The sequence below is a fragment of the Mediterraneibacter hominis genome, assembly GCF_014287475.1.
GTDB lineage: Bacteria > Bacillota > Clostridia > Lachnospirales > Lachnospiraceae > Mediterraneibacter > Mediterraneibacter hominis.
The window spans coordinates 1,845,489-1,956,832 of record NZ_JACOPF010000001.1 but is presented as its reverse complement, the minus strand read 5'-3'; the positions used below and the strand labels follow the sequence as shown (position 1 = coordinate 1,956,832).

General features: G+C 42.5%; 93 protein-coding genes, 7 tRNA genes and 3 riboswitches (1 of these 103 only partly in view). Of the genes, 74 read left to right on the top strand and 26 right to left on the bottom strand.

What is annotated here, in order from left to right; translation table 11 throughout:
• Window positions 1-148: 148 nt before the first annotated feature.
• The 8 genes from H8S37_RS09465 to H8S37_RS09430 all read left to right on the top strand — a co-directional run bounded on the left by H8S37_RS09465 (window position 149) and on the right by H8S37_RS09430 (window position 2,061).
• Window positions 149-221 (top strand) — tRNA-Asn (locus H8S37_RS09465).
• Between the two features lie 55 nt (window positions 222-276).
• Window positions 277-348 (top strand) — tRNA-Glu (locus tag H8S37_RS09460).
• Between the two features lie 186 nt (window positions 349-534).
• Window positions 535-607, top strand: a tRNA-Thr gene (locus H8S37_RS09455).
• 28 nt (window positions 608-635) lie between these two features.
• A tRNA-Ile gene (locus H8S37_RS09450) sits at window positions 636-709 on the top strand.
• Window positions 710-825: 116 nt separating this feature from the next.
• A tRNA-Asp gene (locus H8S37_RS09445) sits at window positions 826-899 on the top strand.
• 47 nt (window positions 900-946) lie between these two features.
• Window positions 947-1,019, top strand: a tRNA-Val gene (locus H8S37_RS09440).
• A 3-nt stretch (window positions 1,020-1,022) separates the two neighbouring features.
• A tRNA-Leu gene (locus tag H8S37_RS09435) sits at window positions 1,023-1,108 on the top strand.
• A 212-nt stretch (window positions 1,109-1,320) separates the two neighbouring features.
• A complete protein-coding gene (locus H8S37_RS09430; RefSeq protein WP_186875709.1) occupies window positions 1,321-2,061 on the top strand; it encodes a helix-turn-helix transcriptional regulator in 741 nt (246 codons plus the stop codon).
• Between the two features lie 239 nt (window positions 2,062-2,300).
• Here H8S37_RS09430 and asnB read toward each other — a convergent pair whose 3' ends face one another.
• From asnB to H8S37_RS09410, 4 genes are all read right to left on the bottom strand, one after another.
• Complete coding sequence (asnB, locus tag H8S37_RS09425) at window positions 2,301-3,884, bottom strand: asparagine synthase B (RefSeq protein WP_186875708.1); 1,584 nt, start codon at window positions 3,882-3,884, stop codon at window positions 2,301-2,303.
• 25 nt (window positions 3,885-3,909) lie between these two features.
• The gene (gene purF / locus H8S37_RS09420) at window positions 3,910-5,298 is read right to left on the bottom strand and encodes an amidophosphoribosyltransferase (RefSeq protein ID WP_186875707.1); all 1,389 of its coding nucleotides are present in this window, start codon (window positions 5,296-5,298) and stop codon (window positions 3,910-3,912) included.
• 21 nt (window positions 5,299-5,319) lie between these two features.
• Window positions 5,320-7,419 (bottom strand): glutamine synthetase III family protein, encoded by a 2,100-nt coding sequence (locus tag H8S37_RS09415; protein ID WP_186875706.1) that lies wholly within the window; start codon window positions 7,417-7,419, stop codon window positions 5,320-5,322.
• A gap of 345 nt (window positions 7,420-7,764) precedes the next feature.
• Entirely contained in the window at window positions 7,765-9,450 is a 1,686-nt protein-coding gene (locus tag H8S37_RS09410; protein ID WP_186875705.1) for an ammonium transporter, read from the bottom strand.
• Window positions 9,451-10,196: 746 nt separating this feature from the next.
• On the opposite strand from H8S37_RS09410, the gene H8S37_RS09405 reads away from it, so the two are divergent.
• The 11 genes from H8S37_RS09405 (at window position 10,197) to phnX (ending at window position 27,684) form a co-directional block, all read left to right on the top strand.
• The gene (locus H8S37_RS09405; protein WP_186875704.1) at window positions 10,197-11,825 is read left to right on the top strand and encodes a CTP synthase; all 1,629 of its coding nucleotides are present in this window, start codon (window positions 10,197-10,199) and stop codon (window positions 11,823-11,825) included.
• A 2-nt stretch (window positions 11,826-11,827) separates the two neighbouring features.
• The gene (gene gltB, locus H8S37_RS09400) at window positions 11,828-16,363 is read left to right on the top strand and encodes a glutamate synthase large subunit (RefSeq protein WP_186875703.1); all 4,536 of its coding nucleotides are present in this window, start codon (window positions 11,828-11,830) and stop codon (window positions 16,361-16,363) included.
• A gap of 14 nt (window positions 16,364-16,377) precedes the next feature.
• Window positions 16,378-17,853, top strand: a complete 1,476-nt coding sequence (locus tag H8S37_RS09395) for a glutamate synthase subunit beta (RefSeq protein WP_186875702.1) — start codon at window positions 16,378-16,380, stop codon at window positions 17,851-17,853.
• A 39-nt stretch (window positions 17,854-17,892) separates the two neighbouring features.
• Window positions 17,893-19,224 carry a type I glutamate--ammonia ligase gene (gene glnA, locus H8S37_RS09390; protein WP_186875701.1) on the top strand — a complete coding sequence of 444 codons (1,332 nt, stop codon included), beginning with the start codon at window positions 17,893-17,895 and terminating at the stop codon, window positions 19,222-19,224.
• A gap of 41 nt (window positions 19,225-19,265) precedes the next feature.
• A complete protein-coding gene (locus tag H8S37_RS09385; protein WP_186875700.1) occupies window positions 19,266-19,817 on the top strand; it encodes an ANTAR domain-containing response regulator in 552 nt (183 codons plus the stop codon).
• 12 nt (window positions 19,818-19,829) lie between these two features.
• Window positions 19,830-21,059 (top strand): LL-diaminopimelate aminotransferase, encoded by a 1,230-nt coding sequence (locus H8S37_RS09380; RefSeq protein ID WP_186875699.1) that lies wholly within the window; start codon window positions 19,830-19,832, stop codon window positions 21,057-21,059.
• A gap of 144 nt (window positions 21,060-21,203) precedes the next feature.
• Window positions 21,204-22,085, top strand: a complete 882-nt coding sequence (locus tag H8S37_RS09375) for a MurR/RpiR family transcriptional regulator (protein WP_186875698.1) — start codon at window positions 21,204-21,206, stop codon at window positions 22,083-22,085.
• Between the two features lie 145 nt (window positions 22,086-22,230).
• Complete coding sequence (locus H8S37_RS09370) at window positions 22,231-23,016, top strand: ABC transporter ATP-binding protein (RefSeq protein WP_186875697.1); 786 nt, start codon at window positions 22,231-22,233, stop codon at window positions 23,014-23,016.
• Window positions 23,013-25,697 carry an extracellular solute-binding protein gene (locus H8S37_RS09365; RefSeq protein WP_186875696.1) on the top strand — a complete coding sequence of 895 codons (2,685 nt, stop codon included), beginning with the start codon at window positions 23,013-23,015 and terminating at the stop codon, window positions 25,695-25,697. Before H8S37_RS09370 ends, H8S37_RS09365 begins: the two co-directional genes overlap by 4 nt.
• Window positions 25,698-25,773: 76 nt before the next feature.
• Window positions 25,774-26,871, top strand: coding sequence for a 2-aminoethylphosphonate--pyruvate transaminase (locus H8S37_RS17280; protein WP_243207104.1), 1,098 nt, complete (start codon window positions 25,774-25,776; stop codon window positions 26,869-26,871).
• A gap of 45 nt (window positions 26,872-26,916) precedes the next feature.
• Complete coding sequence (gene phnX, locus H8S37_RS17275; protein ID WP_243207102.1) at window positions 26,917-27,684, top strand: phosphonoacetaldehyde hydrolase; 768 nt, start codon at window positions 26,917-26,919, stop codon at window positions 27,682-27,684.
• A 1-nt stretch (window position 27,685) separates the two neighbouring features.
• On the opposite strand, the gene H8S37_RS17740 is transcribed toward phnX, so the two are convergent.
• Window positions 27,686-27,901, bottom strand: a complete 216-nt coding sequence (locus H8S37_RS17740) for a helix-turn-helix domain-containing protein (RefSeq protein ID WP_408631372.1) — start codon at window positions 27,899-27,901, stop codon at window positions 27,686-27,688.
• A 390-nt stretch (window positions 27,902-28,291) separates the two neighbouring features.
• On the opposite strand from H8S37_RS17740, the gene H8S37_RS09350 reads away from it, so the two are divergent.
• The 8 genes from H8S37_RS09350 (at window position 28,292) to H8S37_RS09315 (ending at window position 36,263) form a co-directional block, all read left to right on the top strand.
• Window positions 28,292-29,182 carry a MurR/RpiR family transcriptional regulator gene (locus H8S37_RS09350; RefSeq protein ID WP_186875694.1) on the top strand — a complete coding sequence of 297 codons (891 nt, stop codon included), beginning with the start codon at window positions 28,292-28,294 and terminating at the stop codon, window positions 29,180-29,182.
• Window positions 29,183-29,205: 23 nt separating this feature from the next.
• Window positions 29,206-30,093, top strand: a complete 888-nt coding sequence (locus H8S37_RS09345; protein ID WP_186875693.1) for a class II fructose-bisphosphate aldolase — start codon at window positions 29,206-29,208, stop codon at window positions 30,091-30,093.
• 20 nt (window positions 30,094-30,113) lie between these two features.
• Complete coding sequence (locus H8S37_RS09340; protein ID WP_186875692.1) at window positions 30,114-31,124, top strand: dihydroxyacetone kinase subunit DhaK; 1,011 nt, start codon at window positions 30,114-30,116, stop codon at window positions 31,122-31,124.
• The gene (dhaL, locus tag H8S37_RS09335; RefSeq protein WP_186875691.1) at window positions 31,121-31,753 is read left to right on the top strand and encodes a dihydroxyacetone kinase subunit DhaL; all 633 of its coding nucleotides are present in this window, start codon (window positions 31,121-31,123) and stop codon (window positions 31,751-31,753) included. The genes H8S37_RS09340 and dhaL overlap by 4 nt, the downstream gene beginning before the upstream one ends.
• Entirely contained in the window at window positions 31,746-32,705 is a 960-nt protein-coding gene (gene pfkB, locus H8S37_RS09330; RefSeq protein WP_186875690.1) for a 1-phosphofructokinase, read from the top strand. Before dhaL ends, pfkB begins: the two co-directional genes overlap by 8 nt.
• A complete protein-coding gene (locus tag H8S37_RS09325; protein ID WP_186875689.1) occupies window positions 32,706-33,668 on the top strand; it encodes a substrate-binding domain-containing protein in 963 nt (320 codons plus the stop codon).
• Window positions 33,669-33,787: 119 nt separating this feature from the next.
• Entirely contained in the window at window positions 33,788-35,287 is a 1,500-nt protein-coding gene (locus H8S37_RS09320; protein WP_186875688.1) for a sugar ABC transporter ATP-binding protein, read from the top strand.
• A 67-nt stretch (window positions 35,288-35,354) separates the two neighbouring features.
• Entirely contained in the window at window positions 35,355-36,263 is a 909-nt protein-coding gene (locus H8S37_RS09315; RefSeq protein WP_408631371.1) for an ABC transporter permease, read from the top strand.
• A gap of 310 nt (window positions 36,264-36,573) precedes the next feature.
• On the opposite strand, the gene malQ is transcribed toward H8S37_RS09315, so the two are convergent.
• Both malQ and H8S37_RS09305 read right to left on the bottom strand, forming a co-directional pair.
• On the bottom strand, window positions 36,574-38,058 hold the full coding sequence (gene malQ, locus H8S37_RS09310) for a 4-alpha-glucanotransferase (RefSeq protein ID WP_186875687.1): 1,485 nt from the start codon (window positions 38,056-38,058) through the stop codon (window positions 36,574-36,576).
• Between the two features lie 35 nt (window positions 38,059-38,093).
• Window positions 38,094-40,346, bottom strand: a complete 2,253-nt coding sequence (locus H8S37_RS09305; protein WP_186875821.1) for a glycogen/starch/alpha-glucan phosphorylase — start codon at window positions 40,344-40,346, stop codon at window positions 38,094-38,096.
• Between the two features lie 89 nt (window positions 40,347-40,435).
• On the opposite strand from H8S37_RS09305, the gene H8S37_RS09300 reads away from it, so the two are divergent.
• The 8 genes from H8S37_RS09300 (at window position 40,436) to H8S37_RS09265 (ending at window position 47,994) form a co-directional block, all read left to right on the top strand.
• The gene (locus tag H8S37_RS09300) at window positions 40,436-40,930 is read left to right on the top strand and encodes an ISAs1 family transposase (RefSeq protein ID WP_186875820.1); all 495 of its coding nucleotides are present in this window, start codon (window positions 40,436-40,438) and stop codon (window positions 40,928-40,930) included.
• Window positions 40,881-41,243, top strand: a complete 363-nt coding sequence (locus H8S37_RS09295) for a hypothetical protein (protein ID WP_186875686.1) — start codon at window positions 40,881-40,883, stop codon at window positions 41,241-41,243. The genes H8S37_RS09300 and H8S37_RS09295 overlap by 50 nt, the downstream gene beginning before the upstream one ends.
• Window positions 41,244-41,521: 278 nt before the next feature.
• On the top strand, window positions 41,522-42,517 hold the full coding sequence (locus tag H8S37_RS09290) for a LacI family DNA-binding transcriptional regulator (RefSeq protein WP_186875685.1): 996 nt from the start codon (window positions 41,522-41,524) through the stop codon (window positions 42,515-42,517).
• The gene (locus H8S37_RS09285) at window positions 42,514-43,344 is read left to right on the top strand and encodes a carbohydrate ABC transporter permease (RefSeq protein WP_186875684.1); all 831 of its coding nucleotides are present in this window, start codon (window positions 42,514-42,516) and stop codon (window positions 43,342-43,344) included. Before H8S37_RS09290 ends, H8S37_RS09285 begins: the two co-directional genes overlap by 4 nt.
• A gap of 74 nt (window positions 43,345-43,418) precedes the next feature.
• The gene (locus tag H8S37_RS09280) at window positions 43,419-44,684 is read left to right on the top strand and encodes an ABC transporter substrate-binding protein (RefSeq protein ID WP_186875683.1); all 1,266 of its coding nucleotides are present in this window, start codon (window positions 43,419-43,421) and stop codon (window positions 44,682-44,684) included.
• A gap of 81 nt (window positions 44,685-44,765) precedes the next feature.
• Entirely contained in the window at window positions 44,766-45,635 is an 870-nt protein-coding gene (locus tag H8S37_RS09275; protein ID WP_186875682.1) for a carbohydrate ABC transporter permease, read from the top strand.
• A gap of 26 nt (window positions 45,636-45,661) precedes the next feature.
• Window positions 45,662-47,029 (top strand): family 4 glycosyl hydrolase, encoded by a 1,368-nt coding sequence (locus tag H8S37_RS09270; RefSeq protein WP_186875681.1) that lies wholly within the window; start codon window positions 45,662-45,664, stop codon window positions 47,027-47,029.
• Window positions 47,029-47,994: a carbohydrate kinase family protein gene (locus H8S37_RS09265; RefSeq protein ID WP_186875680.1), complete on the top strand. Its 966-nt coding sequence runs from the start codon at window positions 47,029-47,031 to the stop codon at window positions 47,992-47,994. The genes H8S37_RS09270 and H8S37_RS09265 overlap by 1 nt, the downstream gene beginning before the upstream one ends.
• A gap of 382 nt (window positions 47,995-48,376) precedes the next feature.
• On the opposite strand, the gene H8S37_RS09260 is transcribed toward H8S37_RS09265, so the two are convergent.
• From H8S37_RS09260 to H8S37_RS17730, 3 genes are all read right to left on the bottom strand, one after another.
• On the bottom strand, window positions 48,377-48,694 hold the full coding sequence (locus tag H8S37_RS09260) for a hypothetical protein (RefSeq protein ID WP_186875679.1): 318 nt from the start codon (window positions 48,692-48,694) through the stop codon (window positions 48,377-48,379).
• The gene (locus H8S37_RS17735) at window positions 48,691-48,831 is read right to left on the bottom strand and encodes a transposase (protein WP_186875678.1); all 141 of its coding nucleotides are present in this window, start codon (window positions 48,829-48,831) and stop codon (window positions 48,691-48,693) included. Before H8S37_RS17735 ends, H8S37_RS09260 begins: the two co-directional genes overlap by 4 nt.
• Before the next feature lie 222 nt (window positions 48,832-49,053).
• Window positions 49,054-49,218: a transposase family protein gene (locus tag H8S37_RS17730; protein ID WP_408631370.1), complete on the bottom strand. Its 165-nt coding sequence runs from the start codon at window positions 49,216-49,218 to the stop codon at window positions 49,054-49,056.
• Between the two features lie 280 nt (window positions 49,219-49,498).
• Window positions 49,499-49,679: riboswitch (cobalamin riboswitch) on the top strand.
• A 121-nt stretch (window positions 49,680-49,800) separates the two neighbouring features.
• Here H8S37_RS17730 and H8S37_RS09245 point away from each other — a divergent pair.
• The 8 genes from H8S37_RS09245 to H8S37_RS09210 all read left to right on the top strand — a co-directional run bounded on the left by H8S37_RS09245 (window position 49,801) and on the right by H8S37_RS09210 (window position 57,256).
• Window positions 49,801-50,841, top strand: coding sequence for an ABC transporter substrate-binding protein (locus tag H8S37_RS09245; protein WP_186875676.1), 1,041 nt, complete (start codon window positions 49,801-49,803; stop codon window positions 50,839-50,841).
• Window positions 50,842-50,877: 36 nt separating this feature from the next.
• On the top strand, window positions 50,878-51,933 hold the full coding sequence (locus tag H8S37_RS09240; protein ID WP_186875675.1) for a FecCD family ABC transporter permease: 1,056 nt from the start codon (window positions 50,878-50,880) through the stop codon (window positions 51,931-51,933).
• 11 nt (window positions 51,934-51,944) lie between these two features.
• Window positions 51,945-52,724 carry an ABC transporter ATP-binding protein gene (locus tag H8S37_RS09235; protein WP_186875674.1) on the top strand — a complete coding sequence of 260 codons (780 nt, stop codon included), beginning with the start codon at window positions 51,945-51,947 and terminating at the stop codon, window positions 52,722-52,724.
• Between the two features lie 49 nt (window positions 52,725-52,773).
• The gene (locus tag H8S37_RS09230; protein WP_330604895.1) at window positions 52,774-54,192 is read left to right on the top strand and encodes an aldehyde dehydrogenase; all 1,419 of its coding nucleotides are present in this window, start codon (window positions 52,774-52,776) and stop codon (window positions 54,190-54,192) included.
• A gap of 185 nt (window positions 54,193-54,377) precedes the next feature.
• The gene (locus H8S37_RS09225; RefSeq protein ID WP_186875673.1) at window positions 54,378-55,319 is read left to right on the top strand and encodes a hypothetical protein; all 942 of its coding nucleotides are present in this window, start codon (window positions 54,378-54,380) and stop codon (window positions 55,317-55,319) included.
• Between the two features lie 132 nt (window positions 55,320-55,451).
• The gene (locus H8S37_RS09220) at window positions 55,452-55,811 is read left to right on the top strand and encodes a GntR family transcriptional regulator (protein ID WP_186875672.1); all 360 of its coding nucleotides are present in this window, start codon (window positions 55,452-55,454) and stop codon (window positions 55,809-55,811) included.
• Window positions 55,811-56,497 (top strand): ABC transporter ATP-binding protein, encoded by a 687-nt coding sequence (locus H8S37_RS09215; protein WP_186875671.1) that lies wholly within the window; start codon window positions 55,811-55,813, stop codon window positions 56,495-56,497. Before H8S37_RS09220 ends, H8S37_RS09215 begins: the two co-directional genes overlap by 1 nt.
• A 12-nt stretch (window positions 56,498-56,509) precedes the next feature.
• Window positions 56,510-57,256, top strand: a complete 747-nt coding sequence (locus H8S37_RS09210) for an ABC transporter permease (RefSeq protein WP_186875670.1) — start codon at window positions 56,510-56,512, stop codon at window positions 57,254-57,256.
• Between the two features lie 6 nt (window positions 57,257-57,262).
• Here H8S37_RS09210 and H8S37_RS09205 read toward each other — a convergent pair whose 3' ends face one another.
• Together H8S37_RS09205 and H8S37_RS09200 are read right to left on the bottom strand one after the other, a co-directional pair.
• A complete protein-coding gene (locus H8S37_RS09205) occupies window positions 57,263-58,171 on the bottom strand; it encodes an RluA family pseudouridine synthase (protein WP_186875669.1) in 909 nt (302 codons plus the stop codon).
• 56 nt (window positions 58,172-58,227) lie between these two features.
• Window positions 58,228-58,839 (bottom strand): GNAT family N-acetyltransferase, encoded by a 612-nt coding sequence (locus H8S37_RS09200; protein ID WP_243207100.1) that lies wholly within the window; start codon window positions 58,837-58,839, stop codon window positions 58,228-58,230.
• 280 nt (window positions 58,840-59,119) lie between these two features.
• On the opposite strand from H8S37_RS09200, the gene H8S37_RS09195 reads away from it, so the two are divergent.
• Window positions 59,120-61,270 carry a Tex family protein gene (locus H8S37_RS09195; RefSeq protein WP_186875817.1) on the top strand — a complete coding sequence of 717 codons (2,151 nt, stop codon included), beginning with the start codon at window positions 59,120-59,122 and terminating at the stop codon, window positions 61,268-61,270.
• A gap of 71 nt (window positions 61,271-61,341) precedes the next feature.
• On the opposite strand, the gene H8S37_RS09190 is transcribed toward H8S37_RS09195, so the two are convergent.
• Window positions 61,342-61,884: a biotin transporter BioY gene (locus tag H8S37_RS09190; protein ID WP_186875668.1), complete on the bottom strand. Its 543-nt coding sequence runs from the start codon at window positions 61,882-61,884 to the stop codon at window positions 61,342-61,344.
• A 541-nt stretch (window positions 61,885-62,425) separates the two neighbouring features.
• Here H8S37_RS09190 and H8S37_RS09185 point away from each other — a divergent pair.
• The 9 genes from H8S37_RS09185 (at window position 62,426) to H8S37_RS09145 (ending at window position 72,716) form a co-directional block, all read left to right on the top strand.
• Window positions 62,426-63,286, top strand: a complete 861-nt coding sequence (locus H8S37_RS09185) for a DUF5685 family protein (protein WP_186875667.1) — start codon at window positions 62,426-62,428, stop codon at window positions 63,284-63,286.
• Entirely contained in the window at window positions 63,267-63,905 is a 639-nt protein-coding gene (locus H8S37_RS09180; protein ID WP_186875666.1) for a J domain-containing protein, read from the top strand. Before H8S37_RS09185 ends, H8S37_RS09180 begins: the two co-directional genes overlap by 20 nt.
• Complete coding sequence (locus tag H8S37_RS09175) at window positions 63,896-64,429, top strand: hypothetical protein (protein ID WP_186875665.1); 534 nt, start codon at window positions 63,896-63,898, stop codon at window positions 64,427-64,429. The genes H8S37_RS09180 and H8S37_RS09175 overlap by 10 nt, the downstream gene beginning before the upstream one ends.
• Window positions 64,430-64,642: 213 nt before the next feature.
• Complete coding sequence (locus tag H8S37_RS09170) at window positions 64,643-65,629, top strand: diaminopimelate dehydrogenase (RefSeq protein ID WP_186875664.1); 987 nt, start codon at window positions 64,643-64,645, stop codon at window positions 65,627-65,629.
• 1,319 nt (window positions 65,630-66,948) lie between these two features.
• Entirely contained in the window at window positions 66,949-67,251 is a 303-nt protein-coding gene (locus tag H8S37_RS17640; RefSeq protein WP_334298552.1) for an HI0074 family nucleotidyltransferase substrate-binding subunit, read from the top strand.
• A gap of 220 nt (window positions 67,252-67,471) precedes the next feature.
• Window positions 67,472-67,582, top strand: a riboswitch (TPP riboswitch).
• A gap of 212 nt (window positions 67,583-67,794) precedes the next feature.
• Window positions 67,795-69,099 (top strand): phosphomethylpyrimidine synthase ThiC, encoded by a 1,305-nt coding sequence (gene thiC / locus H8S37_RS09160; RefSeq protein ID WP_186875816.1) that lies wholly within the window; start codon window positions 67,795-67,797, stop codon window positions 69,097-69,099.
• Window positions 69,100-69,148: 49 nt separating this feature from the next.
• Window positions 69,149-69,288: riboswitch (FMN riboswitch) on the top strand.
• Window positions 69,289-69,486: 198 nt separating this feature from the next.
• On the top strand, window positions 69,487-70,113 hold the full coding sequence (locus H8S37_RS09155; protein ID WP_186875663.1) for an ECF transporter S component: 627 nt from the start codon (window positions 69,487-69,489) through the stop codon (window positions 70,111-70,113).
• 26 nt (window positions 70,114-70,139) lie between these two features.
• Window positions 70,140-71,741: a potassium/proton antiporter gene (locus tag H8S37_RS09150; RefSeq protein WP_186875662.1), complete on the top strand. Its 1,602-nt coding sequence runs from the start codon at window positions 70,140-70,142 to the stop codon at window positions 71,739-71,741.
• Window positions 71,742-71,984: 243 nt separating this feature from the next.
• Window positions 71,985-72,716 (top strand): cell wall hydrolase, encoded by a 732-nt coding sequence (locus H8S37_RS09145; RefSeq protein ID WP_186875661.1) that lies wholly within the window; start codon window positions 71,985-71,987, stop codon window positions 72,714-72,716.
• Between the two features lie 447 nt (window positions 72,717-73,163).
• Here H8S37_RS09145 and H8S37_RS09140 read toward each other — a convergent pair whose 3' ends face one another.
• Both H8S37_RS09140 and H8S37_RS09135 read right to left on the bottom strand, forming a co-directional pair.
• Entirely contained in the window at window positions 73,164-75,371 is a 2,208-nt protein-coding gene (locus H8S37_RS09140; protein WP_186875660.1) for a DNA topoisomerase III, read from the bottom strand.
• 48 nt (window positions 75,372-75,419) lie between these two features.
• A complete protein-coding gene (locus H8S37_RS09135) occupies window positions 75,420-76,262 on the bottom strand; it encodes a YitT family protein (protein ID WP_186875659.1) in 843 nt (280 codons plus the stop codon).
• 126 nt (window positions 76,263-76,388) lie between these two features.
• Between H8S37_RS09135 and eno the strand changes: the two genes are divergently transcribed.
• The 6 genes from eno (at window position 76,389) to smpB (ending at window position 82,825) form a co-directional block, all read left to right on the top strand.
• A complete protein-coding gene (gene eno, locus H8S37_RS09130) occupies window positions 76,389-77,660 on the top strand; it encodes a phosphopyruvate hydratase (protein WP_186875658.1) in 1,272 nt (423 codons plus the stop codon).
• Between the two features lie 168 nt (window positions 77,661-77,828).
• A complete protein-coding gene (locus tag H8S37_RS09125; protein WP_243207099.1) occupies window positions 77,829-78,287 on the top strand; it encodes a PH domain-containing protein in 459 nt (152 codons plus the stop codon).
• Window positions 78,265-79,842 (top strand): PH domain-containing protein, encoded by a 1,578-nt coding sequence (locus H8S37_RS09120; protein ID WP_186875656.1) that lies wholly within the window; start codon window positions 78,265-78,267, stop codon window positions 79,840-79,842. The genes H8S37_RS09125 and H8S37_RS09120 overlap by 23 nt, the downstream gene beginning before the upstream one ends.
• 36 nt (window positions 79,843-79,878) lie before the next feature.
• Window positions 79,879-80,121, top strand: coding sequence for a preprotein translocase subunit SecG (secG, locus tag H8S37_RS09115; RefSeq protein ID WP_186875655.1), 243 nt, complete (start codon window positions 79,879-79,881; stop codon window positions 80,119-80,121).
• Between the two features lie 72 nt (window positions 80,122-80,193).
• Entirely contained in the window at window positions 80,194-82,335 is a 2,142-nt protein-coding gene (gene rnr / locus H8S37_RS09110) for a ribonuclease R (RefSeq protein ID WP_186875654.1), read from the top strand.
• Window positions 82,336-82,357: 22 nt separating this feature from the next.
• The gene (gene smpB / locus H8S37_RS09105; protein ID WP_186875653.1) at window positions 82,358-82,825 is read left to right on the top strand and encodes an SsrA-binding protein SmpB; all 468 of its coding nucleotides are present in this window, start codon (window positions 82,358-82,360) and stop codon (window positions 82,823-82,825) included.
• On the opposite strand, the gene H8S37_RS09100 is transcribed toward smpB, so the two are convergent.
• The 7 genes from H8S37_RS09100 to H8S37_RS09070 all read right to left on the bottom strand — a co-directional run bounded on the left by H8S37_RS09100 (window position 82,822) and on the right by H8S37_RS09070 (window position 89,128).
• Window positions 82,822-83,415: an HAD family hydrolase gene (locus H8S37_RS09100; RefSeq protein WP_186875652.1), complete on the bottom strand. Its 594-nt coding sequence runs from the start codon at window positions 83,413-83,415 to the stop codon at window positions 82,822-82,824. The genes smpB and H8S37_RS09100 overlap by 4 nt on opposite strands.
• Before the next feature lie 25 nt (window positions 83,416-83,440).
• Window positions 83,441-83,812 carry a putative signal transducing protein gene (locus H8S37_RS09095; RefSeq protein WP_186875651.1) on the bottom strand — a complete coding sequence of 124 codons (372 nt, stop codon included), beginning with the start codon at window positions 83,810-83,812 and terminating at the stop codon, window positions 83,441-83,443.
• Between the two features lie 74 nt (window positions 83,813-83,886).
• The gene (locus H8S37_RS09090; RefSeq protein WP_207723889.1) at window positions 83,887-84,207 is read right to left on the bottom strand and encodes a type II toxin-antitoxin system RelE/ParE family toxin; all 321 of its coding nucleotides are present in this window, start codon (window positions 84,205-84,207) and stop codon (window positions 83,887-83,889) included.
• Window positions 84,204-84,488, bottom strand: a complete 285-nt coding sequence (locus H8S37_RS09085) for a type II toxin-antitoxin system Phd/YefM family antitoxin (protein WP_186875650.1) — start codon at window positions 84,486-84,488, stop codon at window positions 84,204-84,206. Before H8S37_RS09085 ends, H8S37_RS09090 begins: the two co-directional genes overlap by 4 nt.
• Before the next feature lie 227 nt (window positions 84,489-84,715).
• A complete protein-coding gene (locus H8S37_RS09080) occupies window positions 84,716-86,329 on the bottom strand; it encodes a mannitol dehydrogenase family protein (RefSeq protein WP_186875649.1) in 1,614 nt (537 codons plus the stop codon).
• Window positions 86,329-87,396: a mannonate dehydratase gene (gene uxuA, locus H8S37_RS09075; protein ID WP_186875648.1), complete on the bottom strand. Its 1,068-nt coding sequence runs from the start codon at window positions 87,394-87,396 to the stop codon at window positions 86,329-86,331. The genes H8S37_RS09080 and uxuA overlap by 1 nt, the downstream gene beginning before the upstream one ends.
• 250 nt (window positions 87,397-87,646) lie before the next feature.
• Entirely contained in the window at window positions 87,647-89,128 is a 1,482-nt protein-coding gene (locus H8S37_RS09070; RefSeq protein ID WP_186875647.1) for a UxaA family hydrolase, read from the bottom strand.
• 305 nt (window positions 89,129-89,433) lie between these two features.
• Here H8S37_RS09070 and H8S37_RS09065 point away from each other — a divergent pair, with 305 nt between their 5' ends.
• The 3 genes from H8S37_RS09065 (at window position 89,434) to uxaC (ending at window position 92,315) form a co-directional block, all read left to right on the top strand.
• Window positions 89,434-90,438, top strand: coding sequence for a LacI family DNA-binding transcriptional regulator (locus H8S37_RS09065; protein WP_186875814.1), 1,005 nt, complete (start codon window positions 89,434-89,436; stop codon window positions 90,436-90,438).
• A 24-nt stretch (window positions 90,439-90,462) separates the two neighbouring features.
• Window positions 90,463-90,819 (top strand): VOC family protein, encoded by a 357-nt coding sequence (locus H8S37_RS09060; RefSeq protein ID WP_186875646.1) that lies wholly within the window; start codon window positions 90,463-90,465, stop codon window positions 90,817-90,819.
• 77 nt (window positions 90,820-90,896) lie between these two features.
• Window positions 90,897-92,315 (top strand): glucuronate isomerase, encoded by a 1,419-nt coding sequence (gene uxaC, locus H8S37_RS09055; RefSeq protein ID WP_186875645.1) that lies wholly within the window; start codon window positions 90,897-90,899, stop codon window positions 92,313-92,315.
• Window positions 92,316-92,590: 275 nt separating this feature from the next.
• Here the strand turns inward: uxaC and H8S37_RS09050 are convergent, their stop codons facing one another.
• Both H8S37_RS09050 and H8S37_RS09045 read right to left on the bottom strand, forming a co-directional pair.
• On the bottom strand, window positions 92,591-93,553 hold the full coding sequence (locus tag H8S37_RS09050) for a Gfo/Idh/MocA family protein (RefSeq protein ID WP_186875644.1): 963 nt from the start codon (window positions 93,551-93,553) through the stop codon (window positions 92,591-92,593).
• Window positions 93,554-93,651: 98 nt separating this feature from the next.
• A complete protein-coding gene (locus H8S37_RS09045) occupies window positions 93,652-94,818 on the bottom strand; it encodes a glycoside hydrolase family 15 protein (RefSeq protein ID WP_186875643.1) in 1,167 nt (388 codons plus the stop codon).
• A 218-nt stretch (window positions 94,819-95,036) separates the two neighbouring features.
• Here H8S37_RS09045 and H8S37_RS09040 point away from each other — a divergent pair, with 218 nt between their 5' ends.
• From H8S37_RS09040 to H8S37_RS09020, 5 genes are all read left to right on the top strand, one after another.
• Window positions 95,037-96,314 carry an ABC transporter substrate-binding protein gene (locus H8S37_RS09040; protein ID WP_186875642.1) on the top strand — a complete coding sequence of 426 codons (1,278 nt, stop codon included), beginning with the start codon at window positions 95,037-95,039 and terminating at the stop codon, window positions 96,312-96,314.
• 90 nt (window positions 96,315-96,404) lie between these two features.
• Entirely contained in the window at window positions 96,405-97,274 is an 870-nt protein-coding gene (locus H8S37_RS09035; RefSeq protein ID WP_186875641.1) for a carbohydrate ABC transporter permease, read from the top strand.
• A 4-nt stretch (window positions 97,275-97,278) separates the two neighbouring features.
• A complete protein-coding gene (locus tag H8S37_RS09030) occupies window positions 97,279-98,100 on the top strand; it encodes a carbohydrate ABC transporter permease (protein WP_186875640.1) in 822 nt (273 codons plus the stop codon).
• 17 nt (window positions 98,101-98,117) lie between these two features.
• Window positions 98,118-99,143 (top strand): LacI family DNA-binding transcriptional regulator, encoded by a 1,026-nt coding sequence (locus H8S37_RS09025; RefSeq protein ID WP_186875639.1) that lies wholly within the window; start codon window positions 98,118-98,120, stop codon window positions 99,141-99,143.
• Window positions 99,140-100,171, top strand: coding sequence for a lactonase family protein (locus tag H8S37_RS09020; RefSeq protein WP_186875638.1), 1,032 nt, complete (start codon window positions 99,140-99,142; stop codon window positions 100,169-100,171). The genes H8S37_RS09025 and H8S37_RS09020 overlap by 4 nt, the downstream gene beginning before the upstream one ends.
• Before the next feature lie 128 nt (window positions 100,172-100,299).
• Here H8S37_RS09020 and H8S37_RS09015 read toward each other — a convergent pair whose 3' ends face one another.
• Complete coding sequence (locus H8S37_RS09015; RefSeq protein WP_186875637.1) at window positions 100,300-101,181, bottom strand: helix-turn-helix domain-containing protein; 882 nt, start codon at window positions 101,179-101,181, stop codon at window positions 100,300-100,302.
• Window positions 101,178-101,939 (bottom strand): IclR family transcriptional regulator, encoded by a 762-nt coding sequence (locus tag H8S37_RS09010; RefSeq protein WP_186875636.1) that lies wholly within the window; start codon window positions 101,937-101,939, stop codon window positions 101,178-101,180. The genes H8S37_RS09015 and H8S37_RS09010 overlap by 4 nt, the downstream gene beginning before the upstream one ends.
• 208 nt (window positions 101,940-102,147) lie before the next feature.
• Here H8S37_RS09010 and H8S37_RS09005 point away from each other — a divergent pair, with 208 nt between their 5' ends.
• The 7 genes from H8S37_RS09005 to H8S37_RS08975 form a co-directional block, all read left to right on the top strand.
• The gene (locus H8S37_RS09005; RefSeq protein ID WP_186875635.1) at window positions 102,148-102,789 is read left to right on the top strand and encodes a bifunctional 4-hydroxy-2-oxoglutarate aldolase/2-dehydro-3-deoxy-phosphogluconate aldolase; all 642 of its coding nucleotides are present in this window, start codon (window positions 102,148-102,150) and stop codon (window positions 102,787-102,789) included.
• Window position 102,790: 1 nt separating this feature from the next.
• Complete coding sequence (locus H8S37_RS09000) at window positions 102,791-103,816, top strand: sugar kinase (protein ID WP_186875634.1); 1,026 nt, start codon at window positions 102,791-102,793, stop codon at window positions 103,814-103,816.
• A 123-nt stretch (window positions 103,817-103,939) separates the two neighbouring features.
• Window positions 103,940-104,962 carry a sugar kinase gene (locus H8S37_RS08995; protein WP_186875633.1) on the top strand — a complete coding sequence of 341 codons (1,023 nt, stop codon included), beginning with the start codon at window positions 103,940-103,942 and terminating at the stop codon, window positions 104,960-104,962.
• Window positions 104,963-105,961: 999 nt separating this feature from the next.
• Window positions 105,962-106,669, top strand: a complete 708-nt coding sequence (locus tag H8S37_RS08990) for a LytR/AlgR family response regulator transcription factor (RefSeq protein WP_186875632.1) — start codon at window positions 105,962-105,964, stop codon at window positions 106,667-106,669.
• The gene (locus H8S37_RS08985; protein WP_186875631.1) at window positions 106,666-108,015 is read left to right on the top strand and encodes an ATP-binding protein; all 1,350 of its coding nucleotides are present in this window, start codon (window positions 106,666-106,668) and stop codon (window positions 108,013-108,015) included. The genes H8S37_RS08990 and H8S37_RS08985 overlap by 4 nt, the downstream gene beginning before the upstream one ends.
• A gap of 257 nt (window positions 108,016-108,272) precedes the next feature.
• Window positions 108,273-111,026, top strand: coding sequence for a glycoside hydrolase family 3 protein (locus H8S37_RS08980; protein WP_186875630.1), 2,754 nt, complete (start codon window positions 108,273-108,275; stop codon window positions 111,024-111,026).
• A protein-coding gene (locus H8S37_RS08975; protein ID WP_186875629.1) for a glycoside hydrolase family 3 C-terminal domain-containing protein crosses the window boundary here: on the top strand, window positions 111,016-111,344 show its start. 2,146 nt of this gene lie beyond the right edge of the window; the window shows 329 of its 2,475 coding nt (coding positions 1-329); it begins with the start codon at window positions 111,016-111,018; its stop codon lies off the right edge, out of view. Before H8S37_RS08980 ends, H8S37_RS08975 begins: the two co-directional genes overlap by 11 nt.

Here is a 111,344-nt window from a genome sequence, read left to right as displayed (position 1 = left end):
GAGGTAGATAGGGCAGAGGTGGAAGTGTGGCAACACATGGAGCTGACTGTTACTAATAGGTCGAGGGCATAACCAAGCAGGTGATAGGTTGGATGATGATTTCTTTTATATGTAGTTTTCAGGGTATAACCTGATAAATAAGTAATATTCCTCCTTAGCTCAGTCGGTAGAGCACTCGGCTGTTAACCGAGTTGTCGTTGGTTCGAGTCCAACAGGGGGAGCTTATAGACCGTAAGCGAATACTTGCGGTCTATAAAAATATAAGAGGTAATTTTAGGCTCCGTGGTCAAGCGGTTAAGACATCGCCCTTTCACGGCGGTAACACGGGTTCGATTCCCGTCGGAGTCATTTTAAATTTGCCGATGTAGCGCAATTTAATAAGATTGACGGAAGTCAATCGCAGGCAGAGCGCTGATTACAAATCAGCTGCTCGAAAAACACAATTTGCCGGTGTGGCGCAATTTAATAAGATTGACGGAAGTCAATCGCAGGCAGGGCGCTGATTACAAATCAGTTGCTCGAAAAACACAATTTGCCGATGTGGCTCAATTGGCAGAGCAGCTGATTTGTAATCAGCAGGTTATCGGTTCGAGTCCGATCATCGGCTTTGTTCCCTTGTGGGACATATTTGGCGTGGACCTTTAGCTCAGCTGGTTAGAGCAATCGGCTCATAACCGATCGGTCCCGGGTTCGAGTCCCTGAAGGTCCACTATTTTAAAAGAATTACAATCGCGTCGACTGTTAGTTTACGCAGACACTCATTAAGAGCGTTAACAAGTATTGCACGTAAGCATCTAAAGAATAGATGCTAAGTGCTAATAATCAGGCCCAGTGGCTCAGTTGGTTAGAGCGCCGCCCTGTCACGGCGGAGGTCGAGAGTTCGAGTCTCTTCTGGGTCGTTGACATTAAAAGTAATTAGGTATATAATTATTTTTGATGTTTGAATGGAATCTTAGCTCAGCTGGGAGAGCATCTGCCTTACAAGCAGAGGGTCATAGGTTCGAGCCCTATAGGTTCCATATGCCGCAGTGGCGGAACTGGCAGACGCCCGGGACTTAAAATCCCGTGGGTAGTGATACCCGTACCGGTTCGATTCCGGTCTGCGGCAGTTATGTGAGGTGCTTCAAATCCTTGTAAACAGAGGGATTGAAGCATTTTTTATTTTCTTAAAAAAGCTGTACAAAGTTGTGATGAATTGAAAGCTTTGAAATTACGGTATGCAAAGAATATTTGCTTAGGAAATTTACAGATGCAAAGAGCATTTGATAGACAGAAATTATTTTCTTCAATACAATTCCAGTAAAAGGGAGGCGAACTATCATGACACTTGGAAGGAATATTCAAAAAATAAGAAAGGAGGCACATATGTCCCAAGAAGATTTAGCAGAGATGTTTCATGTTTCAAGGCAGACAATATCGAATTGGGAGAATTCAAAAAGTTACCCAGATTTGGAGACGATAGTAAAGATGAGTGATAGTTTTCACATCTCCTTGGATATTTTATTGAAGGAGGACTTAGTTATGGTAAAAACATTTGATAATGAGATAAAGAATACTAGAAAATATGCAAGGGCGCTGATAGCGATAGCCGTTGTATTTGCATTGTTAATTGGCAGCTTTGTGATCTATTCTTGTGTATATTTCAGTACAAAAAGTAAATTAGAGGGAAATTTTGCAGAACAGTTAAAAGAGAATCAATTCTATAAAAACAGAGACGGATATTATTCTATGAATTATTCGGATGATATTGTATATAGTGTGCCGAATCAAGCCATGCCGAGGCTGTTGGATTTTTCGCTGCATTTTCCTGTAAGCAATGTGTATTGTGATATTGATCTGGAGGATACTACGGTGGAAATTATATGGGAGGGTGATAACGATTTTTCAGCGTCAGCGGTTTCTAAAACAAATAATAAAATAGTGGGGAGCACGGCTGAATTTGAAGAAAATGATTTTAATGATATGCAGAAATTAAGTAATGAGCTAGGGGTTTCAGAAAAAGAAATAAGTGAGATTATAGAAAAAGGAAATAAATTGTATAAAGATTTCTATTCAAAATAGCAGCACATGATACGACAGAAAATAATATGTGCGATTGAATTTTAGTATGGCAGTTAATACAATAAAAAATCAAAAGAGCAGATCGTATTTTGGAGGGTCTGCTCTTTCTACGTTGTAACTTCGGTTAAAAAAAGAAAAGTAATAAAGGAACAGATTTGTTCCTTTACTGGTCAGTCAAATGGATTTTGTACAGGCAATAACGGTTAGAGAGAAAAATAGATTGTTGTAAAAAGATTATATTAATATCCGCTGGCGCCGTAATTGGATAATACTCTGGCAGAGGGATCGGATACATTACAGCCCTTCCATTTCTTATTCGGCATCCAGAAATCTTTAATCATATGTGCCTGTCCGGGATAGAAGGACTCAAAAAGCTCACGGTACAAAAGAGATTCTTTGGTAAAAGGAGCTGCATAATTATAGTTTCTGGTTTTCTCCATAAATGCTTCATCTGTATAAACCGTTTCGGCATAGTCCTTCAGGTCATCCACGAGAGAATGACCGACCGCGTCGGAGAAGGCGGCTTTTTCCCGCATAAGTATAGAGTGGGGAAGCAGGGCATCCTGTTCAAATGCTCGGCGCAGGAGATATTTTCCCTTGTCGTACACATTCATTTTTTTCTCCGGAGCGATAGACAGAACATATGAAGCGAAGTCCAGATCGCCGAAGGGGACTCTGGCTTCCATGGAATGTACGCTGATACAGCGATCTGCCCGCAGTACATCATACATATAAAGCTCTTTGACACGCTTTACAGATTCCTTTTGAAATTCTTCTGGAGAAGGGGCAAAATCTGTATACTTGTAACCGAAAAGCTCATCAGAGATTTCACCGGTGAGCAAAACCCGTATATCTGTGGTGGCATGGATAGCCTGGCAAAGCAGATACATCCCCATAGAAGCGCGGATTGTAGTAATATCGTAGGTCGCAAGCACTTTTATCACCTTAGGGAGGGCCTGAATTACCTGCTCTCGGGTAATTATAACCTCTGTGTGCTCGCTTCCGATATATTCCGCCACTTCTTTCGCATATTTTAAATCGATTGCATCGGTTTCCATACCAATTGCAAAGGTGCGGATCGGCTTTTTTAAGATAGAGGAGGAGACAGCGCAGATCAGAGAGGAATCCAGTCCGCCGCTTAAAAGGAAGCCCATCGGGACGTCAGAATCCAGTCTTTTTCTGACGCCGGCAATCAGCTTATCGTGAATATTTTGGCATAGAATATCAAGGCTGTCGTTATGAACGGCAGTTACTTCTGTAATATCCCGATAGCAGATGAAATTTCCGTCTTTATAGTAATAGCCGGGTGGAAAAGGATAAATTTTCTGTACCAGATGGACGAGATTTTTCGCTTCGCTTGCAAATAAAATCTCTCCGTTTTGGTCGTACCCGTAGAATAGCGGGCGGATGCCGATCGGATCTCTGGCGGCAATAAAAGAATTGGATGCAGCGTCATAGAGCACAAGGGCAAATTCCGCATCCAGGAGAGAAAACATTTTTACTCCGAATTCCTCATATAGAGGAAGGAGTATCTCACAGTCAGAGTCACTTGAAAAGGAGTAACCCTTTTGGATTAGCTTTTCCCGTATGGGACGGAAACCATAGATTTCTCCATTGCAGATCAAATAATTGCCGTGAAGAGAAAAAGGCTGCATTCCTTCGGAAGTAAGCCCCATAATAGAAAGACGCTGAAAGCCTATGATACCGCTTCCGATATTGAGGGTTTTAGCAGCGTCGGGTCCGCGGGAAGCAGTCTGCGAGAGTCCGCTGACAAATTGTTGATAATCTGCTTTATCTGAACAGTAACACATAATTGTACACATAGGTTTTTACCTTTCTTTCTATAGTTTAAATTTTTATAGGATAGTGATTGTCAAAGCAGGCTTTGCATAGTGGAAGACTGCCAACCATAGATTGTAGATCTTCGGTTTTCATATACGCGAGAGAATCAGCGCCTATTATCGCACAGATTTCCTCCGCTGAATGTGCAGAGGCAATGAGCTGGTGGTTGGAAGGAATATCCGTACCAAAATAACAGGGATAGAGGAACGGAGGAGAGCTGATACGCACATGGACGCTGACGGCGCCAGCTTCTTTTAGCATACGGATCAGATTAGCAATTGTTGTTCCGCGGACAATAGAATCGTCTACCAGAACTAAGCGCTTCCCTTTTACTACCGAACCAAGAACATTTAATTTCAGGCGGACACTGTTTTCTCTTTCTTTTTGAGTAGGCTTTATAAAGGTTCGCCCCACATAATTATTTTTATAAAAAGCAAATCCGAAAGGAATACCGGAGGTCTCCGCATAACCTTTGGCGGCGGGAATACCGGATTCTGGCACACCGCAGACAAGATCTGCATCTGCCGGATAGGACTTTGCAAGGGCGGTGCCGGCGCGAATTCGCGCATCATATACATTTATCTGATCTAAGGTGCTGTCCAGTCTTGCAAAGTAAATATATTCAAAAATACAATGCGCTGTGTTTGAAGAACACAGGGAGGTATCAGAAAAAACCCCTTTATTTGTAATGGAGAGTATTTCACCGGGGCGAATATCCCGCAGGAATTTGGCGCCTGCGCTTTGGAGAGCGCAGCTCTCAGAGGCAACCACATAGGCGTTCCCGCGTTTTCCCAGACAAAGAGGCTTTAAACCCAGCGGATCCCGAAGCGCGACCAGCTTTCGCGGGCTGGCTATGACCAGAGCATACGCGCCCCGTATCCGGCGGGCGGTACGCAGGACGGCCTCCTCTACCGTTTTCGTATGAACGCGTTCTTTAGCGATGCAGCAGGCAATTACTTCTGAATCTGTATCTGTATGAAAAAGTACGCCTTGCTGTTCCAGAGAAAGGCGTAGCTGCTTTGTATTTATCAGGTTGCCGTTATGAGCCAGCGCAAGAGTTCCTTTGGCGTAGTTCATAACCAGAGGCTGGGCGTTCTGTAAGGTGGAGGCTCCGGTGGTGGAGTAACGCACGTGACCGATTCCGAGATTTCCGGTAAGGAGCTGTAAGTTTTCTTCTTTGAATACTTCGCTGACCAGTCCCATTCCCCTGTGACAGTCGATATTGCCTTTAGAACCTGCGGTATCGCAAACAGCGATACCACAGGATTCCTGTCCTCTGTGCTGCAGAGAACTAAGCCCGTAATAGACAGAGGAGGCAACAGGTCCTCCATCCAGATCATATATACCAAAAACGCCGCAGGCCTCTTTGGGCTTCTCTTGTTCAAAAAATTCCATAAAAGTGTAACTCCTTATCTATTATATAGAAAACAGAAGTCTGTCATAAGTCGGATACGGAAGCTGGGACTCCGGTATTTTTTCTTCCGCCTGATCCGCATAGCTGCGCAATAAATCCATTGTAGCAAGCACTGTCTCATGACAGTAATCAGCTGCATCCTGTATAGATGAAAATTGCTCTATAGCCGGGAGTTCTTCATCAAGCTTTTTGAGAGCCCCCATAATTTCTTCATAAGTACCCCCCAGAGAGGAAACCAGGCTTTGTGCAGAAGCAGTATCTACAGCCGGAACGAAGCTCTTCACAGATAAAGTATTTTCTGCTACGGTAGAAGCATAGGAGGAGACAGCCGGGAGGAAATCCTTCAAAAGCATCTCTTTTAAAGTTTTGGCTTCGATTTCAATCGTTTTTACATAGTTTTCCAGGAGAATTTCATATCTGGAGAAGATCTCTTCTCTGGTAAAGATGTGATGTTTTTCAAAGAGCTGTATATTTTCTTCGGCAATAAAACGCGGCAGGCAGTCCGGCGTGGAAACCAGATTATAGAGCCCCCGTTTTTCTGCTTCCTTTATCCATTCCTCCGTATAACCGTTTCCGTTGAAGATAACCTTTTTATGTTTGCGGATAGCACGCTTGATGAGCTCATGCACAGCGTGCTCCATGTCCTGTGGGGCGGTTCCTTCTAATTCTTTGCAAAACTGGGAGAGCGCTTCCGCGACCGCCGTATTCAGAATGATATTCGGAGTGGCGACAGAAGCAGAGGAACCAAGCATGCGGAACTCAAATTTATTTCCGGTAAAGGCAAAAGGAGAAGTACGGTTTCGGTCTGTGTTGTCTTTGATGAAATGAGGCAGCACATGGGCGCCGGTTTCCATCTGGATTTGCTTCTGTTTTTCGAAATAGGTATCCTCTTCAATGGACTTCAGAACAGCGGTAAGCTCGTTGCCCAGAAAAATGGATACGATAGCCGGCGGAGCCTCGTTGCCGCCCAGACGGTGATCGTTGCCGGCTGTTGCCGCGGAGATCCGCATCAGATCCGCATACTCGTCCACTGCTTTGATGACTGCCATAAGGAATACAAGGAACTGAATATTTTTTGCCGGAGTTTTCCCCGGTTCCAGAAGGTTCTCTCCCGTATTGGTGGAAATAGACCAGTTGTTGTGCTTTCCGCTTCCGTTGATTCCCTCGAAAGGTTTTTCGTGCAGCAGGCAGACCAGATCGTGCTTTTCCGCCGTCTTTTTCATGATTTCCATTGTAAGCTGATTGTGATCTACCGCCACGTTCGCTGTGGAGAAGATGGGAGCCAGCTCATGCTGCGCGGGGGCAACCTCATTGTGCTTTGTCTTTGCGGGGATGCCCAGCTTCCACAGATCTTCGTCCAGATCGTGCATGTAAGCGGCGATTCGAGGCTTGAGCGCTCCGAAGTAGTGATCCTCCATCTCCTGTCCTCTGGGAGCGGGCGCGCCGATAAGTGTTCTTCCGCACAGGATGAGATCTCGTCTTTGCCTGTACAGTTCTTTATCTACAAGGAAATATTCCTGTTCCGGCCCAATGGTAGTGGAAACGTGGGTTACCTCTGTATTTCCGAGAACGTGCAGGATTTTTACCGCCTCCTTGCTGAGGGCTTCCATTGAGCGCAGGAGAGGCGTCTTTTTATCCAGCGCTTCTCCTCCGTAGGAACAAAATGCGGTAGGTATGTAAAGCGTTCCGTCTTTGATAAATGCGGGAGAAGTAGGATCCCATGCGGTATAGCCTCTGGCCTCAAAGGTAGCCCGGAGACCTCCGGAAGGGAAGCTGGAAGCATCCGGTTCTCCTTTTACCAGCTCTTTGCCGGAAAAATCCATGATGACCTCCCCGTTTCCGACAGGCGTAATGAAGCTGTCGTGCTTTTCGGCAGTAAACCCTGTCATGGGCTGGAACCAATGGGTGAAATGTGTAGCGCCGTTTTCTACCGCCCATTCCTTCATGGCTACCGCTACGGCGTTGGCGACCTCTAACTCCAGGTGCGTTTCATTTTCAATCGTTTTTTTGAGAGCTTTGTAAACATCTTTGGGAAGTTTGTTTCTCATAACTTTATCGTTGAATACCATGCTTCCATATAGAGAGGGAATATTTTTTTTCATTGTTCTGCTCCTTTCTGAATTCAAATACTCTGTTTATGCATAATGCCTTATAAAAACAGAAAAAGCGCCCTGGAAAAATCCAAAGCGCCTTTGCTTTACATGTTTCATAGTATAGGGTCTGAAAGAAGAAATTGTCAACACTTTTTTTGTAAAAAATGAAAAACTGTTGTAACAGTTCAGCCATACAGTGTGCGGGAAGCATAAAACATGCCTGCATGTTTTTGCGAGCGTACATCTGTATGAGCTTAAGCGCCCATCAATGAGTAAAACGGTGGCGGCAGCCACGATAAGCACGCAGTGCGGTTTTACGAATGGCGCGGGCTGAACTGTTACAAACTGTTACACTTATTCGCCTTGAAGCGCGGCAACTCCTTCTTCGCCGGTTCGTACCTTTACTACATTCTCCAGATGGTAAACGAAGATTTTTCCGTCGCCGATATGACCTGTATAGAGAACCTTCCTTGCCGCAGCTATAACAGTTTCTACAGGTACCGTGCTGACGACAATTTCCAGCTTCAGCTTGGGAAGCAGCGCCGCCTCGTCAATCTGCACGCCTCTGTAATAATTCGTATGGCCCTTTTGCGTTCCGCAGCCCATAACCTGGGTGATCGTCATGCCTGTGATACCGAGCGCATAGAGGGCGTTTTTCAGCTCCATAAAGCGGGACTGATTAAAGATAATGACAAGCTTGGATATTTCCGTCGTGCCGGTCGTGGCAGCTTCTTTTACCGTCTGCGGCATTTCTACGGGAACTGCCTCTTCTAAATCTGCGGCAGGGCTGTTTTTACCCAGCATGACTGCCGGCATGAAGTCCGCATAGGAGCTTGTCAGGTTGTGTTCTGTGATGTCAAGCCCCTTTGTCTCTTCTTCCACACTGGCGCGGAGACCTATCGTATGCTTGATGACAGAAAAGGTAAGCGTCATTGTAAGAGAAACCCAGATAATGACGGCGGCAATGCCGAGAAGCTGTATTCCGAGATAACGAAAACCACCGCCATAAAGCAGACCGTCCTCGGTGGCAAACACGCCTACGAGTATAGTGCCGGCTGCGCCGCACAGGCCATGTACGCCGACTGCACCGACGGGATCGTCGATTTTACAGATTTTGTCGATAAATTCAATTCCGAATACGACGACAAAGGCGGCGATCAGACCAATGAAAAATGCGCCGAAGGCGTCTACCTGATCACAACCCGCGGTAATGGCAACTAAGCCGGCAAGAGAACCGTTTAATGTCATGGAAATGTCCGGCTTCTTGTAACGAATCCAGGTGATGAGCATAACTGCAACAGTGGCAGTTGCGGCAGAAAGGTTGGTTGTTACAAAAATATTGCCTGCCGAGAAAATAGCGTCGCCCTCCATAGATACGGTAGAGCAGCCGTTAAAACCGAACCAGCAGAACCAGAGGATAAAAACGCCCAGAGCGCCCAGGGTAAGACTGTGGCCTAAAATAGCTTTTGGCTTTCCATCCTCTGTATATTTCCCGATACGGGGGCCGAGGATTTTGGCGCCAATCAATGCGGCAGCCCCGCCGCATAAATGAACGGCAGCAGAACCGGCAAAATCATGGAAGCCAAGCTGTGCAAGCCAGCCGCCGCCCCAGATCCAATGACCGGAAATCGGGTATACGACTGCGCTGATGACTGCACTGTAAATGCAGTAGGAACTGAATTTTGTACGTTCTGCCATAGCGCCGGATACAATCGTTGCAGCGGTGGCACAAAAGACAGTCTGAAAAATCAAATAGGCGGGAAGCGGTACTCCCTGTGGGAGAATCGAAGAATAGTCTCCCTGTACAAATAAGTCAAGTCCGCCGATCAAAGCGCCGGAACCGCCAAACATAATTCCAAAGCCGGTCAGCCAGAACAGAGGCGTGCCGATAGCAAAATCCATGAGATTTTTCATAATAATATTCCCTGCGTTTTTTGCCCGCGTAAAGCCTGTTTCGACCATTGCAAAGCCTGCCTGCATGAAGAATACCAGAGCTGCTCCGAGGAGAACCCATGCTGTGTTGATTCCTGAATATTCCATACTCTTTCACTCCTTTTTTGTTTTAGAAAAAATGATATTTTTCATTTTTACAAGATAGCGTCAGTGTACAAGGGGCAACACGCATCAAACCGCGTAATTTCGGCGATTTTCAGCGTTATCCTCAAAGAGACGTACGCGGAGTGAAAGTAACGACAAAGCGGATTAAATTTGTCCTTCATCGACCGTATTGCCCCTTGTACACCGATGCTATACAAAAAGGTGTACTGGCAGAGAACTTCTGCCAATACACCTCTTTGCGTATTTTCAGGGTTTTCGCGAAAACAAAAAAAGCAAGAGAACTGACTAAAAAAGCTCCCTTGCTTTAAGCGTATTATAAAAGCGCGTATTTAAGATGTCAAGAAAAATTTTTATTTAATTTGGTAATAGTTCAGCCATACAGTGTGCAAGAGACATATAACATGCAAGCATGTTTTTGCGAACGTACATTTGTATGAGCTAAGCGCCCGTCAATGAGTAAAACGGTGGCGGCAGCCCCAATAAGCGCGCAGTGCGGTTTTACGAATGGCGCGGGCTGAACTGTTACTTAAGTTGCAACATCTGGAATTTTAGGGCTTTACAAACCGGGGGAAATCATTTATATTATATTGTAAATTTGAAACATATGACAAAGGCGTCAGAATTTTCGGAAAGGGGAGATTCTGACGTTTTTTTCATTATATTAAGAAATATCCGAAAGCGGAAAGCGGATGTCTGACGAAGAGATATTATTTAGGAGGAAAATAAAGATGGTAAAGTATGTATTTGTTACGGGAGGAGTAGTATCGGGACTAGGGAAGGGAATTACGGCGGCTTCTCTGGGGCGTCTATTGAAGGCACGAAATTTTCAGGTGACAATGCAGAAGTTTGACCCATATATCAATATAGATCCGGGAACTATGAATCCGGTTCAGCATGGAGAGGTGTTCGTGACAGAGGACGGGACAGAAACGGATCTGGATCTGGGGCATTATGAAAGGTTTATAGATGAAAATCTGGATCGAAACTCGAATGTGACAACAGGCAAAATATACTGGACGGTTCTCCATAAAGAACGGCGCGGAGATTACGGCGGAGGAACCGTCCAGGTAATTCCGCATATTACGAATGAGATAAAAAGCAGATTTTACAGGGGAAATACGCCTAAGGAGGAGCGGATCGCCATCATAGAGATAGGAGGAACCGTCGGAGATATTGAAAGCGAGCCTTTTTTTGAGGCGATCCGGCAGTTTCAGCATGAGGTGGGAAAGGAGAATGCGATTTTAATTCACGTGACGCTGGTTCCATATCTGAAGGTTTCGGGCGAACTGAAGACAAAGCCGACGCAGGCGAGTGTGAAGGCGCTGCAGGGAATGGGATTGTGTCCGGATATTTTAGTGTGCAGGTCGGAGCATACGCTTTCTGACAGACTGAAGGAAAAAATCGCGCTGTTCTGTAATGTTTCACCGGACAGAGTTCTTCAGAATCTGGATGTGGAATACCTCTATGAAGCGCCCCTGGCAATGGAAAAGGAACATCTGGCACAGGCGGTGTGCCAATGTCTGCGGCTGCCTTGTCCGAAGCCGGAGCTGGAGGACTGGAGGAGCATGGTAGAAGCGCTTAAAAATCCGCGCACAGAGGTTGAAATCGCGATTGTCGGAAAATATATCCGGCTCCACGACGCCTATCTGAGCGTGGTAGAGGCATTGAAGCATGGAGGGATTGCCGGAAGAATCAACGTAAATATCCGCTGGGTGGACGCGGAGGCGCTGGAGAGAGAAGGCTGTGAAAGGCTGCTGGGCGGTGTGAACGGAATTTTGATTCCCGGCGGGTTTGGCATCAGGGGGACAGAAGGAAAGATACAGGCGGCGCAGTATGCCAGAACAGAGAAGATTCCGTTTCTTGGTATCTGCCTGGGAATGCAGCTGGCAGTGGTGGAATTCGCAAGAAATGTCGTGGGATGGAAGGACGCGGACAGCCAGGAGCTGAATCCAGATACAATGCATCCGGTCATTTATCTGATGCCGGAACAAAACGGCGTCGAAAATTTAGGCGGAACACAGCGGCTCGGCGCATACCCCTGCGTGCTGGAGGAAAGTTCCAGGGCGAGAGAGCTATATCAGGAAGAAGAGATTTCAGAACGGCACAGGCACCGCTATGAGGTGAATAATGATTACAGGGAAACACTGAAAAAGCATGGCATGGTTCTTTCGGGGCTTTCGCCGGACGGGAGAATCGTAGAAATGATCGAACTAAAAGACCATCCCTTTTTTATCGGGACACAGGGACATCCGGAGTTAAAATCCCGTCCCAACAAGGCGCATCCGCTTTTCCGTGGATTTGTGAAGGCGGCGGAGGAATATAAAAAAGAAAAGAATCATCACATAGGAGGAAACTAAAAATGAGAGGACAAAAGCAGCAGGGCTTATATAGTCCCATATTTGAACATGACAACTGTGGTATCGGAGCCGTAGTCAATAAGGATGGAAGGAAAAGCCATCTCACAGTGGAACGCGCGCTGTGTATCGTAGAAAATCTGGAGCACAGAGCGGGAAAAGACGCGGAAGGAAAGACAGGGGACGGCGTTGGGATTCTTCTTCAGATTTCCCATAAATTTTTCTCCAAAGTATGTAAAAAGGAAGGAATCGGGATAGGGGGAGAACGGGAGTATGGGATCGCCCAGCTTTTCCTCCCCCAGGACGAATTGAAGAGAAACCAGGCGCGGAAGATGTTTGAGATCATTGTAGAAAAAGAGGGAATGGAGTTTTTAGGATATAGGGAGGTGCCTGTTTTTCCCGAAGTCCTGGGACATAAGGCAAGGGCGTGTATGCCGTATATTGTGCAGGCATTTATCCGAAAACCGGAGAACATAGAGAAAGGCCTGGAGTTCGACCGTAAGCTATATATTGCCAGAAGAGTATTCGAGCAGAGCAATGACAATACGTACGTGGTGTCTATGTCCAGCAGGACAATCGTATATAAAGGAATGTTTCTGGTCGGGCAGCTTCGCACCTTTTTCGCGGATTTGCAGGATTCGGACTATGAGTCGGCGATCGCTACCGTTCATTCCAGATTCAGCACCAATACAAATCCAAGCTGGGAGAGAGCCCATCCGAACCGTCTGATTGTCCACAACGGAGAGATTAATACGATACGGGGAAATGCGGATAAAATGCAGGCAAGAGAAGAAAATATGGAGTCGTCACATTTAAAGGGACAGCTTCATAAAATCCTGCCCGTAGTAAACAGGGAAGGATCGGATTCCGCTATACTGGACAATACTCTGGAATTTCTGGTTATGAGTGGAATGGATCTGCCGCTGGCAGTGATGATTACGATACCGGAGCCGTGGGCAAATAATGAGACGCTTTCCCAGGAAATCCGCGATTTTTATCAGTATTACGCGACTATGATGGAGCCCTGGGACGGGCCGGCTTCGATCGTATTTTCAGACGGCGACGTGATGGGAGCCGTACTGGACAGAAACGGTCTTAGGCCCTCCAGATATTATGTGATGAAAAACGGGGACGTGATCCTTGCGTCCGAGGTGGGCGTGCTGCCGGTCCCAGAGGAGGAGATTCTTTTAAAGGAACGGCTCCACCCCGGGAAGATGCTTCTTGTAGATACAAGAAAGGGAACGATCAGCGACGACAGAGAGCTGAAGGAAGCCTATGCGAAAGCAAAGCCCTATGGAGAATGGCTGGACAGCAACCTGTTGGAGCTAAAGGAGCTGAAAATTCCAAATCAGCGTGTAGAGCAATATACGCAAAAACAGCAGAAGCAGCTTCAAAAGGCTTTCGGGTATACGTATGAGGAATACAGGAAATCGATATATGAGATGGCCTTAAACGGAATAGAAGGAACGGACGCTATGGGAACGGACACGCCGCTGGCAGTCCTCTCCAAAAAGCAAAGACCGCTGTTTGATTACTTTAAACAGATGTTTGCGCAGGTGACGAATCCGCCGATCGACGCTATACGCGAGGAGATTGTTACGGGAACCTCTGTCTATGCGGGAAGGGATGGAAATTTAATTGAAGAGAAAGCGGAAAATTGCCAGGTACTGAAAATTAACAATCCGATTCTCACGAACATGGATCTGCTGAAAATAAAAAGTATGAAGCAGAAGGGATTCCAGGTGGCAGTGATTCCGATTACCTATTATAAAAGCGCAAAACTGGAAAGAGCTATTGACCGTCTGTATGTAGAGGTGGACAAGGCATATCGGGAGGGGGCGAATATCCTGATTCTGTCAGACCGGGGCGTAGATGAAAATCATGTGCCGATTCCCTCTCTGCTCGCCGTATCTGCGGTACATCAGCATTTGGTGGAGACAAAGAAGCAGACCTCACTGTCCTTGATTCTGGAATCAGGGGAACCGCGGGAAGTCCATCATTTTGCAGCTCTTTTAGGGTATGGCGCCTGTGCGGTAAATCCGTACCTTGCCATAGAGACAATCCACGAGTTGATTGAGGAAGGGCTTTTGGACAAGGAGTATTATGCGGCGGTGGAGGACTACACCCATGCCGTTTTGCATGGAATCGTAAAAATCGCCTCCAAAATGGGGATTTCTACGATTCAATCCTATCAGGGGGCTAAAATCTTTGAGGCGATAGGTATTTCCAGAGAAGTGATTGACCGGTATTTTGCCGGAACGGTAAGCCGCGTAGGAGGTATTTCCCTGGAGGATATTGCGAAAAACGCGGATGTCCTGCACTCCCAGGCGTTTGATCCGCTGGGGAGAGATACGGATCTGACGCTGGACAGTCTGGGCAGGCATAAAATGAGGAGCGGAGGCGAAGAACACCGGTATAATCCGGCCACTATCCATATGCTGCAGAAATCTGCCAGAATGGGAGATTACGACATGTTTAAAGAATATACAGAAATGGTGGATGCGGAAGGAAGCGGAAATTTACGCTCCCTATTGGAATTTCGCTTTCCGAAGAAGGGGATTTCTATCGACAAGGTGGAAAGCGTCGATAGTATCGTAAAGAGATTTAAGACCGGCGCCATGTCCTACGGCTCTATTTCCCAGGAAGCACATGAGACACTGGCTGTTGCCATGAACCTGCTGCATGGGAAGTCAAACACAGGAGAAGGCGGCGAGAGTGAGGAACGACTGGATTCCGCCGGAACTAAGACAAACAGATGCTCTGCGATTAAGCAGGTGGCAAGCGGACGTTTCGGTGTTACCAGCAGGTATTTAGTAAGTGCGGAAGAAATTCAAATTAAGATGGCACAGGGAGCAAAGCCGGGAGAGGGCGGCCATCTTCCTGCCAGGAAGGTTTATCCCTGGATCGCGAAGACCAGACATTCTACGGCGGGCGTCAGCCTGATTTCTCCGCCGCCGCATCACGATATTTATTCCATTGAAGATCTGGCGCAGTTGATTTATGATTTGAAAAATGCCAATAAATATGCGAGGATTTCTGTAAAACTGGTTTCAGAGGCGGGCGTTGGAACTGTGGCGGCAGGCGTTGCAAAGGCGGGCGCGCAGGTGATCTTAATTTCTGGATATGACGGGGGAACCGGCGCGGCGCCAGAAAGCTCCATTCATAACGCCGGACTGCCGTGGGAATTAGGGCTGGCGGAAACACACCAGACATTGTTGAAGAACGGGCTGCGCAGCCGCGTCATGATCGAGACGGACGGCAAGCTGATGAGCGGAAGAGACGTGGCGATTGCCGCGCTTCTCGGGGCCGAGGAATTTGGCTTTGCCACCGCGCCGCTGGTAACGCTTGGCTGTGTGATGATGCGGGTGTGCAATCTGGATACCTGCCCTGCGGGAATCGCGACGCAAAATCCAGAGCTTAGGAAACGATTTACGGGAAAACCGGAATATGTCGTCAATTTTATGCGGTTTATCGCCCAGGAGCTGCGGGAGTATATGGCGCGGCTCGGATTCCGTACAGTGGATGAAATGGTGGGGAGGAGCGACCTTCTGAAGAAAAAAGAAAAAGCGGAAAACCCAATGGCAGGGAAGGTGGATCTAAGCGCAGTATTGGAAAATCCTTATGCCGGACAAAAAAACGTGATCTTCAACCCGAAGGATGTCTATGATTTTGAATTGGAGAAAACCTTAGATGAAAGAATCCTGCTGAAGGAGTTTGAGAGCGCCCTGCGAAAGAAGGAGAAGGCAGTTGTCAGTGTACAGGTCGGCAATACGGACAGAGCATTTGGAACTCTTCTGGGAGCAGAGCTTACACGCCGGTATAAAGACGGACTTAAGGAGGATACGCTGCTTGTGCACTGCAAAGGCGCTGGCGGGCAGAGCTTCGGAGCCTTTATCCCCAAAGGGCTGACATTAAAGCTGGAGGGAGATACAAATGATTATTTTGGAAAAGGGCTTTCAGGAGGAAAACTGGTGATTTATCCGCCCAAAGAACATTCCTATAACGCGGGAGAAAATATGATTGCGGGGAATGTGGCGCTTTACGGCGCTACCGGAGGGAAAGCCTTTATCTGCGGTATGGCGGGGGAACGCTTTGCCGTGAGAAATTCCGGCGCCTGCGCCGTAGTGGAGGGCGTAGGAGAGCATGGCTGTGAGTACATGACCGGCGGCAGAGTCGTCGTTTTAGGAAGTACGGGGAAGAATTTCGCGGCAGGCATGAGTGGAGGAATCGCTTATGTGCTGGATGAAAAAAATACGCTTTACCGGAATTTGAATAAGGAGATGGTTTCCATTGAGAAGCTGGAGTGGAAGACAGACTTGCACGAACTGAAAAGTATGATTGAAGAACATGTGGAACAGACCGGCTCTCTCAAAGGCAAGGAGATTCTGGAGCATTTTAAAGAATATCTCCCGAGGTTTAAGAAAATCATCCCTTATGACTATAAACGCATGACTTCGCTGAGCCTGAAGCTGGAGGAACAGGGAATGAGTTCAGAACAGGCGCAGATGGAGGCTTTTAATGAGGTATTTCAGAAGAAATAGGAGGAAAAAGGCGGATGGGAAAACCGACAGGATTTTTAGAATATGAGAGAAAAGAGGCTGCTTGCAAAAAGCCGGAGGAGAGAATCGAGGATTTTCAGGAATTTAAAACTCCTTTATCCCTGGAGGAGCAGAGAAAGCAGGGTGCGAGGTGTATGGACTGCGGCGTTCCCTTCTGTCAGTCGGGAATGAAGATTGCAGGAATGGTTTCGGGATGTCCGCTGCATAACCTGGTACCGGAGACGAACGATCTGGTATACAGAGGAAAGTGGAGGCTTGCCTATGAACGGCTTGCTAAAACGCACAGCTTTCCAGAGTTCACCAGTCATGTATGTCCGGCGCTGTGCGAGGCGGCGTGTACCTGTAATCTGAATGGGGAACCGGTTGCCACGAAGGAAAATGAACGGGCGATTATCGAGACTGCCTGGGAAAACGGATGGGTACAGCCTAAGCTTCCGGCGGTGCGTACCGGCAAGAAGATTGCGGTTGTAGGAAGCGGCCCCTCCGGTCTGGCGGCGGCGCAGGAATTAAACCGCAGAGGACATACGGTGACTGTATTTGAGAGAAGCGACCGCTTCGGAGGTCTGCTTTGCTATGGGATTCCCAACATGAAGCTGGATAAGCATATCATTGAACGGAGAATCCGCCTCATGGAAGAGGAGGGAGTGATTTTCCGGGCAAATGCAGATGTAGGAAAGGACATCAAGGTGCGTCAGTTACAAAAGGAGTTCGACCGGGTGATTCTTGCATGTGGAGCTTCTAACCCAAGAGATATTGTTGTTCCGGGAAGAGACGCAGACAATATTTTCTTCGCTGTGGATTATTTGAAAGCGGTGACGAAAAGTCTGCTGGACTCGAATTTAAAGGACAACGCCTTTGTGACGGCAAAGGGACTGCATGTGCTTGTGATTGGCGGCGGAGATACGGGAAACGACTGTGTGGGAACGGCGATCCGTCTGGGAGCGAAATCGGTCACGCAGTTGGAAATGCTGCCAAAGCCGCCGGGCTGCCGCGCGCCGGAAAATCCGTGGCCGGAGTGGCCCAAAATCTCAAAGACCGATTACGGGCAGGAGGAGGCAATCGCCGTCTCCGGAAAGGATCCCAGAATTTATCAGACGACAGTGACAGAATTTCTGAAGGATTCAAAGGGAAGGGTACAGAAGGCAAAGATTGTAAGCCTGGAGCCGAAGAAGGATGAGAAGAGCGGAAGAATCAGTATGGCACCGGTGGAGGGAACACAAAGAACGATAGACGCGCAGCTTGTACTGATTGCCGCCGGTTTCCTGGGAAGCGAGAAATACGTGACAGATGCTTTTCAAGTCCAGACGGATAACCGGACGAATGTCCTGACAAAGCCGGAGCAATATGAAACCAACGTACCCGGAGTATTTACGGCGGGCGATATGCACAGGGGACAATCGCTGGTAGTATGGGCGATTACAGAGGGAAGAAATGCTGCCAGAGCCGTAGATCGGGACTTGATGGGTTACTGAGCTTATAATAAAATAGAAAGAAAAAAGGAGCAGGTGGTTATGGCAAAGTACACGAAGAATGATATTCTCCGCATGGCGGAAGAGGAGGATGTGGAGTTTATCCGGCTGCAGTTTACGGATATGTTCGGTACCATGAAAAATATAGCAATCCCATTTAGCAGGCTGGAAAAGGCAATGAACAATGAATGTGTGATAGACGCGTCGTCTATAGAAAGCTTTTATCGGAATGAGGAGGAGGATATGTATCTATATCCAGATCCGGATACCTTCTGTATCCTGCCCTGGCGGCCCCAGCAAGGGAAGGTGGCGCGTCTGATCTGCGATATTTACAGGGCTGACGGGACTCCGCATAAAGGAAGTCCAAGGTATATTCTGAAACAGGCGGTGAAGGCAGCTGCGGAGAAGGGATATTCCTTTAAGGTAAATCCAGAATGTGAATTTTTTCTCTTTCACACAGATGACAATGGACGCCCGACTACTTTAACGCATGAGCAGGCGGGGTACATGGATCTCAGTCCGGTAGATTTTGGAGAAAATGCAAGAAGAGATATTGTGCTGACCCTGGAGGAGATGGGATATGATGTGGAGTCTTCCCACCATGAAATATCTCCGGCACAGCATGAAATTGATTTTTCAATGGCAGATGTTATGGAAACAGCCGATAAATTTATGAGCTTTAAGGTTGCGGTGCGCACAGTAGCCAAACGTCATGGGCTTCACGCTACCTTTATGCCAAAGCCCAGGGGAGAGGTCAATGGATCTGGAATGCATATCAATATGGCGCTCTATAAAAATGGAAAAAATATCTTTGCAGATAGTGAGGATGCACTGGGATTAAGCAGGGAAGCCTATTCCTTTATTGCCGGAATTTTTACACATATCAAGGGAATGACGGCGTTTTTTAATCCATTGGTAAATTCCTATAAACGGCTGGTGCCGGGCTTTGAAGCTCCGTCGGATATTACCTGGTCTTCCACACAGAGGACGGCGCTGCTCAAGGTCTGCCAGGACAGACGCAGGGAGTGCCAGATAGAGCTTAGAAGTCCGGATCCTTCGGCAAATCCGTATGTGGTCTTTGCGCTGTGTCTGGCAGCAGGGATACAGGGAATAGAAGAAAACCTACAGCCCTCGTCGGAGCTGAAGGTCGGTATCAGGGAGCTGTCGGAGGAAGAGAAGCTGGAACAGGGCATCCAGAGCCTTCCGGCAACGCTAAACGAGGCGCTGCATGAACTGGAACAGGATGAATGGATTGCCGGAGTAGTGGGAGTCCCATTTTTAGAGTGTTATATAAAGAGCAAGAGGAAAGAATGGAAAAGCTACGAAAAGCAGGTTTCTGAATGGGAGCTTGCCCAGTACCTGTATCAGATATAGACAGATAAATTTTATGGAACATGAGAAAGCGGGGAGCAAAGGTGAGTATCGTTATTGTAGCATTGCCGAAAATTGAAGATGCAAAACGAATATGCAAAGTACTCATAAGCCATGGGTTTGAAAATGTCGTTCCCTGCGGTACAGCCGCCTCGGCTCTGATTGCGGCGAACGATGCGGAAAAGGGCTTGATTATCAGCGGCTACCGGCTTCCGGATATGTATTATACCCAGCTTTCAGAATGTATTCCGAAATATTATGAGCTTTTGCTGGTCGGCTCGCTAAGTAAGGTAAGCGAGGCAGAGGGAAGCGTCATGGCGCTGGCGACTCCGTTAAAAATATATGAGCTGGTAAATACTGTAGAAATGATGCTCACACAGGTAGAGCGGCGGTATAAAAAGGACAAAAAGAGGACGGAGGAAAGAAGCGAGAAGGATATTAAGGACATTCAGAATGCAAAGCGTCTCCTGATGGAACGCAATCATCTGACAGAGGAAGCGGCATACCGCTATATTCAGAAATGCAGTATGGACAATGGGGTCAATATGGCAGAGACTGCGCAGATGATTTTAATGCTGATTGACGCTGAATGTTGAGAGGAGAGAAAAATGGTAACAGTCAATAAAAATTATTTGAAGCTGCAGGGAAACTATTTGTTTTCAACGATTGCAAAAAAAGTAGCGGCGCATCAGAAAGAAAATCCAGAGGCGGAAATCATACGGCTTGGTATCGGAGATGTAACGCAGCCGCTTGCTCCGGCGATTTTAAAGGCGCTGCACAAAGCAGTGGAGGAGATGGGAAATGTAGAAACCTTCCGCGGATATGCGCCGGAGCAGGGGTATGAGTTTTTAAGAAATACTATTTCAGAGCAGGACTATCGGGCGCGGGGATGCGAAATATCACCGGAAGAGCTTTTTATTTCCGACGGCGCGAAAAGCGACTGTGGAAATATACAGGAGATATTTGGAACGGACAACAGGGTGGCCGTCTGTGATCCGGTGTATCCGGTCTATGTGGATACAAATGTGATGGCAGGACGCACAGGAAATTTTAATCAGGAGCGCGGAAACTATGACGGGCTGATTTATATGCCCTGTACAGAAAGCGGGGGCTTTATACCGGAGATTCCCAGAGAAATACCGGATTTGATTTATTTGTGCTTTCCCAATAATCCTACGGGAACGGCGATTACGAAACCGCAGCTTCAGGAGTGGGTAGATTACGCGAATCGGATTGGCGCAGTCATCCTTTACGACGCCGCCTATGAAGCCTATATCTCGAACCCGGAATTGCCGCACTCTATTTACGAATGTGACGGGGCGACGGAATGTGCGATAGAATTCCGCAGTTTTTCAAAAAATGCAGGATTTACGGGCGTACGGCTCGGATTTACCGTAGTTCCTAAAAATTTGAAAAGAAATGGCGCGGGGCTTTGGGATTTATGGGAACGGCGTCAAGGTACGCGGTTTAACGGAGCTCCTTATTTGGTACAAAGAGCCGGTGAAGCTGTTTACACGCCCGAAGGAAGACAGGAATTGTCCGCCCAGGTGTCTTACTATATGGAAAATGCACGGATTATCCGAGAAGGCCTGGAAGGAGCCGGTTTTACAGTATATGGAGGAATCGACGCCCCATATATTTGGATGAAAACGCCGGAAAATATGGGTTCCTGGGAATTTTTTGCATATCTTTTAGAGAAAGCGAATGTAGTGGGAACGCCGGGAGAAGGGTTTGGAGCTTGTGGAGAGGGATATTTTCGTCTGACAGCCTTTGGTGACAGAGAAAAGACAAAACAGGCTATAGAGCGTATCCGGCAGATTGAATCTATTAGGAAGTGAATTTATATAAAAAGAGGATTGTATTTTTTGCAGAACAATTTTAAAATGAAAGTTATCGAAGTTTGTAACAAAAGAGGACAAATATAACTGCAATACAGAGAAAGTGGATTAGAACAGGTAGAAAATCTACGTGAGGATAAGGGGATGGAATATACAGTAAAACAGAGGATTCAAAATATATATGCTGCTCTGCGACCGTCAGAGCAAAAAGTGGCAGAGTATATACTTTCGTATCCAGGGCAACCGAAAGAACTTTTGATCGAGGAAGTGGCGAAAAATGCCAGTGTAAGCCAGCCTACAGTGATAAGATTTGTTAAGGCGGCGGGGTATAAAGGTTTTAAAGAACTGAAATATGCCATGATGCAGGAAGAAATTCTCTATGAAAAGGAAACGGGAAAAGAAAAGGAGAATGTGAGTCTATATGGATTTTCATTTTCGGGGAAGGAAAGCCTTGAAGAGATTCCAGGTAAGATCATTACAACCTCTGTCCAAATGCTTGAAGAGACACTTAGAAGTATTCAGATGAAGGAATATAAGAAGGCAGTAGAGGCTGTCTCCGGTGCAGAAAATATTGTGTTATACAGTGTGGAAAATTCAAATTGTATAGCCAACGATTTGTTGACGAAGCTTACCTATCTGGGACTTAACTGTCGGATGTATTCGGATTATTATCTGCAGAGTGTCAGTGCAGGGAATTTGACAAGGAAGGATCTGGCCATTGGAATCTCTTATTCTGGATATTCCAAACACACAGTAGAGATGATGAGGATGGCCAAGAAAGCGGGGGCAAGGACAATGGTGATCACAAATTTTGATAATGCTTTGATAGCAAAGTATGCGGACATTCTGCTGTGTACAAGCAGCCATCAGTTCTTTTGCGGAAATACGATCTTTTCGCGCATTTCCCAGCTTGCTCTGGTAGATATGCTGTATGTCGGGGTATTGAATGAAAATTATGGCAGGATGTCAAAGAGGCTGAAGAAAAACAGTGATTTAGTAGCAGAAAGAGCATATGATGAGAATTAGAAGTTTTGTAGAATTTCTACAAAACTTCTTTTTTTGACTTTACAAGTCCTTTACAAAAGTTTCACTGCGATTTGATTGATTTCTAAAAGCAGGGATTTCTATAATTGTATACGCGAGATACGGTTGTAGAAAGGGGTTTTATAGTATGCTCGAACTGAAAAACATAAAAAAGTCATTTGACGGAAAAATTATTTTAGATAATATCAGCCTTACGATTGGAGATGGAGAGATCATTTCTATTTTAGGGCCGTCAGGAAGCGGAAAGACAACACTTTTAAATTTGATACTCGGAATTACAGACATTGACAGCGGCAGGCTGATCTATAATGGAAAAGATTTGACAAGAGTGCCGATGGAGAAAAGAGGATTCAATATTGTTTTCCAGGATTATGCATTGTTCCCCAATCTGAATGCCTATCAGAATATTACATACGGACTGAAAAACAAACCAGGAATTTCTACCCAGGAGGAAGTAGAGGACTTAATTAGGCTTCTGAATCTGGAGGAACACCTGGAGAAAAATATTGAACAACTGTCGGGAGGACAAAAACAGCGTGTCGCACTTGCAAGAACAATGGTGATGAAGCCGGAAATTCTTTTGATGGACGAGCCGTTGAGCGCCCTGGATGGTGTGATCAAGGAGTCTATTAAAGAGAGAATCAAGACGATCGCAAGAGAATTTCATCTGACGACTATCATTGTCACACATGATCCGGAGGAAGCATTGACACTTTCGGACAGAGTTTTGATTATCAACAAAGGGAAAATATCCCAGTTTGGGAAACCGGAGGAAATCATAAATAAACCGGAAAACTCATTTATCAAAGAATTTATACTGAACCAGTTAGAAATCAAAAAGAGCAATATATTTACATTATTTCAGAGGAATGGAACGATAAAAAAAGAAGTATCGAGCGAGGCGGCGGTATGAAAAAGGAACCTTTGAAATATAGGATTGAAAAATTAATTAAGGCGCATATAGAGTTAAAGCTTATATTTCTGGCAGTCATTCTTTTATTTGTTTTCTTTCTGGCCGCGCCCATTCTGATGCTGCTTCTGAAATCCTTTCAGAGCTCCGGAGGAGACTTCTGGGTACATTATACGGAGGTGTTCGGACAGAAAGGATTCTGGACAGCTGTGGAGCATAGTTTTTGCTCCGCGGGGATAAGCGCATTGGTGACAATTGTACTTGCATTTTTACTTGCTTACAGTATCCATTACACGAATATCCCGGAGATTCTGAAAAAAGTAATACGCACAGGTGCGGTTCTGCCCATGCTGCTTCCGACAATTACATATGGATTTGCGCTCATTTATTCCTTCGGAAAGCAAGGACTGATAACAAGGATATTCGGAAGACAGTTTTTTGATATATACGGTTTTTGGGGCCTGCTGATAGGATATGTGATTTATACGCTTCCTGTTGCATTTTTACTGATCCACAACACAATGGGATATATAGATAAGAAATTTATGACTGTCTCAAAACTGATGGGAGACAAGGGAAGCAAAACATTTTTTATCGCAATATTGCGCCCCCTGCTGGGAACACTGGCGGCCTCTTATATACAAAGCTTTTTCCTTGCCTTTACGGACTTTGGTATCCCTGCGTCTGTGGGCGGACAGTATGAAGTCCTGGCATCGGTATTATATGACGAGATGCTTGGCAGTATTCCAGATTTCAACAAAGGCGCGGTTGTTGCAATGGTGATGCTCGTTCCTTCGGTTATCAGTATTGCACTGCTGCATTATCTGGAAAAATATAATGTAAGATACAATAAGATTTCTGTTGTAGAAAATCCAAGAAATAAGATCCGTGACGGAATCTGCGGTGTGGTAAGTACGGCGGTACTGGCGGTGACAGCGGTTATTTTTGCGGTCATATTTATCGTTCCTTTTGTGCAGGAGTGGCCATATCAAATAAGCTTTACGACGGAACATGTAAAAGCTGTATTTGACGACAGCATACTGGCGGGTGTATTTAAAAATTCTTTGCTTGTCGCAGTTCTGACGGCGTGCGCGGGTTCTCTTATCGCCTACGGTGCCGCGTTAGTAACGGCAAGAAGCAAATTGTCAAAGAGCTGTAAGCATACGGTGGAGAGTATTGCCCTGGCGACAAACACCATACCGGGGATGGTGATTGGTATCGCCTTTCTGTTGACATTTTCAGGGACGTCTTTACAGAATACGTTTCTGCTGCTCATCCTGTGTAATGTGGTACATTATTTCTCTACCCCATATCTGATGATGAAAAATTCTCTGGAGAAAATGAATGACTCCTGGGAAACAACAGCGATGCTGATGGGAGACAACTGGTTTAAGACGATTTTTCGGGTGGTTACGCCCAACGCATTGCCTACAATTTTAGAAGTATTCAGTTACTACTTTGTGAATGCAATGGTAACTGTCAGTGCGGTCATCTTTATAGCGGGCGCCAGAACTATGGTTGTCACGACAAAAATAAAAGAATTACAGCATTTTGCAGAGTTTAACGAAATATTTGTACTGTCATTGTGTATTTTATGTACCAATCTGGCGGCAAAGGGAATTTTCCGTCTGGCTGCAAGGTGGAGAAAGAAAAAGAAAGAAAAAACCGGAGAAAAAGAAGTTTCCGGCAAAAGAGTCTGGCGGGCTGCATTAGGAGCTATGGCTCTTGTGGTACTGATAGCCGGAGGAATGTCATTTGCAGGAGCAAGAAAGGATACGGCGCAGGAACAAGTGATTATTTATTCAAATGCAGATGACGAGGCAATAACGGCAATGAAGCACGCATTGGATGAAAATGGTTATGAAGGCAGGTATCTGCTGCAGACATTTGGAACCTCAGAGCTGGGCGGGAAGCTGATGGCAGAAGGTACGGATATTGAGGCAGATCTGGTAACGATGAGCTCCTTTTATATAGACAGTGCACAGCAGACGAATGAAATGTTCCTGGATCTGACATTTGACGCACCTACGCTGGAAGAGACGCCGGCATATTATAAGCCTGTTACATCACAGGAAGGCGCTATTTTTGTAAATACGCAGGAGATGGAGCAGTTAAACCTTCCCATGCCGGAATCCATAAAAGATCTGGCAGATCCAGTCTATAAGGGGGAAATCTCTGTGACAGATATTAAGAGCTCCTCTACAGCGTGGCTTCTGATACAGGCGCTGCTAAGTGAGTATGAGGAAGAAGAAGCACATGCTATATTGGCGGGCATTTATGAAAACGCAGGGCCGCATATAGAGGATTCAGGCTCAGGCCCGATAAAAAAAGTGCGCTCCGGAGAAGTGGCGATTGGATTTGGACTGCGGCATCAGGCGGTGGCGGATAAAAATGACGGTATGCCTATCGACTATATCGATCCGCTGGAGGGAAACTTCTCTTTGACAGAATCATTGGCAGTGATAGACAAAGGAGAGGAGACAAATCCTCTGGCAATGGAGATGGCAGAGTGTATTGTCAAAAATGCCAGGGCAGAGCTTGAGAAGACGTATCCGAATGCATTATATGAGGGAGAGGAAACAGACGCACAGAACCAGTCTTCTTATCCGAAAAAATTTCCGGAACCGCTGACAGCCGAGCTGCTGGAAAAGCATCAGGAGTTTTCAGAGGACTGTAAACCTTGAGTCCCTGCAGGCAGGGAGTAAAAAAGTAAAGTCCCCCGCAACAGGGGATAGTAATATAGAAAAGAGGAAAAGAAAAATGATACAATACAAATTATTAACACCAGGACCACTGACAACAACGGATACAGTAAAGAAAGAGATGATGGCAGATCATTGTACTTGGGATGACGATTATAAACAGATTACACAGAAAATTAGAAAAGAACTTTTAAAGCTGGCGCATGTATCAGAGGAGGAATATACGGCAGTCCTTATGCAGGGAAGCGGAAGCTTCGGCGTGGAGTCTGTACTTACAAGTGTTATCGGTGAGGATGAAAAATTACTGATCGTGGCAAACGGCGCATACGGGGAACGAATGGCGGATATTGCAGAGCACGCGAAAATGAAGTATTCCATATATAAAGAAGAATATGATAAGATTCCGTCAGCCGAGAAAGTGGAAGAAATGCTGGAAGCAGATCCTGCGATCACACATGTAGCTATGGTGCACAGCGAGACAACATCGGGAATTCTAAATGACATTACGGCTGTTGCAAAGGTGGTAAAGGCGGCAGGAAAGACAATGATTGTAGATGCGATGTCCAGCTTCGGAGGAATGGAAATACCAGTAGGGGAACTGGGAATTGACTTTATTGTCAGCAGCGCTAACAAATGTATACAGGGAGTACCAGGCTTCTCCTTTATCATCTGCAATAGGGAAAAACTGATGGAGAGTAAAGGAAAAGCAAGGAGCCTCGCGCTGGATCTGTACGATCAATGGAAAACAATGGAAAAAGACGGTAAGTGGAGATTTACTTCTCCGACGCATACGGTACTGGCGTTTGCAAAAGCATTAGAGGAGTTGGAGATGGAAGGTGGAATTCCGGCACGTGCAAAGCGCTACGCAGACAATAATCATCTGTTGATCCAAAAGATGGAGGAAATGGGAATTCATACATATATAGGAGCAGAACACCAGGGGCCGATCATTACAGCCTTCTATTATCCGGAACATCATAAATTTTCATTCCAGGAGATGTATGCGTATATCAAGGAGAGAGGATATGCAATTTATCCAGGCAAAGTAACAGATGCAGATACGTTTCGTATAGGGAATATCGGAGAGATTTATGAGGAAGATATTCTGAAGCTGTGCGGGATATTTAAAGAATTTTTTGCAAGTATCGAGGTTTAAGGACAGAATGATTTTAAAACAGTAAAAAGCAGAGAGGTAAGGAAAATGGGAAAAATAGAAGCAGTTATTTTTGACTGGGCAGGAACAACAGTAGATTATGGGTGCTTTGCACCGGTACAGGTATTTACAGAAGTATTTCAGGATATGGGAATCAACCCGACACAGGAAGAAGTAAGGGAACCCATGGGAATGTTAAAGTGGGATCATATACGTACGATGCTTGAGATGGACAGAATAAAAAAAGCCTGGATAGAAAAGTACGGACGCGAACCGGAAGATGAAGATGCAGATAAAATGTATGCAAATTACGAGCCGGCTCTGCTAAAGATTCTGTCACAGTACGCCAAACCCAAACCATATGTGGTAGAAACTGTAAAAAAATTAAAGGAAAAGGGTATTAAAATTGGTTCTACAACGGGCTATACAGATGTAATGATGGAAATTGTAGTTCCGGAAGCAGCAAAGCAAGGGTATTCCCCGGACTGCTGGTACAGTCCGGATTCCTGCCAGAAGATGGGACGTCCTTATCCGTACATGATTTTTAAGAATATGGAGACGTTGAAGGTGGATTCCGTAGACAAGGTTTTGAAAGCAGGAGATACTGTATCTGACATTCTGGAAGGAAAAAATGCAGGAGTATTTACAGTGGGGATTCTGGAAGGAAGTTCTGTAATCGGACTGTCTGAGGCAGAATTTGAGGCCCTTTCCGAGGAAGAAAAAGAAATACGGTTAAAAACGGCAGAAAAAAAATATAGAGAAGCAGGGGCCGACGCTGTCGTAAGAGATATAAGAGGGATACTGGCGTATATCTAGTTTAACAACGTTTGGCATATTCGTTGGACAGTAAACCGGTATATTCGCGGAAGGTTTTTGAGAAGAGGTGTGCATCTATATAACCTACGGCAGACGCAACCTCCTTAACCTGCAAGTGCTTTGACCTGAGCAGTTCTTTGGCATTTTCCATTCGGATTTGTTTGATATAACTGCTATAATAAATATGTAATTGACAGCTAAACTTTATATTCTTCAATATTTGTTTGACAGGGACTGATTTATCACTCCCTGTCAATTGCTTTTCTTGTATATCTTGTTCTTCAGACGGGTTCCAGTTATATTCTTAACTAATTAATATTTTGTTTATTGAAAAGGATAGAGGGGTTCCTCTTTAAAAAGTTCTGCATTTATTTAAATATAAGAAAAATTAATGTTTTATTAGTAATATAGAAGTGACTATTAAAAATGCTGAAAAATAATATGATAATATATAAAATATAGTGAAAAATTATACAATATGTATAAAAAATAGAAAAATTATCGGATTATATTGACAAAAATGAATAAATGGATATAATGAAATTAAATTACAGAAAATAAATAACTATAAAAATAAATTTCATAAAAATGTTTACAGGAGAAAAATATGTCACTTGAAATTATTAAAATAAGAAATCAGTATCCACAAATGAATACGGCTATGAAAAGAATTGCGGATTATATAATTGGATGTCCGAATGAGGCCGTGAAGAAAAGTTCCCATGAACTAGCAGAGGTAAGTGGAGTCAGCGATGCTTCGGTTACACGTTTTGTACGTTATATGGGATATGAAAATTTTAAAGCATTTCAATTATCTTTAGCGGCTTCATTATCGCACGGAAATGCAATAGAACATCCGGACTCTATTGTTAACCGATTTCAATATAGTGGAGAAATAGCGAGGAATAATAGTGAAACGGTATGTAGAACTATTTTTCAAAGAAGTATTCAAATGTTGGATGATACATGGAAAAATTTGGACATTCCAACAATAGAAAAAGCAGTTGAGATGATAAGAAAATCTAGGAGAATTCTTATGCTCGGAGTAGGACGCTCAAAGGTTACAACAGAGGCGCTGTTTTCAAGGATTTACAGATTAGGATACAACGTACAGACATATAGCGATCCACATGAACAGGTTATTGTTACATCGATGGTTGAAAAAGATGATTTTGTGATTGCTGTCAGTAACTTTGGAAAGACAAAGTCTGTAGTAGAAGGAATTATAAGAGCCAGAAAAAGAGGGGCGCGAACATTAGGAATTACAAGTGTAGCTCAGTCACCACTTGCAAAAGAAGCAGAATATACAATTTTCAGTGCGTATGATTATGAAGCAGGGGAAATGGGAAAATATTATGAACCATCTTGTGAGAACGTGTCGCAGGTAACAATTGCAGATTGCATCTATATGCTGCTGGCAATGCAGGAAGAAGAGCGTATTTTGCATGTATATGAAGCTATTTCAGAGGAACTGGAAAGCGAGCATATAAAAGGGTAAGTAAAAAAAGAAGGAGGTAGGATATGTTAGTATCATTAAAAGAAATTATGGAGTATACCCGTAAAAATGGCAATGCAGTAGGTGCGTTTAACTGTTGTAATTATGAATCGGTAGCAGCAGTTGTAGGCGCAGCGGAGGAATTGAAGTTACCAGTAATTATAAGTTATGCAGAGGTACATAAAGACATCATATCTATTAGGGATATAGTGCCAGTTATGCTGCATTTTGCAAGAAAATCCTGTGTTCCGGTATGCGTCCACTTTGATCATGGGGTTTCATTAGAAAGCTGTGTGGAGGCAATGAAAGAAGGATGCACTTCTGTAATGATAGATGCTTCTGCAAGAAGTTATGAAGAAAATATAAAAATTACCCGTCAAGTTGTAAAACTAGCTCATAATATGGGAATTACTGTAGAGGCAGAATTGGGGCATATTTTTACATCAGATATGGGAATGGGAAAGAAAAAAACATATGACGAGATTGAAAGCGCCGATAATTTCCAGAATATTAATGATATATATACGGATCCGGATATTGCAAAAGACTTCGTGGAAAAGACAGAGGTAGATGTATTAGCAATAGCATTTGGTACCAGCCATGGTGTTTATATAAAAAAACCAGTATTAGATCTGGGAAGAATATCAAAAATAAAAGAAAAAATTGATATTCCATTTGTTATGCATGGAGGCTCAGGATTATCAGAAGAAGAATATAGACAAGCTATTAAAAACGGCATTAAAAAAATTAATTACTATACTTATATGGCATTGGCAGGAGGAAAAGCAGTAAAAAAAGCGATGGATAAAAAAGAAAAAGAAGAAAATATATTCTTCCATGAAATTCCATTATTAGCAATCCAAGAAATGAAAGAAAATGTGAAGGCAGCTATGAAAATTTTCGCATTACAATAATCAAAAAGCAGGTGTAGTGAATGAAAAGGCTGGTTAATAAAACTGGAACAATAGTAGAAGATATGATTAATGGGTATGTAAAAATAAATCGAGGGTTTATAAAAAAGGTACCAGGAGTCAATGCTGTTGTGAAAACTTGTCCGAAAGATAAAGTTACTGTAATTGTAGGGGGAGGAAGCGGCCTGGATCCATGGCCTGTAGGATATGTAGGAAAAGGATTAGCAGACGGAGCTGCGGTAGGAAATATTTTTACAGCACCTCCTGCAAAATCTATTCTTGAGACAACTAGAATACTTCCCCACGATAAAGGCGTTATTTATGTTGTGACAAATCATGCAGGGGATGTTTTGAATTTTGAACTTGTAAGTGAGCTGGCGGAATTGGAAGGAATAGAGACAAGGCAGATATACATTACAGACGATATAACTTCTGCATCTACTGCAGAAAAAGAAGAACGCAGAGGAATTGGTGGAGTAGCATTGCTTACAAAATTAGCAGGAGCTGTTACAGAAGCCGGTAACTCCTTAGATGAAACAGAACGGATATTAAAAAAAGCAAATCATAATATAGGAACTTTTAGTGTTACAACAGCGCCATCTTATTCACCGGTTAACGGAGAAAAATGTTTTGAATTAGAAGACGGGAAAATGGAGTTCGGAATGGGCTTTAACGGAGAAACTGGAATTAAACGGGAAAAGATTGGGGAAGCAGATAGTATTGCAGAGAAGCTAATCAACGGTTTGTCAGAAGATTTAAATTTAAAACCATATGATAAGGTTGTCATCTGGATTAATGGATATAGTATGACAAGTCAAATTGAACTCAGTATTATAGCCGGAAAGTGTTGTGATGTACTGAAAGAAAAAAAGATAGAGCTATATGATATTTTAGTAGAGCGGTTGTTTGTGACTCCTGGAGCAGGAGGATTGTCTATTACTGTAATGAAAATAGATGAAGAATTAACACAGTATTATGATAAATCTGCAGATGCTCCGTTTTTCAAAGTGGGAGAAAGGAGTGACTCGCAATGAAAATAAATGAATTGAAAGATATGTTCATTGCAGTGGCAGATAAGATTATTCAGAGTGAGGATATGCTCACAAAGATAGACTTACAGATTGGGGATGGAGATCACGGTACAGGTATGGCTTTAGGATTTAAAAATGTCAAAAAAGAATTAGAACGTCGAAAAATAGATTATGCAGAAGATGTTTTTAAAATAATAGGTATGACCTTGCTAGATACAATGGGAGGAGCATCGGGGGTTTTATTCGGAACTGTTTTCATAAGTGGGATTACCTCAAGAACTCCTCATACAGAGATCGAACTTCAGGATTTTGCAGAAATTTTTCGAAAGTCTCTAGAGGCACTGAAAAAGAGAGGAAAGGCAAAATGTGGCGACAAAACGATGGTGGATGCTTTTGAACCGGCAGTGTTTGCATTGGAAGAAAGTGTGGAAAAGAAATTAAGCTTAAAGGAAGGTACTGCAAATGCGGCTGCCGCGGCTGAGAGTGGAATGGAGAATACAAAAAAGTACAGGGCAAAGTTTGGTCGGGCAAAATATTTTGGTGATAATGCAATAGGGCTTCAAGATGCAGGCGCTACTTCTATATGGTTGATTTTCCAGGAAATTGCAGATTGGGTGAATGTGCATGAATAAAAAAATTGTGACGGTTACATTGAATCCTTGTATTGATTTGACTATAACAGTAGATAAATTACTATATGGCGGAACGAACAATGTAATAGGAACGAGAAAAGATATTTCAGGAAAAGGGATCAATACGAGTGTCGTATTAAAAAATCTAGCTATAGAAAATATAGCAGTTGGGTTTACATTTTTAGAAAATGGTGACCTGCTAAAAGGATTTTTAGCTGAAAATAAAATTCCAGATAGACTTATTTCAGTGCCAGGGAGTATGCGGACAAATATAAAAATATTTGATGCCTCTCAAAAAGTTATGAGCGAATTTAACGGAAAAGGTTGTCGCGTGAGCATGGATTTTCAAAACAAGTTTCTTGAGATGATGGAGGAACTTTTGACAGAAACAAAAATACTTATTATATCAGGAAGTATTCCACCGGGTATTTCTATAGAGATATATAAGTGGCTGACAGACATGGCAGTGAAAAAAGGAATACGGGTGCTTGCCGATGCATCTGGCAGACTTTTAGAAGAAACAGTGAAAAGTAAGCCGTTTTTGATTAAACCAAATGCGGATGAATTGGAAAAGACATTTCATATGCCATCCTCGACAGAAGAAGAAATTATTAGGGCGGCGAATAAAATTATTGAGAAAGGGGTGAGATATGTTTGCGTTTCTCGCGGGAGTAAAGGAGCAGTTTTAGTAACGGAAAAAAAGATTTATACGGCGGCAGGGATACCAGTAAAAGTGAAAGGTATACAAGGGGCCGGAGATTCTATGATAGCAGGTTTTTGCTATGCCATAGAACATGGCGTGGGAGAGAAGGAATATTTAAAGTATGCGGTAGCAGCGGCTACAGGTTCTCTTTTGCATGAAGGAACAGAATTATGTGGGAAAGATGAAATGCTGGAATTCGTAAATCTGGTAAAGGTGAGTGAAAAATTAAATGAAGGAGGAATAAAGTAAATGAAAAGGTTCGGTAAAAAATTAATGGGAATCCTATTGACATTTGTTATGGTGCTATCATTAATGGTTGGATGTAGTTCGCCACAGGGAACAGATTCTAAGACAGAAGAAAAGGGGAAAACGGAAGAGAATAAGAAAGTAATTGGTGTTAGTTTGCTAAACTGTACGCATGTTTTCTACAATAATATCCAGAAAGGGCTGGAAACTAAAGCGGAAGAATTAGGATGGGAATTGATTATACAGGATGCAGCGGCAGATGCTAATAAGCAGCTCAGCCAGGTGCAGGACTTTATTACTCAGGATGTGGATGCAATTATTATCTGTCCGACAAATTCAGCGGGAAGTAAGTCTATGGTAGAACTTGCAGATGCGGCAGATATTCCGGTATTTACAATGGATATTGAATCAGACGGCGAAGTAGTAAGCCATATAGCGACAGATAACTATAAAGGTGGACAGATAGCGGCAGAATATATGCTTGAAAATATTCTTACTGACAAAAAAGGAGATGTAGCTGTTATTACTTATTCTGAAATAGAGGCTTGTATCCAGAGAGAAGAAGGGTTTACAGATTATCTTGCAGAAAATGCTCCAGAGGTCAATGTTGTAGATATCCAAAATTATTCAGGAGACCAGCAAAAGGCAGCAGATGTTATGCAGAATATGCTTTTGAAACATGAAAATATTGACGTTGTATTTGCAGTAGGCGACCCGGCTGCGATTGGAGCGCAGTCTTCAATTGACGCAGCGGGGAAGGAGACATTGATTATAGGATACGATGGAAATCCAGAAGGAATAGAAGCGATTAAAGCAGGAGGAAACTGGGTGGCAGATGTTGCGCAGGATCCTACGGCGATTGCGGAGAAAACTTTAGAAGCTGTAAAAACAAAATTAGACGGCGGTACTCCGGAAAAAGAAATTAAAATCGAGCCATATATTATTGACAAAGAAAATGCGGAATAAAATAATTTCAAGCAAATGTGATTTCCAGGCGAGATGTCGGGAAATAGATAGTTCCAAACAGGAGGCTGTCGGTTAAATTAACCGGACAGCCCCATTCATTAAAAGGAGGAACACACATAATGGAAAAGAGGCCTTTGATAGAATTACGACATATATATAAGGAATTTCCGGGAGTTAAAGTTCTGTCGGACATTTCAATTATGTTTTATCCGGGAAAGGTACATGTACTGTTGGGAGAAAATGGAGCTGGCAAATCGACAATTATTAAAATTATATCAGGTGTATATCAGGCTGATAAAGGAGATGTGTTTGTCAAGGGCGAGCAGGTAAGATTTACAAATATAAAACAGTCGCAGCAAAGAGGAATCAGCGTTATACATCAGGAGCTTAGTGTAATCGAAGATTTAATGGTTTATGAAAATATATTTCTAGGAAGAGAAGTTAAAAAAGCTGGAAAAATTTTGAATAAGACAGAGATGATAGCAGAGGCTCAAAAACTAATGGATACGATAGGGATTCATATCAATCCTAAGGCGTATATCAGAGAGTTAAATAACGGAGAAAAACAGATGGTAGAAATTATAAGAGCTGTCTCACAAAACAGTGAGATGGTTATCATGGACGAACCTACATCATCTTTGTCAGAGCATGAAGTAAAGGCACTGTTTGAAGTAATCCAAAAATTAAGAAAGGAAAACGTAGCGATTATTTATATCTCTCATCGTCTGAAAGAAATTATGGAAATAGGGGATACATTGTCAGTCCTAAGAGATGGAATTTTGGTAAAGACACTTCCTGTGGCAGAAGTAACAGAAAATCAAATGGTAACAATGATGGTTGGCAGGGAAATGAAACAATATTATTATAAGGCACGAGGATGTAAAAGTAAGGAAGTAGTACTGGATGTTTCACATTTAACGAGAAAAGGAGAATTTGAAGACGTTTCTTTTCAGTTATATAAAGGTGAAATATTAGGAGTTGCGGGGTTGATAGGGGCCGGACGTACAGAAGTTATGAGAACTGTGTTCGGAGCAGAAAAACCAGATTATGGAGAATGTCGGCTTTACGGAAAAGCATATCATGCAAAAAGCCCGGGTGATGTCATCAGAAGAGGAGTTGGTCTTATTCCGGAAGATAGAAGGCAGCAGGGGCTCTTACTGGAGAAGAATGTCAAAGAAAATACGTCATTAGCATCTGTGTCAAAGAGAGCAAGGAAGGGGTTTGTTGATTTCCAATGGGAAAAAAATGCTTCTTTGGAATACATAAAGAGAATGAGTATAAAAACGCCATCAGAAAAAGAGGCAGTAAAAAATCTTTCCGGCGGGAATCAGCAGAAGGTCGTTATTGCAAAATGGCTTTTGGCAGAATCCAGGATCCTAATCATGGATGAGCCAACCAGAGGAATCGATGTAAATGCAAAATCAGAAATATATGCGTTGATGAAAGAATTTGTAGAAAATGGCGGAAGTATTATTATGGTTTCATCAGAACTACCAGAAATTTTAGGAGTGGCAAATAGAATTATGGTAATGCGAGAAGGGAAAGTGGCAGGGTTTGTTGATGAAGAGGATGCAGCGGAAGAAATTGTAATGTCTCTGGCAAGTGTAGGCAGTGAATAGGGGGCGCAAGGATATGAATAATAAGAAAATGATGGTACAGAGCAGAAATTTTATAAAAAATAACACTATGTTATTTTTCTTAATTCTTTTATTTGTGATATCTATGGTATTTGTACCGAGGTTTGCGACAACAGGCAATATTCTAAATGTCTTAATCCAAATTTCAATCAATGCATTGATTGCGTGTGGAATGACGTTCGTAATTTTGTCTGATGGTATTGACCTGTCTGTAGGTTCAGTAGCGGCGTTGGCTGGGGTAGTAGGAGCTTCTGTGATTAAGTTAATGCCAGATGCAGGCGTAGCGGTTTCTCTTGTTATGATTTTACTTACATCATTAGTAATAGGTGGTATTTGTGGATGTATAAACGGATTCTGTATTGCAAAGCTGAATGTCCCTCCATTTATTGCTACGCTTGCTATGATGAATGTGGCCAGAGGACTTGCCTATGTAGCAACAGATGCAAAACCGGTTTTTGGACTTCCAGAAAGTTTTGGGTTTGTTGGACTGAGAAAAATAGGGCCAATTCCGGTATCAATTATACTCATGGTAATCGTTTTAATGATCGCTTATATTATTTTATCTAAAACAGCATATGGAAGACATATCTATGCCGTGGGAAGTAATCAGGAGGTTTCTAAATTGACAGGAATCAGTGTTATGAAAATACGATTCAGCGTCTATATTATATCAGGTTTTCTCTCAGCACTGGGTGGTTTGGTTCTAGCATCTAAACTTCAGAATGGACAGGCGACAGCGGCGCAGGGATATGAACTGAACGCGATTGCTGCAGTAGCCATGGGTGGAACCAGTATGGCAGGAGGCCGAGGTGGGATCGTACAAACAATATTTGGTCTGTTTGTGATAGGGATTATAAATAATACCCTAAGTCTTCTGGGAGTTTCATCCTATTGGCAGACAGTTGCAATGGGAATTATTATACTTATAGCTGTTATCATAGATCAGTATAGGAAGTAAGGAAATTGACAAAAGGGATGCGCAAGAGGGCGTGTACTGCAACGTTCGTTAGCTTAAGTTTATCATTTCAAACAGAGCGGGATTGGCTTCACACTGCCACGTATTTCGGCGAAGCCCTGACGAACGATACAAAATATCTCTTTAACACGGCCTTTTTGCCAAATTCCGTAGTGCTAGCTCAATTCCGCATAGCTCCATTTCGCTATCAGCAGTCGCCGAATGAAAAGAAGAAGGCAGAACTCTGTTTACATGTAAGCATGACACAGAGTATTCCTGTTCTTTTCGCATTGCTTGTTACTTCGTTAAATTTTTATTTTCCAGGCAATCGTCCATAAAGTTTTGTGATATTTTTTATTTTTTTGACGAGTTTTTTTGTTATCTGGCCTTTGCCAAGCCGCCATGTCCAGTTTCCACCTAAAGTAGAAGGTGTGTTAATACGGGCATGTGTGTCGAGGCAAAGATAATCCTGAATGGGGATAACGCACAGATCAGCGACACTGCCCATTGCCATTGCAATAAAGTCCCAAGACAGACTGTCCTCATCAAGAAGGGGCTTGTGCAGGTACTCTTTTGCAAAATCCCGACATTCTTTTGGGATGTGGTGATACCATCCGCGGGTTGTGTCGTTGTCGTGTGTGCCTGTATATACGACACAGTTAGCAGAATACGTGTGGGGCAGGTAATTGGAGGATTCTCGGTTGTCAAACGCAAACTGAATCACTTTCATACCCGGGAAGCCGCTGTCCTTTAACAGTTTTAAAACACTGTCGGTAAGAAATCCTAAATCTTCTGCAATGATATTCAGGTTACCTAAATTTCTTTCTATAGTATGGAAAAAATCTATTCCAGGGCCCGGCATCCATTTGCCGTGCTCTGCTGTTTTATCGCCAAAAGGAATCGCATAGTATTCATCAAATCCGCGAAAATGATCGATGCGTACAATATCATATAATTTAAAACTATAAGAAATACGGCGAAGCCACCATTCGTAATCCGTTTTTTTATGATAATCCCAGTCATAAAGTGGATTGCCCCAGAGCTGTCCGGTGGCGGAGAACGCATCTGGAGGACAGCCGGCAACATGAGTAGGATTGTGGTTTTCATCGAATTGGAATAAGTTTGGGGACGCCCAGGTATCTGCGCTGTCAAAAGCCACATAGATAGGGAGATCTCCAATGATCTGAATCCCATTTTTATTGGCGTAGGATTTCAGACGGCTCCACTGTTTATCAAATTCAAACTGCTGGAAACGGTAAAAATTTATTTCGTCATACAGGGATTCTTCTGCAAGGGCAAGTGCGTCTGTATTGCGGTCACGTAATCCTTTTTCCCAGGAAAACCAAGGTTTTCCGTCGTGCGCGTCTTTGACTGCCATGTAAAGTGCGTAATCAGAAAGCCACCAGTCGTTTTGGGCGATGAACTTCTTATAGTCTCCATTGGGATGAAAACGTTTATAGGCTTTACGCAGCAGCTTAAAGCGGGAAAGGTATAATTTTTCATAGTCAATAGAGTCGGAGGCATTTCCGAAATCAAATGCCGCACACTCTTTTTTGGTAAGAAGCTCCTCTTTTATGAGCGTTTTTAAGTCTATAAAGTAAGGATTTCCCGCAAAAGTAGAGAACGACTGATAGGGCGAGTCTCCATAGCCGGTCGGCCCAAGAGGCAGAATCTGCCAGCGGCTTTGCCCAGCCTCTTTTAACTGGTCAATAAATGTATATGCTTCCTTAGAAAAGCAGCCAATTCCGTATTTGGACGGCAGTGAAAAAACAGGCAGTAAAATGCCGCTTGCTCTCATAACTTCTCCTCCCTTCTATATCTTTAGCGTGTGTGCTATAGTTTCCAAATGTCACGATTGTATTCTTTTATTGTACGGTCAGACGAAAAGAAGCCTGCGCTGGCAATATTTACAAGCATTTTTTCGGCCCAGGCCAGTCTGTTTTCATAAGCTTTGAATGCTTCTTCTTTTTTTGCCTTATAAGCCTGAAAATCGAGCAGCGTCATAAACCAGTCTTTGCCGATCAGTTCTTTTTTCAGGCGGGCTAAGTTTTCTTCCTTTCCAATAGAAAGTAGTTCTTTGCTGGTTATGAAATCGACAGCAGCTTTGATTTCCTTATCGTTTTCATAGTAGTCTTTCGAAACATAGTCTGCCTTAGCATAGTGACGGATAACTGCGTCGCTGGAAGCGCCAAATATGAAAATATTGTCATCTCCTACCCGTTCATGGATTTCTACATTCGCGCCGTCTTCTGTACCGAGAGTGACAGCCCCGTTCAACATGAATTTCATATTTCCAGTACCGCTTGCCTCTTTGGAAGCAAGGGAAATCTGTTCGGAAATATCGCAGGCAGGAATCAGCTTTTCTGCATTTGTCACATTGTAGTTTTCTACCATAACAACTTTCAGGTATGGGCTGACTTCCGGATCATGATTGATAAGCTCCTGCAAACATAAGATTAAATGGATAATATCTTTGGCAATGACATATGCAGGAGCAGCTTTGGCGCCGAAAATAGCGGTAATAGGAGTGGAGGGCTTCTTTCCGGATTTTATCTGAAGATATGTATCTATAATATAAAGTGCGTGCATTTGCTGGCGTTTATATTCATGTAAGCGTTTTATCTGCATATCAAAAATAGAATCTGGGTTGAGGGTGACACTCTGTGTGCGCTCCAGATAATTGCACAGCGCTCTTTTATTTTCCTGTTTCATTTCTAACAGACTGTGCAATACACTTTTGTCTGTTCTGAAATGCAGAAGGCTTTCTAATCTGTCAGCATCCTGACGATAGCCCTGCCCTATGGTACGATCCAGTATCTGTGTAAGCAAAGGATTGGAGTGGATAAGCCATCTTCGGAAGGTAATCCCATTTGTTTTATTATTGAATTTCTCCGGATATATCTGGTAAAAGCTGTGCAGTTCATTTTTCTTTAATATCTCTGTATGAAGGGCTGCGACACCGTTGACGCTGAAGCCGTAATGAATATCTATATGCGCCATATGAACAATGTCATTTTGGTCAATAATTACTACGCTTTCATCAGAAAATTTTCTTCTGACTTTGTCATCTAAGATTTCGATAATCGGAACTAATTGGGGAACTACCTTTTTTAGGTAGGAAAGAGGCCATTTTTCCAATGCTTCTGCGAGAATCGTGTGGTTCGTGTAAGCACATGTATGGGTTACGACAGAGATTGCAGTGTCCATATCGAGACCTCTTTTTGTCAGAAGACGGATCAGTTCAGGAATGATCATAGTAGGGTGTGTATCGTTAATCTGTATGACTGCATAGTCCGCAAGATCGTACAGAGTACAGCCTTTGGATATACACTCGTCTAAAATGAACTGTGCGGCACAGCTCACCATAAAATATTGCTGGTAAATCCGAAGAAGCCGCCCCTTTTCGTCACTGTCGTCCGGGTAGAGGAAAAGTGTAAGGTTTCGTTCTACATCCTCTTTGTCAAAGTCAATTCCGTCTTTTACAATCGTTTCATCTACGGTATCTGCATCAAAAAGATGCAGTTTATTTGTACGATTTTCATATCCGGTGACAGCAATATCATACATTCTGGAATGTAAAGTAAAATTGCCGAACTCTACCGGGTAGCTGACAGCGGTTTTGTGCAGCCAGCTTTCTTTTTCGATCCAGGGGTTGGGAAGTTCTTTTTGCAGTGTGTTTTCAAAGGTTTGCCTGAAAAGCCCCAGGTGGTAATTTAATCCGATTCCGTCTCCGTTAAGCCCAAGTGTAGCGATAGAGTCCAGAAAACATGCGGCGAGACGTCCAAGACCACCGTTCCCGAGGGACGGTTCCGGTTCCATTTCTTCGATTTTGCTTAAGCTTTTTCCTTCCTGTGCGAGAACTTTTTTTGTTTCTTCATAAATTCCAAGATTGATTAGGTTATCAGAGAGCAGTTTACCGATAAGAAACTCGGCGGAAATATAATACAGCTTTTTCTTGCCGCCTTGCTGCTCCTTCTGCGCGGACAATTCTTTTACAACTATAAGAAGTGCGCGGTATGTCTCTCCATCAGAGGCTTGTGAAATAGATTTTCCAAGATGTTTCGTCAGCAGCTCTTTTATATTCATCATAAAACTCCTTTCATAAATGACGTACTTGTAGTTTTATATGATTTATGCAAAAAGTTTTTAAGTATGCTTTTTTATTTTAACATAATATCAGCGTCAGTGTACAGAGGGAGCCCACGATAAACGCACGAAAGAACAAATATCTGGAACTTCCTCATGGGCTCCCTTCGCATGATACGATCCAGAGAGTGTTCGCTATAGTACCCTCCGAATTTTTAGAGAATTTCCAGAAAAGATGGAATGAGTTGTTAAACAGTGAAGAGGGAAAGAAAATAAAGCGCCTGCTTGCGATTGACGGCAAAACGCAGAGAGGGAATGGAAATAAAAACCAGAAGGGAAACCATATTGTCAGCGCAGTCGATGAAAGAGGGTTCTGCCTGGGACAAACGCGGGTGGAAGAAAAAACGAATGAGATTACAGCAATTCCTGAATTATTAGACAGCCTGAATATCAAGGGGACCATTATAACAACAGATGTCATGGGGACGCAGACAGCCATAGTAAAGAAAATCCGGAAGAAGAGCTGCAGAAGAAATGTGCATACAAAAAGAAAGTGGAAAGATAGAGAAACGGGAATACCATAACAGAAGCAGAAGGGAAAGAGACAGTGGAGGAGAGATCAGCAGTCTGGCAACAGATATAGACGAGACAGAGAGAGCAGTGAGGGGCCACTGGATGATAGAAAGTTATCACTGGCATTTGGATGTAACTTTTCGGGAAGATGGGAATCACACATTAGAGAAACAGGCGGCTTATAATCTGAATATTATCAGGAAGCTGGCATTAAACATCTTAAAGATAGCAGAAGTGGGACATTGTCGATTAAGCATGAGAAAGAAGCGGTATGCGATTGGAACAAATCCGGAAAAATATTTGGAAGAGCTAATGGATTTATAAAATTTTTGAAATTTGTTTATATGTTTAGTTTGGAAACACATTCATGCGTTTGTCGTACTGACGGATGTTACATATTACTGTTAAAAACGAGAGCTTGTTTCAGAAACAAATTGTTATATTTCACAAAAATGATAGAATGATATCAGATAATTTAACAAAAATAATATTAAAATAAAGTTAATTATTGACAAAATGACGAATGAAGTGTTATATATCATATTAAACAAGCGAAAATATTTCTGGATAGATTTTGTTTCTGAAACAGGGGGGGGGGCACTATGACGGTACGAGAAATTGCGAAGCTTGCTGGCGTTTCGCCTTCAAGTGTATCGAGATATTTTACAGAAAATGAAAATGTCAGCAAATCAGTTGCTGAAAAAATTGAAGCGGTGTTAGGGAAAGAAGAAGGTCAGACTCAAGTTAAAAGCCGTGAAAAAAATAAAACCCTGGTTCTTATAACTCCGCATAAACGATTGGCGTTTTATTCGGAATTGTTAAGAATGTTTATGGAACAGGCACCCTCGTATGGAATTCAGATCGTTTTTCTTCCGGTATATAAATGTCAGACAAGTCAGTGCAGAAGTATACTGACACGTCTAAAACCTCATGGGTTTATTCTTCTGGAAGAAGATGAGAGCAGTATGATTTATGAATTCGCCCGCAAAATGAAAATACCAGTTGTGTTGTGTGCTGAGGATTCTGTTGATGTTAAGGATGGAGGATATATCCATGTAAATGATGTGCTGGCGGCATACGAGGGAACCAGATATTTACTCGGACTTGGTCATAGAAAGATTGTGTTTTTTACGAATTATGGAAAGGGTGTTAATGCAAGTTATCAAAGAATTATAGGTTGCACAAAGGCGATGTCGGAGACTGGATTGGCTTTTGAAGAGCCATATGTACAATATGGAGCACTGACTCGAGAGAACGGATACGCATTTGCTCAAAAAATTATAAAAGATCAACTTGATTTTACAGCAATTTTTGCTTTTAGTGATGAAATGGCGTGTGGAGCTATATGTGGTCTTCAGGATATGGGAATAAGGGTGCCTCAGGATGTTTCAGTATTGGGCTTTGATGATCTGCCAATCGCGGAGCAAATCCGACCAAGACTTACGACTATGCATCAGCCGCTGGAAGAGTTTATTCGTTGCGCGCTAGATTTTTTTTCATCTGAGAGTACGATGGAAATCAGTAGAGAGATCATGCTGCCGCACTCCATAATAATTCGTGACAGCTGTGCTTCGGTAAAAAAGGGGGAAGGAGAATGAAAGCGAGAAAGTTTATTGGCCGGATTTTATGTGTAGTCTTTCTAGCATATACAGCAGCTATTTGTGTAGGACCCTTTTTATGGGTGATTTTTTCATCATTTAAAAGCAACAAGGAAATTCTTGATTCAGCGTTTTCCCTTCCGTCCTCTTATTCATTTGACGGTTATCTCCGAGCGCTGGAGATGTCTCCGATTTTTGAATTTTTCGGAAATAGCGTTTTTATAGCAGCGGTAAATACAGTGATTAGTATAGGGGCGGTTTCTATGGCTGCATACGCATTGGCGAGATATGAGTTTCGGGGTAAAAAAATATTTACATCCTTATTATCGTCATCGCTATTAATTCCGATTTCCGGATTGTTAATGCCGCTATATTTGATTATGGCGCGGATAAATCTGTTGGATACAAAGATGGGGTTGATTATTGTATATGCGGCGCTGGGGCTTCCAACCTCTCTGTTTATCTTGAGAAGTACTTTTTTGAATATACCAAAGGAAGTTGATGAAGCAGCTGCAATTGATGGAGCCGGACCAATCTATACATTTACTAGAATCATAATTCCGATGTCCAGATCAGGTCTGGCAACGGCTGCAACGCTTCATTTCCTAACCAGTTGGAATGAATTTATGTTTGCGTTGGTTTTGACGAAAAGTGAGACAAACAGAACATTGCCGTTGGCTCTTAATTATTTCTCGTCACAGTTTTCGTTTGACTACACAGCTATGTTTGCAGCGATTACATTATCAGTACTGCCGAGTATTATAGTGTTTATTTTACTGCAAGAACAGATTACCAGCAGTATGGCAGCAGGATCTGTAAAGGGATAAACGCTGGTAGTGGACTGAAAACGAATGGTAATTATCATTAATTATAAATTAAGTAAGAGGAGGTATGTATTAGTATGAAGAAAAAAGTTGTGGCGGTTGTATGTGTGCTGTCTATGAGCATGAGTTTGGCGGCAGGATGTGGAAACAAGGAAGAAGGAGCAGGAGGTAATGGTGTCGTGGAGATCAGTTTCCCTACATTTATGTGTGGAACGGCATCCCAGACAGAATGGGTAAAAGAACGGGTTGAGGCGTTTAATGAGGAATACAAAGATCAATATAAAGTTGTGATGGAAGAGATCCCTGGAGATCAGAATTATATAGATAAGATGAAGGTCTTGTATAGCGCAGATGATCTTCCTGATGTTATTGTTACCGGAGGATATAACCTCATTGACTCAATGCAGGACAAGCTGGTAGACCTGACGCCGTATGTTGAGGAAGATCCGGAGTGGGCGGGCTTTATGAGCGACGTCGGGAAAAATGTGAATACGAGAGATGGAAAGTTATACGCGATACCCTACATCCGGCAGACCATCGGATATTTTTATAATACAGAGTTGTTTGAAGAGGCAGGGATAGAGCAGGTTCCAGAAACTTGGGATGAGTTTTTTGAGGATTGTGATAAACTACTTGCGGCTGGAATTACACCGGTTTCCATGGATACGGCAGAAAGCGGCTGGGTTACGAGTCTGATGCTAGGAGCTATGATCGGAGATTCAGATACGGGCGAGGAATTTATGAATACCAATCAGCCGGATGACTATAATAATGACGAAGTGGTTAAGGCGGCAGGGATGATTCAAGAAATGTTCCAGAAATATACTACTGCTGATGCTGTAGGAGGCGCATATGCGGAAGCGGCAAATAATTTCTTTAATGAAAAGACGGCTATTATAGCGAACGGACCGTGGATGGTTTCGAAATTTTATGATACCAGTGTGGTATCAGAGGATTTTGGAGATAGAGTAGCTGTTGCTACATTCCCGGGGAACGTGATGTATAACAGTGGACAAATTGGATGGAGTATTGCAAGCAAAACAGAGGAAAAAATAGAAGCGTCACTTGCTTTTGTAAAGTTTATGACAAGCGAAGAAAGCCAGAAATTGGATCTGGAAATGTGCAGTGTTATACCGGATTGCGTGATTACGGATGCAGATGTGTACTCACAGGTTCAGGATACAATTAATCTGGCGGATTCAGCTTCGCGTTCGATTAATGATTTTCAAAGTTTATGGCATGCAACAGTAGTGGATGAAATCAGTGTACAATACCCGTTGCTAGCAGATGGTTCAATTACGCCGGAAGAATTTGCACAAGCTCTTACAGATGCGGCACAGTAGTGTAAACAAACTGAAAAGACGTGTCAGAGATTCCGGCACGTCTTTTCTGACTTCGGGTTGTGCAAAGGAGCGTGATGAGATATGAAGCCTAAGAAACGGACTTTGATTGTATTTTTAACACCATGTGTTTTTCTGTTTTTGTTTGTATATCTGTTCCCGCTAATCATGGTAATAGTGACTTCTTTTTTTAACTGGCGTATTGGGGAAAATGTCTTTTTTGTCGGTCTGGCTAATTATATGAAAGGTGTAGCAGATCCAAATGTACAGGCTGCATGCTGGCATACTATGATTTGGGTTATCTTGCAATCTACTATTCATGTGCTTCTTGGTACAGTGCTTGCGTTAATCCTTTTGCCGCGCTTTAAGGGCTGGAAAATTTTTCGAACGGTCTGTATGCTACCAAATGTGATTTCGACGGCGGCGCTAGCAATGGTTCTTCTGAATGTATTTAAGACCGACAGCGGACTTTTGAATGAAATTCTGAGACTTTTTACCGGCTCTAAGGTTGATATTAACTGGTATTTCAACGCAGATACGGCTTTTTTTTCGGTTATGGCTGGATGGCTTTTATATCCTGGGATGATTACCATACTTATGCTGGCAGCTATGCAATCGGTACCGGAGGATATACTAGAGGCGGCAAAACTCGATGGAGCGACATCCTGGCAGATAAATACCCGTATCGTTTTGCCGATGGTAAGAAATACTTTGGGAACCAGTGTGATTGTTGCGGCAACAAGCATGCTTAAAGAATTTGAATTGATATATTTGACCACCAATGGAGGTCCTGGGAATGCTACGTTGAATTTTCCGTTATATATTTATAAAACAGCTTTTACTGAAAATAATTACGGCTACAGCAATGCGCTCAGCGTAATGCTGATTATCATAGGAGTGGCAATTGTGATGCTGATTAATAAAATGTTTCGTATGGACCAGTCAGATTATTAAAATAGAATAAAAGAGGAGGTTCTGTGATGAAGCTTACAGTTATAGGTGGAGGCGGAGTGCGCTCAATGATACTTGCGAAGAGTCTTGCGCAGCACGCCTTAGAGCTTTCGATAGATGAAATTGTTTTTATGGACAATAATGAAAAAAAGCTTGGTATTTATGGAGAGCTTGCTAGACAAACAGCTATTCGGATTGCTCCGGATATTAAATTCTCACTTACTACAGACCCTGTTGAAGCGGTGAAAGATGCGAATTATGTTATTACAACAATACGGGTCGGAGAAGATAAAAAAAGGATTGACGATGAAAAGATTGCTTTAAACGAAGGTGTTCTAGGTCAGGAAACGACAGGAGCAGCTGGTTTGTCCTTTGCAATGAGAAGTGTTCCTGCGCTGGCAGAATATTGTGAATTGATACGGCGATACTCCAGTTCGGAGGTGAAAATTTTTAACTTTACAAATCCGGCGGGGGTAGTTTCACAGACACTGCGGGATATGGGGTATGATTTCACGTATGGAATATGTGATGCACCTACCGGAATGTTGAGGGGAGTTGCAAAATTGTATGGAGTGAAACAAGAAACGGTAACTGCTTCTTGTTATGGTCTGAATCATCTTTCCTTTTTTAACAGTATAAAATTTGGAGAAAAAGAAATGCTCCCCACGTTATTGGAAGATGACAGGGTATACAAGGAAACAGATATGAGGTTCTTTTCAAAAGAGGCTGCACGTAAATTTGGTTGTGCCCTTAATGAATATCTGTATTATTTTCTGTACAGGGAGAAAGCGGTAGCTAATGTTTTGTCGGCTGGAATTACGCGAGGTGAAGTGATTCGTAATGTGAATTGTTGCATGATAGAAGAATTAGAAAAATTAGACCCGGTGAAGGATTTTGAAGAATGCCTTAATGTTTATGTCAAATGGCATGGAAAAAGATCTGCGATGTATATGAAAAACGAAAGCGGTGTCAGTCGTCCAGACACATTTTCGTTTGATTTGAAGTCAAAAGATGATGGAGGATATGCGGGAGTTGCACTTCAATATATTCGTGCAAAGCAAACTGGAAAGAAGACAGAGATGATATTCTGTGTGCCAAATAATGGGGCTATTCCGGGGCTGAAAGACACAGATGTAGTGGAGATATCCTGTACAGTAATGCCGGATGGTACATATATTCCTCATGTAGATAAAGAGCCGGAAGAATTGTCTATGGAGCTGATACGCCGTGTGAAAATATATGAAAGATATGCTTCTCGGGCAATCCGCACAAAAAGCAAAGATGATGCTGTAACATGCCTGATGATGCATCCCTTAGTAAATTCATACTCTTTGGCTGAGAAACTGGTAGAAGAATATATCCGGTCAAATCAGGAGTATATCAGGGGGTGGAATTGATGAAATATGTAGCGGGCGCAGGTGTAACAAGCTGTGATTTGTTGTACAGCGGTATTTCAGCACTTCCGAAAGAAGGAGAAGAAGTTTATTCCAGCGGGTTTGAAATGAAGCTTGGCGGTGGAGCAACTGCTGTAATGATTCACCTTGCCCGGCTGGGAATTCCGACTTTCCTTGCTACTTATCTTGGAAAAGATATTTTCTCAGGGTTCGCAAAGAAAGAGATTGAGAAAGAGGGAATCCAATATCAAAATTTGTTTTCTGGAAAGGGAATACCAGTTAATATAACAAGTGCGATGATTACACCGGGTGACAGAACATTTGTGTCATATCGTAAAGAGTTCTGTATGCCCGATGCTTTAAAGGATACACTGCGGCAGGAAATGAAAAGAGCCGTGATAATACGTATGAATCCGGATTTGTATACTATGTATAAAGAGATAAAAATGGAAAATCCGAATGTAATTCTTGTGATGGATACAGGTTGGAATGATGGCATGTCGCTGGAAATGTATTCGAAATATTTGCAGCTGGCTGATTATTTTACGCCGAATTGTAAGGAGGCTATGAAAATTACCGGAAAAGATACCCCACAGGAAGCTGCTGAAGTACTGTCACAATATTTCGAAAAGACCATTATCAAATTGGGAGAGCAGGGATGTCTATTAAGGGAGAATGGAATAAATGAAATTATTCCTCCGCTTCCTAGGATTCATGCAGTGGATGCTACTGGGGCGGGAGACGCATTTATTTCCGGATTTTTATATGGTCTCTACTATAACTATCCGATAAGAGAATGCATTATATTTGGCAATGTTATAGGTGGAAAATGCGTTGAAAAAGTGGGATGTCTTTCAAACACTCCAACAGAAAAAGAATTGCTGGAACTTGCTCAGAGTATCAGAGCAGCAAACGTTCCACTGCCGATGATGATGGAGCGCACAGCAGTAAAATCCCCCCCTTTTTGATTTTTGTAACAGGGTTATCTATTTTTCAACTAATGTCAATTAAGTTAAGTGTCTTGATATTGTGAGAAGCCCAAAATTCAAATGACTAAAAGTCGTTTTCCTCTCCTTTGGTCATTTTTTCATGGCAAATAAAACAGATGAAACATCCTTTTCCATGGATTTGTGTGATAACAATGCTCTTTGAGTATATCAGCAATGTGAAACTGAAGAAACTAGAATACCAGAAGCAGACCGACAAAAGTTGGAATAAATATTCAAGTACATATCCGAACATGAAGAAGGCTCTGAAAATATTATTCAACGCTCCACTATAAACAAACATTCTAAATAAGCTCGCCTTTTGGTGGGCTTATTTCCTTATCTAGTGTATAGTTAAAGAGGATCATTTCGGCTGAATAGTTACATTCACCCCTAACTTTTCTAATGAACGAATATTTCTATTGATTATCTTCTCTTGATTGATAACGGAGTAGTAATTCGCCCCAAGGTCGTGATAAGGAACTTTCTCTTTTAGTATGTGATGGATAGCAATTAACATGGTATGAGCTACCGCAATTAAAGCCCCTTTTCCACCTCTGTGTGCAGCAATTCTTTGATGCCGCGAGTAGAGATAACTTTGCTTATTTCGCATAGCAGCGCGGGTACATTCCACCAAGGTTGCTTTTAGATATTTATTCCCTTTCCGTATCCGAGTGTTCATCTTTTCCCGGCACTTTCCTTACATTCTGGCACAAGCACTGTCCATGAGCTAAAACGGGATTCATTTTGAAAATGTTCCATCTCAATCCCTGTTTCTGCTAAGCTCTGTTCTGCGCTTTGCCTTCCGATGTCAGGCATGGCATCTAAAGCCTCGACTGTCCAGATTATGGATTTTGTTTAATTCACGGGCACGTTCTTCAGTATTCTCCTGGCGATAGCATGTGATTTCAAGGAGCTCTCTCTACTCCCGACTTGGTATGTAGCTTGCTTTTACCAATCCATGATGTACTTTCGTCGACTGCGCTGACGATATGGTTGCCCTTCTGATTTTTATTCCCATTTCCTCTCTGGGTTTTGCTATCAATCGCAAGCAGACACTTTACTTTCTCTCCATCTTTTCTGGAAACTCTTCCAAAATTCAGGCGGTACCATAGCAAACACTCTCTGGAGCATATCATGCGAAGGGATATCATGAGGAAGTTCTAGGTAATTGCGCAGAAAATCCTCGAGTTCTTTCCTAAACACTTCGATCTCTACCCAGTCATCAGCATTGGCAATCGTAGAAAAACACAAGCATGATAATATCCATCATTTTATGCCGGACCTTTTTCTCCTGTCTGCTGTTTATTACTGTACTTGCATAGTCTAAAAGTGACTTCATAGAAGAACCTCATCCTTTTTTAAGTATACCAAAAAAACAAGATGGTGTTCACAATTTATTCATTCATGCATTTGTCGTGTCGGGAAACGCGCCATAGTTGCCCCGGAGATGATTCTATTGTATAATAAATTCGTTTGTAATGCTTAGATTACAAATAGCTTTAGTGTCATTGACTTAATAAGGAACAGTGTGCAATTCACTGACAGCTTACACCTGAGGTAAGGCGGACGAGATTCTATGGATGCCATTGCAGAGAAGATTCTGTGAGAAGGCGGAATTGAGGAGGATGCCAAGTCCTAAGACTTGCTAAAGTTATCTTGCAAATTCTCGGTAAGGGGAAGGAGGAAGGGGTAGAGGAAAATGAAAACTTAATAACAGACCTGTAATGAAGAGAAGCAGTATTGTGTTATAAAATTTGCGAAAGATGAAATAGAGAGGAAAGAAGTATGAAAAGAAAAGTAATCAGCGCGATGTTAGCGTTTAGTCTGCTTTCTGCCCTTATTACAGGCTGTGGCGGAAACGGTCAGACAGAAGAAAAAAAAGAGACAAATACAGAAACCAAACAGGAGGACAGTGCGTATGAACCGGTGACGATTACACTGAATCTGGAACGCTCTGGCCTGGGAGAGAATGTGGAATATACGTTTACTGAAATGCCAGATCATGTTATAGCATCCGGAGATCAGATGGCAGATTTTTTCTTTGATCTGGGACTGGAGGATCAGATGGCAGGGTATACAAAAGGTTCCTGCTGGAGCCTGGATGCGGAGTATCCGGCAAGAGAAGAGGTTCCCCAGCTTGTAGAAGCGGGAAAAGGGATTACTACACTGTCCAAGGAAGAAATGATTGCAACAGGGTGTGATTTCCTCATGGGATGGGATTCTGTTTTCTCAGATAAGAACTTCAGTCCAGATTTCTGTGAGGAAAACGGAATTTCTATGTATTTCCCATACGTATGCTCTGACAGTGCGAGTTTCGAGGATTTATATAAGGACTATGAGACACTTGGAAAGATTTTCAAAGTAGAGGATGTGGCGGAAGAAAAAATACAGGCGATGAAGGATACAATCCAGAAGGTACAGGATACGCTTGGAAGCGAAGCGTATGAGAATCCGATTACAGTATTTGCATATGATTCAGGAGAAGACGCGCCGTTTACAGCATGTCAGGGGATGCCGGGAGACATTCTGAAACTTGCCGGCGGAATTTCTATCTTTGACGATATTGAGGCAGGATGGGCGACACCTTCCTGGGAAGAGGTTGTAGAACGAGATCCGGATGTGATCCTGATTTTGGATTATGAAGGTGGAGACGAGGTAGAAGAGAAAGCAGAATTCCTTCGCACAAATGACGCAACGAAAAATCTAAGTGCAGTGAAAGAAGGCAGAATTATTTCCGCCTGCTGTTCGGATATGCAGGGTTCTGCCGGTTCTGCGCGACTGGTAGAAGAGATTGCAAAGCAACTGTACCCGGATGTATTTGAGTAATAGAAAAGAACAGGTTTCTTTGCGAGGAGAAAACAAATGAAGAATCATAAAATCATCCGAGGCAGGGGGCAGTATCTGGCGCTTATGGCGTCAGTCTGCGCCCTTTTACTGCTTGCAGCGGGCTTTTCTGTATCAATAGGCGCCGTAGAGACGAAGCCTATTGATATTTTAAAAATTATCATAAACAAAATATCCGGAGGAGAATGGTTTGTCCGTACCTGGGAAGAAAACATGGAAACGATTATCTGGAATATCCGCTTTCCCAGAGTGATTATGTCCTGCATTGTAGGAGCAGGGCTTTCTGTCTGCGGAGTGCTTATGCAGGCATTGACGAAAAATGCCCTTGCGGATCCGTATGTGCTTGGAATTTCCTCCGGCGCCTCGGCAGGGGCAGTTGCAGCCATTGTACTTGGCTGGTTCGGATTTATGGGAGGATATTCTACGATTGCCGGAGCAGTACTGGGAGCAGCGGTCTCTATCATTTTGTCTTTAAATATCGCGTCTTATCGGAGGAGAATTACCTCCAGCCGGCTGGTACTGGCAGGGATCGCCACTGCCGCTTTATTTACGGCTGTTACAAATCTGATTATTTATGGCGGCAACAGCGGTTCGGATAAGACAAAGACGGCGCAATACTGGATGGTAGGCTCTCTAAGCGGGGCAGACTGGGACAAAGTAAAATATGTGTCGATTGTGTTTGCACTGATTATTCTATTGATTATGCTGTTTGTAAATGAACTGGATGTGCTGCTTTTGGGAGATGATGCGGCGGAAAGTCTGGGTGTAAATACAGGCAGAATCAAGCTGGTTATCATACTGGCAGCGACAGCTTTAACGGGAGTTGTGGTTTCTGTAAGCGGGGTGATTGGCTTTATAGGGCTGGTCGTACCTCATATTGTGAGAACATTCGTAGGCTCTAAGCATAAGAGACTGCTTCCGGCAGTGATTTTAACAGGCGGATTGTTTACGATGCTGGCAGACGTTGTTTCCAGAATTATTATTGCTCCGGAAGAGCTTCCGATCGGAATTATATCCGCATTTATAGGCGCACCATTCTTCTTGTATTTAATCAAGAAAAACAGGGCAAAATAGGAGGGACGCAGATGCAGTTAAGTGTAAAAGACTTAGATTATATAATCGAAGGTACTAAAGTGCTGGATGCCGTTTCACTATGTGTGGAAGAAGGCGGTTTTGTTGGATTGATAGGGCCGAATGGATGCGGAAAATCTACACTGCTGAAAAATATATACAAAACCTATAAGCCTGAAAGGAACGCCGTATTTATCAGTGGAAAAGATGTCATGGAGATGCCGCCCAAAGAAATGGCAGGAGAGGTGTCGGTTGTGGCACAGGAAAACAACGTAGAATTTGACGTGGAAGTACTGGATATGGTGATGTACGGAAGGTACGCACATCGGCGGTTCCTGGAGGGAGAAAAGAAGGAAGACATAGAACTTTGCAGGCAGTTTCTGCGGGAAGTAGGCATGGAAGGGTATGAGCACAGAATGTATTTAAGCCTCTCAGGAGGAGAAAAACAAAGAGTTCTGCTGGCAAGAGCGCTTACACAGCAGAGCAGGCTGATTGTTCTGGACGAGCCGACGAATCATTTAGATGTGCGCTACCAGTATTTGATTATGCAGACTTTGAAAAAGCAGAAAATTACAGTGTTTTCCTCCATTCACGATTTGAATATCGCATCCATGTACTGCGATAAAATCATTCTGATGGACAGAGGAAGAATTGTGGCTGTAGGGCGTCCGGAGGAAATTATTACGGAGAAATACATGCAGGAGGTATTTGGCGTCCGGTCACAGATCAAAGTGAATGAAATTACTGGAAAGATTCAAATTTATTATCTGTCGGACAACTGCAAAGATTGTTAGAAGGGCAGACCAAACCGCAGGGCGGCAAAAAAGGAGGCGAACATAAGAAGTGAGACTGTCAGAGGGAGAACGAAAAGAAACGGACTGTATGCAGATAGAAAAAATGATGCAGGAACAGAAACGTTTTTTTCAATCAGGAAGCACCAGAGAAATAGAGTTTCGAATACAGCATTTGAAACATCTTTATACAGCCGTACAAAAGGGAAGAAAAGCGATTGAAAGAGCGCTTTTTTTGGATTTGGGAAAGCATGAGACTGAAGCTTACGAGACGGAGATTGGTATGGTGCTTTCGGACATACGTTATACGATTCGCAGGCTATCTGGCTGGGCCAGGGAGAAGAGGGTGCGCACACCGTTTTATTTGTTTCCAGGAAAAAGTGCGATACGCCGGGAACCGTACGGGCAAGTATTGATTATGGGGCCGTATAATTACCCATTTCAGCTTCTGATGGAGCCGCTGATTGGGGCGATTGCCGCCGGAAATTGCGTTGTATTGAAGCCTTCCGAGCTGGCGCCCCATACCATGCTGGTGATCGAAAAGCTGATAGAAAAAACATTTGCAGAAAAGTATATTTGCTGTATCTGCGGCGGGGTTGCTGTGAACCAGGAATTGTTAAACCAGAGATTTGATTATCTGTTTTTTACAGGAAGTGTAAGGGTAGGCAGGCTGGTGATGAAGGCAGCGGCAGAGAAGTTGACGCCTGTCACGCTGGAGTTGGGCGGAAAAAGTCCTGTGATTGTAGAAAAAAGTGCGAATATAAAACAGGCGGCTCACAGGATTATGTGGGGGAAGCTGCTCAATGCAGGACAGACCTGTGTGGCGCCCGATTACGTGCTGGTAGATGAGACAGTCAAGGAAGAATTACTTCGGGAACTGAAAAAGGCAGTGAAAAAGCTGTATGGAACGGATGTTCAAAGGAACAGAGATTTCGGCAGAATTATCAATGAGAGGCATTACGATCGTCTGGAAGCAATATTGAAGGAGGATGCGGAATATCAATTTTTTTCCTGTGGGAGAGACAGAAAAGAACGGTATATAGGCCCTGTTATTCTGGATTTAAAAACAGTGGAAAATGCAGCATGTATGCAGGAGGAAATATTTGGCCCGATTCTGCCGGTTTTGTCTTATAAAACACTGAAGGAAGCCGTATGCTTTGTGAGAAAAAGAGAGAATCCCCTGGCACTTTATATTTTTACAAGAAATAAGGAGATTGCAAGGTGGACTCTGAATCATACAAAGTCAGGCGGAGCAGCGGTAAACGATACAATCAGTCATCTTGTAGGGACAAACCTGCCTTTTGGCGGTGTGGGAAATTCCGGAATGGGAAACTATCATGGGAAATATAGCTTTTATACATTTACCCATGAACGCAGCGTATATACAAAACCGGCCAGATTGAATCTGACAGTAGGGTATCCGCCGTATAAGAAGTGGAAAGAAAAGCTGCTGCATAGGGTATTTCATTAAGTCTGCAATAAAAAATACGTCTTGTAAAAGAGGAGAGGCTCTAAATACAAGGCGTATTTTTTTGTGGATTATTCGCTGTAGTTCCTTTCTATATTAAAGAATGTGCTTTTTTAGAATGGGTAGTGAATGTCAAAATGAATTTATATTACAATATATAAATTAGAAAAATACAAGGAGAATAAAAAATGAAAAAAAGTGATAATAAAGATATTAATTTAGAGTGTGAAAAAGAAGATAAGAAGCTGCAAAGAATAAAGAAAATTGAAAAGAAAAGGAATTATAAAAATATAATTATAATTTGTATAGTAGCGTTGATTTTATGTATCAGCAAAAAATATAATTTGAAGGATATACGTGTAACGGCTGATAGTATAGAGATACTTATTATTTTGTATATTATTCTATTTATAAGTATAAATTTCAGCAAAAGTATAAGATTAAATAAAATCGTCGAGAGCATAGAAAAGAAAGAGAAAATAAATTCCTACCTGAATACAATATTTTTAGGTATGCTAGGTTTTTTATTGACATTAACCTTGACTAACCAAACAAACAGTATTGCGGAGCAGCAGGTAAGTATTACAAATAGAGAGACCTCTCCTTCATTTCAGATAGAGCCTTATAAAACAGGTAATGGTAAGGAGCAAGGATACAAAGTCATAAGTGAAAAAGGGATGGCATCATATGTGACACTGAATATATATGAACAATATTACTTTAACTATAATGGAGAAAGCTACGAGATTAATTTTTCATTTTTTAACGAAGAACAGGAAAATAAAGCAAATATAGATGAAGAAAATCATGCTTTAGTTTTTCTTATAGAGGATTTAGAGTTTGATGAAGAAAAAGTGTACAAGCTCTTAGAAGAATATATAGAAGAACAATTAGATGATTCCGTATACATTTCTAATAGTAGATACATAGGGTTAAGTTTTTTTGATTATAAAAATGAAAGGTTTACATTTTGCTTTGCTGATTATAAAGATAGTATAAAACTGGTAAATACAGGTGACAGCATGTATACGCGAAGTCATAATACTACGATGCTTGTTAGAGAACAAATGGATATAGAGAAGCAAATTCAGGAGGCTGTAAATTTTGTCCTTAATGATAAATATAATTAGATTAGTAATTTAAAATAATATATTGACAAATATATATAACTAGTGTACTATTTAACTATATCACTAGAACATCTATCCGAAGAATGTTTACTCTGTGCTCCAGGAGGATGTGACAGTACAAAGGAGGGTGACATGGATTATAATACAGAGATGCCAATTTATTTACAGGTTATAAAAGATTTGAAGAAAAAGATGGTGCAGGGACAGTTAAAGCCCGGAGACAAAATGCCTTCTAACCGAGAGCTTGCGGTACTGTATAAGATTAATCAGAATACGGCAGCAAGAATCTATCGGGAAATGGAGACGGCCGGATATTGTTTTACAAGGAGAGGAATAGGAACATTTGTCGTGGAGGAGCAGGAAATGTTTGGGACAATTAAGCAGGAAATGGCAGAGGAGCTTTTAAAAAATTTTATGAGAGAAATGAAGGATCTGGGATACCAAAAAGATGATATTATTTTCCAGGTTGCAGATTATAAGGAGGAAGAGTAATGATTTTACAATGCATAGGACTGAATAAATCGTTTGGGAATAAAAAAGCAGTGAACGATTTTAATATAAAGCTTACAGAAGGAAAAGTATATGGCCTTCTGGGAGAAAATGGAAGTGGGAAAACAACATGGATGAAAATGGTGGCGGGGCTTACGAAGCCGACATCAGGAGAAATTATTTATAAAGAGGCGCCGTGGAATTATAAAGATAAAAGCGAGATTGCATATATGTCTACTGAGCCGTTTTTTTATGATTTTATGAGCATTAAAGACGTAGGAAGGTATTATGCAGATTTCTTTGAAGACTTTGATACAGAAAAATTCCAAAAGATGACGGACAAAGTGGGACTCGAGGAGTCAATGAAAATAAAGACGCTTTCTACAGGAATGACAGCAAAGCTGAAGGTTGTAGCTACACTTTCGCGCAACGCTTCTTTGTTCCTGCTGGATGAACCGCTTAATGGAATTGACTTCAAGGCGCGGGAGGAGATCATCTCTATAATTCTGGATGAAGCAGACAGCAAAAATTGTTTCGTGATTTCTACCCATCTGATAAACGAGATAGAAAGTTTTATTGACGAGGCTATTTTTGTAAAAAATGGACAACTGATTCTCCAGACAGAGACAGAAAAGGAACGTATGCAAAACGGAAAATCTATTGCAGATATTTACATGGAGATTATGTAGGAGGGGTAAGATATGGGTAAAATTATAAAATATGAGTGGAGAAAACAGCGCACAGCACGGCTGATTATATTGTTCGGACTGGCGGTGTGCCTGCTTGCATTTTTAGCAGGGATTATTTTGAAAAAGGATACAACAGTGGCGCTGAGTATTGGAATTATGTTTGCGGGAGCATTTTTGGTGATTTTTTATACAGGAATAGAAAGCCTTCTTGTATTTAACAGAGATCTGCGGACAAAACAAAGCCATATGCTGTGGATGATTCCGAAATCGGTATGGGAAATTTTAGGTGGTAAATTTATAGCTGCGATTTTACAGATGTTTTTCGTATTTGCCGCATTTACAGTGGCAGGCTGTATCTGTTTTACTGTCGGAATGATGAAGGTCGGTGGTATAAAGATGTTATTTGATGCGGCAAAGCAGCTGGCAGACGCGATATTACTTGGAGGCGTGGACTGGAAATGGTTTTTAATGGTTATGCTTTTTATGTTTGTCGCGTGGGCGGAGATTATCATGATCGGATTTTTGGCGATCATTATATCCAGGACACTTTTCTTGAATTCTAAATTTGCGGGGCTGTTTTCCGTTATTCTGTTTTTTGTTATCAACTGGATCGTAGAAAAAGGCTATTCGTTGATATGTGATTTGTTCCATGTATCCGCACTGGAAATACAGATATGGGATTTTGTATACTATGCGGTAGTAGGTATTGCGCTTTTTGTAATATCAGGAGTGCTTGCCGACAAAAAGTTAAGTGTATAAATAGATTTAAAAATCAGGAAATAAAACTGCCATGTCTTGCGGCAGGGGTGCGGTAAAGGACATGGGATCCTTTGTAATCGGATGTGCAAATGTAAGACGCCAGGAGTGTAGTGCCTGGCGTTTTATATATTCCATATCTGGATTATACAGATAGTCTCCTATAAGTGGAAATCCCAGGTACTTCATATGTACTCTTATCTGGTGTGTGCGTCCGGTTTCGAGCTGAAGCCGAATAAGACTGTGCGTGTCTTTTTCGTTTAGAGTTCTCTCCTGTACAGTTTTATAATGGGTAACAGCTCGTTCTCCATGCTCAAAGTCAACCATGCGCTCTACAATCGATATGCCTTTTCTGGCAAGGGGAGCCTGAATAGTGCCTTCAGAAGGCGCTACGTGTCCCCTTACAATAGCGAGGTATTCTCTGCGGATTTCATGGCTCTGTGCCATAGACGAGAGAAGATTGGAACTAAGCATATGCTTGGCAATGACAGTTAATCCTGACGTGTCCCGATCCAGACGGTTTGTACAGCGGAAGATAAAAGGCTTATTCTGTTCTTTATAGTACCATGCAAGTGCATTGGCAAGAGAATTACGATAGTTGTTCAAAGAAGGGTGCACAGGCATTTTGGCAGGTTTATTGACAACAAGGATATCTTCATCTTCATAGACAATGCTAAGGGGCATGTAAACAGGTGGAATCTTCTGAGAAGAATGGATTTCCTGTATGTGTACCACGAGCGTGTCGCCTGTATAAACGCGCTGATTCAGATGGAACCACTGCCCGTTTACGAGAATGCTTTCAGGCATTTTCTTTAAATCTGTCAGATTTTGCCGGGAGTATCCTTGCTTTCTTAAAAACTGTTCAATGCGGAGATTATTTTCATTTTCTTTTATTTGATAAATTAATGTACGGTTCATGGAACAATCATAAGGCGGGGAGTAAAGATTGTCAAGGAAAAGGAAGGTTCTAAAAATTATAATAATTTACTGTATAAAAAACATTTCAGAGGAACTGTTTTTTTGCCAAGCTTTAGAAGAATTTCTTTTTCTCCGGAACGGATAAATCCTCTGTGCTCGTAAAACTGGTAAGTGCAGGCGTTGTCAGTGTATAGGTATACCTGCTTTCCTTTTTCTCTGCTCTTTAGCTCATTTAGCAGGAGTGTTCCGATTCCCTTTCCCTTTACTTGAGGATTGGCGGCCAAGAAGGTGATCTCCCCATCGGGTTTATGCGTTTTGCAGTACTGGGAATATAGTTCTCTGTTTGTGTTATCATAGATATCGATACCTCCTTTTGCAAAAAGACGCTGTAGAGTATCAAAAAGTTTCACATATAAAGTCTTTCCAAGAGAACGATATTTCTGCGGTTCTCCTTTCATGTCGGCAAGAAGAACGCCGGCGAGTTCGTCACCGTAATATGCCGCAATGGCCTGTGTGGCACGACTGACTTCCAGATACCAGAAATATCTCCCATATAAATGCAGCAAGAAAGAACTGTCCATGTACCAGTTAAAGTGCATACCATCTATGGCAAATTGGATAGCTTTCTTATAGTCTTTTTTCCGTAAATCTCCGATTCTTATATCCAAACAACGTTCCTCCAGTCTTTTTAAATAGGATATACCGTAACTTACTCCCTTCGAGAGGGCGGGCTTCGCCCGATAAGGTATACCCTAAAGGGCACACCGTAATACATTCCCTTTGGGAGGGCGGGCTTCGCCCGATAAGGTATAGAATAGCAAAAAGAAATAGAAACTGCAAGAAAGCAGGGAAGACTTCTTGTAAACAAGGGGAACTTTCATGTATAATGAGGGAAGTCCGGATAAATGAATTTGTTCGGGTATAAGAGAAAGTATGAGGTACAAAGGAATGGACATAAACCAGAAGTTGACAGAAGAATTAGCGGTAAAACGCTTTCAGGTGGATGCGGCAGTAAAATTGATCGATGAGGGGAATACAATTCCGTTTATTTCCAGATACCGTAAAGAAGCGACAGGGTCGCTCAACGATGAACAGCTCCGTAAATTGTATGAACGGCTCGTGTATCTTCGAAACCTGGAAGAGAAGAAGGAACAGGTTTTATCAAGTATAGAAGAACAGGGAAAACTGACAGAAGAATTAAAAGTGCAGATTCTTGCGGCAGAGACGCTGGTTGTGGTGGAGGATTTATACCGCCCGTACCGCCCGAAGAGAAGGACGAGGGCGACGATTGCGAAAGAAAAGGGACTAGAACCGCTGGCAGCAGTTATTACTCTGCAAAAGATAAAGGAACCTGTTGAAAATATTGCAAAAGAGTATGTTTCAGAAGAAAAAGGCGTGGCAGATGTAAAGGAGGCAATTGACGGCGCGAAAGATATTATCGCAGAATCCATTTCTGATGAGGCAGACTTTAGAAGCTGGATTCGCCGGATTACAATGAAGAAAGGAAACCTTACTTCTACGGCAAAAAGCCCGGAAGAAGAGTCTGTATATGAAATGTACTATGAATTTGAGGAACCAGTGTCTAAGCTTGCGGGACACAGAATTCTTGCGGTGAACCGAGGTGAGAAGGAAAAGATTCTGAATGTAAAGATTACGGCGCCCGAAGAAGACATTTTGCGGTATCTGGAAAAACAGATAATTCATACAGAGAATCCATATACGACGCCGGTGTTGAAAGAAGTGGCAGAGGACAGCTACAAGCGTCTGATTGCTCCGGCGATTGAGCGCGAGATACGCAGCGAGTTGACTGAGAGAGCAGAGGACGGGGCGATCGAAGTGTTTGGAAAAAATCTGCACCAGCTTTTGATGCAGCCGCCAATTACAGGGCAGGTGGTGCTTGGTTGGGATCCTGCGTTTCGTACAGGATGCAAGCTGGCTGTAGTGGACGCTACGGGAAAAGTGCTGGGAACTACCGTTATTTATCCGACTGCCCCGACAACTCCGCAGAAAATTAAGGCATCTAAGGAGCTGCTGAAAAAGATTATTCCGAAATATCACATTACACTGATTTCCCTGGGAAACGGAACTGCATCCAGAGAGTCCGAGCAGTTTATTACAGAAATTCTAAAGGAAATTCCAGAGAAGGTACAGTATGTAATTGTAAATGAAGCAGGGGCATCGGTTTATTCTGCCAGCAAACTGGCAAGTGAGGAGTTTCCGAAATTCGATGTCGGACAGAGAAGCGCCGCTTCGATTGCGCGGCGTCTGCAAGATCCACTGGCAGAATTGGTGAAAATTGACCCAAAATCGATAGGGGTAGGCCAATACCAGCATGACATGAATCAAAAGAAGCTGGGCGAATCTTTAACAGGTGTAGTAGAAGACTGTGTGAATAAGGTAGGGGTGGACTTAAACACCGCTTCCGCGCCGCTGTTATCCTATATTTCTGGAATAACCCCGACAATCGCCAAAAATATTGTGGCGTATCGGGAAGAAAATGGAAAATTCGAGGACAGGAAGGAACTTTTAAAGGTTGCAAAGCTAGGACCCAAAGCATACGAGCAGTGCGCGGGATTTATGCGGATTCAGGGCGGCAGGAATCCTTTGGACGCTACGGGTGTTCATCCAGAATCTTATGAGGCGGCAGAAAAGCTGCTGAAAAAACAGGGATTTAAGCCGGAGGACATTACGGGCGGCAATTTAACCGGTCTGTCTCTTACGATCCGGGATTATGCCCGTCTTGCGAAAGAACTTGGAATCGGAGAGATTACGTTAAGAGATATTGTAAAAGAGTTAGAGAAACCTGCACGTGATCCACGTGAGGAGATGCCGAAGCCAATTCTGCGGACAGATGTGCTGGAAATGAAAGATTTGAAAGAAGGAATGGTATTGAAAGGTACCGTCCGCAACGTGATCGACTTCGGCGTGTTCGTAGACATCGGAGTGCACCAGGATGGGCTGGTTCATATTTCCCAGATTACAGACAGATTTATTAAGCATCCACTAGAGGCTGTCAGCGTAGGAGATATTGTAGATGTGAAGGTGATGAGTGTAGATTTAAAGAAAAAAAGAATCCAGCTTACTATGCGGGGCATATAAAAAGCAGGACAATTTTTTCCGCGTACGAGAATAGGGTGCCTGAATGTACCGGCTTTCGGATACCATATAGTCTATAACCTGGAAAGGATTTTTTGAAGCCTGCGCCCGGCAAAGACGGCTACAGTGATTTTAACAGCGTCGCCTGGCAGGTAAGGAATGACACCGACAGCGAGAGCTGATGTAAAGCTTAAATGCATTTGAAAAGCAAGCCAGACTGTCCCAAAAAGGTAGCAAACAATGGTGCCTAAAAGGAGGCCGGATAGCTGTAAAAGTAAATAGCCCTTAAAGCGTTCGGCAAAAAAGCCTCCAATAATTGCGAGAAAAAGATAACCAATTAAATAACCTCCTGTGGGACCTGCTATTTTTCCAATCCCACTTCCAAAGGATGAAAAAACAGGGATGCCTGCGGCGCCGATAAGGATATAGAGAAGACAGCTCACAGACCCTTTTTTTACACCAAGAACAAAGCAAGACAAATAGAGTCCAAAAGTAGAAAGTGACAGAGGCACCGGACTAAATGGCAGCGGTATTGTAAAAGGACTTATGATGCATAGTACAGCTGTCATAAGTGCGGTTAAAGTAAGAGTTCGGGTTGAAGTATGAGTTGTTTTCATATATGAAAATCCTTTCTATACCCTAAAGGGTATACCGTAATTTATTCCCTTCGGGAGGGCGGGCTTCGCCCGATAAGGTATAAATAAACGACTTGTTTTTGGCAAACATGAATTTTGCTTTAAGATAATAGAAGAAAAATATCAGTCTATGTTAGAGTATAAAAGAGAAAAGATTAATTGTCAACTTTTAATTGATATGAAGTTGACAATTGAGACGGAACGGTGTTTGGATTTTAGATTTGGCGGGTAATGATTTTAGGAAATTAGATAGCAGGAAAAAGAATATTTACAAAAATTTTATATGGGTTAAAGACAGGCTGTGCTATACTAAAATCTATACCTTATCGGGCGAAGCCCGTCCTCCCGGAGGGAGTAAGTTACGGGGTGCCCTTCAGGGTATACCTTATCGGGCGAAGCCCGTCCTCCCGGAGGGAGTAAGTTACGGGGTGCCTTTCAGGGTATACCTTATCGGGCAAAGCCCGTCCTCCCGAAAGGATTTGTATGTACGCTGACGGAGACAATAGAGATATGGAGAAATGTTATGTTTGGATATGTTACGATATGTGAGCCGGAACTAAAAGTTAAAGATTTGCGTAAATATAAAGCATATTACTGTGGACTCTGCCATATTCTAAAAGATAAATATGGCATATCCGGACAGATGACACTGACCTATGATATGACATTTGCAATCATTCTTTTAACATCTTTATATGAAAGCCAGACCCGCACAGAATCACACAGATGTAAAGTACATCCGGTGAAAAAGCAAATGATGCTGGAAAATGAAATCACAGGATATGCGGCAGATATGAATTTGCTTCTTGCATGGTATCACCTGGAGGATGATTGGAAAGATGAAAAGAAGGTGAGTGCATTTCTTGCAAAGGGTGTTCTAGGGCGTAAGGCGAAGCGGATTGCCGCGAAATATCCGCGTCAGAGCCGGGCAATTAGAGAATCTTTGGAAGAGCTTGCTGTTTGTGAGAGAGAAAACAGCACAGATATTGACCGGACGGCAGGGTGCTTTGGGCATCTGATGGAAGAATTGTTTGTCTGGCAAAAAGATATGTGGGAAAAAAGCCTGCGCAGAATGGGCTTTTTTCTGGGAAAGTTCATATATATTATGGATGCTTATGAAGATTTAGAGGAAGATATTCAAAAAAACTGCTATAACCCATTAAAAGAGCTATATGGACAAAAAGGATATGAAGAAAAATGTAGGGAAATACTCTGTATGATGATTGCAGAATGCAGCGTAGAATTTGAAAAACTTCCATGTATTGTGGATGTGGACATTTTGAGAAATATATTGTATGATGGTGTGTGGAATCGCTATAATAAGATACAGTTGAAGAAAAAAGAAGGAAAGGAACCACAAAAAAATGACAAAAAATCCATATGATGTGCTGGGGGTATCGCCCAATGCGTCGGATGATGAGATAAAGAGAGCATACCGTGATTTGACGAGAAAATATCATCCGGATGCAAATGTCAATAACCCTTTGGCGGATTTGGCAGAAGAAAAATTTAAAGAAGTACAGGAAGCGTATGATACGATTATGAAAGAACGTTCTGGAGGCTATTCCGGCGGCAGCACTGGAGGCTATTCATATGGGTATCAAGGTGGATATAATCAGGCGCAGCAGGATCCGCAGATGCAGGCAGCGGTAAACTATGTAAACAGCCGCCATTACCGAGAAGCTTTGAATGTGTTAGATCAGATACAGAACCGTACGGCAATGTGGTATTATGTCAGTGGATGTGCCAATGCCGGACTAGGAAATAACCTGGTGGCAAGAGAGCATGCTGCGCAAGCAGTTAATATGGAGCCAAATAATCTTCAGTATCGCCAGCTTTTGAATCAGTTGGATTTCAGCAGCCGCAGATACCAGAATAATCCATATGGAGGTGGCTATGGCGCGGGAGGTTCTTCCTGCGGGACAGGGAATCTATGTTGTGACTTATGGTGTGCGGACACTCTGTGTGAATGTATGGGAGGAGACCTTTGTTCATGCATGTAAAGGCAAAATCTATGGCATTTGGCGGGTTGCTGCTTGCATTGTCGGTAGTGTGTATGGCACTTGGCAGCGTGATTGAGACAAATACATTGTTTCTTTTAGCAGCCGCATCTTACTTTGTAGGGATTGTTATCCGAGAATATGGAATAAAAATGGGGGCTGCGTTCTATCTGGCAGATGTTTTGTTAGGATTTCTTGTTGCGCCAAATAAGTTTTATGTTATTTCTTTTGCAGCAATGGGATTTTATATCCTTGCAGTAGAATTTGCGTGGGGTGTGCTTGAGAAGCGGCCACAGATAGGAAAGCGCCATATTTTATTTTGGATTATAAAATATATCATATTTAATATAATGTACATTCCATTGGTACTGATTTTCCAGGAGATTCTATTTTCGCGAAAGCTTCCGGAAATGATGCTGCTTATTGTAGTTGCGGCAGGACAGCTAGGTATATGGATTTATGACAGGGCATATGAGTATGCGCAGGGACATATATGGAATAAAATGCGCGGCAGACTGCTGCGATAAAAAAGACCGTTTGTACTTCCAGGGAAGGACAGCGGTTTTTTTGTGTAGTAGTCTGTACGGTCAAGAAAGAATAAAAATCTGCTATTCATTTTGAGTAAGTAAACGAATAAGGCTGCTACATTTTGAAAGGAGGATTAAGAAAAATCTTGAAAAATCAATGCAGCACTCGTATAATTAAATCCGTATTAGGAATAGAAAGGAGAATCTATGGTTATGAGTATAAGAATTGGTATTTTAGGATATGGAAATCTGGGACGGGGCGTTGAGTGTGCGGTTAAACAGAATCCCGACATGGAACTGGCAGCAGTGTTTACCCGCAGAAATCCGGAGGATGTAAAGATTTTGACAGAAAGTGCTTCTGTATGCAGTATTTCAGAGGTAGAAAGCTGGAAGGATAAAATTGATGTTTTAATTTTGTGCGGAGGAAGCGCGACTGATTTGCCAGAGCAGACTCCTGTTTATGCAAAATTGTTTAATGTGGTAGACAGCTTTGATACACACGCACGTATTCCAGAGCATTTTGCAAACGTAGATGCGTCTGCAAAAGAAGGAGGAAAAGTGGGAATTATTTCTGTAGGCTGGGATCCGGGAATGTTCTCTTTAACCAGAATGTATGCAAATGCAATCCTTCCCCAGGGAAATGATTATACTTTCTGGGGAAAAGGGGTAAGCCAGGGACATTCTGATGCAATCCGCCGTGTAGAAGGCGTAAAGGATGCAAAGCAGTATACAGTTCCTGTAGAGGCAGCCTTAAAGGCAGTCAGAAACGGGGAAAATCCAGAATTGACAACACGTCAGAAGCATACAAGAGAGTGCTATGTAGTGCTTGAAGAATGCGCTGACGCGAAGAAGGTGGAAGAAGAGATCAAGAATATGCCAAACTATTTTGCGGATTATGATACAACCGTACATTTTATTAGTGAAGAAGAGTTGAAGAAAAATCATAGCGGAATCCCGCATGGTGGTTTTGTACTCCGCAGTGGAAAGACAGGCTGGAATGAAGAACACAATCATCTGATCGAATACAGCCTGAAGTTGGACTCTAATCCAGAATTTACAGCTTCTGTAATCGTTGCATATGCGAGAGCAGCTTATAGGCTGGCAAGTGAAGGGGCGAAAGGCTGCAAGACCGTATTCGATATTGCTCCGGCATATTTAAGTGCAAAAAGTGGAGAAGAATTAAGAGCACATATGCTGTAAATTATAATTTAACGAAGCAATAAGCAGTGCGAAAAGAACAGGAAGACTCTGTGTCATGCTTGCATGTAAGCAGAGGGCTTCCTGTTTCTTTTTATTCGGCGACTGCCGATAGCGAAATGAAGCGTATGCGAAATTGAGCTGGCACTGCGGAAGTTGGCAAAATCCCTTCCTCGTCTGGAAGAAAAGCTTTAACGGAAGGTACGCAAAAAACACTGTATCAGAACACAGGGCAGGACCCGCTTATCTGATACAGTGTTTTTTGCTGTCACTTCCAGTCAGAAGTTTTTACCCCGCCATTCGGAAGGCAGCCTTGTTAGTCAAATTTTATTAAAAAGAAATCGACTTCACGCTGTCACGAGTTCCCAACCAGAAAAATTTGTTTACTTCCGATTAAAATGTGTAGCGGCGTGAAGCCGATCTCTTCCGTCTGGAAATATAAACTTAAGCTGGCGAAAGTGTAAGCGAGGGAGGGCGTGTGTTGCAAAAGTGAGGAATTTCGGCGAAGCCCTGACGAACGTTGCAATACACTCCCTTTTGCGCGAACCATTTCGTCATTTAAATTTATATTTCAATTATAAAAAAGGAAAGAGCCACATATTGCTGTGACTCAAAGGGGGAAAAAGTTTATGAAAAAGTGTTCTTTCTTTAGAACAATTATAGTATATAATCTAGTTGTGTAAAAAGTGTGATGAAGTTTTGAATGGATTATGAACAAATCTATAAAAAAATGTGAAGACAAAGTTTTGAAGAAATAGCAGGTAGATTTGTCAAATGGTATTTATTACAATAGAAAGATTTTTTGGAGTATAATTAAAGTAGTTTGAAAAAACATAAAGAAATATAGAAACGACTACAAAATAAAGCAGATTAAATTGGGGAAGTTCTTGGGGGAAGAAATGCAATCAATCATAGAACGGATAATGTATGAAGGAGAATATAAAGGAAAGAAAAAGCTTGTCATAAGAAAAGGATGCTATATAAAGTATAGGGTCAGTACGTAAAATAAAGTGAGAATATGATGATAAATAATTTGGAAAATGTAGGAATTAAAAAAGAGGTGGTAGAAGAAATCTTTTGAATTATGACATAATAAACCTTAAGACATTAGAACAGTGAGAGTTTTGGAATACTATACAGAAGGAGAGGATTGTACTATATGAAAAAGTATACTCTAAAGGGTATACTGTAACTCTTTCTCTTCAGGACGGTGAGCCTTGCCAGGCAAGATATGAGAATTTTTCATCTAATCTAGAAATATTAACAAGGGCGGGATATGAAAATCAGAACAATGAATTTGTTATCAGCGGTATTATTTATAAATTTTTATACAGTTTGAACTAAGTTGGAAATTATTAAAAGAACTGTTAGATTATGAAGGAAGAAATGTAGTAGGTTCTGGTTCTCCACGCGAGAGCTTAAAAGTAGCTTATTCAGTTTATGAGTTTTTAGACGAGGACACTTGGCTTAGTATGTTAAAATCAAGAAATGATATGATACACATATATAACAGTCAAGCAGCGAAACAAATGGTGGATATTATCGTACAAAAATATATATCTGCATTTGAGAAATTGCAGGAAGAAATTCTAAAAATATATAAGTATATTTTTAACGAAATTTGATATACTTATGTACTCCAAAAGGAGCCATTTAAAAGTGCAGGCAGTATTATAAAGCTGTTTGAAGAAAATATAAATACTGCCCGACAGATATTAAATATTGCAGATACGATTAAAAAAAATTCAGAGGAAACAGCATAAAATTTATTTTAAGTTGTATAAACCACAATTTATTATACAAAAGAATTGCAATTCTGTCTGTCTATGTATTATAATATTTTCATAAGAAAAAAAGGGGTGCTCGCGTATAAAGCGGGCTGAGAGTAAGCTGAATTGCTTTAACCCATGACCTGATTTGGATAATGCCAACGTAGGGATATACAGCAGATGGACAGATACATTGAAAGATCTGACTGCCGCAAAGTATATAAGTACGTTGCGGCAGTTTTTTTTGATGATTTGGAAGATTTACCTTCAAAGCGACAGAAGCTTTAGCCTTTTGTTTCGTATGGAGCACATCAGATAAACTGTTGCAGCAGATACAGGCGCCTTTCGTAGAAAATAGCATTATCCGATACAGGATAATGAGAAAGGTGGAAGAATATGATGAGAAACTATGCAACCCAGATGGAAGCAGCAAGGAAGGGAATCGTAACAGAAGAATTAAAGAAAGTGGCGGAAAAAGAGCAGATGTTGGTAGAAGAATTACTGCCTTTGGTGGCAAAAGGAAAAGCGGTCATCTGTGCAAATAAAAACCATGCCTGTATCGATCCGGAAGGAGTCGGTTCCATGCTGCGCACAAAGATCAATGTAAATTTAGGAGTTTCAAGAGATTGTAAAGATTATGACATAGAAATGCGTAAAGTTATGGAAGCAGTCCATATGGGGGCACATTCCATCATGGATCTTTCTTCCCATGGCGATACAATTCCGTTCCGAAGAAAACTGACGGCAGAATGTCCGGCGATGATCGGGACTGTTCCGGTATACGATTCAGTTATTCATTATCAAAGGGATTTGGACACTCTTTCAGCAAAAGATTTTATTGATGTTATCCGGCTTCATGCAAAGGATGGGGTAGATTTTGTAACATTGCATTGTGGAATTACAAGAAAGACAATAGACCAGATACGAAACCATAAAAGGAAAATGAATATTGTATCCAGAGGAGGCTCTCTTGTTTTTGCCTGGATGTGTATGACTGGAGAGGAAAATCCTTTTTATGAATATTACGATGAAATTTTGGATATATGTCGGGAATATGATGTGACAATTTCACTGGGAGATGCATGTCGACCGGGCTGCCTTGCGGATGCAACGGATGTCTGCCAGATGGAAGAACTCATCCGTCTTGGAGAGCTTACAAAACGTGCTTGGGAAAAGGATGTGCAGGTAATGGTAGAAGGGCCTGGACATATGCCATTGGATCAGATCGCGGCAAATATGAAAGTACAGCAGTCTATATGCCAGGGGGCTCCATTTTATGTATTAGGACCTCTGGTGACAGATATTGCCCCAGGGTATGATCATATTACAGCGGCGATCGGAGGAGCAGCTGCCGCGGCAGCGGGCGCTGCATTTTTGTGCTATGTGACTCCAGCAGAACATCTGGCGCTGCCGAATATAGAGGATGTAAAGCAGGGAATTATTGCATCGAAAATTGCAGCACATGCGGCAGACATAGCGAAAGGAGTAAGAGGAGCCAGGGATATAGACGACCAAATGGCAGACGCGCGGAGAACGCTTGACTGGGAAGCACAATGGGCGTGTGCTTTAGATCCGGAGACAGCGAAGGCAATTCGGGATGACAGAAGTCCGGAGCATGATGATACTTGCTCTATGTGTGGGAAATTCTGCGCGGTCCGCAGTATGAATAAGGCACTGGCAGGAGAACATATTGACATTTTATAAAAACACCTTGAAATTACGCACAAGTAAAGATATAATACATATTATAAGAAAAATTCTTCGGGGTCGGGTGTAAGTCCCAACCGGCGGTAAAGTCCGCGACCTGCCTTATATAGGCGGCTGAACCGGTGACACAGCAGAATGTTGTGAATTCCGGTACCGACAGTAAAGTCTGGATGAGAGAAGAAATTGTGTCATATGAAAGTGGTGACGTGGCCCCGAATAGTTGTTCGGGGTTTTCTTTATTTTTAAAATAATAATTTGTACAGAAAGCTCGAATAATAGATTCGGAGACAAGTGGCTGTGGAAGTGACAGAATTGCCAGGAAGATTTTTTTCTTTTCTAAATTATCAAAATGCCAGTAGGCAATGAGAAAAGGAGAGAAATAAAATGAGTACAGAGACAAATGTTGCAGGAAAACAGATGCAAAGATCAGGGGTAAAAGTGGTTGTTCAGGTCGGAATGTTAGCGGCGCTGGCATTGATTCTAATGTTTTTTGAAATTCCCCTTCCATTTGCACCATCCTTTTATGAGATTGACTTTAGCGAAGTTCCCGTCCTGATAGGATGCTTCACAATGGGGCCGTTGGCTGGAGCGGCGGTGGAGCTTGTGAAAATATTGCTTGCGTTGGTATTAAAAGGAACAACTACCGCAGGGGTGGGGGAAATTGCAAACTTTCTGATTGGATGTGCCCTCTGTGTTCCGGCAGGGATCATTTATAAGAGGAAACGCACAAGAAAAAATGCTCTAATTGGTATGGCTTTGGGGACACTTTTGATGACGGTAATTGGGTGTGTGATAAATGCATATGTATTGCTTCCTGCATATTCGGCAGCTTTTGGTATGCCGTTGGAAGCATTGGTGGACATGGGGACAGCGGTAAACAGCCATATTACCAGTCTCCCGACATTTGTAGTACTAGCAGTTGCACCATTCAATCTTTTAAAGGGAATACTTGCATCAGGGATAGTTTTTCTGATTTATAAAAAAATCAGTCCGGTTTTTAAAATGCGTTAGGTGCAGAACAAGGAGGTGGAGCTTAGATGGAAATGGCGATAATGATGTGTGCTGTAGTGATAGCAGTCTGTATTTTGACAAATAAGTTCACCTCAAAATTAGGAATACCGGCAGTATTGCTCTTTATGGGAATCGGTATGCTCTTTGGGAGTGAAGGGCTGGTAAAAATACCTTTTGATGATTTCAAGGCGGCGGAAAGAATCTGTTCCGTCGCTCTTGTTTTTATTATGTTTTATGGTGGATTCGGAACAAATTTTAAAGCAGCTAAACCGGTTTTTGGAAAAGCAGTTTCAATGGCAACGTTGGGGGTTCTAATAACGGCAGGAGTGACAGGGATATTCTGTCATTTGGCGTTAGGAATGAGTATTCAGGAAGGTATGCTTATCGGGGCTGTAATAGGTTCTACAGATGCTGCCTCTGTGTTTTCTATTCTGCGTTCGAAAAATTTGTCTCTAAAGGAAGGGACCGCTTCTCTTTTAGAAGTGGAAAGTGGAAGCAATGACCCTTTTTCTTATATGTTGACGATGGCAGTTTTAAGCTGGATGGGAGGAGAAGGACAGAATATCTTCCTTATGGTAATAAGACAGCTTGGATTTGGGATTATGTTCGGAGTAGGGCTCGGAATCCTGGCAGTTCAAATTTTTGAAAGAATAGAATTTGATATAGAAGGTGCTGATACAATTTTAATGGCAGCGATGGTACTTTTTTCATATGCAGGTACTACCTTTCTAGGGGGTAATGGATATTTGAGTGTTTACCTTTTAGGAATAATTGTGGGAAACGCGAATTTTGGAAATAAGATTTCTCTTATACATTTTTTTGAAGGAATCGACAAGCTTGCCCAGATTCTTATTTTCTTTTTGCTGGGGCTTTTGGTGTTTCCGTCGGAGTTGCTGCCTATGTTGGGTAAGGCGGTGGTGATTTTCCTTGGGCTTACCTGTATTGCGCGTCCGTTAGCTACGATACTTCTTCTCGCACCTTTTCGTTCCTCGGTCAGGCAACAGTTCTTAGTTTCTTTTTCTGGGCTTCGTGGGGCGGCATCCATTGTATTTGCAATTATGGTAACAGTCAATCCGGTATATACAAAAAGTTATGTGTTTAATATTGTATTCTGTGTCGCACTGATTTCTGTCACTTTTCAAGGAATGTTGCTTCCATATGTGTCGCGGAAGCTGGATATGATTGACACAGAACAGACAGTTATGAAAACATTTAGTGATTATCAGGAAGAACAGCAGATGCATTTACTTCAGATAAGATTAAAGGAAGGGCATAAATATATCGGGAAAAAGATCCAAGATTTAAAATTAGGAGGGGTACTTGCCGTCTTAATTGAACGCGAGGGTGAAGCGATTATTCCACGAGGAGAGGTGACACTGAAGGAAGGAGATGTCCTGGTATTAAGCGGTGAGTCTTATCAGGGAGCACAGGATACAGTATTGGATGAACAGCGGATAGAAAAGGGAGATACACGAATTGGGAAGAAAATTCGTGAAATGGAAAATCCGCAGAATCGTTTGGTTGTCTTGATCAGACGCGATGACAAGACAACTGTGATACCGAAAGGTGATACAAAGATTTATGAAGGTGATACACTCATTTTTAGTACAGGGGAACGACCGGGATAGTAGTGCAGATTTTTTATGAAAACAGAGAATTTGGAAGGGATTTCGGGAATTCTGAGATGGAGAATTAAGATAGATTATGACGAAAGGTCGACTGGTGTAGAAATAAAAAAGTTGACAAGATAAATTTTTTATATTAGAATAACGCCTGTAACATTTTTGTAATATCTGTAATAATTATGAAATTATAAACATATATTTCATAATATGTATGCAAAGATATTGCAATAATCAGGAGGTAGGAGTATGAAACAATATAAAAAATTTATTGCGATGATGTCAGCTGTTACTATGTGCACAGTGACGGTACCTGGATTTGACAGTCTGGCAGCACAGCCGGGAAGTGGGGCGGCACCGGTTATGTCTCTAAACCAGAGGGAGGGAGAGTGGACTCTGGAAACACTTTTAAGAGAGATACCGGACGAAGCATTAAAAGATACGAAGGGAGCAGCAGAAAAAGCTAAAACATTATATATTGTTAATAAAAAAGAGGAAGAAAAAAAGGCGCAGGAAGAAGCAAGGAAGAAAGCGGAAGAAGAAAGACTTGCACAGGAGGAGGCACAGGCAGCAGAAGAAGCCAGAGTGCAGGCAGAAATGCAGACTCAGACGGCAGTTTCCTGGAGTCAGGATGCGGGTGTACAGGCATCCTGGGATGATCAGACACTTTTAGCAGCATTGATATATTGCGAAGCAGGTAACCAGCCATATGAAGGACAGGTGGCTGTCGGTGCAGTTGTGATGAATCGCGTTAAAAGTGGCGCATATCCAAATACAATATCGGAAGTTATTTATCAGCCAGGACAATTTGGGCCGGCAATGACCGGGTGGTTGGATTCTGTTCTTGCCAGTGGAGGGTATACAGATACCGCAATGCAGGCAGCAGCAGACGCGTTGGCAGGCAGTAATCCAGTGGGAGATTGTATGTCCTTTGGAAATGGAAATTGGGGAATCCAGATAGGAGATCACTATTTCCATTAGGAGTGTAAATATAAAGTTAACCGACAAAAATACTTTCCTCGTTGGGAAGAAAAGCTTTAACAGAAGGTACGCAAAAAACACTGTATTCGGAACGCTCCTTGTCAATGTCCTGCTTATCTGACACAGTGTTTTTTGCTGTTACTTCCAGTTAGAAGTTTTTACCCCGTCATTCGAAAGGCAGCTTTATTAGTTAAATTTTATTAAAAAGAAATCGACCTCACGTTGCCATGAGTTCTTAATCAGAAAAAATTGTTTACTTCCGATTGGAATATACAGTAGCTTGAAGCCGATCTCTTTCACATGTACCTTTTGCCAATTTCCGCAGTGCCAGCTCAATTCCGATATCGGCAGTCGCTGAATGAAAAGAAGCAGACAAACTTCTGTTTACATACAGGTATGACACAGAATTTGTCTGTTCTTTTCGCACTGCTTGTTGCTCCGTTAAATTTATAATTTCAATTTGGAAAGGGCATCTGCAAAAGCGTTGTTAATAGGTGTCTGTGCCTCTTTTTTTTGTTTTTTTAAATAGGCGCTGACATCTTTTTTAGTAGCACTTTTTCCTTCTTTTTTCTTCCGTTCCTGGAAGGAACTCAGCTTTTCTTTGTATCCGCAGGAACAGACGAAGCGCTGTCCCTCTGCTTTGCCGACGAGTTCCATCTTTTTATGACACACCGGACAACGGGCATTTGTAAGACGGGAGAGGGTTTCGCGGTAACCGCACTCCCGATCCTGGCATACGAGCATACGGCCGTGTTTTCCGTTTACCTCTAACATATATTTTCCACAGTTGGGGCATTTGGTACGTGTAAGATTGTCATGTCTGAATGTACCGGATGCAGATTTAATTTCTTGTATCAGAGACAGCGTATAACCTTCAATTTCCCGCATAAAGTGACGGTCAGATTCTTTCCCTTCTGCAATCGCCTGGAGACGCAGCTCCCACTGGGCGGTGAGCTTGGGACTTTTCAAATCTTCCGGAACAAGGGAGAGCAATTGTTTTCCTTTGGAAGTAATATGAAGTTCATTTCCCTTTTTCTCCATCAAGAAGCTGCTTAATAATTTTTCGATAATATCGGCGCGGGTCGCAACGGTTCCAAGTCCGCCTGTCTTATCGAGAGTACGCGCGAGCGTCTTGTTTTTTTGTTCCAGATATTTTACTGGATTTTCCATAGCAGCAATAAGAGTACCTTCGGTAAAATATGCCGGTGGTTTCGTTTTCCCCTCTGTGACAGTAAGGGAAGAGAGTAAGAGGCGTTCTCCCTCTTGAACGGAGGGGAGCGATTGAGAGGAAATGGAGCTATTTTCCTCTTCCTCCTCTAAATCAGCGGCATCTGTGTCATACACTTCGCGCCAGCCGAGGGAAAGGATATGCTGCCCTTTGGCAGTAAAGACAGCTTTGTCGGTCTGTCCTTGTATGTCTAATTGTCCTTTGACAGAAGTTTCTTCATATGTGCATGCAGGAGAGAGGACGGCGAGAAAACGGCGCACAACCATGTCGTATATTTTTCTTTCCTCATTTGTCATATGTTCTAACTGTACGAACTGTTCAGTCGGAATAATCGCATGATGGTCTGAGACTTTACTATTGTCTACAAAGGATTTATTTGCTTTGATTTCCTGCATGGAAAGCCTTCCGGCGATGCGGCGGTAGGGGCCTGCGGCACATGCATGCAGACGCTCTTTGAGTGTGCTGGTCATATCGCTTGTCAAGTAGCGTGAATCTGTCCGCGGATAAGTCAGTACCTTGTGATTTTCATAGAGACGCTGCATAATGTTGAGAGTCTCCTTTGCAGAAAATCCAAATTTTAAATTGGCTTCTCGCTGTAGGGCCGTCAGATCATAAAGTGCAGGAGAGAACGATTTTTTTGCCTTTTTATGGACTTCTGTGACTGTTAGATAATTTCCGGCATGTTCATACAATTTCTGTATATATGTTCTGTCCATTGTGCGGGCTGCATTTGTATGGCTTTCAACCCAGGTAAAAGAAACTCCTTTTGCCAGTGCTTTCATACCATAATATGGCTGGGGCGTAAATTTTTTGATTTCTTCTTCTCTGGACGCGATCATAGCAAGGGTAGGAGTCTGGACGCGCCCGCAGGAAAGCTGTGCGTTGTATTTGCAGGTAAGGGCGCGGGTTGCGTTGATTCCGACAACCCAGTCGGACTGCGCTCTCGCTGCCGCCGCATGATACAGAGGTTCATATTCTTTGCCAGACTTTAGATGGGCGAATCCATCCCGGATAGCTTTGTCAGTGACAGAAGAAATCCAGAGGCGCAAGATAGGCTTCCTGTTGCCGGATTTTTCCAGAATCCAGCGTGCCACCAATTCTCCTTCGCGTCCTGCATCTGTCGCAATGATGACAGTGCTTATATCTTTTCGGCAGAGCAGTTCTTTTATAGCCCGATACTGATGGGAGGTTTGCTTGATAACAACAAGCTTCCATTCTTTTGGAAGCATGGGAAGAGTATTTATATCCCATGTTTTATACTGTGCACCATATTCCTCGGGATCTGCCAAAGTGACAAGATGTCCCAACGCCCAGGTGACAATATAGCTGTCTCCCTCTATATATGTGTTTGTTTTTTGTTTACATTTAAGGACGCGGGCAATATCCCGAGCCACAGATGGTTTTTCAGCGATGACTAGTTGTTTCATATATGGATTCTCCTTCAAAATAAATTTGATTTGATGTCAAAAGCAGAGTCAAATACTGTGGAAGCCTTTTCCTATAATCTCACTTGTATTGGAAATCAAGATGAAGGCTTCCGGCTGTGTCTCCTTGATATAATTTCGCAGCCGAACTGCCTGCGGCCGGTTTAATGCGGTGAGGACGATATATTTATCCTTACCGGAGAAAGCGCCCTGCGCATGGCAGACAGTGGCGCTTCTGTGCAGGGTATGTACGATAAAATCGCAGACAGGCTGCGGATGATCACAGACGACATGGCAGTACTTGGACAGGTTGAAGCTCTCTATAAATGTATCAATCATAAAAGAACGGATGGCGAGTCCCAAAAAAGAATAAAGTCCTGTCTCAATATCAAACATAAAACAGCCGGCGACGGTGATTAAAAGATCGGTAAAAAGCAGGGCTCTGCCGATATCAATGCTGGAATATTTCTTTAATATCATGGCAATGATGTCAGTCCCGCCGCTGGAAGAACCGATATTAAAAAGAATGGCAGACCCAAGCGCAGGCAGAGCAATGGCAAAGCAGAGCTCCAGCATAGGCTGATTCGTAAGCGGTCTGCCCATAGGGCAGACACGTTCCAGAACGGAAAGCGAGACCGATAAAAGAATACTGCAATAGGCAGTTTTTGCCGCAAATTTTTTACCCAGAACAAAGAAGCCAACGGCAAGCAAAAACATATTCATAATGAAAGTAAAATCACTGGCAGACATTATGCCTGTTTTGGCAACTAAGACGGCAAGACCTGTGATTCCTCCAAAAGTAAAATTGTTTGTGAATTTGAAAAAATAAGTTCCGGCAGCCATTATCAAAGTACTCGCGGTAAGCAGCAGAAAATGGCGGGATTTTTCTTTCATTTGCACGGCCTCCCAAACAGAATATTTACCTCTTTAACCGAATTGTAACTTGTCGGATATGAAAAGTCAACGCATTAAGACGTGGAGATCGGGAAATACTATTTTTCCATAAGGAGGACAAAATTTATGTATCGCTATTTACCGATTCAGGATATTTACGCGAGAGAAATCCTAGATTCCAGAGGAAATCCGGCTCTTGAGGCAGAAGTCCTGGCAGGCGGAGAGATTGTAGGCAGAGCATCTGTACCGTCGGGAGCCTTGACAGGAACCTATGAGGCGACAGAATTAAGAGACAGGGAAGCAAGATATTTGGGAAAAGGTGTGGAACGGGCGGTGGAAAATGTGAATAACCAGTTAGCGCAGGCAGTGATTGGAATGAATGTATTAGACCAGGCTGCTCTGGACAAAATGCTGGTGAAAACAGACGGAAGCCGCGATAAGAGGAATCTGGGCGCGAATACACTTCTCGGAGTGTCAATGGCGGCGGCCCATACGGCAGCGTTGGCGCTAAAAATCCCTCTTTACAGATATTTGGGAGGAACAAATCCAAAGGAAATACCGATACCAATGATGACTATTTTAGATGGCGGAATACATGCTGATAATACATTAGACATACAAGAATTTATGATAGTACCCGGAAAGTCAAAAAATTTTCGCGAGAGACTTCGCATCTGCACAGAGGTATATCAGAACTTAAAGGAAATTCTATCCAAAAGCGGATTTTCCATACGGACAGGCGGAGAAGGTGGATTTGCCCCTGATCTGCCGGATGCAAAGGAAGCACTGAAGTTGATAGAGGATGCGGCAAAAAGGGCTGGATATCAAATGGGAAGAGACATTTTTATCGCCTTAGATGCGGCAGCATCAAGACTTTATAATAAGGACAGCAGAAAATATGAGTTTTTCGGTGAGAGTAAGATGAAAGGCCAGAGAATTACAAGGGACACAGAAGAACTGATTGAGTATTATGAGGAATTGGCAGGAAGCTTTCCGATATGCGCTATTGAAGACGCATTGGACGAGGACGACTGGGACGGGTGGAGAACGATAACAGAGAGATTAGGAGAGAAGATACAACTGGCAGGAGATGCTTTATTTTCTACAAATGTACAGAGGATCAAAAAAGGAATACAGGAGGGAGCGGCAAACGCAGTCGTAATAAAGATAAACCAGGCTGGGACGTTAAGCGAAGCGTTTGAGGCGATAGAAACAGCACAGAAGGCAGGGTACCAGATTATTATATCCCATAGATATGGGGAAACAGAGGACACAGCGATTGCGGATATTGCAGTGGCTTTCCATGCAGAGCATATTAAGGCAGGAGCCCCCTGCGGTACAGAGCGGACAGCGAAATATAACCAGCTCCTTCGGATCGAAGAGGAGTTGGGAATCTGAAGGTTTGACAGTCTTACATGTGTATGCTACTCTATCCTAAAAGCATACACACCGATATACAAAGGGGATTCTCCCCTTGTATACCGGCGCAGGGAAAACCGGCAGAAAAGGAGAGTAAAAAGAAGAAACATGACATATGAGAAATTATCGAAAAGGGCTCTTTATTGTATGTACACAGCAAATGTCCTGGCTTGTCTGATAGTACTGTTTATTATCGGCGCGGTAAATTATTTCTGGATCATTCCTAAAAATATTGAAATCGGCAAGTTCATATCAGGAGTGCTCGTAGTGCTGACGCTGATAGATGCTTTTATCAGCCCGTATTTTCGTTATCACAGGTACCGCTACAGCATCAATGATGAATGTATTGATATACGGGAAGGGTATCTGTTTGTAAAGAGAAATATCGTTCCGATTGAACGGTTACATAAGCTGAAAACAGCAAAAGGCCCTATCGATCAGATGTTTAAAGTGGCGAAGGTTGTAGTTACCACAGGCGGAGGAGATGTAACGATAGCGTTTCTGGAGGAGGAACGGGCAGAACAGATCGCAGAATCCTTGCGCAGAAGAATCAATGAAATTGTAGTAGAACAAAAGGAGAACAATGAAAGAAAACAGCAGGTTTAGAAACCATATATCGATTGTGCTGGAACAGTTTGGCAGCTTTTTCTATATTATTCTGATTATGGCCGTCAGCGGTATTGCACAGAATTTAGAAACGTTAAAAGAAGCGGATTTTCAATTCTTACATACAAGCGAAACCCTGGCAGGCGCGGCTGTCTGCCTGCTGGTTGTCCTCCTGCTGATAGGAAGAAATTTGTTTGTCTGGGCAAAAACGTATATTTCTATACAGGACAATGCGATTGTGATTGAGCGCAATACAATCAATAAGAGAAAGCATACGATTGGAATAAAAAATATTTCTAATATCAATACAGAACAGAACCTGTTTGAAATGCTGATGGGAACATGTAAAGTAAAACTAGATACGAACAGCCTGTCTACAGCGGATAAGACGGACGTAAAAATTGTGTTGAAGAAGAAAGCGGCAAACCAATTCTGTGAACAGGTTACCGGTATGCTCTTACAGCAGCAAGGGACAGCGGAGAAAGAACAGCATAAAGAGGCACAGCCGGAAGGAAAAGAAAATAGAAAAATATACTCTAAAGGGCACACCGTAATACATTCCCTCCGGGAGGGCGGGCTCTCGCCCGATAAGGTATACGATATTACAACGGATTTTGGCGCGTTGTTTGTGCATGGGGTGTTTTCGATTAGTATTCTGTCTCTTTTGATTACAATAGCAGGAGGAGTCGGCGCAGTGGTGGTGATCGTTGAAATTGTACGTGCGCCGGAAGGAGTAGAGACAATCGTGGGCGCTTTGGCGAGTATCCTGATCGCGGGTTCTGTTTTTTTCTCAGCCTTGTGGGATACGGTAAAGGATTTTATACAGTATTATGATTTTCGCGCGAGAAGAGAGAAGGACAAAATATATATCCGGTACGGATTTTTTAAGAAGGTAGGGTATACAATTCCTGTGGATAAGATTCAGGCGTTGAAGATACACCAGACGTGGCTTGCGCGGATAGCAGGAAGATACATGGTGGAAGTAGTCAATGTAGGGATGAATGATGAGGCGGGACAGAAAGCGTTTCTTGTCCTGTACAGCAAAAAGGAGCAGCTCAAAGAAACACTGCATACGCTGCTTCCAGAATTTGAGGAAGCTGCTTCGATGGAAACAGGCAGACAGCCGAAAGCCGTCTGGGCGGCGTGGATACTGCCCTTTAGTATCTTTGCAGTGTTTACTGCGGCGGTGTGTGTGACATGTATATCGTATAAACCGTCGTATGCACTTTGGATTTTAAGCGGGGAAACGGGAATTCTTGTACTTACGCTGCTTTGCATGATTTTAAGATATCGAACTGCCGGAGTAGGAATGGATGAGGCGTTTTTGAAAATATGCAGAGGATATATGGGACGGCGCTATATTTTGATACCGTACGGCCGGATACAGTACCTGGAAACATCACAGAATTTTGTTGCAAGAAGGTGCGGTATAGAAAAAGGGGAAGTGAATCTGCTTGCATCAGCGGGGGAAGCTTCACAGGCGCTGCCGTATTTTTACGCAGAGTATACAGGGCAGATAAAAGAAAAGATGGTTGCAAATTGTGGACAACTGTGATAAGATATTGATGGTTTATCCACAGGAGGTGTGAAGATGGATATATTGAAGATTGTTTTGACGATTATATTTGTTATAGATTGTATTGCATTATCAGCAATTATTCTTTTGCAGGAAGGAAAATCAGCCGGTTTAGGAACGATCAGCGGGGCGGCAGATACGTATTGGGGCCAGAACAAAGGGCGTTCCATGGAGGGAGCACTTGTAAAGTCTACGAAGTTTCTCGCGGTACTGTTTTTAGTACTGGCGCTGGTTTTAAACCTGGGTGTATTTAACTAAGAAGATAAGATGACAAAACACTCTATACAGATGATATAGGGTGTTTTTTTCTATTGACAGGAAAGGTGGATTATGGATCAGACATTTGAAAAGCGCAAGAAGGTGATTTACGGATTTATCTGTGATGACCTATACGTACCTATGAAAATAAAAGAGATCGCTGTTATCCTTCAAATCCCGAAAGAGCAGCGGCAGGAATTAAAAGAGGTGTTGGATGCTTTGGTGGAGGAAGGCAAGATTTCCGTTTCTAAAAAAGGAAAATATATAAAAGGCGGGGCAAAGCATTTAACTGGTACATTTCAGGCAAATGCCAGAGGATTTGGTTTCGTAGTACAGGAAAATGATACCGAAGATATATTCATATCGGAAGAAAATATAGGAGGCGCCTTCCAGGGAGATGAGGTGGAGTTCATTATTTTGAAAGCTCCAGAAGGACGCCGCAGAGAAGGCAAAATAATAAAGGTGCTTTCTCATGCAACGGTAAAGGTAGTAGGATTGTATGAAAAAAGCAGGAATTTTGGCTTTGTACGTCCGGATAATCAGCGTGTATTAAAGGATATTTATATTCCAGCAGGAAAAGAGATGGGCGCCATGACCGGACACAAGGTGGTTGTGGAGCTGACCTCTTATGGCGGCCAGGATATGAAGCCAGAAGGAAAGATCATAGAGATAATCGGTCATGTCAATGATCCGGGAACGGACATTCTGTCGATTGTAAAAGAATATGATCTGCCGGTGGAATTTCCTGAAAAGGTTTTAAATCAGGCTGTGCGCGCAGGCAAAGAAGTCAGCGGGGCAGATATGGAAGGAAGACTTGACCTGCGTGGCTGGCAGATGGTGACAATAGATGGAGAGGATGCAAAAGACCTGGATGATGCGGTATCCTTGACGTGTGATGGAGAAAATTATTGTCTGGGCGTTCATATCGCGGACGTTTCCAATTATGTACAGGAAAGAAGCGCTCTCGATAAGGAGGCGCTTAAACGAGGGACAAGCGTTTATCTGGCAGACAGAGTCATTCCAATGCTGCCGCATACCTTGTCCAATGGAATCTGTTCTTTGAACGCGGGAGAAAACCGTCTTGCATTGTCCTGCATTATGACCATCAACCCAAAGGGAGAAGTCGTGGATCACCAGATAGCAGAGACAGTTATCTGTGTCAATGAACGAATGACATATACCGCTGTGGCGGCGATATTGGACGAAGCAGATACAGAGGAGAAGGGGCAGTATAGGAAAAGATATGCCGCGCTGGTGCCTATGTTTGAGAGAATGGCGGTATTGTCAGCGATTTTAAGAAAACGGCGTCATGCGAGGGGCTCCATTGATTTTGATTTCCCAGAGACGAAGGTTGTCCTGGATAATGCAGGCGTCCCGCTGGATATTCAGCCTTATGAGCGAAATGCAGCGACGAAAATCATTGAGGATTTTATGCTGCTTGCTAATGAAACAGTGGCGGAGGAATATTTCTGGAGAGAGCAGCCCTTTCTCTACCGGACGCATGAGCCGCCGGAGGAAGAAAAGATAAAGCGGTTAAGTACGTTTATCAATAATTTTGGGTATCATATCCATGTGGGAAATGAGGTACGGCCAAAAGAAGTACAAAAACTTCTTGCGAAGGTAGAGGGAACCCCAGAGGAAACACTGATTAGCAGGCTTGCACTGCGTTCTATGAAACAGGCAAGATATACGCCGGAAAACACAGGGCATTTCGGACTGGCGGCAAAGTATTATACACACTTTACATCTCCTATCCGACGCTATCCAGATTTACAGATTCACCGGATTATAAAAGAAAATATTCGGGGCAGAATGACGTTGGAGAGAACGGAGCATTACGAGAAACTTCTGCCGGACGTGGCGCTTCAGACAAGTGATAGAGAACGTCGTGCTGAAGAAGCGGAACGGGAGACGGTGAAGCTGAAAAAAGTAGAATATATGAAGCAGCATATAGGCGAAGAATACGAGGGGGTAATTTCGGGGATTACGAAGTGGGGTGCCTATGTAGAGCTTCCAAATACAGTGGAGGGCCTGGTGCATGTGACAAATATGAAGGATGACCATTACGAGTACTGGGAGGAACGGTATGAATTGGTCGGTGTTCATACGCAAAATGTGTATAAATTAGGGCAGACCGTAAGAGTCCGGGTGATAGGGGCGGACAGGCTGCAAAGAACGATAGACTTTGCATTTGCAGAGGAAGAGTGGGAATAGAAGAGGGAGATGAGGAAGAACTATGGCGAAGGCAGAAGGCAGATTGATTGCAAACAATAAGAAAGCATATCACGATTATTTTATATTGGAAAAATATGAAGCGGGAATTGTACTTCATGGGACAGAGGTGAAATCTCTGCGTATGGGAAAATGCAGCGTCAAAGAGGCGTTTATCCGGATCGAGAACGGGGAAATGTTTATCTACGGTATGCACATCAGCCCCTATGAGAAAGGAAATATCTTTAATAAAGATCCCCTGCGCGTCAGGAAGCTTTTGCTCCACAAAAAAGAGATTGACAAAATCTACGGAAAAATGAGAGAAAAGGGGATCACAGTCGTTCCCTTACGTGTGTATTTCTCAGACAGTCTTGTCAAGGTGGAGATTGGGCTTGCGAAAGGGAAAAAGCTGTATGACAAAAGAGAAGATATTGCAAAGAAAGATCAGAGAAGAGAGGCACAGAGAGAATTTAAAAACAGTGGGAAATTTTAAAATCCCACTGCTTTTTTTACGGCATCTATGTCTTGCGTGAATACAATTCCGTCCATTCCAAGCGCTCTGCCGGCCAGAATATTCTTCTCTGTATCATCAATGAAAAAGCAGTCTTTGGGTTCCAGGTGAAAGGCTGCAAAGAGATGACGATAGATTTCAGGATCAGGCTTTGCCATCTTAAGAGGCGCGGAAAATACAATTCCGTCAAACAACTTTAAGATTTCGAATACGTTCGGCGCTTCCTCGGCAAATTTAGTGGGCGCATTGGAAAGAAGATAAATACCGGCATTTCGTTCTTTTAGTTCGCGGATAAAATCCCAGGTTTTGGGAAGCGGCATAACATAGCGGATCCATTCTGCAAAGAAGGCACGTCCGTTTTCTTTTAGCCGATCGGGGAGAAGAGAGATGGCAATCTGCGCGTTTTCCTCATAGTCTATGGCACCGGCGTCCAGAGCCTGCCAGTTCCTGAACAGGATGGAGGAGAGCAGAGTAAAATCCTCTTTGGAGGAACAGAAGTGCTTCAGAATGGAATCTGCCTGAAAAGTTCCTACAACATTTCCGAAATCAAAGATGATATTTTTATAGTACATTTTTATATTCCTCCCTGTAGATAAATTACCCGTTTATAAGCTCCAGCAGAGATGGGAGAAGCGCACAAAGAAACAGAAGAAGCGCAGCGAGAAAACAGAGTATTTTCGCAGCGCGCCGCATCGGGGAGGCTGCCGGAAGCTGCTCGTCAGAAATGTCGTCGTCTGTTACGGGAAGGGTAATCCTCTCTATGATCTCTTTAGCCTGGGGCAAATCTTCTTCGTCTACATAGATCGTTTCTCCAAATACAGAGGTTCCCATATAAAGATTCATATAATCTCCGCTTCCTTTGGACTGTCTGTAAGCGCTGATACCCTGGTTATGCAGAGCTTCTATGAGCATATCTGCTTCTATGTGATCCGAACAGGAACAGGCTTCGACAGGCTTCATTCCTCTCATAAAATTTCCTCCTCTAAAGACAAAATTACCAGAAGTAAATTGGTGTGTAATCCGCCAGATATAGTTTCATTCCTTTATAATCCCTGAAGGATATTCAGATAATCCTGACGCTGATCTACAATAGCATAGATGATGACGGTTTGCTTGGCTTCATTTATTTTATAGAAAACGAGATCTTTATCAAGAATCAATACTTTATAGCCCTGTCTTTTTAGAACCATATAATGGGGAGCTGCACCCAGAAAAGGATTTTCTTCTAATAGAGAAATCTGTTTTTCTATTGCATCTAGTTTTTCAAGCGCGGTTTCAACTCCAGAGTTTTCAGCGGCAGACAAAATAATCTTTCGGAGTCCACAGTCTGCCGTGTCAGTTCTCAGAATTGTATACTTTATCATATTCCGCTGCCTTTTAAGACTTTCCGAAGGTCGTTAAATGTATCCTTGACAGGTGCGATTCTTCCAGTATTTACATCTTCTTCTGCTTCTGCGAGAATTTCCAGAAGTTCGATACGGGATTTCATCCTTTGATATTCTTCGTATCCAAGGGAGACAGTATCACCCCTGCCATTTACGGTTATGATAACCGCTTCATTTTTTTCACGGCAACATTTGGAAATTTCGCTGTAATGATTTCGCAAATCTGCGGAAGGACGAATGGTTTCCTGTAATGGCTGCATTAAAACACCTCCTTTATATAGTCGTATTATATCACAATAAGACTATAACGGATACATTTAATTTAAGTTTTCAGCAAAATTGCGTAACAGTTCAGCCATACAGTGTACGGGAAGCATAAAACATGCCTGCATGTTTTTGCGAGAGTACATCTGTATGGCTGTCTGTTACAAAATTGTTGCTGGCAGAGTTACACTTCGGCGCGAAAAATGTGTAAAGCACGTTCTTTTTATGCCGTATATTTTTCCAATGTTGTGCGTACGGCGCCTTTGCCTGCTGTCATTTCTTTGAAGTAGTCACAAACCAATTTTGCCATGTTGACATCATATAGGTTTACACCAAAAATCTTGGCATTTTCCAGGATTGGCTTTAGTTTGGCTTCTGCGTCAAAATCGCTTCCCAGTGTGATGTCTGCAACATACGGGCAAACTGTATCCAGAAGTGGATCCGGGCTTAATGCAAATGCCTCACCATTGTCGTTGACTGCCATAAGATAACGCAGCCACCCTGCGAATACAAGTGGAATCAATTTTAAGTCCGCGGTATCAAGCTCTGGTGACGCGGCATATGCCTTGATAGTTTCGCCAAAACGGATAGCAAGCTTCTGTGAGGTATCTGTGGCAATACGCTGTGGAGTATCCGGCATAAATGGATTCGGGACACGTATATTTAATACGGTGTCGATAAAGTCTTTCGGATCCAGGATGCCTGGATTTATGACAACCGGAAGTCCTTCTTTATAGCCGATCCCCTCTACCAATTTTTTCAGGGTTTCGTCTTTCATTTCCTTAGAGATCAAATCGTATCCGAGCAGACACCCAAATACGGCAAGCGCGGTGTGAAGCGGATTGAGACAGGTGCAGACTTTCATTTTCTCTACCTTATCGACTGTCTCACGTGCGGTAAACATCAACCCGCCTTTTTCCAGTTCGGGTCTGCCGTTCGGGAAAGCGTCTTCAATGACAAGGTACTCACATTCCTCTGCGTTGACAAAGGGGGCAATGTAAGTATTTTTTCCGGTGATGACAGGATCCAATTCCTCCACACCGTCCTTTTGCAGAATCGCTTCTACGGATGGATCCGGACGGGGGGTGATCTTGTCGATCATAGACCAAGGGAAGGACACCTTCTGTGGGTTTTTGATATAATCTGCAAAGGTGGTGTCTACTAGTTTATTTTCTACCCATTTTTCTGCAAATGTACTTACGGCATCGTACAGTTTCGTCCCGTTGTGGGAACAGTTGTCCATACTTACCATAGCGATTGGCTTTTGCCCTGCGAGAAAACGTGCGTAGAGGAGAGCTGCGACCTTTCCGATATAGCTTGCCGGTTTTTCAGGCCCTTTTTCCATGTCTGCTTTTACGTCCGGAAGTATGTCGCCCTTTCCATTTACAAGGCTGTATCCCTTCTCGGTGATAGTAAAGCTTGCCATCTGAAGGGTGTCTGCCTCGAAGATTTCTTTAAGGCGCGCAAAAGAGACTGCGTTGTCAGAATCTAGAGCAAGAGATTCTACAACACTTCCAACGACTGTCTTTTCTACATTTCCGTCTGCCTTCAGGGTGACGAGGATGCTGTATCCGTCATGCGGAAGATTCATTTTTTCAATGATTTCATAGTCATAGCCTTCTGCCACAATCAATCCAGTGTCAAGCACTCCCTCATTTAAGAGATTCTGTACGACATTTGCCTGGAAAGCGCGGAAGATATTTCCGGCGCCGAAGTGAATCCAGCGCGGACGTTTCTTTGTGTTCTCTGTGACAGCCGATCTGTCAAATTTAGGAAGTGCATATCCTTTTTCTTCCCATTCTTTGTGGTTTGCAAGACCTGCTTCATTTAATCTCATTATCTTGCTCCTTTCTCAATCGCTTCCCAAAGACCATTTAAATAGGTCGCGCCGAGAGCTCTGTCATAGAGGCCATATCCTGGCATTGCAACTTCTCCCCAGATCATACGTCCGTGGTCTGGACGGATCGGGCCGTCAAATCCGATCTCATAGAGGGCTTTCATAATCTCATACATGTCAAACGTTCCGTCAGTGGAAAGGTGAGCTGCTTCCTCAAAATCAGTCGGAGAGTTAAACTTTAAGTTTCTTACGTGTGCAAAATGGATCCTGCCCTTTAAAGAGCGAATCATATCCGGCAGATCGTTTTCCAGATTTGTGCCGTAAGAACCGGAGCAGAAGGTTACACCATTGTGCGGGTTGTCCACCATTTTCATCATACGGAGGATATTCGCTTTGTTGATGATGATACGCGGCAGTCCGAACACACTCCATGCCGGATCGTCTGGATGAATTGCCATATTGATATTGTATTTGTCACAGGTCGGCATAATGCGTTCCAGGAAGTATTTCAGGTTTTCAAAAAGCTTTTCATCATCAATGTCCTTGTACATTTCGAACAGCTCTTTGATATGCGCCATACGTTCTGGCTCCCACCCGGGCATAACTGTTCCGTTGGTATCAGCGGCAATGGAGTTGAACATATCTTCCGGATCGATAGCGTCTACGGCTTCCTGTGTGTAGGCAAGAACGGTAGAGCCATCCGGTCTTACACGTGCCAGCTCCGTACGAGTCCAGTCGAATACCGGCATGAAATTATAGCATACAAGGTGAATATCTTCCTGTCCCAAGTTTTCTAACGTTTCGATATAGTTATCAATATACTTATCTCTATCGGCAGAGCCCACCTTGATTGCGTCATGTATATTTACACTTTCGATTCCTGCGATATGAAGGCCGGAAGCCTCTACTTCTTCCTTGAGTTCACGGATGCGCTCACGGCTCCATACGTCCCCCGGCGCTGTGTCATATAGTGTTGTGATGACTCCGGTTACTCCCGGAATCTGGCGAATCTGCTGTAAGGTTACAGTGTCGAATTTACTTCCGTACCATCTCAATGTCATTTCCATAGTAAATACATCCTTCCTTTCCAATTTACAAATGAGAGTTCTGTTTGTTGTATAGCGTCAGTGTACAAGGAGCAACACGCCTCAAACCGCGTAATTTCGTCCTTCATCAACCCTATTTATTGCCCCTTGTACACCGACGCTATGGCTTTATTATATCCCATTTCCGAAAAAATCAAATTGGCGGAATTGCGGGACATATTGTAAAAGTTGCGGTATTTTATATCTGTCGGAAAAGATGGAGAGTTTCTAACTATAATGTAACCCCCTGTTTGAAGATTGCCATGTCATGGAATCCCGCTTTTTCTGACTTCACCTGTTTTCCGGAAGCAACAGAGACAACATAGTCAAAGAACTTGTCGCGCAGTTCGTAAAGGGTATCCCCTTCTACGAGTGTGCCGCAGTTAAAATCAATCCAGTTGTTTTTTTTCTCAAACAATGCATTATTTGTAGAGATTTTGATGGTCGGTACAGGAGAAGCGAAAGGGGTGCCTCTTCCAGTTGTAAACAGCACAATATGCGCGCCGGAAGCGGCGAGAGCAGTAGCCGCGACTAAGTCGTTTCCAGGAGCGCTTAACAGATTTAACCCTTTTACTTTAACCGGTTCGCCGTATGCCAAAACACCGGTCACTGCGGCAGTACCTGATTTCTGCGTGCAGCCCATAGATTTGTCTTCCAGCGTAGAAATACCGCCTTTTTTATTGCCGGGAGACGGATTTTCGTAGATTGTCTGATTATGGCGCTTGAAATATTCTTTGAAATCATTGATTAAGCTGACGGTCTGTTCAAAGATCTGCTCATCTGCGCAGCGATTCATAAGCTGTGTCTCAGCGCCGAACATTTCCGGTACTTCTGTAAGAATGGTTGTTCCTCCTTTGGAGATAAGCAGATCGGAAAAGGCGCCTACGGTCGGATTGGCGGTAATACCAGACAGACCATCAGAACCGCCGCACTTCATACCAATGACCAGTTCACTGCAGCTTATCGGTTCGCGCTGAAAACTACCGGCATATTCCGCAAGCTCAGATAAGAGCTTCAAGGCTTCTTCTATTTCATTGTCAGATTCCTGGCACACGAGGAATTTCACTCTATTTGGATTGTATTCGCCGATGTATTCTTTTAAAATGTCAATGTTGCTGTTTTCACATCCAAGGCCAAGAACAAGTACTCCGCCCGCGTTTGGGTGCTTAATGAGATCGGCAAGGATCTGGCGGGTATGCTCTTGATCGTCGCCCATCTGGGAACATCCGAAAGGGTGTGGGAAAGCTGCGACTGCCTCTATCGAACCACAGACAAGATCCTGGGCTTTGCGTTCGATAGAAGTGGCAACATTATTCACACACCCTACTGTCGGGATAATCCAGAGTTCGTTGCGCACGCCGACTTTTCCGTCAGGACGGCGGAATCCCTGAAAGAAACGTTCTTCGGTCGGCTCCAAAGTGGTATCCTGTTTGTTGTACGTATATGTCAGCAGATCTCCCAGACCGGTGCGAATGTTTTGGATATGTATCCAGCAGCCGGTGTGGATGTCTTCTTTTGCAAAGCCAATAGGGTACCCATATTTGATAATCTGCTCATCCTTCTTAATTTCGGTAAGGGCGAATTTGTGGCCTTGTGGGATATCCTCTTTTAATGTAAGGGAAAGATTATCTACCTCTACTGTAGTTCCGGCTGACAGTCCGGTAAGAGCCACTGCAACATTATCTTTGGGGTTGATTCTTAAATACGTTTTCATAAAAAAGCTTCCTTTCCTCTCTTTTTTATTTCATTATAATCTTGAAAATGTAAGTGCTTACAATTAAGCTACACCATTTTGAAACTTACGTCAAGTTAAAATAAAGAAAGGCAGATAAAATAAGAAAAAACCAGCAAAATAGATAAATTGGTAAAAAGTATTCAGCAGATATTACAAAAAAAGAGATTGTAACTTGTAAAATTATTTTATATAATGAAAAAAGAAAATGTAAGCGGTTACGCATAAAGGTGGCAAGAAGCGGCGGCAGGAGGCCGGCATGTGAAAACGGAAGGCAGGTGTATCCGGTGAACATCTATGATATAGCAAAAATTGCGGGGGTTTCTATTGCGACAGTTTCCAGAGTCGTCAACGACAGCCCAAGAGTCAGTGAAAAAACAAAGCGCAGAGTAAGGGCGGTTATGGAGGAATACCAATATACGCCAAATGTGTTTGCCAGAGGCTTAGGGCTGGACTCTATGAAGACAATCGGAATTATCTGTCCGGATGTGGCAGACTCCTATATGGCTGCGGCCGTAGCATTTTTGGAAAGGAGACTGAGAGAGTACGGCTATGACTGTATTTTGTATTCCAGCAGTCATCAGCAGGAAAAAAAAGAACAGGCGATAGAGCTGATACTAAAAAAACGGATTGACGCCCTGGTGCTGGTGGGATCTACGTATGCCGGAAACGGCAGCGATGATGATTCTACGGGATATATCAAAAGAGCGGCGGAGAAGATTCCTGTATTTTTGATAAATGGACATCTGGAGGGGAAAAACATATATAGTGTATACAGCCGAGACTACCAGGCGACCTTTGACGTAACCTCCAAACTGATTGAATCGGGAAGAAAGCAGATTTTATTTCTTACGGATTCACGCTCCTACAGTGCAAGGAAAAAGCTGGAGGGATATGAGGCCGCGCTGAAAAGTCATGGTCTGCCAGTGAGAGGGGAATTAAAGGTATATACGAAAAACCAGGTACATTATGTCAGAGACATTCTTCTGTCGAGAAGAGATTTGGAATTCGACAGTGTGCTCGCCACAGATGATGGATTGGCGGTGGGAGCCGTAAAATATGCTCATGCGAGAAGAAAAAAGATGCCGGAGGAGCTCTCGGTCATCGGATACAATAATTCAGAGCTTTCAGTCTGCTGTGAACCAGAGCTGACAACAATTGACAACACAGGAGAGAAGCTTTGCAATATTACCATTGACAATATGATGAAACTCTTAGGTGGTCAGAAGGATATACCAAAGGAGGTTCCGGTTGACTGTTGTCTGGTGAAACGGTGTACAACAGACTTTTAGCAAATATAGAAGGAGGAATTAAAAATGAGTAAACTAGAAGAATTAGGATTCGAGCTGCGTCATGTAGGGATTAACTGCGCGGACGAAGAAGAGGCAGACAATGTGGCAGGAAGATTTGATGAGATTTTTGGATTTTCTAAAAAGACTGGAAACAGTTCGGTATTTGCGGGAACCGCGGTGGAAGCGATGAAGACGCCGTATCTCGGAAAAAACGGACATATTGCTATTGGAACAACGGATATAGAAAAGGCAGCAGCGTACCTAAAAGAACAGGGCGTAGAGATAGATATGGAGACCGCAAAATATAAGAATGAAAAACTGATCGCAGTTTATATAAAGGAAGAAATAGGCGGTTTTGCGGTACATCTGGTACAGAAATAGCGAACTGCCGCAATGAGAAGTTGAGAAAAGTAAGATATGTTTACAAAAAACTATAATAATATAGGAGAGACAGGATTATGAAACAATTTATGGACAAAGATTTTCTGCTCGGCACAGAGACGGCGAAAGAGCTGTACCACGACTATGCGGCTAAAACACCAATTCTGGATTATCATTGTCATATCAATCCGCAGGAAATTGCGGAGGACAGAAGGTTTGAGAATATCACGCAGGTCTGGCTGGGAGGAGACCACTATAAATGGCGGCTGATGCGTTCAAACGGCGTGGAGGAAAAATATATTACAGGAGATGCATCGGATTGGGAGAAATTCCAGAAATGGGCAGAGACACTGGAACGGGGAATCGGAAATCCTTTATATCACTGGAGTCATCTGGAATTGCGAAGATATTTTGGATATGACGGCGTACTGAACAAAAGGACAGCAGAGGAAGTATGGAATCTCTGTAATGAAAAATTGCAGCAAGCTTCCATGAGTGTCCGGAACCTGATCAAACAGTCCGGCGTTACGCTTGTATGTACGACCGATGATCCGGCAGATTCTCTTGCATGGCATAAAATGTTAAAGGAAGACAGCAGCTTTGATGTGCAGGTACTTCCGGCATGGCGTCCGGACAAGGCAATGGGAATTGAAAAGCCTGCATTTGCAGAATATATGAAAACACTTGGAAGCGCAAGCCAGATGGAAATTCAGACATTTGCAGATCTGAAAAAGGCGCTGGAGTATAGAGCAGCGTTTTTCAATGACATGGGCTGCCGTGCGTCCGATCATGCGCTGGAATATGTCATGTATGTACCGGCGCCGGAGGAGGAAATCGAGAGAATATTTGCGAAGAAGCTTTCCGGCGCGCAGGTTACAAAAGAAGAAGAACTGAAATATAAGACTGCATTTATGCTGTTTGCCGGCGCCATGTATAACAAGCTCGGCTGGGTGATGCAGCTTCACTACGGCTGCAAGAGGGACAATAACACGCCAATGTATGAGAAGCTGGGTCCCGACACAGGATTTGACTGTATCAATAATTATGCGCCGTCAAGCGAAATGGCGGACTTCTTGGATGCGCTGCATAAAACAGGAAATTTGCCGAAGACGATTATTTATAGTCTGAATCCGAATGATGATGAAGCTATCGGCACAATTATCGGCTGTTTCCAGGATTCCAGCGCGGCGGCGAAGATACAGCAGGGCTCTGCGTGGTGGTTCAATGATCATAAGACAGGGATGACAAAACAGCTTACATCTCTTGCAAATCTTGGTTGCCTGAGTAATTTTGTGGGAATGCTGACCGATTCAAGAAGCTTTTTATCTTATACAAGACATGAGTATTTTAGACGAATTCTCTGTGATTTATTTGGAACATGGGTAGAGAATGGGGAATACCCAAAAGATATGGAAGTGCTTGGAAGAATTGTAAAAGATATTTCCTACAACAATGCGGTAAATTATTTTGGGTTTGAACTGGAGAATGTAGAATAAAAAGAATGTAAAACAGAAAGTTTAGGAAAGTCTAAAAGTGCTCGTAATTTTAACTTTTTAGAAGATTTTTGTATCTCTTAAGGTAAATGCCTCTGTTCAGCTAGAACCATAATTACGGAACTATTGCTGGACAGAGGCCAGGCTGACATCAAAAACAGAGGCAATCCGGTGTTTGTCTTTCTTTCCGTCCAGATACAGATGTATAGCATAGATCTTATCTTCAACAGATATCTTCCTTGTTAGATATAAAATGTGCTTCCTAAATAAACGATTATTTAATACTTCATCCCCCATTCTTTCCGCATTTTATCCATAATCCGCAGCACCTCTGCTGTTTCTTCATGGGGCAGCTGCGGACATTCACTCCATCCCTTTTCTAAAGCCTGACGGCAGCTTTCGATTTCATACTCCAGCCCGCTTATTTGTTTTGGAAGATATATTCGTTCCTGGCAGATATGCTTACGATTATACCATTCTATTTTTTCTGGATTATTAATGTTAGTCACTTCCATATATCCCTCATCGCCGTACAGCACCGCACGTCTGTCTAAAGCTGCACACATGCTGCTGTGCAGCACTGCCATTTTACCTCCTTCAAATTCCAGCGTTATACTATCGGACAGATCTACTCCTTTCTCAGACAGTACAGCTGCGGAAGTAATCTGTTTTATATTTTTCCCGAATATAATTCTGGCAAAATGCAGCAGATATATTCCCAGATCTAAAAGTGTTCCTCCTGCTAATCCAGGTTCCCGAAGCCTTGGGACATTCTGGATAGAATATCCCAGGTTCGCCGTTAAAGAAGATATTCTTCCTATTTTTTCTTTATCTATATTTTCTTTTATTATATTTACAAAGGGCATGTACCGTGTCCACAGCGCTTCTGTAACAAAACAGCCTTTTTCTGCCGCCAGCGCAAAAATTTCTTCTGCCTGTTCCGCATGTACTGTAAATGGTTTTTCACATAATATAGACCTGCCATAATCCAGACATAACTTCATATGTTCATAGTGCAGCATATGCGGTGTTGCAATATAAACCAAATCACACTCTGATTCCTTAACCATATCCTTATAGCTGCCAAATATCTGTCTGGCGCTATATTCAGTCGCGAATTTCCGTGCCTTTTCCTTTGACCTTGACGCAACTGCATATACACAGACTCCTTCCATTTCACGGATGGTCTGCGCCATTTTTTCTGCAATCGCCCCTGTACCGATAATTGCTACCTTTAGCATCACATACTCCTTTTTTGTATGTGGTAATCCCTGTTACTATTGTCTTTTTCAAAAACTTAGTATACAGGGAAATCCACGTTGTTATAAATGTAAGATCATCATTCTGTAATTTTGCTGTCAAGTGCTTTACATGCAATGATATACATAGCATGAGCCCATAGCAGAGGAACCGGAGATTCGTTCCACCAATTTGATTCCCATACCTCTTTGTATTTCGGAAAGTTCAGGTGTTCCAAAATCTGTTCAGGAAAGCAGCCGTTTTTATCAGCATGTGTTTCGCACCATTGTAAAAGTTCATCAGCTCTGGAATAATTTCCGGTGGTTGTATAATACCAGGATAACCAACAGGTCAACACGATCCATTCTCCGCCTCCATAGTAAACGTCTTTGAGATAGCGTTTTACTCCCCCGAATACCAGTTTATCTTCAATTTGGCGTATGGTTTTCTGAACAATAGGATCTTCAGGGGAGAAGACATTAAACGGAACAAAGAGCCAGAGGGAATTGCCGTCGATATCGCTGCTTCCTATATACTTTGGAAGAAAACCGGTCGTCTTGGCTGCATCTCTTAAAACAGTTCGGATCTTTTCGATCAGTTCAGTAATCTCCCTGTCTTTTCGAAATTCGTTAATCGCGATCAGGCCACCGGCAATACTTCCCAGTGTTCCAATCGAGCGTTTGCGCCCATATTCTTCCCATGGATCGTAACAGGGCATTTCCCAAGTCATTTTTAAATAATCAATAGTTAAGTTGATACTTTCACGGCATTCTTCCAGGATGGAGGTATCATCGGTTTCCTTAGCGTAATAGGCAATACCCCAGAGCCAGCTGCCGTAGCAGTCTGTCTGAAAATTGGGCCAGGAATTTCCACAGTTAACACCGTTTAAAGAGTATATTTCAGGCCATTTGGAAAAATAAAAGGGGACATCTGTATCGGACGTGTTCTGAGGTTCTATGTTTCCATCCATTGTAAAGCGGGCAGGCAGAAAATCAGATTCGTTTAAAGAGCATCCCGTATTCAGCTTTTCCTTTAAGGATTCTACAATAGGTTTATGCTTGAGTAAAGTACGATGCATCCAAAGAAGAAAACAGCGGGCAGAATCAGGATAACCGCCGGCTAAAGCGCCGCAGGCGGTGAAAATCCCATCACGAGGCCAGCAAAAGCGGAAGCGTGGAAAGGAAGGGGATGCAGGGAATGATCCGCAGGATTCTTGATTATTCAGTATGATATGTAAACTGATGTCTAATAATTCGTTTCTGTTCATTATAATATATCCTCCTTATATTTGGAATTGATTCCAAAATAAATATACAATATTTTGGGAGAAATGACAAGAAAATAATCAAAAAAATGAAAAAATGTTGACAATTACCCTTTATATTAGTAAGATAGAGCTAAAGCAAAATGGAATTGATTCCAAAAAAGGTTAAACCAGAATGCAAACATGGATAATAATCCAAAAAGAAAAAAGGAGGATTAAGAATGAAAAAACAATTAAAAACAGTTACCGGCGTATTGACAGCTGCTCTTTTGGCAGGTTCATTAACCGCCTGCAGTGAGGGGAAGACAGAGGAAGCAACAAATGAAACAAATAATAAAGATGGTGTAACGCTTCAGCTTTTGCAGTTCAAAGAAGATCAGGCGGCGATCGTACAGGCTATGATCGAGGACTTTAATGCTCAAAGCGATGGGATTACAGTAGAAGCTACGATTTTAGGAGACGACTTCTCGGCGACCAGGCAGGCAAGGTTTGCAGGTAATGACGGACCGGATATTTTTTTTGTAGAAGGTTATGGCGATGCCCAGACTTGGTTAGAGTATCTTACGGATCTCTCGGATGAAGAATGGGTATCGGATCTGGCAGATCATACGGTGGATGGAGTTACCTTTGATGGAAAGATATATGGATTCCCCATCGGACTGGAAGGCTACGGATTTGTTTATAATAAGGATTTGTTTGAACAGGCAGGAATTACCGAAGTTCCAACTACGCTCTCTGAATTACGTGAAGTGGATGAGAAGCTGAAAGCAAACGGGATCCAGTCAACATGTGACTGCATGTCGGAATGGTGGTTCACAGGACAGCATCTTTTGAGCCTTCCGTTTGCACTTGTGGACGAACCACAGGAATTTGCAGAATCGATAACATCAGGGGACGCAGTGGTTTCTGATGATCCCTATATGGATGGATTTTTTGATATCATGGATCTGATGGTAGAGTATGGACAGGGAGAGGATTCTATAGGTGTAGATTATAATACATCTATTGCAAAGTTTGCAGCGGGGGAGACGGCTATGATGATGACAGGAAGCTGGGCTGAAGCTTCTATGATATCCGCAAACCCGGACATGAATCTTGGGATTTTCCCGGTGTGTATGTCGGATGATCCGGCGGACGCCAGGATGGCAACAAATGTTTCCGCTTATTATGCGATCAATAATCAGTCTGAGTATGTAGAGGAAGCAAAAACTTTCTTAAACTGGATGCATGATAATTACCAGAAGTACTTCGTAGATCAGATGAACCTGATACCGGCTTTTACAGAGGGGATTACGGTTGACAGCTTAGGAATGACAGGAAAAGAGATCAGTGAATATGTAAATAAAGGTATTACCTGTCCGTTTGCATTTTATTTCTGGCCTTCAGGAGCAAAAGAAGAATTCCATGCACCACTTCAGCAGTATGCCGCAGGTATGGCGGATCGAGATGAAACTATGGACGAGCTGCAGAATATCTGGAACAAATATGCGGCCGACTAAATCTATATGGTGACGGGCTGTGCTGTTTTACGGTGCAGCCCTGTTGGACAGAGACAATAAAGTGCTATATTATTAGGGAGTTGTGCAAAAATGAACCAAAAAAGAAGAGCTATAATCGAATATATATGTTTTCTGGCCCCCATGTGCGTGATCTTTACTGTGATCAGCCTGGTTCCTTTTTTTGAAGGGATACGTTTATCTTTCCGTGATTGGAACGGCGTGAGTGCCACAAGCAATTTTGTGGGTCTGGAAAATTATATCAACATTTTCCAGGATGAAGGCTTTAGAAATGCCTGCCTTTTTTCTCTGAAGTTTGTAATATGCAGTGTTATTTTAGTAAACGTGATCGGACTTGCGCTGGCTCTCGCAGTAAATAGCAAGTTGAAGACAAAAAACATACTGCGCACTGCATTTTTCCTTCCGCAGCTGATAGGTGGACTTGTAGTTGGTTATATATGGAATTTTATTTTTTCAAATGTCTTTCCGAAACTTGCAGAAAAACTACAGTGGAGTTTTCTGGATGTAGGCTGGTTTACTTCTCCAACATATGCTTTTTTAACGATTTTAATTGTGTTTGTATGGCAGTATAGCGGTTATCTGATGATTATTTATGTTGCGGCCCTGCAAAATGTGCCTTCGGAACTGATTGAAAGTGCTAAGATAGATGGAGCTGGAAATTTTCAACGTCTCAGACTGGTTATTCTCCCATTGATTAGAAGTTCCATAACCATTTGTATTTTTCTGGCTATTTCAACAGCGTTTAAAATGTATGACTTGAATGTTTCACTGACGGGAGGATCTCCATTTAACAGTACGGTTTCGGCAACACTCTATATTTACAGAGAAGCATTTAAGAGTAATCGGTTTAGTTATGCAGCAGCAGAGGGTGTTCTTTTTGCGCTGGCTTTGGGAATTGTCACATTGATTCAGATGGCGGCGACCAGAAAGAAGGAGGAATAAGAGGATGAAAACAAAGACAAGGATCGTATTTGGCGTTTTTATTTGGATCATAGCGTTGCTTTATATTTCACCTTTGTATTTTGTTATATCCAATGCACTGAAGGGATATGAACAGGTAACAATAGATCCGGTATCAGCTCCTTCGCCGGTTATTTGGGAAAATTTTGTTGAGGCATGGAATGGTATGGGATATGTCAGAGCCTTTTTTAATACATTCATGATCACAGCAGGAAGTATCATAGGGATTATTATTGTATGTGCCCTTGGTGCTTATATGCTGGTTCGCAGATTCCCTCGTGTCAGCAGTGTGATTTATATTATTATCATATCGATGATGTTTGTTCCGTTTCAGGCAATGATGATCCCTTTGGTAAAGATTGCCAGCAGTTTGAATCTCATGAACCACTTGTTCGGAGAAATTGTGATATATGTAGGGTGCGGAGTCCCTATGGCAATGTTTTTGTTCCATGGATTCATCAAAAATATCCCATTTGAACTAGAAGAGGCAGCTATGATTGACGGTGCAGGAACATGGAGAACCTTCTGGCAAATCATTTTTCCTCTTTTGAAATCTATTACGATTACAGTAGCAATTTTGGATATGCTCTGGATTTGGAATGATTTTCTGCTTCCAGTCATTACAATCAGTAAAGAAAGTATGAGAACACTTACGTTGTCTTATTATTTTTACTTTGGTGAGTACGTGAATCAGTGGCAACTTGCTCTTTCTGCTGTTATACTATCTATTATACCTGCCATTGTTTTTTATTTCTTTGGTCAAAGGTATATTATTGAAGGAATTGTGGCTGGAGCAGTCAAAGGATGATTTCAGGAGGAGCTCATATGGGAGAAAAGACAGTAACTATAAAGGATGTAGCAAAAGAGGCAGGAGTAGGAGCAGGCACTGTATCCAGAGTTTTGAATGATGCCGTCCATGTAAGTCCAAAAACACGCAAAGCAGTAGAACTGGCTATGCAGAGATTGGGATATAAGCCCAATGCATTCGCCAGAGGATTGAAATCTAATAATTCATATAGTATGGGTGTGATTGTTGCGGATATTACGAATCCTTGTTTTTCAAAGATCATTCGTGGTATAGAGGGAACGCTGCAAAAAAGTGGTTTTGGAATGTTTCTTTTTGATACAGAAATGGATGAAGAAAAAGTGACCCAAAGCATTAATATAATGGAAGAAAAAAAGGTTTCCGGAATCTTTATCCTTGGGGAACATTTTGATACAAAGAAGATGCTGACGGATTTATATGTCCCGGTTGTTACAGTGACGTCACAAATTCCTATTTGTGGATATGAGCTCCCTTCGAATTTTGCCAGTATTACTATTAATAATGAACGTGCTGCATACAGTGCGATGGACTTTCTGTGTAAAAAGGGAAAAAGAAAAACAGTACTTCTGATGTCTTTAGCAGATGATGAAAATGTGGGAAAAGCCAGATACCAGGGCTATCAGAATGCATTGAAAGAGCATGGAATAGAAATAGATCAGGAACTGCTTTTTTTCAATCAGCGCCTATCTATGGAAAGCGGTTATGAGTGTATTTATAAGATTCACGAAAAGGGCGTAGATTTCGATTCAATATTTGCTGTATCGGACCTTACGGCTTTGGGAGCAATGCGGGCGCTTTCGGAATTAGGATATGCAGTTCCGGAAGATATTGCGGTAGTTGGATTTGATGGGATTGAGCAGGGAGCGTACAGTATACCTTCCCTTACGACCATAGATCAGCCCAGATTTTTGATGGGAGAAACTGCTGCCAAGATAATGTTGGATATGATCCATAAGAAAAAGGTGTTAAACAGAGAGATAATTTTAGATTTTGAGTTTGTAGAAAGGGAGTCTACAGGAAAATGATAAATGAATTTTATCTTGGAAGTTATGCATTAGAAGACCAGACGAGTATTTATAAATATAATTTTGATGATAGCAGGGGGAAATTTCTGCGTACAACAGCGATTGATGGCATTGCGAATCCATCCTACTTATATATTCATCCGAATGGAAAAATCATGTATTCTGTAGAAGAACTGAATCCGGAGGGAAGGATAGCAGTATATTCTCTGGAAAAAGAAAAGCTGAAATATCTGTATTCCCTTCCGTCACAGGGCGCTGATCCGTGTCACTTGGCTCTGGACGAACAAGGAGAATTCTTGTTCGTATCAAATTATACCAGTGGAAGTTTATCAGTGTTTCGACTAGATGAACAGGGGAAACCTGTTTTTATGTCCGATCATAAACAGCATACAGGCAGAGGCAAGGAGCCTGAACGCCAGGAAGGTCCGCATGTCCATTTTTCAAAAATGATAGAAGGGATTTTGTTTGTCTGTGATCTTGGACTGGATTGTATTATCTGCTATACTCTTGACAGGACGTCGGGGAAAATAGAAGAGTGCGGGAAAATTTTCCTTCCGCAGGGAAGCGGGCCAAGACATTTCGCAGTTCATGAAAGGTATAAAAACTTCTTATATGTCATATGTGAACTGACAGGTGATGTCTACATATATCAAAAGAAAAAATCTGATTATGAAATGATCCAGAAGATCTGTTCATTAGACGACAACTTCCGAGGGGAAAATACTGCGGCTGCAATCAAATTTAGCCGGGACGGGAGAGTCCTCTTGGTTTCCAACAGAGGAAGCGACAGCATTACAAGTTTTGTGGTACAGGAGGATGGTCTGCTGGAGAAGAAAAATATAATATCCAGCGGCGGAAGCGGTCCGAGAGATTTTGAAGTCTTCGGAAAATACCTTATCATTGCTAATCAATATTCCGGAAATTTAGCAGTGATAGAATATAGTGAGGAGAGTGGGAAGCTGAAACTGTTAGCATCTCGAGAAAAAGTAGATCAACCGGTCATGCTCTGTCCGATTATAAAATTATGAAAAATGGTATAGTTCTCATCTCTTTCTTCTGCCAGATTTTACGACTTTATCAGCGAACCAGTTTTGACGACAGATAGAAATTAAACAAAAAATTGGGAGCATATCACTTTATAGGAGTGAAGCTCCCGTTATTTTTGCGTCGGCTTATGAGTATTTATATGCCGGCATTCTCTGGGGGATATGCCGAATTCTTTTTTAAATGCGCGGTAAAAACTAGAATATTCTTTAAAACCAAATTGAAGGCAGATCCCGCTGATGCCTTCCCCACTCTGAATGGCGTGATAGCAGGCGGAGAGCCGCTTTTTTAAAATGTACTGGTGAACGGAAAGACCGGTATTTTCCTTAAATACATGGGCAATGTGATACTTACTTACATAGAATACGGAAGAGAGCTTTTCAAGAGAAAGATCTTCTTCTAAATGATCCTCGATATAATAGAGTAAATTCTGATAGAGGTTTTGCCCACTGCGGGCATCTTTAGGATTTTCACGCTCATGTGCCTGCCGGTTTAAATGAAGCAGTAAATCATTGACACAGACAGAGACCTGTGAGGCATGTCCAAAACGATCAGAGTGGATCTCCTCAATAAGGCGGAAAACCTTAGACTGGATTGCATTAAAAGCGATAACGTCATTGTGAAAAATATATTTCTTCATAACCATTGCACGCTGCATGAGATATACATAGTCCGAAGAAAGAGCAAGCAGACGATTGCAGAAATCTACGCTGATCCAGAGTACAAACCGGCGGTAGGGCTGCTCATGGCTGTTTATTACCGCATAATGATGGATACCTGGAGGAATCAAGACCACGTCTCCCCTCTTTAAAAGAAAGGAAGAATCCTCAATGATCATGGTCACATCCCCATCGAGAAAAAAATAAAATTCATAGTAAGAATGAGTATGATTTTCTATTTTGGAGAGATGACGGGTGCTGTAATAATAGATTTCAAAATCCTTTGCCAACATGTACTGGCGGGTACTGAATGTTGTCTGAAATTTCTTCTTCATGGGCGCAGCTCACTTTCCATTTGTTCTTTTGCATCAAGAATATAGTGGGACAATTCTTGTATTCTGTCGTTGTCCATACGGTTGACCGGTGCAGAGATACTAAAAGCATACCGTACTTTCCCAGAATGATCTATAAGACCTGCGGCAATACAGCGCACGCCTGTTTCGTTTTCTTCATTGTCCAGCGCGTAGCCCCGTCTGCGGACTTCCTCTAAGTTTTCTTTAAACTGTTTATAATCTGTGATGGTATAAGGAGTCATACGGACGATGGAGCTTCTTTCCCACAATTCCTGAACCTCGGACTCGGAAAGCTGGGCAGCGATCGCCTTGCCGACTCCAGAACAATACAGAGGAATACGGCTGCCAATTCGGGAAACCATCTGGATCCCATTCGTGAAGGACTCGACCTTATCGATATAGACGGCATCGATTCCATCACGTTCTACGAAGTGTACAGTCTCCTTTGTGATTTCCATCAAGGCTCTTAAATGAGGGCGGACAATGTTGACGACGTCTACCTTACCCATGATTTTATTAGACATATCGACAATTTTAAAAGTAGGTTCGTATTTGCCGTTTCCTTCGTTCTGTCTGGCATAACCCATATAAATGAGAGAATTTAAGACCCGATGTACCGTACTTTTGTTTAAGTTTAAATTACTGCTGATCTCCATCAAACCCAGAGAACCTTTCTCAGCGAGAAGCTCCAGCGTTTCAAATAGTCTGCCTGCAACCTGAATAGGATTTTTGTTTTCCATATAAAAGACTCCTGTTTCATAATATGGAACAAATTTTAGCATATTTTCCGGTCTTGTGCAACTGTCACTTATTCACAAAAGGAGTCCTTATATTTTAAGCATTATTCATACTTGACTTTTTAGCGTCACAGAGTATACTAGTAAATAAGATGTGTCACATAGCGGAACATATTTTCATAATATGAAACTTTATTGAAGGAGAATTGAGATGAACGAAGTATTAAAACAAATCGGAGAAATCGGTATTGTTCCTGTTGTTGTTTTAAATGATCCGAAAGATGCAGAGCCTCTTGCACAGGCACTTTGTGATGGCGGGCTTCCATGTGCGGAAGTGACATTTCGGACAGATGCCGCAGAAGAATCTATCCGTATTATATCAGAAAAATTTCCGAATATGCTGGTTGGGGCAGGTACTGTGCTGACGACGGATCAGGTAGATCGCGCGGTGGCAGCAGGCGCAAAATTTATTGTAAGTCCTGGCTTGAATCCGAGAATCGTAAAATACTGTGTAGAGAAACAAATTCCGATTACACCAGGCTGTGCAAATCCAAGTGATGTAGAACAGGCATTGGAGAACGGACTGGATGTTGTGAAGTTCTTCCCAGCAGAACAGGCTGGCGGACTTGCATATATTAAGGCGATTGCTGCACCATATGTAGGTGTGAAGTTTATGCCGACAGGTGGAATCAATGCAAAGAATGTAAAAGAATATCTTGCCTGTGACAAAATTCTTGCATGCGGCGGAAGCTGGATGGTAAAAGGGGATTTGGTCAAAGCAGGTGAATTTGATAAAATCAGAGAGCTTGTAAAAGAAGCAGTTGAAATTGTAAAGGAAAGCAGAGGTAAATAAAATGGCAAAGAAAGTAATTACATTTGGTGAGATTATGTTGAGACTGGCTCCAGAAGGATATTACCGTTTTGTGCAGGCAGATTCTTTTGGCGCTACCTATGGAGGCGGAGAGGCAAATGTTGCAGTTTCTCTTGCAAACTATGGATTTGACGCAAAATTCGTAACAAAACTGCCGAAACATGAAATCGGACAGGCAGCAGTAAATTCTTTGAGAAAATATGGAGTAGATACTTCCTATATCGCACGCGGCGGAGACAGAGTTGGTATTTATTTCCTGGAAAAAGGCGCTTCCCAGAGACCTTCTAAAGTAATCTATGACCGCGCTAATTCTTCCATCGCTACAGCAAGTGCCTCTGATTTTAATTGGAAAGAAATATTTGACGGTGCAGAGTGGTTCCATTTCACAGGTATTACACCAGCCTTAAATGACGACGTAGCAGCAATCTGCCTGGAAGCGTGCAAGGCTGCAAAAGAGGCAGGAGTTACAATTTCCTGCGACTTAAACTACAGAAATAAATTGTGGTCTAAAGAAAAAGCCGGCAAGGTGATGGGTGAACTCTGTCAGTATGTAGACGTATGTATCGCAAATGAAGAAGATGCAGCAGATGTATTTGGAATCAAAGCGGCAGATACAGATGTAACAAAAGGAGAAGTAAACCACGAAGGCTACAAAGATGTAGCAAAACAACTGGCAGATAGGTTTGGATTCTCTAAGGTTGCGATTACATTGAGAGAGTCTATCTCTGCAAATGATAATAATTGGTCTGCAATGTTATATGATGGAAAGGATTACTATTTCTCTAAGAAATACGCAATGCGCATCGTAGACCGTGTAGGTGGCGGAGACAGTTTCGGAGGCGGACTTATCTGTGCTTCCTTAAACGGATATGATTCACAGGCGACAATCGAGTTTGCAGTTGCAGCTTCCTGCCTGAAACACTCTATTGAAGGGGACTTCAATATGGTATCTATGGACGAAGTGCTGAAGCTGGCAGGTGGAGACGGCTCTGGACGTGTTCAGAGATAACATGCCTGCAAAAGAAGGCGAGGCTTTCTTAAAAAATAGCTAACCCATTTTAAAATAATATAGATTAAGTCGAGAGATGCTGTCTGCCATGCAGCATCTCTAATAATATGCGGAGGTATAACCATGAATAAATCCTTTGATCTTTTAGCGCTTGGAGAAGTACTGCTGCGTCTGTCACCGCCTAGCAATGAGCGGCTTGTCCGCGGGGAAACACTGCAAAAGCAGGTAGGAGGCGCTGAATTAAATGTCGTATCGGGCGTATCCCTCTTGGGACTTCGCACAGGCATAATTTCAAAGCTTCCTGCCAACGACATTGGAACCTATGCAAAAAATAGGATTCGTTTCTGTGGAGTCAGCGACGATTACCTTGTATATGACGATTCCCATGATGCGCGTCTGGGGGTATATTACTATGAGAATGGAGCATATCCGAGAAAACCAGGGATTGTATATGATCGGATGTATACCTCTATAAATAAGATTGCTGTTTCTGATTTCGAGGAAGAACTATTCGCTTCGACCCGCTGTTTCCATACAAGCGGAATCACACTGGCGTTAAGCAGTCAATGCAGAAAAACAGCAGTTGAGATGATGAAAAGATTCAAAGAAGCAGGGGCACTCATTTCGTTTGATGTGAATTTCCGCGGCAATCTGTGGACGGGGAATGAGGCACGGGAGTGTATCGAAGAGATTTTGCCCTATGTAGATATTTTCTTCTGCTCTGAGGATACGGCGCGCCTGACCTTTTTAAAAGAAGGGAACGCAAAATCGATCATGAAGAGTTTTACAGAAACATATCCGATCTCTATTGTTGCCTCCACGCAGCGCATTGTGCACAGTCCGAAAGTGCACACGTTCGGCTCTGTGATTTATGATGCGCGAAAAGATACCTTCTATGAAGAAGAACCTTACCGTAATATAGAAGTTGTAGACCGGATTGGAAGTGGAGATGCGTATGTATCCGGCGTGCTCTACGGGCTTTTGTCTAAGCCGGATGACTGCCAGAGGGCATTGGAAATCGGAAATGCGACCAGCGCAGTGAAAAACACAATCCCAGGAGATTTGCCGTCCTCAGATTTGCGCGAAATAGAGACAGTAATAAAAGCACATAAAACAGTAGGACCGCAATTAGAGATGGAGAGATAAAGATAAATTTAACTGACGAAAGAATGGTACGCAAAAAGAGAAGGCAGTGCAACGCAGGTCAGGGCTCCACTGTGGTAAATCCGATTGAATGTTTGTAACAGTGTAGAAGCATATCGTCCATTGGAACTCCATGCTTCCCACTTAACAAACAGAACAATCTGTATCTACCACGCTCCGCTTAAAATTCCCTGCTTATGCACTGCCTTCTCTTTATGCTTACGTTCTTCCCCAATTAAATTCACAATTTTGAACAGAACCGACTTCACGTTGTTATGGACCTCCAATAAGAAGTATCTATACTACTTCTTATTGGAAATACATAGTAGCGTGAAGCCGATTTTTTCCGCCTGAAAATATAAACTTAAGCTGGCGAAAGTGTGAGTGTGAAAGAGATGCTTTGCGTGAGTGAGGAATTCCGGCGCAGCCCTGACGAACGATGCAAAGCATCTCTTTCACACGTCCTTTTGTCAGTTAAATTTATATTTCTTTTATTAATTTTTGAATGGTTTCTATATCTTCTTCTAACATTTCTGCTATCTTTTCTTCCCATGCCTGCATATATTTCACCTCGATCTTTTCACTAGATTTGATAGCGTGGATTCGTTTCTAGATATTATATATCCTCTCACTGGTACAAGAGGTACTTACCTCCTCTGTGGTATGCTTCATATCATTAGCGGTTCTTGTGGTATTCCTTCGGTATATTGTCCGCGGGTATTTAAAAATATACGTGCTGTTCTGTCCTGCAAGGATAATCCAGGAACCTCCTCATAATGTATTAAGAAATAAAGATACTTCTCTTTTCCTAATATAGATAGATGCTAGAAAAGGTACTCTTACCTTAACACATCAGAAAATAAACTATAAGAAAGAGCGCGAAATGACAAATAATCTGGAATATGCTATATTAATTCCAGTAATTTGTAATGGATGAAAGTGCAGTGGTTTGCTTAAGGAGAGCCGCATGCCAGAGGACGGTTAAGAGAAGGTGGAAAAAGAATGATTCGTATTGCTGTAGTAGAGGATGAACAAAACTATATAAACCAGATTACGGAATATTTACGGCGTTATGAGAAAGAACAGAAGGAAGAATTGCAAATATCCGTTTACCGGGACGGGGATAGTATTACCGCAGAGTACAAGGCGCAGTTTGATATTATTTTTATGGATATTCAGATGAAATTTGTGGACGGAATGACAGCGGCAGAAGAGATACGAAAAAAAGATACAGAAGTAATTATTATTTTTATAACAAATATGACGCAGTATGCTATCCGGGGATATGAGGTAGATGCACTGGATTATGTGCTGAAGCCGGTGACATACTTCGCCTTTAGTCAGAAGTTGAAAAAAGCGGTTGCCAGAATAAAGAATCGTAAGCATAAGTATGTGATGATTTCCGTTAAGGGAGGTGTGTTTAGGGTGGATGTGGAAAATATCTACTATGTAGAAAGTCAGGGACATAACTTAATCTATCATACGGCAGGCGGAGAATATACAACGGCAGGGACGATGAAATCCGCAGAAGAAGAATTAGAAAATATGGGCTTTTATCGTGGAAATAAATGTTATCTGATCAATTTAGAGCATGTAGACGGGATAAAAGATAAGTGCGCTGTAGTGAAAGGAGAGAGTCTACAGATCAGCCGGCCGAGAATGAATGACTTTATGCAGGCGCTGACAAGGCACTGGGGGGAATTGAGATGAATGTGGCAGAAGTGGACATTGTGAGTACGATATTACCGGATATTCCTAGATTTTATACGGCTTTGGCAGAATGGCTTGCCTGCCTTTTGTGTATAGCGGAAGTAAAGAGAAGAGTAACGGGCTGGAAATTTATAGGTATATCTGTTGGAACACTGATTATACAGGTGCTTTTTTTGGAAGTGACGCAGGGAATGGAGAATTTCTTATGGCTTCTCTGCATGGGTGCGGCGGTCGGACTTATGTATGGATATATTTATCTTTGCTGCTGTGTCAGTGGAAGAGATGCAGGATATTATTGTGTCCGCGCGTTTGTAGCGGCAGAATTCGCGGCATCTCTGGAGTGGCAGACATATTGCTGGCTTTCACTTCGAATGGCAATGGATGGCCTTATATTTAGAATATTCTGGCTGGTGCTGATTTATAGTTTTGTATTTTGTATTGTCTGGCTGCTGTATAGAAAATCTGGTACAAAAGAAAAGCCATATCTGGTTACAAACAAAGAATTGACAGCGTACATTATTATTGGACTTGCAGTTTTTTCTATCAGCAATCTAGGATTTGTATCTGCAGATACGATTTTCGGCGGTCAGCAGAGTGCGGAAATTTTTAATGTACGGACGCTGGTAGACTTAGGGGGTATTGTAATTATGTATGCCTACCATGTACAGCGGATAGAGCTTCGTACACGACATGAGCTGGAGAGTGTGCAGAGTATTCTTTACAATCAATATATGCAGTATCAGCAGTCACAGGAGGCTATGGATCTTATCAATTATAAGTATCATGATCTAAAGCACCATATTATAGCGCTGCGCGCAGAGGAAAATGCACAGAAAAGAGAAGCATACCTGGATAAAATGGAAGAAGAAATCCAGAATTATGAAGCACAGAACCGGACAGGGAATAAAGTATTAGATACACTTTTGACATCGAAAAATCTTCTCTGTATGAAAAACGATATTTCTATGACTTGTGTGGTAGATGGAAAGTTGTTTGCGTTTATGGATGTTATGGATATATGTTCTATTTTTGGTAACGCCCTGGACAATGCGATTGAATGTGAGAAGCAGATACCGGAGAAAGAAAAAAGGCTGATTCATGTCAGTACATTTTTACAGAAAAGTTTTTTGATGATTCGTTTTGAAAATTATTATGAAGGGAGTTTAGAGCTCGAAGAAAGTCTTCCTGTAACGACTAAAAAAGAAAAAACATTTCATGGATATGGCTTAAAAAGTCTGCGCTATACGGTGCATAAATATAAGGGAGAAGTAGATATTCAATGCTGTGATAATTGGTTTAATCTGAAAATATTGATCCCTATGGATATGGATTTTTTGAAAAAATGAGGAAAGAAAATAAAGGAGAAAATGGCGTCAAAATAAGCATAATGCATAAAATTTGGCGCTGTTTTTGTATAAAATACACAATATGATATACAATTTAAGCAGAAAAATAACAGTTTATGCAAAATGGGGCACAAAAAGAAAAGAACTGATAGAATCAAAAACAAGCAGAAAGCGTGTGAATGAAAGCACGAAAATAAAGGCAGCCGGAAAAGTGAAAAACAAAAATGGACTGCCGAAGAGGAAAAGGAGAGAGAAAGATGGAAAAAAAGGTAAAAAAACCAAAGAAAACCAGTGTAGTGATAATAAGTATCCTGCTGGTAGTTCTGCTTGCTGTAAATGTCGCATGTGGTATGTTTTATAATGTTATCACACAGTTTTTTTCTAAGGCGAACATAGACGAAGAGGCCGTAGAAAAAACGGCACAGTCAGCGCGCAGTGTAGTAGAACAAATCGAAGAAGAAGGGATTGTCATGCTTCAAAATGAAAATGATACGCTGCCTCTTGACATGAATAGTGAAAAAGAAACGAATATAAATATCTTTGGGTGGTCTTCGATTAGTCCAGTGTATAGTGGAGTCGGTTCCGGTGCAGGAAATATGGATAATGCCGTTCCATTGTTTGAAGGATTAGAAAGTGCAGGAATACATGGGAATACAGAACTAAAACAATTTTATGAAGATAGTGGAATTTCCAGTAAAACAAATGATGCATACGGAAGCTTTAATACGGACTACACAAAACATCAGGTTGATGTTAGTGAATACAATGATGAACTTTTGCAGAATTCAAAAGAGTATTCGGACGTTGCATTAATATTTTTAAGCAGGATCGGCGGGGAAGGAGAGAAAGATTTACCGCTGGATATGAGTGAGTTAGGCGGAGCTGCTGATGAGCACTATCTGGAGCTTAGTGCAGAGGAAAAAGAATTGATCGATATGGTGGATAGTATGGACTTTGAAAAGGTGGTTCTTGTTATAAATTCCAGCTATCCAATGGAACTGGGCTTTCTGGGAGAAGGAAAGATAGATGCGACGCTCTGGATCGGAGGACCGGGAGAAACAGGAATGAATGCACTGGGAAGTGTGTTGGCAGGAGAAGTAAATCCATCCGGACGTACAGTAAATACCTATGCATATGATCTGACTTCTGCACCTGCTATGGAAAATTTCGGGAATTTTTATTACTCTGGAACAGAATTTGAAAGTGAGACATGGGCAGGAGAGCCGGCTACAGGGTATCAGGGATATGTGGATTATGCAGAAGGAATTTATGTAGGATATCGTTATTATGAGACACGCTGGGTAGACAACGAGACGGGAGAAGTAGACGAAGATGCTTACCGTGCGGCTGTACAGTATCCTTTTGGATATGGACTAAGCTATACTGAATTTGAACAGGAGATACAGGATTATTCGGTAGAAGACGGAGAGGTTAAAATAACTGCAAAAGTAACAAACATTGGAGACACAGCCGGAAAAGATGTGGTACAGGTATATACAACATCGCCGTATATAGTTGGAGGAATTGAAAAGGCACATGTTGTTTTAAGCGGATTCGGAAAAACTAAAATGTTGGAACCTGGCGGGTCAGAGAGCGTAGAAATTACATTTAACTTGGAGGATATTGCCTCATTTGATTATATAGACAAAGGATGCTATGTATTAGATGCAGGTGAATATGAATTTAAGTTGATGAAAAATGCACACGAAATAATAGATTCCCGTACATATACAATGGATGAGACAATTGTATATGATGAAAATAATAAAAGAAGCTCTGACGAAATTCCGGCAGTAACAAGATTTAAAGATGTAGAAGGGGATGTAAAAATTACGTATGTATCCAGAGCAGACTGGGAAGGAACATACCCGAAAGACGTACCGCACCAGCGTGAAGCTTCGCCGGAAATCGCTGCACAATGGACGGATTTTACGCCTACAGAGACCGAAGCAGAAGATATTGTAGTTAAAGATCACGGTCTGAAGCTGGCAGATTTAGTAGGAAAAGCGTATGATGATCCTATGTGGGATGAGCTGCTGGAACAGGTAACGGTAGAAGAAATGTCTAAGCTGATTGGCTGGGGTGGATTTGCAACACAGGTAGTAGAATCTGTAGAGAAGCCATATTCTGTTGACCTGGATGGGCCGGCAGGGATTAAGGCACTTGTAAATGAGACGGCATATGAAGGAGTTTCATATACAACGGGCGTTGTGCTTGCAAGTACATGGAATAAAGAACTTGCAGAAGATATGGGCGAATGTTTCGGCGCGGAAGCGGCTGCGTGGGGAATCAGCGGAATTTATGGCCCGTCTATGAATATACAAAGAACGGCATTTGGCGGAAGAAATTACGAATATTATTCAGAAGATCCTGTTATTTCAGGATATATGGCAGCGGGAATTGTAACCGGATTCAATACAAATAACGTTTACAATTATATTAAGCATTTTGCGATGTATAATCAGTGTACAAATGCAGTAGACGGCATAACAACATGGAGTAATGAACAGGCGATCCGGGAAATTTATTTGAAACCATTCGAAATCGCGGTAAAGAACACAGATGTACACGCGGTAATGTCATCTTATAATCGTATTGGAAATACATGGACTGGGGCAAGTAAGCCGCTTCTGACAGATGTATTAAGAGGTGAATGGGGCTTTGAAGGAATGGTGATTTCAGATTGGCCGTTTGATGATTCTTATATGAATGCGGAGCAAGGAATAAGGGCAGGTAATGATTTTATCCTTACGACAACTGGAAGAGATGTAAAAGATACAAGCAATGCAGGAAAACAGGCGATGCGTGAGGCAACACATCACATTCTGTATACAGTAGCAAATTCGAATGCAATGGAATTTAATTATTATGGCCCTACACCATACTGGCTCTATATACTGATAGCAGTAGACGTGATTGCTGTTGTGGGAGCAGGTGTATTTTACTGGAAATGGAGAAAGAACTGGAAGAATTTTAAAAAGAATGTTCATGTAGGAGAAAATGGAAAGTAAACAAAAAACGGTTATCGAGAAGATGACATTAAAGGAAAAGGCCGCTTTTTTAAGCGGGAAGAACGAATGGGAGACGAGAGATTTTCCTCACTTTGGAATACCTTCTTTGTTTTGTGCCGACGGACCTCATGGAGTCCGCCGGCAAGATGGGGAGGGAGATCATCTGGGGTTAAATCCGTCTGTGCCGGCCACTTGCTTTCCCACTGCGGCTACTGTCGCAAACAGTTGGGATGAATCACTGGGGGAAGAACTGGGCGAGGCACTTGGAAAGGAAGCTGCTGCCTTGCAGGTGGATATTCTTCTTGGGCCTGGCTTGAA

Bases quoted from the DNA above. Each gene is read 5' to 3' on its own strand.
- H8S37_RS09430 (WP_186875709.1), top strand. From the start codon at position 1,321: ATGACACTTGGAAGGAATATTCAAAAAATAAGAAAGGAGGCACATATG.
- asnB (WP_186875708.1), bottom strand. From the start codon at position 3,884: ATGTGTACAATTATGTGTTACTGTTCAGATAAAGCAGATTATCAACAA.
- purF (WP_186875707.1), bottom strand. From the start codon at position 5,298: ATGGAATTTTTTGAACAAGAGAAGCCCAAAGAGGCCTGCGGCGTTTTT.
- H8S37_RS09415 (WP_186875706.1), bottom strand. From the start codon at position 7,419: ATGAAAAAAAATATTCCCTCTCTATATGGAAGCATGGTATTCAACGAT.
- H8S37_RS09410 (WP_186875705.1), bottom strand. From the start codon at position 9,450: ATGGAATATTCAGGAATCAACACAGCATGGGTTCTCCTCGGAGCAGCT.
- H8S37_RS09405 (WP_186875704.1), top strand. From the start codon at position 10,197: ATGGTAAAGTATGTATTTGTTACGGGAGGAGTAGTATCGGGACTAGGG.
- gltB (WP_186875703.1), top strand. From the start codon at position 11,828: ATGAGAGGACAAAAGCAGCAGGGCTTATATAGTCCCATATTTGAACAT.
- H8S37_RS09395 (WP_186875702.1), top strand. From the start codon at position 16,378: ATGGGAAAACCGACAGGATTTTTAGAATATGAGAGAAAAGAGGCTGCT.
- glnA (WP_186875701.1), top strand. From the start codon at position 17,893: ATGGCAAAGTACACGAAGAATGATATTCTCCGCATGGCGGAAGAGGAG.
- H8S37_RS09380 (WP_186875699.1), top strand. From the start codon at position 19,830: ATGGTAACAGTCAATAAAAATTATTTGAAGCTGCAGGGAAACTATTTG.
- H8S37_RS09375 (WP_186875698.1), top strand. From the start codon at position 21,204: ATGGAATATACAGTAAAACAGAGGATTCAAAATATATATGCTGCTCTG.
- H8S37_RS09370 (WP_186875697.1), top strand. From the start codon at position 22,231: ATGCTCGAACTGAAAAACATAAAAAAGTCATTTGACGGAAAAATTATT.
- H8S37_RS09365 (WP_186875696.1), top strand. From the start codon at position 23,013: ATGAAAAAGGAACCTTTGAAATATAGGATTGAAAAATTAATTAAGGCG.
- H8S37_RS17280 (WP_243207104.1), top strand. From the start codon at position 25,774: ATGATACAATACAAATTATTAACACCAGGACCACTGACAACAACGGAT.
- phnX (WP_243207102.1), top strand. From the start codon at position 26,917: ATGGGAAAAATAGAAGCAGTTATTTTTGACTGGGCAGGAACAACAGTA.
- H8S37_RS09350 (WP_186875694.1), top strand. From the start codon at position 28,292: ATGTCACTTGAAATTATTAAAATAAGAAATCAGTATCCACAAATGAAT.
- H8S37_RS09345 (WP_186875693.1), top strand. From the start codon at position 29,206: ATGTTAGTATCATTAAAAGAAATTATGGAGTATACCCGTAAAAATGGC.
- H8S37_RS09340 (WP_186875692.1), top strand. From the start codon at position 30,114: ATGAAAAGGCTGGTTAATAAAACTGGAACAATAGTAGAAGATATGATT.
- dhaL (WP_186875691.1), top strand. From the start codon at position 31,121: ATGAAAATAAATGAATTGAAAGATATGTTCATTGCAGTGGCAGATAAG.
- pfkB (WP_186875690.1), top strand. From the start codon at position 31,746: ATGAATAAAAAAATTGTGACGGTTACATTGAATCCTTGTATTGATTTG.
- H8S37_RS09325 (WP_186875689.1), top strand. From the start codon at position 32,706: ATGAAAAGGTTCGGTAAAAAATTAATGGGAATCCTATTGACATTTGTT.
- H8S37_RS09320 (WP_186875688.1), top strand. From the start codon at position 33,788: ATGGAAAAGAGGCCTTTGATAGAATTACGACATATATATAAGGAATTT.
- H8S37_RS09315 (WP_408631371.1), top strand. From the start codon at position 35,355: ATGTTATTTTTCTTAATTCTTTTATTTGTGATATCTATGGTATTTGTA.
- malQ (WP_186875687.1), bottom strand. From the start codon at position 38,058: ATGAGAGCAAGCGGCATTTTACTGCCTGTTTTTTCACTGCCGTCCAAA.
- H8S37_RS09305 (WP_186875821.1), bottom strand. From the start codon at position 40,346: ATGAATATAAAAGAGCTGCTGACGAAACATCTTGGAAAATCTATTTCA.
- H8S37_RS09295 (WP_186875686.1), top strand. From the start codon at position 40,881: ATGTGCATACAAAAAGAAAGTGGAAAGATAGAGAAACGGGAATACCAT.
- H8S37_RS09290 (WP_186875685.1), top strand. From the start codon at position 41,522: ATGACGGTACGAGAAATTGCGAAGCTTGCTGGCGTTTCGCCTTCAAGT.
- H8S37_RS09285 (WP_186875684.1), top strand. From the start codon at position 42,514: ATGAAAGCGAGAAAGTTTATTGGCCGGATTTTATGTGTAGTCTTTCTA.
- H8S37_RS09280 (WP_186875683.1), top strand. From the start codon at position 43,419: ATGAAGAAAAAAGTTGTGGCGGTTGTATGTGTGCTGTCTATGAGCATG.
- H8S37_RS09275 (WP_186875682.1), top strand. From the start codon at position 44,766: ATGAAGCCTAAGAAACGGACTTTGATTGTATTTTTAACACCATGTGTT.
- H8S37_RS09270 (WP_186875681.1), top strand. From the start codon at position 45,662: ATGAAGCTTACAGTTATAGGTGGAGGCGGAGTGCGCTCAATGATACTT.
- H8S37_RS09265 (WP_186875680.1), top strand. From the start codon at position 47,029: ATGAAATATGTAGCGGGCGCAGGTGTAACAAGCTGTGATTTGTTGTAC.
- H8S37_RS09260 (WP_186875679.1), bottom strand. From the start codon at position 48,694: ATGAACACTCGGATACGGAAAGGGAATAAATATCTAAAAGCAACCTTG.
- H8S37_RS17735 (WP_186875678.1), bottom strand. From the start codon at position 48,831: ATGCCTGACATCGGAAGGCAAAGCGCAGAACAGAGCTTAGCAGAAACA.
- H8S37_RS09245 (WP_186875676.1), top strand. From the start codon at position 49,801: ATGAAAAGAAAAGTAATCAGCGCGATGTTAGCGTTTAGTCTGCTTTCT.
- H8S37_RS09240 (WP_186875675.1), top strand. From the start codon at position 50,878: ATGAAGAATCATAAAATCATCCGAGGCAGGGGGCAGTATCTGGCGCTT.
- H8S37_RS09235 (WP_186875674.1), top strand. From the start codon at position 51,945: ATGCAGTTAAGTGTAAAAGACTTAGATTATATAATCGAAGGTACTAAA.
- H8S37_RS09225 (WP_186875673.1), top strand. From the start codon at position 54,378: ATGAAAAAAAGTGATAATAAAGATATTAATTTAGAGTGTGAAAAAGAA.
- H8S37_RS09220 (WP_186875672.1), top strand. From the start codon at position 55,452: ATGGATTATAATACAGAGATGCCAATTTATTTACAGGTTATAAAAGAT.
- H8S37_RS09215 (WP_186875671.1), top strand. From the start codon at position 55,811: ATGATTTTACAATGCATAGGACTGAATAAATCGTTTGGGAATAAAAAA.
- H8S37_RS09210 (WP_186875670.1), top strand. From the start codon at position 56,510: ATGGGTAAAATTATAAAATATGAGTGGAGAAAACAGCGCACAGCACGG.
- H8S37_RS09205 (WP_186875669.1), bottom strand. From the start codon at position 58,171: ATGAACCGTACATTAATTTATCAAATAAAAGAAAATGAAAATAATCTC.
- H8S37_RS09195 (WP_186875817.1), top strand. From the start codon at position 59,120: ATGGACATAAACCAGAAGTTGACAGAAGAATTAGCGGTAAAACGCTTT.
- H8S37_RS09190 (WP_186875668.1), bottom strand. From the start codon at position 61,884: ATGAAAACAACTCATACTTCAACCCGAACTCTTACTTTAACCGCACTT.
- H8S37_RS09185 (WP_186875667.1), top strand. From the start codon at position 62,426: ATGTTTGGATATGTTACGATATGTGAGCCGGAACTAAAAGTTAAAGAT.
- H8S37_RS09180 (WP_186875666.1), top strand. From the start codon at position 63,267: ATGACAAAAAATCCATATGATGTGCTGGGGGTATCGCCCAATGCGTCG.
- H8S37_RS09175 (WP_186875665.1), top strand. From the start codon at position 63,896: ATGCATGTAAAGGCAAAATCTATGGCATTTGGCGGGTTGCTGCTTGCA.
- H8S37_RS09170 (WP_186875664.1), top strand. From the start codon at position 64,643: ATGAGTATAAGAATTGGTATTTTAGGATATGGAAATCTGGGACGGGGC.
- thiC (WP_186875816.1), top strand. From the start codon at position 67,795: ATGAGAAACTATGCAACCCAGATGGAAGCAGCAAGGAAGGGAATCGTA.
- H8S37_RS09155 (WP_186875663.1), top strand. From the start codon at position 69,487: ATGAGTACAGAGACAAATGTTGCAGGAAAACAGATGCAAAGATCAGGG.
- H8S37_RS09150 (WP_186875662.1), top strand. From the start codon at position 70,140: ATGGAAATGGCGATAATGATGTGTGCTGTAGTGATAGCAGTCTGTATT.
- H8S37_RS09145 (WP_186875661.1), top strand. From the start codon at position 71,985: ATGAAACAATATAAAAAATTTATTGCGATGATGTCAGCTGTTACTATG.
- H8S37_RS09140 (WP_186875660.1), bottom strand. From the start codon at position 75,371: ATGAAACAACTAGTCATCGCTGAAAAACCATCTGTGGCTCGGGATATT.
- H8S37_RS09135 (WP_186875659.1), bottom strand. From the start codon at position 76,262: ATGAAAGAAAAATCCCGCCATTTTCTGCTGCTTACCGCGAGTACTTTG.
- eno (WP_186875658.1), top strand. From the start codon at position 76,389: ATGTATCGCTATTTACCGATTCAGGATATTTACGCGAGAGAAATCCTA.
- H8S37_RS09125 (WP_243207099.1), top strand. From the start codon at position 77,829: ATGTACACAGCAAATGTCCTGGCTTGTCTGATAGTACTGTTTATTATC.
- H8S37_RS09120 (WP_186875656.1), top strand. From the start codon at position 78,265: ATGAAAGAAAACAGCAGGTTTAGAAACCATATATCGATTGTGCTGGAA.
- secG (WP_186875655.1), top strand. From the start codon at position 79,879: ATGGATATATTGAAGATTGTTTTGACGATTATATTTGTTATAGATTGT.
- rnr (WP_186875654.1), top strand. From the start codon at position 80,194: ATGGATCAGACATTTGAAAAGCGCAAGAAGGTGATTTACGGATTTATC.
- smpB (WP_186875653.1), top strand. From the start codon at position 82,358: ATGGCGAAGGCAGAAGGCAGATTGATTGCAAACAATAAGAAAGCATAT.
- H8S37_RS09100 (WP_186875652.1), bottom strand. From the start codon at position 83,415: ATGTACTATAAAAATATCATCTTTGATTTCGGAAATGTTGTAGGAACT.
- H8S37_RS09095 (WP_186875651.1), bottom strand. From the start codon at position 83,812: ATGAGAGGAATGAAGCCTGTCGAAGCCTGTTCCTGTTCGGATCACATA.
- H8S37_RS09090 (WP_207723889.1), bottom strand. From the start codon at position 84,207: ATGATAAAGTATACAATTCTGAGAACTGACACGGCAGACTGTGGACTC.
- H8S37_RS09085 (WP_186875650.1), bottom strand. From the start codon at position 84,488: ATGCAGCCATTACAGGAAACCATTCGTCCTTCCGCAGATTTGCGAAAT.
- H8S37_RS09080 (WP_186875649.1), bottom strand. From the start codon at position 86,329: ATGAGATTAAATGAAGCAGGTCTTGCAAACCACAAAGAATGGGAAGAA.
- uxuA (WP_186875648.1), bottom strand. From the start codon at position 87,396: ATGGAAATGACATTGAGATGGTACGGAAGTAAATTCGACACTGTAACC.
- H8S37_RS09070 (WP_186875647.1), bottom strand. From the start codon at position 89,128: ATGAAAACGTATTTAAGAATCAACCCCAAAGATAATGTTGCAGTGGCT.
- H8S37_RS09060 (WP_186875646.1), top strand. From the start codon at position 90,463: ATGAGTAAACTAGAAGAATTAGGATTCGAGCTGCGTCATGTAGGGATT.
- uxaC (WP_186875645.1), top strand. From the start codon at position 90,897: ATGAAACAATTTATGGACAAAGATTTTCTGCTCGGCACAGAGACGGCG.
- H8S37_RS09050 (WP_186875644.1), bottom strand. From the start codon at position 93,553: ATGCTAAAGGTAGCAATTATCGGTACAGGGGCGATTGCAGAAAAAATG.
- H8S37_RS09045 (WP_186875643.1), bottom strand. From the start codon at position 94,818: ATGAACAGAAACGAATTATTAGACATCAGTTTACATATCATACTGAAT.
- H8S37_RS09040 (WP_186875642.1), top strand. From the start codon at position 95,037: ATGAAAAAACAATTAAAAACAGTTACCGGCGTATTGACAGCTGCTCTT.
- H8S37_RS09035 (WP_186875641.1), top strand. From the start codon at position 96,405: ATGAACCAAAAAAGAAGAGCTATAATCGAATATATATGTTTTCTGGCC.
- H8S37_RS09030 (WP_186875640.1), top strand. From the start codon at position 97,279: ATGAAAACAAAGACAAGGATCGTATTTGGCGTTTTTATTTGGATCATA.
- H8S37_RS09025 (WP_186875639.1), top strand. From the start codon at position 98,118: ATGGGAGAAAAGACAGTAACTATAAAGGATGTAGCAAAAGAGGCAGGA.
- H8S37_RS09020 (WP_186875638.1), top strand. From the start codon at position 99,140: ATGATAAATGAATTTTATCTTGGAAGTTATGCATTAGAAGACCAGACG.
- H8S37_RS09015 (WP_186875637.1), bottom strand. From the start codon at position 101,181: ATGAAGAAGAAATTTCAGACAACATTCAGTACCCGCCAGTACATGTTG.
- H8S37_RS09010 (WP_186875636.1), bottom strand. From the start codon at position 101,939: ATGGAAAACAAAAATCCTATTCAGGTTGCAGGCAGACTATTTGAAACG.
- H8S37_RS09005 (WP_186875635.1), top strand. From the start codon at position 102,148: ATGAACGAAGTATTAAAACAAATCGGAGAAATCGGTATTGTTCCTGTT.
- H8S37_RS09000 (WP_186875634.1), top strand. From the start codon at position 102,791: ATGGCAAAGAAAGTAATTACATTTGGTGAGATTATGTTGAGACTGGCT.
- H8S37_RS08995 (WP_186875633.1), top strand. From the start codon at position 103,940: ATGAATAAATCCTTTGATCTTTTAGCGCTTGGAGAAGTACTGCTGCGT.
- H8S37_RS08990 (WP_186875632.1), top strand. From the start codon at position 105,962: ATGATTCGTATTGCTGTAGTAGAGGATGAACAAAACTATATAAACCAG.
- H8S37_RS08985 (WP_186875631.1), top strand. From the start codon at position 106,666: ATGAATGTGGCAGAAGTGGACATTGTGAGTACGATATTACCGGATATT.
- H8S37_RS08980 (WP_186875630.1), top strand. From the start codon at position 108,273: ATGGAAAAAAAGGTAAAAAAACCAAAGAAAACCAGTGTAGTGATAATA.